Annotated in this window: 87 protein-coding genes, 2 tRNA genes and 1 pseudogene (1 of these 90 running past the window's edge); 32 read left to right on the top strand and 58 right to left on the bottom strand. The window is 58.0% G+C overall.

What is annotated here, in order from left to right; genetic code table 11:
- Positions 1–385: the final stretch of a hypothetical protein gene (locus tag B9Q17_RS11635; protein WP_094625355.1), read on the top strand. It extends 2,534 nt beyond the left edge of the window; only the last 385 of its 2,919 coding nucleotides appear in the window; its start codon lies off the left edge, out of view; the stop codon is at positions 383–385.
- A 132-nt stretch (positions 386–517) separates the two neighbouring features.
- On the opposite strand, the gene B9Q17_RS11630 is transcribed toward B9Q17_RS11635, so the two are convergent.
- Entirely contained in the window at positions 518–3,160 is a 2,643-nt protein-coding gene (locus B9Q17_RS11630) for a penicillin acylase family protein (RefSeq protein ID WP_094625354.1), read from the bottom strand.
- Positions 3,161–3,274: 114 nt separating this feature from the next.
- Positions 3,275–4,339 carry a CaiB/BaiF CoA transferase family protein gene (locus tag B9Q17_RS11625; RefSeq protein WP_094625353.1) on the bottom strand — a complete coding sequence of 355 codons (1,065 nt, stop codon included), beginning with the start codon at positions 4,337–4,339 and terminating at the stop codon, positions 3,275–3,277.
- Between the two features lie 189 nt (positions 4,340–4,528).
- On the opposite strand from B9Q17_RS11625, the gene B9Q17_RS11620 reads away from it, so the two are divergent.
- Complete coding sequence (locus B9Q17_RS11620; RefSeq protein WP_094625352.1) at positions 4,529–5,548, top strand: AraC family transcriptional regulator; 1,020 nt, start codon at positions 4,529–4,531, stop codon at positions 5,546–5,548.
- A 7-nt stretch (positions 5,549–5,555) separates the two neighbouring features.
- Here B9Q17_RS11620 and B9Q17_RS11615 read toward each other — a convergent pair whose 3' ends face one another.
- Complete coding sequence (locus tag B9Q17_RS11615) at positions 5,556–6,437, bottom strand: tetratricopeptide repeat protein (RefSeq protein ID WP_094625351.1); 882 nt, start codon at positions 6,435–6,437, stop codon at positions 5,556–5,558.
- A gap of 4 nt (positions 6,438–6,441) precedes the next feature.
- Positions 6,442–7,839 carry a DNA recombination protein RmuC gene (locus B9Q17_RS11610; RefSeq protein WP_094625350.1) on the bottom strand — a complete coding sequence of 466 codons (1,398 nt, stop codon included), beginning with the start codon at positions 7,837–7,839 and terminating at the stop codon, positions 6,442–6,444.
- 248 nt (positions 7,840–8,087) lie between these two features.
- Between B9Q17_RS11610 and B9Q17_RS11605 the strand changes: the two genes are divergently transcribed.
- The 4 genes from B9Q17_RS11605 (at position 8,088) to B9Q17_RS11590 (ending at position 11,868) form a co-directional block, all read left to right on the top strand.
- A complete protein-coding gene (locus B9Q17_RS11605; RefSeq protein WP_058341188.1) occupies positions 8,088–8,474 on the top strand; it encodes a hypothetical protein in 387 nt (128 codons plus the stop codon).
- Between the two features lie 124 nt (positions 8,475–8,598).
- On the top strand, positions 8,599–9,402 hold the full coding sequence (locus B9Q17_RS11600) for an ATP-dependent zinc protease family protein (protein ID WP_094625349.1): 804 nt from the start codon (positions 8,599–8,601) through the stop codon (positions 9,400–9,402).
- Complete coding sequence (locus tag B9Q17_RS11595; RefSeq protein WP_094625348.1) at positions 9,399–10,916, top strand: inactive transglutaminase family protein; 1,518 nt, start codon at positions 9,399–9,401, stop codon at positions 10,914–10,916. Before B9Q17_RS11600 ends, B9Q17_RS11595 begins: the two co-directional genes overlap by 4 nt.
- 1 nt (position 10,917) lies before the next feature.
- Complete coding sequence (locus tag B9Q17_RS11590; RefSeq protein WP_094625347.1) at positions 10,918–11,868, top strand: alpha-L-glutamate ligase-like protein; 951 nt, start codon at positions 10,918–10,920, stop codon at positions 11,866–11,868.
- Between the two features lie 71 nt (positions 11,869–11,939).
- Here the strand turns inward: B9Q17_RS11590 and B9Q17_RS11585 are convergent, their stop codons facing one another.
- Entirely contained in the window at positions 11,940–13,532 is a 1,593-nt protein-coding gene (locus tag B9Q17_RS11585; RefSeq protein WP_022989358.1) for a BCCT family transporter, read from the bottom strand.
- Between the two features lie 271 nt (positions 13,533–13,803).
- Between B9Q17_RS11585 and B9Q17_RS11580 the strand changes: the two genes are divergently transcribed.
- The 6 genes and pseudogenes from B9Q17_RS11580 to B9Q17_RS11560 all read left to right on the top strand — a co-directional run bounded on the left by B9Q17_RS11580 (position 13,804) and on the right by B9Q17_RS11560 (position 22,590).
- Positions 13,804–15,447 (top strand): FMN-binding glutamate synthase family protein, encoded by a 1,644-nt coding sequence (locus tag B9Q17_RS11580; protein WP_094625346.1) that lies wholly within the window; start codon positions 13,804–13,806, stop codon positions 15,445–15,447.
- A 111-nt stretch (positions 15,448–15,558) separates the two neighbouring features.
- Positions 15,559–15,635 (top strand) — tRNA-Pro (locus B9Q17_RS11575).
- Positions 15,636–15,659: 24 nt separating this feature from the next.
- Positions 15,660–15,863, top strand: a pseudogene (locus tag B9Q17_RS18575) (hypothetical protein); the annotation flags it as partial.
- A gap of 314 nt (positions 15,864–16,177) precedes the next feature.
- Positions 16,178–17,071 (top strand): TIR domain-containing protein, encoded by an 894-nt coding sequence (locus B9Q17_RS11570; protein ID WP_094625345.1) that lies wholly within the window; start codon positions 16,178–16,180, stop codon positions 17,069–17,071.
- Positions 17,072–17,196: 125 nt separating this feature from the next.
- Positions 17,197–22,116: a DEAD/DEAH box helicase gene (locus tag B9Q17_RS11565; RefSeq protein WP_094625344.1), complete on the top strand. Its 4,920-nt coding sequence runs from the start codon at positions 17,197–17,199 to the stop codon at positions 22,114–22,116.
- Between the two features lie 171 nt (positions 22,117–22,287).
- Positions 22,288–22,590, top strand: coding sequence for a hypothetical protein (locus B9Q17_RS11560; protein ID WP_094625343.1), 303 nt, complete (start codon positions 22,288–22,290; stop codon positions 22,588–22,590).
- A 135-nt stretch (positions 22,591–22,725) separates the two neighbouring features.
- On the opposite strand, the gene B9Q17_RS11555 is transcribed toward B9Q17_RS11560, so the two are convergent.
- The 11 genes from B9Q17_RS11555 to putA all read right to left on the bottom strand — a co-directional run bounded on the left by B9Q17_RS11555 (position 22,726) and on the right by putA (position 35,319).
- Entirely contained in the window at positions 22,726–23,331 is a 606-nt protein-coding gene (locus B9Q17_RS11555; RefSeq protein WP_154707634.1) for a hypothetical protein, read from the bottom strand.
- A gap of 2 nt (positions 23,332–23,333) precedes the next feature.
- Positions 23,334–24,548, bottom strand: a complete 1,215-nt coding sequence (locus B9Q17_RS11550; RefSeq protein WP_154707633.1) for an AAA family ATPase — start codon at positions 24,546–24,548, stop codon at positions 23,334–23,336.
- Positions 24,545–25,429 (bottom strand): toprim domain-containing protein, encoded by an 885-nt coding sequence (locus B9Q17_RS11545; protein ID WP_094625340.1) that lies wholly within the window; start codon positions 25,427–25,429, stop codon positions 24,545–24,547. The genes B9Q17_RS11550 and B9Q17_RS11545 overlap by 4 nt, the downstream gene beginning before the upstream one ends.
- 120 nt (positions 25,430–25,549) lie before the next feature.
- On the bottom strand, positions 25,550–25,906 hold the full coding sequence (locus B9Q17_RS11540) for a hypothetical protein (RefSeq protein ID WP_208618781.1): 357 nt from the start codon (positions 25,904–25,906) through the stop codon (positions 25,550–25,552).
- Position 25,907: 1 nt separating this feature from the next.
- On the bottom strand, positions 25,908–26,108 hold the full coding sequence (locus B9Q17_RS11535; RefSeq protein ID WP_094625339.1) for an AlpA family transcriptional regulator: 201 nt from the start codon (positions 26,106–26,108) through the stop codon (positions 25,908–25,910).
- A 120-nt stretch (positions 26,109–26,228) separates the two neighbouring features.
- On the bottom strand, positions 26,229–27,059 hold the full coding sequence (locus tag B9Q17_RS11530) for a DUF6387 family protein (protein WP_094625338.1): 831 nt from the start codon (positions 27,057–27,059) through the stop codon (positions 26,229–26,231).
- Between the two features lie 45 nt (positions 27,060–27,104).
- The gene (locus tag B9Q17_RS11525) at positions 27,105–28,517 is read right to left on the bottom strand and encodes a tyrosine-type recombinase/integrase (protein WP_094625337.1); all 1,413 of its coding nucleotides are present in this window, start codon (positions 28,515–28,517) and stop codon (positions 27,105–27,107) included.
- A gap of 290 nt (positions 28,518–28,807) precedes the next feature.
- Positions 28,808–29,653: a DODA-type extradiol aromatic ring-opening family dioxygenase gene (locus tag B9Q17_RS11520; RefSeq protein ID WP_244177378.1), complete on the bottom strand. Its 846-nt coding sequence runs from the start codon at positions 29,651–29,653 to the stop codon at positions 28,808–28,810.
- Entirely contained in the window at positions 29,623–30,186 is a 564-nt protein-coding gene (locus B9Q17_RS11515; protein WP_022989361.1) for an NADPH-dependent FMN reductase, read from the bottom strand. The genes B9Q17_RS11520 and B9Q17_RS11515 overlap by 31 nt, the downstream gene beginning before the upstream one ends.
- Positions 30,187–30,300: 114 nt before the next feature.
- The gene (locus B9Q17_RS11510; protein ID WP_244177377.1) at positions 30,301–31,497 is read right to left on the bottom strand and encodes an MFS transporter; all 1,197 of its coding nucleotides are present in this window, start codon (positions 31,495–31,497) and stop codon (positions 30,301–30,303) included.
- A 192-nt stretch (positions 31,498–31,689) separates the two neighbouring features.
- Positions 31,690–35,319 (bottom strand): bifunctional proline dehydrogenase/L-glutamate gamma-semialdehyde dehydrogenase PutA, encoded by a 3,630-nt coding sequence (gene putA, locus B9Q17_RS11505; RefSeq protein ID WP_094625335.1) that lies wholly within the window; start codon positions 35,317–35,319, stop codon positions 31,690–31,692.
- Between the two features lie 201 nt (positions 35,320–35,520).
- Between putA and B9Q17_RS11500 the strand changes: the two genes are divergently transcribed.
- From B9Q17_RS11500 to B9Q17_RS11490, 3 genes are all read left to right on the top strand, one after another.
- Positions 35,521–35,973: an Lrp/AsnC ligand binding domain-containing protein gene (locus B9Q17_RS11500; protein WP_058341183.1), complete on the top strand. Its 453-nt coding sequence runs from the start codon at positions 35,521–35,523 to the stop codon at positions 35,971–35,973.
- 132 nt (positions 35,974–36,105) lie between these two features.
- The gene (locus tag B9Q17_RS11495; protein ID WP_094625334.1) at positions 36,106–37,449 is read left to right on the top strand and encodes a GntP family permease; all 1,344 of its coding nucleotides are present in this window, start codon (positions 36,106–36,108) and stop codon (positions 37,447–37,449) included.
- A gap of 1 nt (position 37,450) precedes the next feature.
- Positions 37,451–38,590, top strand: coding sequence for a glycerate kinase (locus tag B9Q17_RS11490; RefSeq protein ID WP_094625333.1), 1,140 nt, complete (start codon positions 37,451–37,453; stop codon positions 38,588–38,590).
- Here B9Q17_RS11490 and B9Q17_RS11485 read toward each other — a convergent pair.
- Positions 38,576–39,217, bottom strand: a complete 642-nt coding sequence (locus tag B9Q17_RS11485) for a Crp/Fnr family transcriptional regulator (RefSeq protein ID WP_058341180.1) — start codon at positions 39,215–39,217, stop codon at positions 38,576–38,578. The two genes, B9Q17_RS11490 and B9Q17_RS11485, sit on opposite strands and share 15 nt — an antisense overlap.
- Before the next feature lie 114 nt (positions 39,218–39,331).
- Between B9Q17_RS11485 and B9Q17_RS11480 the strand changes: the two genes are divergently transcribed.
- On the top strand, positions 39,332–39,520 hold the full coding sequence (locus B9Q17_RS11480) for a YgaP family membrane protein (RefSeq protein ID WP_022989368.1): 189 nt from the start codon (positions 39,332–39,334) through the stop codon (positions 39,518–39,520).
- Between the two features lie 84 nt (positions 39,521–39,604).
- On the opposite strand, the gene B9Q17_RS11475 is transcribed toward B9Q17_RS11480, so the two are convergent.
- The 21 genes from B9Q17_RS11475 to B9Q17_RS11375 all read right to left on the bottom strand — a co-directional run bounded on the left by B9Q17_RS11475 (position 39,605) and on the right by B9Q17_RS11375 (position 66,332).
- Complete coding sequence (locus B9Q17_RS11475; RefSeq protein ID WP_022989369.1) at positions 39,605–39,970, bottom strand: MerR family transcriptional regulator; 366 nt, start codon at positions 39,968–39,970, stop codon at positions 39,605–39,607.
- Complete coding sequence (ihfA, locus tag B9Q17_RS11470; protein ID WP_022989370.1) at positions 39,951–40,253, bottom strand: integration host factor subunit alpha; 303 nt, start codon at positions 40,251–40,253, stop codon at positions 39,951–39,953. The genes B9Q17_RS11475 and ihfA overlap by 20 nt, the downstream gene beginning before the upstream one ends.
- Before the next feature lie 3 nt (positions 40,254–40,256).
- Positions 40,257–42,629 (bottom strand): phenylalanine--tRNA ligase subunit beta, encoded by a 2,373-nt coding sequence (gene pheT, locus B9Q17_RS11465; protein ID WP_094625332.1) that lies wholly within the window; start codon positions 42,627–42,629, stop codon positions 40,257–40,259.
- Between the two features lie 72 nt (positions 42,630–42,701).
- Positions 42,702–43,700, bottom strand: a complete 999-nt coding sequence (gene pheS, locus B9Q17_RS11460) for a phenylalanine--tRNA ligase subunit alpha (RefSeq protein ID WP_058341178.1) — start codon at positions 43,698–43,700, stop codon at positions 42,702–42,704.
- A gap of 138 nt (positions 43,701–43,838) precedes the next feature.
- Positions 43,839–44,192, bottom strand: a complete 354-nt coding sequence (gene rplT, locus B9Q17_RS11455) for a 50S ribosomal protein L20 (protein ID WP_022989373.1) — start codon at positions 44,190–44,192, stop codon at positions 43,839–43,841.
- A gap of 50 nt (positions 44,193–44,242) precedes the next feature.
- The gene (rpmI, locus tag B9Q17_RS11450) at positions 44,243–44,434 is read right to left on the bottom strand and encodes a 50S ribosomal protein L35 (protein ID WP_007151842.1); all 192 of its coding nucleotides are present in this window, start codon (positions 44,432–44,434) and stop codon (positions 44,243–44,245) included.
- Between the two features lie 95 nt (positions 44,435–44,529).
- Positions 44,530–45,075 carry a translation initiation factor IF-3 gene (infC, locus tag B9Q17_RS11445; RefSeq protein WP_081697581.1) on the bottom strand — a complete coding sequence of 182 codons (546 nt, stop codon included), beginning with the start codon at positions 45,073–45,075 and terminating at the stop codon, positions 44,530–44,532.
- Positions 45,072–46,997, bottom strand: a complete 1,926-nt coding sequence (gene thrS / locus B9Q17_RS11440; protein ID WP_058341177.1) for a threonine--tRNA ligase — start codon at positions 46,995–46,997, stop codon at positions 45,072–45,074. Before thrS ends, infC begins: the two co-directional genes overlap by 4 nt.
- A gap of 150 nt (positions 46,998–47,147) precedes the next feature.
- Positions 47,148–49,748, bottom strand: a complete 2,601-nt coding sequence (locus B9Q17_RS11435; protein ID WP_094625331.1) for a TRAP transporter permease — start codon at positions 49,746–49,748, stop codon at positions 47,148–47,150.
- 81 nt (positions 49,749–49,829) lie between these two features.
- Positions 49,830–50,813 carry a TAXI family TRAP transporter solute-binding subunit gene (locus B9Q17_RS11430; protein WP_094625330.1) on the bottom strand — a complete coding sequence of 328 codons (984 nt, stop codon included), beginning with the start codon at positions 50,811–50,813 and terminating at the stop codon, positions 49,830–49,832.
- A 186-nt stretch (positions 50,814–50,999) separates the two neighbouring features.
- The gene (locus B9Q17_RS11425) at positions 51,000–53,387 is read right to left on the bottom strand and encodes an efflux RND transporter permease subunit (protein ID WP_094625329.1); all 2,388 of its coding nucleotides are present in this window, start codon (positions 53,385–53,387) and stop codon (positions 51,000–51,002) included.
- Between the two features lie 50 nt (positions 53,388–53,437).
- Positions 53,438–54,583: a WD40/YVTN/BNR-like repeat-containing protein gene (locus tag B9Q17_RS11420; protein ID WP_244177376.1), complete on the bottom strand. Its 1,146-nt coding sequence runs from the start codon at positions 54,581–54,583 to the stop codon at positions 53,438–53,440.
- A gap of 65 nt (positions 54,584–54,648) precedes the next feature.
- Positions 54,649–56,037, bottom strand: a complete 1,389-nt coding sequence (locus B9Q17_RS11415; protein WP_094625327.1) for a DUF1329 domain-containing protein — start codon at positions 56,035–56,037, stop codon at positions 54,649–54,651.
- 210 nt (positions 56,038–56,247) lie between these two features.
- Positions 56,248–58,890, bottom strand: a complete 2,643-nt coding sequence (gene pepN, locus B9Q17_RS11410; protein ID WP_094625326.1) for an aminopeptidase N — start codon at positions 58,888–58,890, stop codon at positions 56,248–56,250.
- Positions 58,891–58,921: 31 nt separating this feature from the next.
- Positions 58,922–59,758 (bottom strand): DUF2797 domain-containing protein, encoded by an 837-nt coding sequence (locus tag B9Q17_RS11405; RefSeq protein WP_094625325.1) that lies wholly within the window; start codon positions 59,756–59,758, stop codon positions 58,922–58,924.
- On the bottom strand, positions 59,755–60,054 hold the full coding sequence (locus B9Q17_RS11400) for a YeaC family protein (protein ID WP_094625324.1): 300 nt from the start codon (positions 60,052–60,054) through the stop codon (positions 59,755–59,757). Before B9Q17_RS11400 ends, B9Q17_RS11405 begins: the two co-directional genes overlap by 4 nt.
- A 178-nt stretch (positions 60,055–60,232) precedes the next feature.
- Entirely contained in the window at positions 60,233–60,928 is a 696-nt protein-coding gene (locus B9Q17_RS11395; protein ID WP_244177380.1) for a rhomboid family intramembrane serine protease, read from the bottom strand.
- Positions 60,925–61,914: a metallophosphoesterase gene (locus B9Q17_RS11390; RefSeq protein WP_094625322.1), complete on the bottom strand. Its 990-nt coding sequence runs from the start codon at positions 61,912–61,914 to the stop codon at positions 60,925–60,927. Before B9Q17_RS11390 ends, B9Q17_RS11395 begins: the two co-directional genes overlap by 4 nt.
- Positions 61,915–61,916: 2 nt before the next feature.
- A complete protein-coding gene (locus B9Q17_RS11385) occupies positions 61,917–62,801 on the bottom strand; it encodes an NAD(+) kinase (RefSeq protein ID WP_022989386.1) in 885 nt (294 codons plus the stop codon).
- 83 nt (positions 62,802–62,884) lie between these two features.
- On the bottom strand, positions 62,885–64,135 hold the full coding sequence (locus tag B9Q17_RS11380) for a CCDC90 family protein (RefSeq protein WP_094625321.1): 1,251 nt from the start codon (positions 64,133–64,135) through the stop codon (positions 62,885–62,887).
- 133 nt (positions 64,136–64,268) lie between these two features.
- Positions 64,269–66,332 (bottom strand): NADPH-dependent 2,4-dienoyl-CoA reductase, encoded by a 2,064-nt coding sequence (locus B9Q17_RS11375; RefSeq protein WP_094625320.1) that lies wholly within the window; start codon positions 66,330–66,332, stop codon positions 64,269–64,271.
- 138 nt (positions 66,333–66,470) lie between these two features.
- On the opposite strand from B9Q17_RS11375, the gene B9Q17_RS11370 reads away from it, so the two are divergent.
- Positions 66,471–67,514: an AraC family transcriptional regulator gene (locus tag B9Q17_RS11370; protein WP_094625319.1), complete on the top strand. Its 1,044-nt coding sequence runs from the start codon at positions 66,471–66,473 to the stop codon at positions 67,512–67,514.
- Positions 67,515–67,566: 52 nt separating this feature from the next.
- Here the strand turns inward: B9Q17_RS11370 and B9Q17_RS11365 are convergent.
- Positions 67,567–67,643 (bottom strand) — tRNA-Asp (locus B9Q17_RS11365).
- A 118-nt stretch (positions 67,644–67,761) separates the two neighbouring features.
- A complete protein-coding gene (locus B9Q17_RS11360) occupies positions 67,762–68,793 on the bottom strand; it encodes an AraC family transcriptional regulator (protein ID WP_094625318.1) in 1,032 nt (343 codons plus the stop codon).
- Between the two features lie 177 nt (positions 68,794–68,970).
- Between B9Q17_RS11360 and B9Q17_RS11355 the strand changes: the two genes are divergently transcribed.
- On the top strand, positions 68,971–69,843 hold the full coding sequence (locus B9Q17_RS11355) for a MaoC family dehydratase (protein WP_094625317.1): 873 nt from the start codon (positions 68,971–68,973) through the stop codon (positions 69,841–69,843).
- A 4-nt stretch (positions 69,844–69,847) separates the two neighbouring features.
- Here the strand turns inward: B9Q17_RS11355 and B9Q17_RS11350 are convergent, their stop codons facing one another.
- Genes B9Q17_RS11350 through B9Q17_RS11340 form a run of 3 tightly spaced genes read right to left on the bottom strand, consistent with a single transcriptional unit; the run spans position 69,848 to position 74,538 of the window.
- Positions 69,848–71,419, bottom strand: a complete 1,572-nt coding sequence (locus tag B9Q17_RS11350) for a response regulator (RefSeq protein WP_094625316.1) — start codon at positions 71,417–71,419, stop codon at positions 69,848–69,850.
- Positions 71,420–71,470: 51 nt separating this feature from the next.
- On the bottom strand, positions 71,471–72,091 hold the full coding sequence (gene fixJ, locus B9Q17_RS11345; RefSeq protein WP_094625315.1) for a response regulator FixJ: 621 nt from the start codon (positions 72,089–72,091) through the stop codon (positions 71,471–71,473).
- 38 nt (positions 72,092–72,129) lie between these two features.
- Positions 72,130–74,538: a Lon protease family protein gene (locus B9Q17_RS11340; protein WP_094625314.1), complete on the bottom strand. Its 2,409-nt coding sequence runs from the start codon at positions 74,536–74,538 to the stop codon at positions 72,130–72,132.
- Between the two features lie 236 nt (positions 74,539–74,774).
- Here B9Q17_RS11340 and B9Q17_RS11335 point away from each other — a divergent pair, with 236 nt between their 5' ends.
- Positions 74,775–75,152: a PilZ domain-containing protein gene (locus B9Q17_RS11335; RefSeq protein WP_036219667.1), complete on the top strand. Its 378-nt coding sequence runs from the start codon at positions 74,775–74,777 to the stop codon at positions 75,150–75,152.
- Positions 75,153–75,168: 16 nt separating this feature from the next.
- On the opposite strand, the gene B9Q17_RS11330 is transcribed toward B9Q17_RS11335, so the two are convergent.
- The 4 genes from B9Q17_RS11330 to pncC all read right to left on the bottom strand — a co-directional run bounded on the left by B9Q17_RS11330 (position 75,169) and on the right by pncC (position 80,961).
- Positions 75,169–78,642, bottom strand: a complete 3,474-nt coding sequence (locus B9Q17_RS11330; RefSeq protein ID WP_094625313.1) for an EAL domain-containing protein — start codon at positions 78,640–78,642, stop codon at positions 75,169–75,171.
- Positions 78,643–78,808: 166 nt separating this feature from the next.
- Positions 78,809–79,270: a flavodoxin family protein gene (locus B9Q17_RS11325; RefSeq protein WP_094625312.1), complete on the bottom strand. Its 462-nt coding sequence runs from the start codon at positions 79,268–79,270 to the stop codon at positions 78,809–78,811.
- Between the two features lie 22 nt (positions 79,271–79,292).
- Positions 79,293–80,336, bottom strand: a complete 1,044-nt coding sequence (recA, locus tag B9Q17_RS11320; protein ID WP_058341159.1) for a recombinase RecA — start codon at positions 80,334–80,336, stop codon at positions 79,293–79,295.
- A gap of 124 nt (positions 80,337–80,460) precedes the next feature.
- Positions 80,461–80,961, bottom strand: coding sequence for a nicotinamide-nucleotide amidase (gene pncC / locus B9Q17_RS11315; protein WP_022989401.1), 501 nt, complete (start codon positions 80,959–80,961; stop codon positions 80,461–80,463).
- A 103-nt stretch (positions 80,962–81,064) separates the two neighbouring features.
- Between pncC and mutS the strand changes: the two genes are divergently transcribed.
- Positions 81,065–83,689 (top strand): DNA mismatch repair protein MutS, encoded by a 2,625-nt coding sequence (gene mutS, locus B9Q17_RS11310; protein WP_094625311.1) that lies wholly within the window; start codon positions 81,065–81,067, stop codon positions 83,687–83,689.
- A gap of 163 nt (positions 83,690–83,852) precedes the next feature.
- Complete coding sequence (fdxA, locus tag B9Q17_RS11305) at positions 83,853–84,176, top strand: ferredoxin FdxA (protein WP_094625310.1); 324 nt, start codon at positions 83,853–83,855, stop codon at positions 84,174–84,176.
- 83 nt (positions 84,177–84,259) lie between these two features.
- On the opposite strand, the gene B9Q17_RS11300 is transcribed toward fdxA, so the two are convergent.
- From B9Q17_RS11300 to B9Q17_RS11285, 4 genes are all read right to left on the bottom strand, one after another.
- Complete coding sequence (locus tag B9Q17_RS11300; protein ID WP_022989404.1) at positions 84,260–85,291, bottom strand: hypothetical protein; 1,032 nt, start codon at positions 85,289–85,291, stop codon at positions 84,260–84,262.
- A 139-nt stretch (positions 85,292–85,430) separates the two neighbouring features.
- On the bottom strand, positions 85,431–86,381 hold the full coding sequence (locus B9Q17_RS11295; protein ID WP_058341078.1) for a DegV family protein: 951 nt from the start codon (positions 86,379–86,381) through the stop codon (positions 85,431–85,433).
- Positions 86,382–86,620: 239 nt separating this feature from the next.
- A complete protein-coding gene (locus B9Q17_RS11290) occupies positions 86,621–87,991 on the bottom strand; it encodes a solute carrier family 23 protein (protein ID WP_094625309.1) in 1,371 nt (456 codons plus the stop codon).
- Positions 87,992–88,085: 94 nt separating this feature from the next.
- Positions 88,086–89,714 carry an acyl-CoA synthetase gene (locus tag B9Q17_RS11285; RefSeq protein ID WP_094625308.1) on the bottom strand — a complete coding sequence of 543 codons (1,629 nt, stop codon included), beginning with the start codon at positions 89,712–89,714 and terminating at the stop codon, positions 88,086–88,088.
- A gap of 147 nt (positions 89,715–89,861) precedes the next feature.
- On the opposite strand from B9Q17_RS11285, the gene B9Q17_RS11280 reads away from it, so the two are divergent.
- From B9Q17_RS11280 to B9Q17_RS11270, 3 genes are read left to right on the top strand one after another with little or no spacing between them, the layout of a single operon-like run.
- The gene (locus B9Q17_RS11280; RefSeq protein ID WP_094625307.1) at positions 89,862–91,367 is read left to right on the top strand and encodes a sensor histidine kinase; all 1,506 of its coding nucleotides are present in this window, start codon (positions 89,862–89,864) and stop codon (positions 91,365–91,367) included.
- Positions 91,357–92,004, top strand: coding sequence for a response regulator transcription factor (locus B9Q17_RS11275; protein WP_094625306.1), 648 nt, complete (start codon positions 91,357–91,359; stop codon positions 92,002–92,004). Before B9Q17_RS11280 ends, B9Q17_RS11275 begins: the two co-directional genes overlap by 11 nt.
- A gap of 43 nt (positions 92,005–92,047) precedes the next feature.
- Positions 92,048–93,238, top strand: a complete 1,191-nt coding sequence (locus B9Q17_RS11270; RefSeq protein WP_094625305.1) for a BaiN/RdsA family NAD(P)/FAD-dependent oxidoreductase — start codon at positions 92,048–92,050, stop codon at positions 93,236–93,238.
- Positions 93,239–93,243: 5 nt separating this feature from the next.
- Here B9Q17_RS11270 and B9Q17_RS11265 read toward each other — a convergent pair whose 3' ends face one another.
- Genes B9Q17_RS11265 through B9Q17_RS11255 form a run of 3 tightly spaced genes read right to left on the bottom strand, consistent with a single transcriptional unit; the run spans position 93,244 to position 97,175 of the window.
- Positions 93,244–94,794: a phospholipase D family protein gene (locus B9Q17_RS11265; protein WP_094625304.1), complete on the bottom strand. Its 1,551-nt coding sequence runs from the start codon at positions 94,792–94,794 to the stop codon at positions 93,244–93,246.
- Positions 94,795–94,806: 12 nt separating this feature from the next.
- A complete protein-coding gene (locus B9Q17_RS11260; protein ID WP_425268621.1) occupies positions 94,807–95,682 on the bottom strand; it encodes a universal stress protein in 876 nt (291 codons plus the stop codon).
- A 2-nt stretch (positions 95,683–95,684) separates the two neighbouring features.
- Positions 95,685–97,175, bottom strand: a complete 1,491-nt coding sequence (locus B9Q17_RS11255) for a SulP family inorganic anion transporter (protein WP_022989415.1) — start codon at positions 97,173–97,175, stop codon at positions 95,685–95,687.
- 173 nt (positions 97,176–97,348) lie between these two features.
- Here B9Q17_RS11255 and B9Q17_RS11250 point away from each other — a divergent pair, with 173 nt between their 5' ends.
- From B9Q17_RS11250 to B9Q17_RS11235, 4 genes are all read left to right on the top strand, one after another.
- Positions 97,349–98,629: an MgtC/SapB family protein gene (locus B9Q17_RS11250; protein ID WP_022989416.1), complete on the top strand. Its 1,281-nt coding sequence runs from the start codon at positions 97,349–97,351 to the stop codon at positions 98,627–98,629.
- Between the two features lie 70 nt (positions 98,630–98,699).
- Positions 98,700–101,501 (top strand): HD domain-containing phosphohydrolase, encoded by a 2,802-nt coding sequence (locus B9Q17_RS11245; protein ID WP_094625303.1) that lies wholly within the window; start codon positions 98,700–98,702, stop codon positions 101,499–101,501.
- A gap of 50 nt (positions 101,502–101,551) precedes the next feature.
- A complete protein-coding gene (gene djlA / locus B9Q17_RS11240) occupies positions 101,552–102,334 on the top strand; it encodes a co-chaperone DjlA (RefSeq protein ID WP_094625302.1) in 783 nt (260 codons plus the stop codon).
- A 73-nt stretch (positions 102,335–102,407) separates the two neighbouring features.
- The gene (locus B9Q17_RS11235; RefSeq protein ID WP_094625301.1) at positions 102,408–103,874 is read left to right on the top strand and encodes an amidase; all 1,467 of its coding nucleotides are present in this window, start codon (positions 102,408–102,410) and stop codon (positions 103,872–103,874) included.
- On the opposite strand, the gene B9Q17_RS11230 is transcribed toward B9Q17_RS11235, so the two are convergent.
- From B9Q17_RS11230 to B9Q17_RS11215, 4 genes are all read right to left on the bottom strand, one after another.
- Positions 103,844–105,721 carry a sensor domain-containing diguanylate cyclase gene (locus tag B9Q17_RS11230; RefSeq protein WP_094625300.1) on the bottom strand — a complete coding sequence of 626 codons (1,878 nt, stop codon included), beginning with the start codon at positions 105,719–105,721 and terminating at the stop codon, positions 103,844–103,846. The genes B9Q17_RS11235 and B9Q17_RS11230 overlap by 31 nt on opposite strands.
- A gap of 153 nt (positions 105,722–105,874) precedes the next feature.
- Positions 105,875–106,612: a pseudouridine synthase gene (locus B9Q17_RS11225; protein WP_094625299.1), complete on the bottom strand. Its 738-nt coding sequence runs from the start codon at positions 106,610–106,612 to the stop codon at positions 105,875–105,877.
- A complete protein-coding gene (locus B9Q17_RS11220; protein WP_425268622.1) occupies positions 106,612–109,665 on the bottom strand; it encodes an efflux RND transporter permease subunit in 3,054 nt (1,017 codons plus the stop codon). The genes B9Q17_RS11225 and B9Q17_RS11220 overlap by 1 nt, the downstream gene beginning before the upstream one ends.
- Positions 109,666–109,694: 29 nt before the next feature.
- Entirely contained in the window at positions 109,695–110,777 is a 1,083-nt protein-coding gene (locus B9Q17_RS11215; RefSeq protein WP_094625297.1) for an efflux RND transporter periplasmic adaptor subunit, read from the bottom strand.
- A 294-nt stretch (positions 110,778–111,071) separates the two neighbouring features.
- On the opposite strand from B9Q17_RS11215, the gene ilvG reads away from it, so the two are divergent.
- The 4 genes from ilvG to B9Q17_RS18280 all read left to right on the top strand — a co-directional run.
- Positions 111,072–112,772 carry an acetolactate synthase 2 catalytic subunit gene (gene ilvG / locus B9Q17_RS11210; protein WP_094625296.1) on the top strand — a complete coding sequence of 567 codons (1,701 nt, stop codon included), beginning with the start codon at positions 111,072–111,074 and terminating at the stop codon, positions 112,770–112,772.
- Positions 112,769–113,047, top strand: a complete 279-nt coding sequence (locus tag B9Q17_RS11205; RefSeq protein ID WP_094625295.1) for an ACT domain-containing protein — start codon at positions 112,769–112,771, stop codon at positions 113,045–113,047. The genes ilvG and B9Q17_RS11205 overlap by 4 nt, the downstream gene beginning before the upstream one ends.
- Before the next feature lie 357 nt (positions 113,048–113,404).
- The gene (ilvD, locus tag B9Q17_RS11200; protein WP_094625294.1) at positions 113,405–115,081 is read left to right on the top strand and encodes a dihydroxy-acid dehydratase; all 1,677 of its coding nucleotides are present in this window, start codon (positions 113,405–113,407) and stop codon (positions 115,079–115,081) included.
- Positions 115,082–115,151: 70 nt separating this feature from the next.
- Positions 115,152–115,343, top strand: a 192-nt coding sequence (locus B9Q17_RS18280; protein WP_208618780.1) for a hypothetical protein, incomplete at its 3' end; no start/stop codon positions are given.

Below are 115,343 nucleotides of genomic sequence, written 5' to 3'. Positions count from 1 at the left end.
GATCAACTTCACAGCTAGTCTGAATACATCTGAGACTCCAATTCTCCTATCCCAAGTGAACGGTGACAACGTTATACCAAACGATGCACTGGCAGCTCCTTTTGGTAATGCATTTGATGCTTACCTGTCAGGAACTGAACCGCTTGCACGGCTGCTAGGCGCCACAGCGGTTAAGTCTGCTGCGGTAGACCTCCCTGCCATCACCCGCTATACCGCAGGCACTCATAGCACTCCAGTATTGCCACAAGGTGGCGTAGATGACGTCCGGGTATTTAGTGAAATGGTAGGACAGACGTTGTCAATCATTGCGACCATGGGAACGCAAGTTATACCCAATGTTTCTGAGGGAGACCCAGACATCACAGAGATCATCCAGCAGGATTGATCGAGTAATAGCGGTTTTTTCCGCTTAATGACTAAGAAGGGAGCGCCATACGCTCCCTTCTTCTTTTTATACATTACAAGTTATGAAACAGTGGGGTGAAATCCCCCCTGTTTCATATACATACTCTCAAGCTCAGTCAGCCGAAATAGTTATTGCCCCATTAGGAATCAGGTTTGCTTCAATCTCATCATCACTGAAATACAGCTTCCGATAATCCTTCTCAGAATACCGCAACCCCTGATCATTGAAGTAAGGGGACCCCTCATCACTCGACTGAGAGTAGCTCACCAGTCCATAGGCCTGAGGGCCCTCGTCTGTGAACTCCAGTCCAAAATGCCAACTGGTACCCCGAGCCATCACCCACCCTTCGCCTGGCTGATCGGACAGCCCCGCCGTGTTATCAATGGTCGAAGGCGCAATCCTTGGAAACACCGTGTCTTCGGCAACCGGCGAGGCCACTACACCAATCGCATTAAAGGCGCCATCGATAGTCCCGTCACCACCATGCCAAGGAAACGACTGAAGCTGCTCAACTGGAGCACCACCAGGCGGCACACCACCGCTCGGCTGATAGTATTGCACCTCACCGAGCGCCACATCGTAGGCAATTCCGACAGAATCCAGTGCTTCAAGCCCGTCTGCAAGTGCAATCAACATTGCGTCATTCGCCGTACCTTTGGCGGCTTCTGACGGTGAGGCGGGCGTTGCAACAGGGGCGCTCGGATCAAACGGAACGGTCAAGTCCGCCCCAAAACTATCCCGGTAGTTAGCAATAAATACCCGGAAAACGTGGGCACCAACGCTATCCACATCATAAACGCCGTTCCAACCTTGCAAGACGTCACAGGCCTCGCCCACAGTTCTGGAGCCACCGCCCGAGAGATTCACGGGGTCGCTACCAATCAACGTACAACGGTTCCGCAATTCGGGCAGGAACTCCTCCGCGTACCAGGTACGGTTGTTGTAAATCACACTGATCAGATCGATCGCCCCAAATTTGCCGTCCTGCCCAGCCGGCGCGCCGTCTGCATATCCCGGATCAGATGGATTCTGCAACATTTTGATACCGATACGGGTTCTTGGATTCAGAGGCGTTTCTTCAGAGCCGAACAGAGGAGAAAACCCAGTCAGGAAAGCATCCGGGTTAGTTGCCCAGTAACTGTCATTGGAGTTTTGCACCCAATCAGTACGAAGTAACTGAGGCCGCTTGTCATAGGGCACCAAACCACCACACTCACCCTCTACCCAATCATCGCGGGATTTGCTCCCATCCAACAAAGTCAGGCCAGCCTTAAATAACTGGTTGTACGCAGGGCTGACCTTTCGCTTAAAATCTACAACAGCCAGCGCGGCATCCGACAGATGCGGCACCGAACTGCTGTCAATGTAGTAGGCGTTGCCCTGATCGTCCGTGTAGGTGGTATTCGTCCAGAAGGTGGTCCCGCAATTCTGGAACACTTGTTGAAACTCAGCCAAAGTACTGGCGCGGCTCATTTGCAGCCAGGTGTCCAGTAGCCTCTGCGTGGATGCATTCGCATCCCGGTAGGTATATGCGGTACCCGTTGCCCCCCAAGCTGGGAGACCGCCACTGGTTACCGCATCGGCAGCCAGCATGGGGCCATACTCTGAGAAATAGAACGTTTTCTCGAGGATAGTTGGTGTTGGGGAGCCGTTGTTAACCTCGATTCTGTATGTTTCTGAGGTTATGGGCCGCTCCTGGCCATCCTTCAGGTAAGTAAAGTTATCGCCGTCTTTGAGTTGCAGTTCATACAACGTAAAACGGCGGCTTGTGGTTACCGTATGAGACCAGGCCAGATTTTCATTGAAATTAATCAATGGAATCGCCGTACCCAGGAGTCCCGCTCCGTTAGCATTCAAATAGCCGGGGACGGTCATCTGGACTTGGTATAGCCTCCTGTGGCCAGTGTAGGGAAAATGCGGGTTTGCTAACAAGGCACCTTTCCCCTGCTCCGTCAGGTCTCCGCCAACACCCCAAGCGTTGCTACCAAGCCCAAAGTCCTGATAATCGATTTGGCTGGCCGCATTGGAAGCTGCGTTCGCAACCAGTTTCCGAAGCCTCTTGTCGGAAGAGGTATCCTGCGACACCGCATCCATGACCGGTGCCGGGAAAGGTGATTCTCCGTCCGGCACAGCCAGGAATACAGCTCCTGTGGCAAACAACGCGCCACTGGCATACTGGCCAACAATCCGATAATGCGCAAACAGATCAACCGGTGTAATTTCTTTCACCCAAGGTTGATTACGACACTCCGGGGGCAAATTACCGGGCTCTGTCTCTTTCACATATTTGTTGTACCCGGCAGCGAATCCCTCTATCAACGCTCTTGTCTCACTGCTGAGATTAGGATACTCAGCTTCGGCGCCGCTCAATATTTTCTGGGCCTTGAAACTGAAATCGTTGATGATATTGATATCGCCCGGCCCAGGCCCGAAGTACTTCGCCCTTTCGCTCCTGGCTTTGACGATCGCCTCCGCCAGCAAACACACATTATCCTGTGTTTGGGCATAACCGGCTCCGAAAGCGGCCGATGCAAGGTTGTCGGCCTTTACATGAGGTACACCATTGGTGGTTCTGCGAATGGTGGCATTGAACTTGCCGTCTGCGGGGAAGAGCGTTTCGTCGACACTCGAGCCGGAACCCGATGAGCTGCCATCAAAACAACCAACCAACATGATACTGGAGGCAAGTACTACTCCAGCAACTTTCAACACGCCTGGATGGGCGTGTCTAGAGCGAGCGCATAGCCATTTCATAATGAGTCGTCCATTGTAATTATTGGATAGGAGCCAGTGAACTGGCTCACTATCTCAAATTAGCAGAGGACGTTAATTTTTACCGAAAGTAGCGGCGAATCGCCCTCCGTAATTTCAGGGCGAACTGAACCGGATTGGGCCCCCCAACTGCCTTTGCCCCACACCATCCCCCCTGGCTTTCTCAACCACCATCCCCCGCGCCACAATCTGCGGATGCTCTGCCGCCTCCTCAATCGTCAACACCGGCTCCACACAGGCATCCACCTCTGCAAAAACCTCCCGCCACTCGGCAAACGTTTTCCCGGCAATCTTCTCTTTAATCGCCGCTTTCAGCCTTTGCTGATGCTCCGGGTTCTGGCTCAGGGCAAAGCTCTTCATTTCGCTGATGCCCAACGCATCACACAACCGCGCCGAGAATTGCGGCTCCAGGCTTCCCACAGACAACCAACGGCCATCGCTGGTCTGGTAGTAGTCGTAGAAAGTACCGCCATTGAGCATACCGCCTTCGGGTTTCTGCTCTACACCGCCAGCCAGTGCGGCGGCACCGGCCATGGCATTCAGGGCAAAGGCGGCGTCGGTCATGCTGATGTCGATGAAGGCACCCTGCCCGGTTTGCTGGCGCTGGATGACGGCGGCGAGAATGCCCATAACGGCGTGGTGGGAGCCGCCGGCTACGTCGGCAATCTGGATACCCATGGGGGGCGGACCGCTGTCGGCGCGGCCGCAGTGGCTGGCAACACCGGAAATGGCCAGGTAGTTGATGTCGTGGCCGGCGCGGTCTTTGTAGGGGCCGGTCTGGCCATAGCCGGTGATGGCACAGTAGATCAGTTTCGGGTTGATGGCTTTCAGGGTTTCATAACCCACGCCCAGGCGGTCCATTACACCGGGGCGGAACTGCTCCACCACGATGTCGTAGTCCTTCACCAATTCCTTGATCTTCTCCACGCTTTCCGGTTGTTTAAGATTGAGCTGCTGGGTTTGTTTGCCGCGGCTCAGGTAAGAAAATGTGGTGCTGAACTTGCCATCAAAGGGCGGCATTACCTTGGCCAGGTCTACCCGGTCGGGGGCTTCTACCCTCAGCACTTCGGCGCCCATATCCGCCAGCATCATGGTGGCGTAGGGGCCGGGCAGCAGGGTGCTAAAATCCAGGACTTTCAGGGTGCTCAGTGGGCCGGGCATAGAGGTGCTCCTTCTCGTTGTTATGGGTATAGGGTTACTGTGCATCATGCTGACGGGTTTTGCCGGCAGGGCCAACTGCCGGTTACTTCATTCCTATTGGCAGTTTCTTCCAATTGCCAGCAAATCAGGTGGTTGCATTGTGGCGCCGGCCACTTATGATGAAACACGTTTTTAATTTTGGCTCAGGTTATGTCTACCCTCACGGTTTCCAAACACTTTGTTGAAGCATCCCTGTCCGGCGCACAAAGGCTGGGGCTGGATGTGCACGAGTTGTTGCAGGAAGCCGGTATCTCGCCGGATTTGTTGCGTATCGAGAAAGCGCGGGTCAGCAGTGATCAGTTCAGCCGGCTGATGCAGGTTATCTGGAACCGCACCGGTGATGAGTTCATGGCCCTTGGCCCTCGCCGGGCCCACTCAGGCACCTTTGCCACCATGTGTGCGCTGGTGATTGATTGCCAGACCCTGGAAGAGGTGTACCAGCGGGCATTCCAGTTCTCCCGCCTGTTCGAACCCATGGTGGCCATGGAGCTGGAAGTGGGCGCAGACAGCGCCCGGCTGGTGACGCGAATCGAAGGTGAAATACACGATCCGGACTACTACCTTCGGGAAAGCATTCTGGTGATCTGGCACCGCTTAGGCAGCTGGCTGATCGGCCAGCCGGTGGAACTGGAGAAAGCCGAGTTCAACTACCCGCGGCCGGAGCATGGCGATGAGTACCGCCATATCTTCCACTGCCCGCTGAGCTTTGACTCTGATTGCACCGCCCTCACCTTCAGCAAGCGCTTTTTGTCTGCCCCGGTGATCCGGGACAAGCCGGAGATGCGGCAATTTCTGAAAACGTCTCCTGCGGACCTGCTATCCCGGCCGGATGAAAGCAACACCTGGACCGGCCGCATCCGGGGCCTGATTGGCCGGGATTTTTCCAGGCCCATGCCGGATTTCGACTGGATTGCCCAGGAGTTGCACACCAGCCCGCAAACCCTGCGCCGAAGGCTGAAGCAGGAAAACACGTCGTTTCAGGAGATCAAGGATTTACTGCGGCGGGATATGGCCATCTACTATCTGAGCCATCAGGAGTTGCCGATTAACGATATTGCCGAGAGAGTGGGTTTTACCGAGCCCTCCACCTTCCACCGGGCCTTCAAGAAGTGGACCGGGGTTACCCCGGGCGCCTGGCGGGAAGGCGAACGGGGCGACCTGGTGCAATAATTCCCGCTCAGGAGCCAGAACGGCCCTGTTGCAGGTTACGAATTAGCCTACCCAGGGTCTGGGCCGCCTCCCGGGCTTTGTCCTGGTTCTGGGCCATCTGGAACAGGCGGGAGCCGTCCCTCGGGTCGTATACCCAGCAGGCGGCGACAGCGGGCTCGCAATCCCAGCGCAGCTGAGGGTTTACACCGAACACAGGCAACACGCCGGTTTTACGCACAAAGCTGTTATCCAGCTCCCGGCGAATCTCCTGGACATTCACGTTGCTGTTATCAATCGTCACCTGGTACTGAATGTCGGCAGGCCGGTCCAGCCGCACCACGGTTTTGTCCCTTCGCCAGCCTGCGGTATCCAGCACCGCATTCAGGTGAATAACCAGCGCTTCCCGGTCCGTTCTGGCCAGGTACAGCTGGCGCAGGGTTTTCAGGCTTTCCTGTCCGGCCGGTTCGATCACGGCAACCGGCTCTTCTACCTGCGCAGCGCCTTCAGTCAGAGCGCGTACGTTATCCCGGTTTACCTTCTCGATATCGGTAATCAGCTTCAGGGATTCCTGATAATGCTGGCCTTCTGCGCCCGCCTGACTCACGTAGGTTTCCAGTGCCGCCCGGGCTTCATTCAGGTGATTGGCCTTGAGCATTGCGCGGCCGCGATAATAGTGGTACTCCGCCGGTTTCTCACCTTCCATCGCCTGCAGGCGGTTCAGGAACTCGCCGGCCTCGGCCCAGTTGTCAGCCTGCACGGCCGCTTCGGTGGCCAGCATCAGCCGGCGGATTTCATGCTCGGGCTCCAGGGCAAACGCCTGTCCGGAAAAGGCCGCCAGCGCGGAAGACAGCACCAGGCCGGCCAGCCATGAACGCTTTGCCAGCGCTTGCCGCTTGTTCGATACCAACATTCTGCTACTCCTGAGTCTTCTCTGTGCTGTCTTCAGGCTCATCGGGCTCGTAAGGGTCGTCCGCATCTACCTCAGCCTGTTCCGTAATACTTTTGGGCAACTCTTTTTTGACCCGCACGCCCAGCTCCACAAACCGGTTGGCCTGGGAAATCAAGTTACCGCGGCCACGGGTCAGGGTATTCATGGCGTTGTCGTAGGTGCCCTGCGCGGTGTGCAGCTGGCTGCCCAAACGCTCCATAGCTTCCACAAACACCCGCAGTTTGTCGTACACCGCGCTGGCCCTGTCGGCAATGCGCCGGGCATTCTGGCTTTGCCGTTCGTACCGCCAGATGTTCTCGATTGTCCGCAGGGTGGCCAGCAAGGTGGTGGGTGTCACCACAATAATCTTTCGCTCGAAGGCTTCCGCGAACAGGTTCTCGTCCTGCTGGAATGCTGCCACAAAAGCCGGCTCAATGGGCATGAACAAAAATACAAAGTCCGGTGAATGCAGGCCATTCAGCTGGCTGTAGTCTTTCTCGCTCAGGGTTCGGATGTGGTTGCGCACGGCTTCTACGTGCTGTTTAAGGGCCTCTTCACGGGCGCTGTCCGCCTCTGCCACCACCCATTGCTGATAAGCCACCAGCGAAACCTTGGAGTCGATCACCAGGTTGCGCTGGTCTGGCAGGTGCACAATCACATCCGGGCGCAGCAGCTGGTTGTCGTCATCCCGGTAGCTGCCCTGGGTTTCATACTCCACGCCCTTGCGCAGGCCCGAGCGCTCCAGCACCCGCTCCAGAATCAGTTCGCCCCAGTTGCCCTGCACTTTCTTGTCCCCTTTCAGGGCCCGGGTCAGGTTGGCGGCTTCTTCTGTAATCTGCCGGTTCAGCTCCTGCAGGGATTTAATCTCGCTGCGCAGGGCCTGGCGGTCGCGGGTTTCTGTGGTGTAAACGTCCTCTACCCGTTTGCGGAAGTCCTGTAACTGGTCGCGGAACGGGTTGAGCAAGGAATCCAGGCTGGTTCTGGACTGCTGGCTGAAGCGCTCGCTCTTCTGGTCGAAAATGCGGTTGGCCAGGTTCTCGAATTCCTGCTTAAGGGCATCCCGGTTGCGTTCCAGCAGTTCCAGCTTTTCATTGGCATTGCGGCGTTCTTTATCCAGGGTTACCTGCTGCTCCCGCAGATCGGCTTTCAGTTCGGTGACCTGGTTACGCCAGCCTTCTATCGCTGCTTCCAGCTTTGCCGACCGCGTTCTCTGCTCTGTCAGCGACTGCTCCAGGTGCTGAACCTGCTGGCTGTGAAGGGCGCCAGTATGCTGCTGCCCGGCCTTAAGCCTGAACAGCGCCCACAGCGTCAGCACCAGCAGAACAACACAGGCCGCAATCAGCCCCAGAAACCAGCCCGCCATCCACTCGGGGCGATCAGCCATTGCCCGGATGAGTACGTCTGTCACAAGATTGAACTCCTTGATACGGGAACCATCAAACCCGAGAGTGTACCTGATTGCCACAAGCTTGTTACGGTGGCGGAACCACCACGCAAATCGGGTATCGACTGTTTGGCAATTAAAGAAATTGTATAGATCTGTTGCTGGACGCCCGCCGTAAATTCATCTAAAACGGATTAAAGGTTAATCAAAACCTTTCTCGTGTTGCGCTCACTGGCAAGGACAGGAGCATGTTGAAGGAACTCTGGAGAAAACTGGGAGCAGAATTTCTGCACAGCGATGGCGCCGATGGCCAGCGCGGAGACGGGCTGTATCCCGGCGGTGCAGGCGTGTCTCACGGTGTACGGCTACTACCTCACATTACCCACACCGGCGAGTTCCACCTGGAGCGCCTGACCTCGCTGCTACGTGCGCGCTACGGCAAAAGCTTTGTTGTGCCGGACGACACCGCCGCCAGTGACCACTCGCTCAAGCAGGTGATCAGCTTTGCAGCACGCACCCAGGACCAGGATATTCAGCGGGAATTGCTGCTGTTCTACCTCAACTGTTCGCCGGTGATCCAGGAATACCTGAGGGCGGAAACCCCGCTCGGTCAGGGTCCGTTTTTTGCCGGCTAAAGCGCCTTAACCATCTGTAAAGTCAACACACAGATGCTTGTAGTATACTTCCCCGCCTGACCGACAACACATCCAACGCTACCGCTTTATGACCACCGGCGGGCAGCCGTTTCAGGGGATATTCATGGGTTACAGGTTTCCGAAAGCCCGTACACTTACCTTTCTGGCCATTACCGGGCTCGCTGTAGCCTTGGCGGGCTGCTCCACAGACCGCTACCTTATGGTTCCCAAGGATGGGCTTGAAGACGTTCGCGCCACGGTAAAAACCCAGCGCTCCACACTGGTTACCATGGAAGAAAACGCCAACGTTCGGCACAACCAGCTGCTTACCGATAACCGCCAGTCTACCCAGACCATCCTGGATGCCATCGCCACCCAGGTTGAAAAACCCGTGTGTCCGCCGGTTAAAGAAAAAGTATGCCCGCCAATCCCCAAAGACACCGGCCGCGCAGACCGCCTGAAGGGCAAGGTGATTGTGGGCGAGGTGGAAAAATTCTACCTGGCTGACCCGGGGCTGATTTACACCGCCCGTATCGACAGCGGCGCCGAAACCTCCTCTATCCACGCCCAAAACATCAAACGCTTCGAACGGGATGGCAGCAACTGGGTACGCTTTGACGTGCCGGTGCCGGGCACCGACTACGAACAGTGGATTACCCTGGAACGGGAAATCTCCCGCCGGGTACGCATCATCCAGTCGGCCGCCGATGAAGCCGAACGCCGCGTTGTGGTCGAGCTGCAGTTTGCCATCGGCGACCACCAGCAAGTGGCGGAGTTCACCCTGGCAGATCGCACCAACCTGACCCACGAAGTGCTGATCGGCCGCAACATACTGAGGGATGTCATGCTGATTGACGTTGGCAAGGAATACGCCACGGAACTGCCGGCCTCCTACCGCGAAAATGCTGAAAGCGGAGGCAATGAATGACCGCCCGCTCACGAGCTCCGTTCTATGTATTTGTCTTCCTGCTGATTGCGGCGGGGATTTCTATTGCCACCTGGCGCCACCTGGAACTCGGAATCCCCTGGATGACCGGTGAACAGCGCCCGGTATGGATGATTGAAGCCCGAGTGGATTTCGACGCCCTGGGTGACGCCGCCGAGGTCAGCCTGCACATTCCGGAGCAGCCGCCCGGCTTTCGCATTCTGACCGAGCAGGCTGCCTCTCCCGGCTACGGCTTCTCCATCCTCGAATCCCCCAGAAGCCGGCGGGCGGAATGGACCAAGCGTGAAGTATCTGGCCCCCAGACCTTGTATTTCAAGGCCCAGTTCGTTCCGGATGAAGATGTTACCGAGCAAACGCCGGTGCGCACGCCCCGGCCCCAGGCGGTATTCTGGGAAGAACCCCAGGCCACCGCGGTTCGGGAACTGCTGGACCAGGCCATGGAGCGCTCCAGCAGCCCGGAAAGCATGACCCGGGAACTGATCCGCCTGATGCAGCCAGACACCCGCACCCAGAACACCACCCTGCTGGTCTCTGAAGACAATTACCTGCAGCTGATGGTGCGCATGCTCAACCACGCGGGCATTGCCGCCCGCACCGCCGATGCGCTAAAGCTGGAAGATGCCCGCCGGCGCCAGCAGCTGGTGCCCTTCCTGCAAATATACAACGGTGAACGCTGGCTGACCTTTGACCCCCGCACCGGCGAGCAAGGCGTACCGGAAAGTTTGCTACTGTGGCGCCAGGGTTCGGAATCCCTGCTGGATGTTCTCGGTGGCGACAACTCCCAGGTGAGCTTCTCCATGTTGCGGCAAACCGTGCCGGCACTACAACTGGCCACGCTGGAGGCCAACCAGAACGGGCTGGGTGTGCTCGGTTTTTACCAGCTGCCCATCGAAGAACAAAGCATGTTCCGCATGCTTCTGTTGTTGCCGCTGGGTGCACTGATTGTCGCGTTCATGCGGATTGTCATCGGTATCCGCACCTCCGGCACCTTCATGCCGGTGCTGATTGCGGTGGCCTTTGTGCAGACCACCCTGGTGCCCGGCCTGATTGCGTTTCTGTCTGTGGTGGCCATCGGGCTGGTGCTGCGGGGCTATCTGTCGAGCCTGAACCTTTTGTTGGTCTCTCGGATATCCGCACTGATCATCCTGGTTATCTTTATTACCGCCGGCCTGAGCATTATCGGCTACCAGATGGGCTTCAACACCGGCATGACGGTAACCTTCTTCCCCATGGTGATCATTGCCTGGACCATCGAACGCATGTCCATTCTCTGGGAAGAGGAAGGTGCCCGGGAAGTTCTGGTACAGGGCTCCGGCAGCCTGTTTGTGGCGATTTGCGCCTACCTGGTCATGAGCCTGCCGCTGGCCGGCCATCTCACGTTCAACTTCCCGGAATTGCACCTGGTGATTCTGGGGCTGATCCTGCTGATGGGCCAGTACACCGGCTACAAGCTCAGCGAACTGCGCCGGTTCACCCCCATGAAGGCCTACGACTGATATGGGCGGCTGGATATCTCCGCGCAGGCTCACCCGGCTTGGCATGCTGAACATGAACCGGCGCAATGTGGATTACATTGCCCGGTACAACGAGCGCTCGTCTTACCCGCTGGTCGACAACAAGCTGAAAACCAAGCTGGCAGTCAGCGAATACGGGGTAAAAACCCCGAAGCTTATCCAGGTTGTGCGCCAGCAGCATGAAATTTCCCACTTTCGGGAAATGGCCGAAGACCTGGACGGTTTTGCCATCAAACCCGCCAAGGGATCCGGGGGCAAAGGCATTACCGTGATCACCGGACGCGATGGCGACGATTTCGTAAAGGCCTCCGGCGCCCACATCAGCGTGGCCATGCTGGAGCGTCACCTGACCAACATCCTGGCCGGCCTTTACTCGCTGGCCGGCACGCCGGATGTGGCCATTGTCGAAGACCTGGTGCAATCCTCCCCTGCCCTGGCGAAATATTCCTATCAGGGCGTACCGGATATCCGCATCATCATCTTCCAGGGCTACCCGGTAATGGCCATGCTCCGGCTCGCCACCAAGGCCTCTGACGGCAAGGCCAACCTGCACCAGGGTGCGGTCGGCGTCGGCCTGGACATCGGTAAGGGCCAGAGCCTGAATGCCGTGCAATTCAACCGCCCGATTACCCTGCACCCGGATACCGGCCTGGCCCTGGAAAATATCCGGATTGATGACTGGGAAAACATGCTGGAAATGGCCGCCCGCTGCTATGAAGCGACGGACCTCGGCTACATGGGTGTAGACCTGGTAGTAGATGCCCATCAGGGCCCGCTCCTGCTGGAGCTTAATGCCCGGCCCGGGCTGGCTATCCAGATGGCAAATGGCTGCGGCCTGCTGCCCCGCCTGAAGAATATCGAAGCCCTGAAACGGCCCCACTTCAGCCCGAGGGAGCGGGTGCACTACGCCATGGAGACGTTCGGCAAACTTTGAACGCTTTCTTCAGCCACAAAAAAACCGGGGCCTTTCACAGCCCCGGTTTTTTATTCCGTTACTTCAGCTGATCAGAGCAATTCGCCCCGCTGAAGCAGCAGTTTCCGCTCATGGGTGAGGCCCTTGAGCAAGCCCCAGGTCATGATCAGCAGGATCACCGTAAACGGCAAGCCCGCACTGATGGCCACGGCCTGAATGGCGCCAAGCGCATCATCACCGCCGCCAAAGATCAGCGCCGCGGCAATGGCACCTTCCATAACCACCCAGAACACGCGCTGTGCAGTGGGTGCATCGGTTTTACCGCCAGCAGTGATGCTGTCGATAACCAGCGAACCGGAATCCGATGAGGTTACGAAGAACACCAGCACCAGGATAATCCCGACGAAGGAGATAATGCCGGTCAGCGGCAGGCCTTCAAACATCTGGAAGGTGGCCAGGGACACTTCAGTCAGCCCATTCTCTGCCAGCACGCCAACGCCTTGCTGGATCTGCTCCAGCGCGGTGCCGCCAAAGCCGCTCATCCACACGGTAGTGATCACGGTGGGGATAATCAGCACAGCAGTCACAAACTCACGCACGGTACGGCCCTTGGATACACGGGCAATAAACATACCTACGAACGGTGACCAGGAAATCCACCAGGCCCAGTAGAACACAGTCCAGCCCTGCATCCAGGCGGAATCTTCACGGCCGAACGGGTTGCTCAGGGGCACCACATTGGCCACATAGCTGGAGGACGTTACCCAGATCGTTTCCAGGATAGTCATGGTGGGGCCGGCGAACAGGATGAAGAACAGCAGTACGCCAGCCGTTATCATGTTGATGTTACTCAGCACCTTCACACCGCCGTCCAGGCCGCGCAGAACCGAGACCAGGGCCACTGCGGTAACACCCACAATGATGGCCATCTGCACGTTGGTTCCGGAACCCAAGTCGAACAGGTAATCCAGGCCGGAGGCTGCCTGCTGGGCACCGAAGCCAAGGGAGGTTGCCAGGCCGAAGATGGTCGCAACAACCGCCAGCACATCAATGATGTGCCCGGGCCAACCCCATACGCGGTCTTTCAGCAGCGGGAAGAACGCCGAGCGGATGGTCAGTGGCATGTTCTTGTTAAAGGCGAAGAACGCCAGGGACAAAGCCACAATGGCGTAGATTGCCCAGGGGTGAAGGCCCCAGTGGTAGATGGTTGAACCCATCGCCAGGTCGCGGGCTGCGGGCGTGTTCGCCTCGACATTGAACGGCGTTTCGTACCAGCCCGTGTAGTAGGCAACCGGCTCGGCGACGGCCCAGAACATCAGGCCAATACCCATACCGGCCGCGAACAGCATGGCAAACCAGGACATAGTGGAAAATTCCGGCTTGGCATCCTGGCCACCCAGGCGGATTTTGCCCACCGGCATGAAGATCAGCGCCAGGCTGACAATCACGAAGATGTTGGCACTGAGCAGGAAAAACCAGTCAAAACTGGCAATAATTCCCCACTTTGCACCATCAAGCGTTTCCTTGGCCATAGCCGGAAACAGCAGAGTGGCTATAACAAACAGAACTACAATAACTGCTGTTACCGGGAACACCCAGTTATGCAGGTCCAGGCCAAACGGACTGATATTATCTTGGCCTGCGACGTAGTCCGTCTGATACTCGTCTTTCACTACCTCGCCCACGTTGGAGCCTCCTGATTCTGGTGTGATTTTTGACAGTTCTATATTCAGACGCATGAATAGATATTCAAACGTTACAGGCGCGTCATCTTATTACTTTGATCTCAAAATATCAAAGCAGCAAAACGATCACGCCACCAACCATAAGCATAGACAAACGTTCAGGAAGTGCCTGAAAACTTTCACAATCAGCGGTTCCAACCCGGCAAGGTTTCCGTAAGATAGGTTTTGTAGCTGCAGGCTTCACACATCCGTTCGTCCTCCAGAGGTCACTATGGCGAAAACCACCACCTTCCCAGTACGTTATTCCGCCTACGCCATCAGCATTGCCGGGCTGATCATCTCCCTGCCTGTTACCCTGTGGCTTGGCGGCTGGTACCTCATACCGGTGATCTTCGCGGCGCTGACCGCCCTGGGCACCTGGGACCTACTGCAGCGCAGTCATACGGTGAGCCGCAATTATCCGATCATGGCGAACTTCCGCTACCTGTTCGAATCTGTGGGGCCAGAAATCCGCCAGTACTTTATCCAGTCCGACACCGAGGAGCGCCCCTTCTCCCGGGAACAGCGCACCATCGTTTACCAGCGCGCCAAGCAGGTTCTGGACAAGCGCCCTTTCGGCTCCCAGCTAAGCATGTACGAGGAAGGCTTCGAGTGGATGAACCACTCCCTCACCCCGACGCGGCTGGATAACAGCGACTTCCGCATTGTGATTGGCAGAAACTGCGCGAAACCCTACAGCGCCAGTGTGTTCAACATTTCCGCCATGAGTTTTGGCTCCCTGTCCGCCAATGCCATCCTCAGCCTGAACGCCGGAGCGCGCAAAGGCGGCTTCTACCACGACACCGGCGAAGGATCGATATCCCGCTACCACCGGGAACCCGGTGGTGACCTGGTCTGGGAGATAGGTTCAGGCTACTTTGGCTGCCGCAATCCGGACGGCAGCTTCAACCCGGACATGTTCCGGCAGAATGCCACGCTGGACCAGGTGAAAATGATAGAGGTCAAACTATCTCAGGGGGCAAAACCCGGCCACGGAGGTATTTTGCCCGGTGAAAAAGTCACCCGGGAAATCGCCGAAGCCCGTGGCGTTCAAATGGGGGAAGACTGCATATCACCGGCCAGCCATTCCGCCTTTTCCAACCCGGTTGAGCTGTTGGAATTCCTGGACCAGTTGCGGGAACTCTCCGGCGGCAAACCGGTGGGCTTCAAGCTGGCGATCGGCCATCCATGGGAATGGTTTGCCATCGTCAAAGCCATGCTGGCAACCGGCAAGAAACCGGACTTCATTGTGGTGGATGGAGGAGAAGGTGGTACCGGTGCCGCACCGCTGGAATTCATCAACCGGCTGGGCATGCCGCTGACCGAAGCCCTGCTGCTGGTTCATAACACACTGGTTGGCGCCAACCTGCGGGAAGATATCGCCATTGGTGCCGCCGGCAAGATCACGTCTGCGTTCAACATTGCCCGCACCCTGGCCCTGGGCGCCGACTGGTGTAACGCGGCACGCGGTTATATGTTCGCCCTCGGCTGCATCCAGGCCCTGAATTGCCACACCGGCCGATGCCCTTCCGGCGTTGCGACACAGGACCCCCGCCGGGGTAACAAACTGGATGTCCCACTGAAGAGCGAGCGGGTGTACAACTTCCACAAGAACACCCTGGATGCCCTTCAGAACCTGCTGGAAGCCTCCGGCTTGAAGCATCCGTCGGAACTGGGGCCGGAACACATTGTTCGGCGGGTGTCCAAAACTGAGGTACACAGCTACCTGGATCTCTTCCCCTTCCTGGAACCCGGCGCCCTGCTGGAAGGCAAAACCGGGCTGACCGTTTTCGACAAATACTGGGACGATGCCCGGGCCGACACCTTCGAGCCGCCGGAATTCATCCTGAAACTGCGGGAAACCAAGCTCCGGTAATTCCGCGAAGAAAATCGCCAGCGCCCTGTTTATTTTTACCGTGGGCTGGTGTAGACTTCGCTCCCGCTAAGCCACTGAGATAAACCTCTTTTCTTGGTGGACAGCAGTTTACGGGGCGTAGCGCAGCTTGGTAGCGCACCTGCATGGGGTGCAGGGGGTCGTAGGTTCAAATCCTACCGTCCCGACCAGAATTCCCCTGAAAATCCAATCACTTAGCGGTGGTTGGATTTTTTTATGTTTGGAGTTTTTTCCTGCCTTCCATTTTTGCCCCACTTTTTGCCCCACCAAATCAGACGAATCGTTTTTCATCACTGTGCCTTCTGAGCCACCGCAATAATCCAGATCGCCAAACTGTGAGACCTGATTCACCTGCCTCCTTTTATACAAGGCAGCAATGTCATACTCTGCCCAAATAGAAAGGTCTCTGGAGCGAGGCTTTATTTCTGACATTGACGATCAACGGAGCCAGCCAGCGGCGGACCTGGAAAAATCAAAGCAAAAGCCATCACGGCGGCGAGTGAGTTTAAGGAAAGGCTGCCAGCGATGGAAAAGCCCCGTTAACCCCCTACCAAGGCAAGACTGACAACATTGGCAATTTAATTTCAGGTCTGGAAGCCGACCGTAACGCGGCTCGCTCGAAGAACGGAACTTCCTGACTGACAATCCGGAAATAGCTACCGGCCACGCACCCGGCAACTAATATCACCAGTAAAGTCACAAGGAAAACACTATGGCCTCAAGAAAGAAATCTACACCACCAGAAGCAAGGAAACCGCTACTCCTTGAGGTAACTCACGCCGAAGCGGAATCCAAGCTCGAGGACCGTATCGTCAAAGGTACAGAACTCAAGAGTCGACTAGCAAGTTCCCATCAGACCTACGAAGAAGTAAAAAATGAATTTAGAATCTGGAACGATTACAACGAGGAACTGTTGAAACGGCTATTCACTTCCGATGAAATCGCGGACGAATACAGCGCCTGGGTTGGAGTGGCATTCATGTCACTTGGTGGCGGCCCGTCCAGGTCTGAGGAAATTCGTGACTTACACGATGATATTGATAAAAAGGTACAGCGGCTCAACTCAATAAAGGAACGATTAGAATTAATTCCTGAGTCGACAGGTGTTGCAGCACCAACACCGTCTAGAACAAATCCGGCCGCAGCAATCACCAAAAAGGTGTTTGTAGTTCATGGTCACGACGAAGTGGCCAAAACGAATCTAGAAATATTCCTGAGAGAGATAGGTTTAGACCCCATCGTTTTGCATCGCCAGGCGGATGAGGGACTGACTATTATCGAGAAGTTCGAAAAACATAGCGATGTAGGGTATGCCTTTATTCTCCTGACACCCGACGAAGTTGCCTATGGAGCCAATGAGGATGGCAAGCCAGATCAAGAACGAACAAAGGAGCTCAGAGCAAGGCCAAATGTTGTATTTGAATTTGGCTATTTCGTAGGGAAACTTGGAAGATCAAGAACATGCTGTCTTTACACCGGCGATGTCACATTGCCAAGCGACATTAGCGGCATGATTTACAAGAAATACAGCGCGAGTATTGAGGAAGTTGCCTACGGAATAATCAAAGACCTCCGTGCTGTTGGGTACGAGTTAACCGTGGTCTAACCCAGAGTATCCACCGACATAAGTCAAAACATAACTAACGAGCTGAATCCTTCGATACGGCAAGGTAGACTCTTGCGCAATTTTGCACGACATTCGCACAACACCAGAAAAACAGGAACCCAACCATGTCAGCCCTTTCAGCCCTACTCGACCATTATCGCGCAACCTCCGTTACTGAACGCGAGAAAGGCACCTACTTTGAAGAGCTGATTCGCACCTACCTGCGCAACGAGGCAACGTATCGAGACCTGTACAAGCAGGTTTGGACATACTCTGACTGGGCAAAGGAACAGGGACTGGATGGGCGCGACACGGGTATTGACCTGGTAGCGCTCACCAAAGGGACCGGCGAGTATCACGCGATACAGTGCAAGCTTTACGCAGAGGACTACCGAGTCCAGAAAAAGGACATTGACAGTTTCTTTACGGCCTCCGGTAAAGCGCCCTTTTCCCATCGTATTATCGTGACCACCACCAACAATTGGAGTGATCACGCGGAAGATGCGTTACAGGGCCAGCAACCTCCTGTCAGCAAAATCGACCTCCAAGCGCTGGAAGACAGCCAGATCGACTGGGCAAAGTACCAGCACAAACAAGCCGTTGTTCTAAGAACCAAGAAGCAACTGCGTGAACACCAGCAATCCGCCCTGAATTCCGTCGCCTACGGCCTGAACCATGCTGAGCGTGGCAAACTGATCATGGCTTGCGGCACAGGTAAGACCTTTACCAGCTTGAAAATTGCCGAACAACTGGCGGGCAAAGGCAAGCGTGTGCTGTTTTTGGTACCCAGCCTCTCTCTGCTATCACAGACACTGACCGAGTGGACACAGGAGAGTGATACCCCACTCCACAGCTTTGCCGTTTGTTCTGACAGCGATGTGGGCAAAAAACGTAAGGCTGAGGATGATGCCGTTCAGGTGTTTACGCATGAACTGCGCTACCCAGCAACCACTAAGCCTGACCGACTTGCGGCGGAAATGCTCAAACGCCATGACAATGACAGCATGAGCGTGGTGTTCTCTACCTATCACTCCATCGACGTAATAAGTCGCGCCCAGCACGACCACAACCTGGCAGACTTCGATCTTGTCATCTGCGACGAAGCTCATCGAACCACCGGCGCCACCTTTGGCGAAGACGACGAAAGCAACTTCGTGCGGATTCACGATGCCGAATACATTCGCGCTGCCAAGCGCCTTTATATGACCGCTACACCCCGAATCTATGGCGATAGTGCGAAGGTCAAAGCCGAATCCGGTGATGTAACGCTCTGCTCGATGGACGACGAAGCGCTCTATGGCAAAGAACTCTTCATCATTAACTTCTCCGAGGCGGTTCAGCGCGGCCTGCTCGTGGATTACAAGGTGCTGGTTCTAACCGTGGAAGAAAGTGTTATCAGCCGTCGCCTCCAGAACCTGTTGAAGGATGAGGATAACCAGCTCAAAGTTGACGACGCGGCGAAAATCGTCGGGTGCTGGAAAGCGTTGTCAAAACAAGGGTTAGCTGAGGGCCTGACAGGGGATGACCAGCCAATGAAACGCGCGGTAGCCTTTTGTCAGGTGATCTCTCCCAACTATAAAGGCACCAAGCACAAAGTTAGCTCCATCAACATCGCTAACATGTTCCAATCCGTAGTTGAGGCTTATCAGGAATCCGAAGAGCTTGATGAAGACGCCCGCCTCATCTGCGAAGCCGCGCACGTGGACGGAGGCATGAACGCCAGTCAGAAAGAAGCTCAGCTTACCTGGCTGAAAGAAGAAACCCCGCCCAACACCTGCCGCATACTGAGCAACGTGCGTTGTCTATCCGAGGGCGTGGATGTGCCGGCACTGGACTCTGTGCTGTTCCTCACCCCGCGCAATTCTCAAGTAGATGTAGTGCAATCCGTTGGTCGAGTGATGCGTAACGCCCCCGGCAAAAAACGCGGCTACGTGGTGCTTCCTGTGGTGATCCCTGCCGGTATGGAAGCCCATGAGGCACTCAATGACAATCATACCTATAAAGTAGTCTGGCAGGTGCTCCAGGCACTGCGTTCTCACGATGATAGCTTTGACTCCACTATCAACAAGCTGGATTTGAACGGGCCTGATCGGCACAAGATGGAAGTCATCGCCATCACCGACAAAGTAGATAAGAAGACCAAGCGGAGCAGCGCAACTAAGAACAAGAATGCCGGAAAGGGAAAATATGGTATCGGTGAAAAGCCTGCCGGCTATGACACCGAAGGCCAGATGACTCAAGGAGAGCTCACCTACGAAGTCGGTGAAATCGAGCGCGCCATCTATGCCAAGATTGTCGAGAAGTGTGGCAACCGCCAGCACTGGGAAGACTGGGCCAACGACATTGCCAAGATTGCCCGCACCCATATCGACAGAATTCAGGGCATTTTAGAAAACCCCGACAACATTAGCGAGCGGGCCACATTCGAAGCCTTCGCTACTGAACTCCGAGACGACCTAAACGACAGCATCAGTGATGCCGAAATCATTGAAATGCTCGCCCAACATCTGATCACCAAGCCGGTGTTTGACGCTCTCTTCGAAAACTATAGCTTCGCCAGTCACAACCCCATGTCCTTGGCTATGCAATCGGTGTTGAACGCACTACAAGAACACCAACTGAACAAAGAAGCCGATACCCTGGAGAAGTTCTACCAGAGCGTTCGTATGCGAGCTTCAGGCATCAACAACGCAGCTGGCAAACAAAGGATCATCGTGGAACTCTACGACAAGTTCTTTGCCAACGCTTTCCCTCGACTACGCGATAAGCTGGGCATCGTGTATACCCCTGTGGAGATCGTGGATTTCATACTCCATAGCGTAAATCATCTGCTTCATAAAGAATTCGACCAAACGCTTGGCAGTAAAGGCGTACATATTATTGATCCATTCACCGGCACTGGTACATTTATCACGCGGCTACTCCAATCAGGATTCATCAGACAAGAGGAGCTTGCCCATAAATATCGTAATGAGATCCATGCTAACGAATTGGTGCTGCTCGCCTACTACATCGCAGCAATCAACATCGAAGCCGTTTATCACGGCTTAGTGGGTGGTGACTACATTCCATTTCAAGGCATTTGCCTGACTGACACGTTCCAAATGTACGAGAAAGATGATTTGGTCGATTCACTCCTTGAGGACAACAGTGAGCGGCGCAAACGACAAAAAGAACTCGACATTCGGGTAATTGTAGGGAACCCACCATATTCAGTGGGACAGGGGGATGCCAACGCCAATAACGCAAATGTTGACTACCCAGCCTTAGACGCACAGATTCGAAACACCTATGCGTCCAGATCGCAGGCAACGCTAAAAAATTCATTGTATGACAGCTACATTCGCGCCATTCGATGGGCCAGCAACCGAATAGGCGAAGCAGGAATAGTTGGTTTTGTTACCAATGGCGGCTTTCTTGAAAAACCTGCAATGGATGGAGTTCGCCTATGTTTAGCTGAAGAGTTTAGCAGTATCTATGTGCTCAACCTTAGGGGGGACATCCGAAAAAATATGCTTAGCAAAGGGAGGGCTAAGGAAGGACAGAATGTTTTCGGCAGTGGGAGCATGGCTGGGATAGCAATTTCTCTACTGGTCAAAAACCCGGACGCGCCTGAAATTGGGAAAGTGTATTATTACGATATTGGAGATGATCTTAGCTTAGACGAAAAGCTAAACAAACTTGTCAGCCTTGAAAGCACTTCCGGAATAGACAGCTGGAAGTCCATAATCCCAAACGCCCACGGAGACTGGCTTCGCCAACGAGATGAGGGCTTCTCCCAGTTTATTCCAATAGGAGACAAAAAAAGCGGTGCCGGAGTTTTTAGCAACTACTCAGGCGGCGTAAAGACCAACCGTGATGCTTGGTGCTACAACTCTTCCAAGGCTGCCGTCACAGCCAACATGACACGCATGATTGACTTCTACAACTCTGAGGTAACTCGCTTCGGTAGCACATCCAGTGATGTAGATGAGAAACAACGACAGGAGCTCGTGGACAACTTTGTTGATGCTGATCCAACAAAAATTAGCTGGACGCGAGGCTTAAAACAAAACCTCGTGAAAGGCCGCCTTTATAAATTTGATAACAGCTGCTTAGTCCCCAGCCTATATCGTCCGTTTACAAAACAGTGGCTCTACTTTAACCGCATCTTTAACGAAATGATTCTTCAAATGCCGCGCATCTTTCCCAACGCTGAAGCTGAGAATCTCGTGATCTGTGTATCGGGCGTAGGAGATAGAAGTGGGTTTTCAGCACTCGTATCCCAGCTACCTCCCAGCTATGACATTATAGAGAAAGGCCAGTGCTTCCCTCTTTACTATTACGAGAAAAGCAACGGGTTAGAAAGAAATGATTACGATCTTTTCTCCGATGGAGCTAGCAGTCGTCTGAAACGTAAGGATGCCATTAGTGACAGTGGCTTAGAGCATTTCCAATCCTCTTACCCTGGAACACAACTCAACAAAGACGACCTATTTTACTATGTCTACGGCATTTTACACTCTAGAGACTATCGTGAACGGTACGCTGATAATCTCAGCAAAGAGCTCCCTCGCATCCCAGCTGTGCGAAAGGTTGATGATTTCTGGGCATTTTGCAATGCCGGTCGCACCTTAGCTGACCTCCACCTGAACTACGAGTCAGCTACGCCCTTCCCTCTTACCATCGAAACCAAAAGCAAAGGCAAACTAACCGATGCTGACTACCGTGTTGAGAAAATGAAGTTCGCAAAGATCACAGACCCAAACACTGGCAAAAAGATCAACGACCTAAGCACTGTGATTTACAACAGAAGCATCACCCTTAGCGGTATTCCGAGAAATGCTTGGGAATACACAGTCAATGGAAAAGCCGCATTAGACTGGGTTATGGAACGTCAAGGAGTCAAAGCTCACAAAGCGAGTGGTATCGTCAATGACGCAAACAACTGGGCCATAGAAACCATGGGTAACCCAAAGTACCCCTTGGAGCTGTTCCAGCGTGTGGTCACAGTCAGTCTAGAAACCCAAAAAATTGTCAACGCCCTACCACCTCTGGATATCTGACAACCACAAGGAAACGAAGAATATTGCAAGGAAGCTTACTGAACACCGAATCACTCAGGATCTCGGACAAACTCTTACGAAAAATCTTATAACGGGCTGTATTAGAGACCTCCAGGGCATGAAGGAAAGCCTTTTATCCGGTGAGGACTCCGGTCTGGGGAACAATCTGGGATGAAATCTGTGTTCAACAGCAGCAGGTCAAAGGAGCACTCGTTTTACTGGGATGCCTACCTAGCCACCATGGACACGTTCATTGAGAATCGGGTAAAGCGGCTTCTCCCCCATGAACTGGATGCGCTCTGGCTTTTAACGCAGGAAGGCGACGACTGGGATACCAAGCTGGAGGAAGAGCGCGAAACCTACCCGGTCGCGACACAGGATGTGGTGGCCTACTTGCGGGATGAGTTGCTCACAGCGGCCAACGACTGGAGCAACACCCGGATATCTGGTTACCTTGAACGTGGGTATGGCTAACCCAGTGAACCGGCCGGCGGGGCCTATAAAAGCTCCCGCCGCTGTTGTTCCACCTCCTTGAGCGCCTTCGACAGTTCCCTAAGCTGCGGCCTAACACCACCTTTCCAGGCATTGCGTGAGACCTTGGCTTTGCCATCATCGCTTGTGGGGCCGGTGCTGTCTTTCCACGGTTGCCATTGCCGGATCATCTCCGCCTGCTTTGCCCGCCGTTCTGGTGTCCAGCCATTCGCCATGATCTGCCTCCAATAGTTTGTTTGGCGCTTTTCGTTTTTTCCGCGTGCGCGCGCGTTGTCCTTCGTTGTTAACCTGTACCTGGTTACCAATGTTGGCCTGCTGAACGAAGGCAACCCTCTTTGGCGCCTTCAGCTCAACCAGTGTTTGCAGGGTGGCCCTGGCCTGGTTCTGAGCCTTGAGTGCCAGCTTCATATAGCGCTCCAGTTTCTCAAGGTTGCCGCTTGCGAGCGCGTCGGTGGTTAACTTGGCGAACAGGCCATCCAGAGTGTGCGCCTGGGCCGTTAGCATGGCCTCAGCCCGGGAGAGGTCATCCGCATTAATGGCACTCGACTGCCTTTTGAGCTCAGCTACCAGCTCGGTCACGTTGGAGTGATCCACGCTCTGGCAGATAGTCAGCACTGAGGCGCTGAGACATTCCGGGGTGGTTATGGTTTGAGCGAGAGTCTGTTCCGCACGCCTCTGGTCGCGCGCCACTTCCTGCTGCTTCTGGGGCATTAGGTCTGCCATGGTCATTCCCTCCCCTGTTTTTCTGGCTGGGTATTTTGTCCGGTCGCTGTCCGGATATTGTCCGGTTCCTGTCCGCTTTGTCCGTTTTTGGTGCTATTCGCACTGTCCGTCCTGTCCGGTGTCCCTATGGGGTTCCAATCCGGACGGACAAGGTAAACATGCGGCCCATCAATCCGAATCTTCCCCCTCTCAACCAAGGTATTCTTCGCATCGTGAAAGCGTTGCCGGGGCACACCTTCCTCTTCGCAAGACTGCTTCCATTGCTTCGTGGTGACGTTGACCGGGTGATCCTCCCTGCCCTGGCTGGCAAGCCTCTCAGCTATCTCGTTGTGAAGCCGCTCCAGAACATCCAGGGCAGCCTTCTGCTTCTTACCTAACCTTTCGGTATCTGGCTCCGGCATGGTGTATTCAGCGGACTTCAAGGCTGCTCCCATTATCGGATTCCCCGAGTCATCCTGAATTGGTACACCGACCAACTCAAAGGCAAGGGGCTCTGGCTCCTCCGCATCTTTCATCTTCCTGGGGATTAGGCGGATCAGCTTGTCCTCATTGCCGCGATTCACCTCGTACTCGGCATCCGCAGCACCTTTCAGGGCAGAAGAACCCCGGGCTCCTCTGTCTCCATCCTTTCCACTGTGATGAACAATGAGCACTGTGGCGTTCCAGCGTCGGCGCAGTGTGTCAGCGTTGCGAACAAACTGGCCCATATCGGTTGCGCTGTTCTCGTCGCCTCCGAAGTTCCGGGCCAATGTGTCGATAACGATCAGCACTGGAGTTTCACCCGTCGCGTCCGCCAGCTGTTGGACAGCCTGGGCCACGCTTGCGGCGCTGGTGCTACTGGATAGTTCAGCAGCGGCCTCCGAGATGAACAACAGCTCCGGCATCTCTTGCTGGTTAAGCTGGGCCCAGGCCCGCAGCCGTCGTGCCAGGCCGTTGTGACCCTCACCCGCGATATAGAACACCGCCCCGGGCTTCACGTGGCGCCCATGGAACTGCGTTTTGCTGGCGATACAGCAGGAGACATCCAAGGCAAGGAATGACTTCCCCTTGCCCGGAGCGCCATACATAACTGCAATCGCATCTTCTTCGATATACCCCTCAACCAGCCAGGCAATGGGGTTTACCGGCATGTTGGCGGCTGCCACAAAGCTGAAGGGCGTTTCCGGTTGCGGATACATGGGCGTCGGTATCAAAGGCGACATCGTCACTGCGTTCACTTTGTCGCCCTCCAAACCGCCAGGTCGTTAAAATCCGAGAGTTCAAGAGGGGCCTCCGGCGGAAAGTCGGGCAACACCAACGCGCAACCCAGCTCCTGAGCAGCTTTCGTCGCGCATTCAACGCCAGCGTTACCCTTGCCTTCAGATGCCGCTTTACGATCATCATCACCGGCGATAATCAGTGAGCTTCTTGGGTAACGCTGCCGCAGATAGCGCCCCACACTCAGCAGGTTCTGCGCTGTCATAGCACATGCCACCGCCGCACCTGTCTCCGCATGGATCGTGGCCCCTGTGGCAAAGCCTTCGCAGACGTACAACGGCTTTTCGGGTTCTGGTTGGCCGAGGGGTGAGTAACACCCCTTTATTCTGCCTCCCTTCAGAAAGCGCTTCTTCCCGTCCGGCGTGATCTGTTGTAGGTTGACCAACAAACCATCACCGTAAATCGGTATCCACAGAGTTTCGCCATTTTGGCGCGTCTGGTACGGCGGGGTTCGCTTTCCTTCAAGGTAAAAATGCCTCGGGTTAGCAGGCTGGGCATTGGGCCATATTTGATTAGCCCGCTCCGCCGCAGCCCTCTGCGCCTCAGCCCTTGCCGCTTCACGTTGGCGAATGGCCAGCCTTACACGCTCAGCAACCTGTCTAGCTTCCGCACGGCTAGCTGGCTGTCGAGCACACCATCTTCTGGTTTTACCATCCTTCCAAGTTCCATAAACCCCAGCCGGGATACCATCCAGAAACAGAACATACCAGCCGTTAGTGGTTCCACGGCTATCGCCCGGCACATGAAACCGGTGAAGCTCTCCATCTGGGATTGGCATCCATCCAAGCGGGCCAAACGCTTCTTGGAGTACATCGGCAAAAGCAATAACAGAAGCACTCATAGGTAGCCTCCCACCAGAATCAAGGCAACGGCAGCCACGACTACCAAAAAATCCATAATTGCGGGCCGGCTTTGGAGCCAGACAGCAGCTTTGATAAGCAGATTTCGGGTTGAAGGTTTCTTATTCATTGCCTTCTTCCCCGTCGTTGATATCGCTTTTGCGGGTGAGCCACTTCATCACTGCCAGGGCCTTCTGGCGCTCGGATTCCGGGAGGCTGTAGCGAACCACGGTACAAGGCTTGCCCCAATGATTTGGAACTCGCTCATTCTGGCGCTTGAAATTCAGACCGTGTCGATTCGTGAGATCTGAAATGGTGCTGTGCAAGCAGTGATCGCCAATGCGCTCGGCTTCAAACCGGTTGAAGCTGGCACCGGTCAGAAATACGGACAATATCCGGGCAATCTTGCTAAGCGGCCTTGCGTTGATATTGGCCTTACGAAGGCGGCTTTGTTCTTCGGAATGGGTCGCCATTTTCATATCAGGCCTCCCCATCCAGCTGAGCGGCTACCCAGCTTTCTACCTGCTGACTGTCCCAGCCAACGGCACGGGCACCGATCTTACGGGCTTTGGGGAATCTGCCTTCTTTCATCAGGTTGTAGATATGCGCCCGACCAAAACCAGTGGCGGCTTTGACTTCAGGTAGGCGCATGATGCGGCGGGGCTTTGCGATGGTAGACATAACCAAATCTCCTATGCGCTTTCTGGCGCTTTGTGGATTCGGTTATCTATTATCTAGATCAGTTTTCGGCGAAGAAGACCAAGTATTTCGGCTAAAAAGTTTACCTTGAATGACCGTTGACTATGTGTTACGCGCCACCTGACTGACTTCCTTTGCTGCTACAGCCTCAAGATGGCCGAGATCTTTCACTAGAGCTTTGATCATTGGCTCAACGGTTTTCTCAAAGTTCTCAAAGCTCTTTTTGTATCCAACTGCCTCGAACATTTCTTCAGAGGACTTTATGACGCCGCTTTCGACACACCAGATCCAAAGATCCAAGTATTCCAGGACTCTATAGCGTGCCCAGCGCGAATAGAGTGGAGTTCGCTGTCTATTGTGTTCTTGCTTCCGCCACTCCTTTAGCCAAGCCTTAAAGGCATCCAGCAAAACGGCATTTGAAGCCTTCATATCAACCACAAGTGAAACGTGGTCATCCCTGCCAGCACCAAGAGTGGATTGCTTAACTTCGCCCGAAATCGTCGGCCACTGTTCCAGTTCGTGCCAACGCTCGCAAGAGATGCCATCACTGTCTGCTTGCAAACGGTCAGCTGCCCACTGGTTTGCCAAGTCTGAAAAGAGCATTTCTCTAACAGGAACTTCGGATGACCGACGGTTGTAATCTGCGGCAAACGAGGCCCAGCTTTTACAGGCTTCCAGATCCAATGGTGCTTGCCTGAGCGCAGATAGCTCTTCGGGCATCTCTGGAACTAAGTCATAGGTGTCACTCAACTCCCACATTGTTTCATCGTGTAATGAGAGCCCCTCAAATTTATGTGTTGAGAGGACATCCATGATGTTCTTTCTTATACGAATACACGCTAACCACTCAGCAGCCTTGAAGGCTTCGGTTCCATTGTAATTTTCCAGCTTGAACCAGCCTGGCAAATCACGGTTCTTCTGATAATGCGCCATTAAGTTGAACTCTTCGATGATGTGTGGAGACTTCGCCAGTAGCCGTTACGCGCGTTTGAATTGTCCGTGTATCACGTTGTCAGCGCTCAATATTTGCTCAATCCGATCACCCAGCAGCCTCCACGCCTCAGCCTTCTCTTGGGCATAATCATGGTGAAGGTAATGACGACGCACCTTGCCCTTCATCACGTGATTCTGGCAACGATCAATAATATCCAGGGCGATACCTAGGCTTTGCATCATCGTGGCACCGGTGCGGCGTAGATCGTGTGGTGTCCACTCTCCATTGGCTCCGCCAGCTAGTACCAGCGTGTCGTTATGCTGGCGCCCAGGCAGTGGCTTTTTGCGATTCTTGAACCGGCATTGACGGTCGCCGATCTGCTTACTGACCGTTTTGACGCATACATGGCTGGTTTTGGACTTCGACGGGAAACAAAACGGGGTGTCCCCGGTTTCAGCATGGAGCCGCTTGAACTGGGACAGGGCAAAGGGGGATAGAAAGACGTGGTGATCTTGGCGCTTTCCGCGCTTGCCTTTGGTGTTCTCAGCAGGGATAAACCAAGTACCGGCATCCAGGTCAACATGCTTCCACTCGGCTTTCAGGAGCTCTCCAATCCGGCAGAGAGTGCTCAAGCACAGCCATACGGCACATTGAACTCTAGTGGTAACCGGGCGTATGCCGGAATACTTCTCCCCCGCTGGCAAGTCTGAATAATCGGACTCGAGCCTGGCGAAGATATCCCGGAGCTCCCGAATCTCTTCAGCGGTTAAGATTCGATCACGTTCCTCGTGGTAGTCCGCATCCAGCAGCTTCTCAACATCCACCAGATCAGCCGGGTTACCATCAACCATGAGACCTCGCCACGGCTTCCGTTTCTCTCCCCAGCGCAACATCTGGCCCATATCATTGTTCAGAATCACTACAGTTCGATTCAGGCCGCGCTCCCGGACTGAGCGCAAGACGGAGAGAAGGTCTCTCTCGGAGAGTTCCCGGATCTTTTTCTTACCGATCTTTGGCAGCACGTCTTTGTTGAAGGTGCGCGTCAATTCGGCGTTGCCATCCTGCCGGGCAACACCATCCTTCAACCATTCTGCGAAGAGATCCGCGACAGTCAGGTTGTCGGTAGTCTGGCGCTCAGCTTCGGCGATGGTTGCGGCTATGGCAGCCTGGACCTCGATCTTTGCGGCTTTGTTTGCCTTGGTAGGGTCAATGCCTTTGGCAACCTTCGTCTTGGCTACATCGCGCTCAGCCCGCAACTCAGCCAGGGATTTCTTCGGCCAGGAACCTAGCCGATGGTCATGCTTTCGGCCATCAAGTTTGAACTCGTACCGGAACAACACCGTGATGCCGCGAACTCCCGCGCGAACCTTCCCGACGATCCCTCCGTCCTCGCGCAGTGTCTTTCCATCATCAGCCTCAGTCAGGGACTCCAACTGCCGGACAGTCAGCTTGGCCATTATCTATCCACCCCACGGTCATATTCACCAAAGCCCATTTTTGCCCCACCGGATCGGCTGGCTCTCAGTGTCTCTTAATGGACAACTATGGACGAATAATACCCATAACTCATTATTTAATCTATATTTTTATGAGTCTTTGGTGGTCTTTTAATGTCTAGCGAAATCTACTTTTTAACCGCATGGGGTGCAGGGGGTCGTAGGTTCAAATCCTACCGTCCCGACCAGAATTCCCTACAACAAAGCCCGGGCCGAAAGGTCCGGGCTTTGTTGTTTCTGGCTCTCAGGTTTCAGTACAACTTATTCAAGCTCGCAAACCAGTAGAACATCCGGGAACCCTTCCCCAGCACCGTTACCGGTTCCACGTCATCTGAAGCTCGCCCGGCCATGCCGTAGCACACGTGCAGAGGCAACAAGTGCTCTTCCCTGGGATGACAGAAGCGCGCAGAGGGCGCTTGATCCCAGCGAGCCAGACGTTCGGTACGCTCGGCTTCAGTCAGGTCCGCACCGGCACACGTCTCCGCCAGCCAGTCCTGAAACTGCGCGTTTTTCGCATCCGCTTCGGTATCGGAGCGATCAAAGAAGGCCCGCATGTTGTGAAATGAGAAGCCTGAGCCGATTACCAGCAGATTGTCGTAGTCCAGATCCGCCAAGGCCTGACCAATCGCCAGGTGCGCCCCGGCATCCAGGGAGTTCACCAGCGACAGCTGCACGCAGGGAATATCGGCCTCCGGGTACATCAGCTTCAGGGGCACGAACAGGCCGTGGTCAAAGCCACGCTCGCCATCCAGCTTCGAGTCTATGCCCGCCTGGTCCAGGGCTGCCCGCACCTTATCCGCCAACACCGGCTCCCCCGGGCAGGGGTATTCAATACTGTAAGACTCCTCCGGGAACCCGTAGTAGTCGTAAATCAGTGGCGGATTAGCACCGGAGGTGAGCGTGGGCACTCCTTCCTCCCAATGGGCGCTCACCACCAGAATGGCAGAAGGTGTGGGAAACCGCTTCGCAGCAGCTTGAAGACTTTCTACCATCTGACGATGCCCGGGATCCCCCAGCAGCGGCATGGGACCGCCGCCGTGAGACAGGTAAAACAGGCTCACCTTGCTCACCGCATCGCCTTCAGGGCCTGCGCCCACTTGGCCATTTCTTCGAGCATCACCGTTGCGGACTCGGAATGGGGCTGCGCGGGCTGAAACTTACCGGCATCGTCCATGTGCTCCCATGGCATCTGCACCATCACACCTTCCACCATCGGCATCATCTTCAGGGTGGTTACCAGCTGCTTGGCGTTCTGGGCCGAGCGCAAACCACCAGACACGCCACCGTAGCTTACAAAGCCGCACGGCTTGTAGTTCCACTCGTTGTAGAGGTAGTTCAGTGCATTCACGAATGAAGGTGGCGGGCAGTAGTTGTACTCGGGAATGACAAATACATAGGCGTCGGCCCTGGCCACGCTTTCAGACCACGCCTTGGTGTGGGCATGCTCATATTTCTGCATGCGCGGATGGTTGGGCTCGTCGAAGACGGGGAGATTGAAATCCGCCAGGTCCACCAGCTCACTTTCAAAACCGCCCTGCTCATTGGCATGGCTGTTGAACCATTCAGCAACAGACGGCCCCTTACGGCCCGGGCGGGTACTGCAGATAATAGTTTGAAGCTTCAGAGACATGTTGTTCAGTCCTTTTTTGTGGGCATCCAGGTTGAAGGATGACTATAGGAACAACAAGCCCGGAATGAAAACGGAGAATTCAGCAAAGCTTATTCAGTTTGTCTGATCAAGGCATCACAGGGCGGGGTCTGACCCCGTGTCGAACAATTTGCGCATTTGCAGCAGCGCAACCGCGATCAGTGCGCCGGACAGCCCGAAAGCCAGGGCAAATCCGCCCAACTCTAGCAAGGCGCCGAACATCAGCGGCGCCAGGAAGTGAATGGCGCGATTGGCCATCAGGCGCATACCGAGCGCACCGGAGCGCTTTTCCCGCTCCACGCTTTCGGCCAGGATAACCATCGAAAGTGGCTGAGTGAGGCCGGACCCAATGCCCACCAGCACCGCCAGCAGCCCCAGTAAAACCATGTGTTCGAACAGGCCCAGCAGGCCAATGCCTGCGGCGAGGGTTCCCAGAGACAGCAACACCGTATTCTCGCGCCCACCCGCCATGGCAATCATGCGCGCCATAAAGGGCCGGATCAGCATGGACACACCGGCCCGCAGGCTGACCAGTACCCCAATCACCACCGGCGTCATGGCCAAACTTTCCAGGTAAACCGGCAGGTAGCTGCCGTACACTCCCAAGGCAAACATTCCGAGCACAGTAACCAGCACAGAGAGCTGGACGCCCCGGTTAGCCTTCATTAACGCCCACTGAGCCCGGAAGCCCGCCTGCTTTCGGGTGATCGCCATCCGCTCCCGGGCCTGGCCGGTGAGTAGTAATCCAGACAGGGCTGCCAGCACCGCAAACAGCGCCATCACCAAAAAGACATCCCCCCGGCCGGTTTCGCTTGCCAGCAGTGCCCCGGCCAGCAAGGGGCCCACCACCTGCCCGCCGGACAGCCAGGTGGAATACCAGCCGAAATATTTCTCCAGCGAGGGCCCGGTGCCCAGATTGGAAATAATGGTCTGGGCGGACAGCACCATTTGCAGGTGCGCCAGCCCCACCAGCAACTGGCCCAGCACAAGGCCGCCAAAGCCATACCAGAAGTGCATGGACAATAGCCCCGCCACCATCAACACTCCGCCGGCGATCAATGTGGCACGGCCACCGTAGCGAGTCACCACGCCCCCGAGGGGAATCGCCAGCAACAATGGCAGCAAATACTGGGTACTGAGCACCGCACCCAATACCAGCGGCGAGGCGCCCAACTGCAAGCCATAAACCGGCACCGCCACAATCAGCATGGAATACACCACAAAGCAGAAGGTGAGCGAGAGGCAGACTGCAAAAAAGTTTCGGGCAGCGTCGGGGCTTATGGATGAAGGCAAGGGGTCGTCCTGCTGGGCCTGGCGGATGGTTAGGCGACTATCTTAACGCGGCCGGCAAGCGGGGTGAAATCCGCACCCATATAAAGAAAGGCCAGCCCCTTTCGGAAGCTGGCCTTAATGATCAAGCCTGTCATCTCAGGCCTTTCAACCCCGGGGTCTGACCCCGGGTCTGACCCCGGGGTTGACGCCAGCTTATTCGGCTGAGGCGATCAGGCTGGCGTTGCCGCCGGCGGCGGTGGTGTCGATACACAGGTGGCGTTCGATCACGTAGCGCTGGTCCAGCTTGTGCTCAGTGATGATCGGCAGCAAGGCACCATCGCGCTTGGCCAGGGCCTGGCGGTACTGCTTCAGCAGCGGCTTTTCAGCCACGATGGTAACCGCTTCATAACCGTTGAGCTGAAGCAGCGCGTCGGGCTCCAGCAGGCCGTCTACGGCGGCTACCGGCAGGCCGGCTTTGATGGCGTCGGCCAGCAGCTTTTCAACACCCGGTGCAATCACAACCACCTTGTTGCCCTGGGACAACGCAGTGCCCGCCTGCTCTATCGCAGATTCCGCATCCGGCCCAAGACAAAGCACAACACCACGGGCATGGCAGGACAGATGGTTCTGTTCGCCAGTCGGCCCCGGCATTTCCTCGTAGCCTTCATCCAAAGGTGCGGGCAGGTCACCAAAGTACGGCTTGAGCGCCTGCTGCCGGCCTTCTGCGACCGGAGCATCCACCTTCGCCAGCTGGTCGATTAGCTTCTGCACCTTGCTGGCCGTAACCGATTTGGCATCGGCAGGGGCCGCCTTTTCAACCACCTCGCCTTTGATAAACCGGCGCACATACTGCGGACCACCGGCTTTCGGGCCGGTACCAGACAGGCCTTCGCCGCCGAACGGCTGGGAGCCCACAATGGCACCGATCTGGTTACGGTTAACGTAGGTGTTGCCCACCTTGATACGACTGGAAATGTGCTCGATGCGGCGATCAACACGGCTGTGGATACCAAACGTCAGACCATAGCCCTTGGCGTTCACGGCATCGATCACCTTGTCGATGTCCTTCGCTGCGAAGGTGGCCACATGCAGCACCGGGCCAAAGATTTCCTCTTCCATTTCTTCGATGCCACTGACTTTGAGCACCGCCGGCGACACAAACCGGCCCTTCTCCGGCACCGACATTTTCTTCAGCAACTTACCCTGCTGCTCGAACTTGTCGCAGTGATCGGCAATTTTCTTGCGGGCGTTCTCGTCGATCACCGGGCCCACGTCTGTAGACAGCAGCCACGGGTCGCCAATGCCCAGTTCTTCCATGGCACCGTAGAGCATTTCCAGCAGGTTCTCGGCGATGTCTTCCTGCACGTAGAGCATACGCAGGGCGGAACAGCGCTGGCCGGCGCTCTGGAATGACGAAGCCAGTACATCCCGCACCACCTGCTCGGGCAGCGCAGTGGAATCCACAATCATGGCATTCAGGCCACCGGTTTCTGCCACCAGCGGGGCATCCGGCGCCATGTTTTCTGCCATGGCCTTGTTGATGCGCTGTGCCGTGGCGGTAGAGCCGGTAAAGCACACGCCGGTTACCCGGGCGTCTGAGGTCAGCGCTGAGCCCACGGTTGCACCGGTACCCGGCAGCAACTGCACGGCGGCCTTCGGAATACCCGCCTGGTGCATCAGTTCCACCGCACGAACGGCCAGCAGCGAGGTCTGTTCCGCCGGCTTGGCCAACACCGCGTTACCGGCGGCAAGGTTCGCCAGGATCTGGCCGGTGAAGATCGCCAGCGGGAAGTTCCATGGCGAGATACAGCACATCACACCCCGGGCCTGGCCATCGTCCTTGTAGCGGATGCCTTCGTTGGCGTAGTACATGGCAAAGTCGACGGCTTCGCGAATTTCCGCCACCGCATCAAGCAGGGATTTACCGGCTTCACGGGTGGTCAGCGCAAACAGCTCGTGCACATTCTCTTCGTACAGGTCACCCACTTTGCGAATCATCTCGGCCCGATGCTCCGCCGGCAAGGCGGACCACTGGCTGAAGCCGTTCTGGGCGGCATCCAGAGCTGCGCTGATATCCGCTTCGGAGGTGTAGGTGATGTGGCCAACCAGGTCATCCGGATCTGCCGGGTTGCGCACTTCCACCACTTCATCACTGGTGGATTCCACAGCCAGCACCGGGCCGCCCTGCCACTGGTGGGTTTTGTACTGGTTACGGCCGGCGTCAATTTTCGCCACCGTCACTGGATCGGTAATGTCCCAGCCCTTGGAATTACGACGCTGGTCACCGAACACTTTCGCCGGCGGCACAATGGCCTTGCTCGAAATGTCATGGCCCAGCTGCATCACCACGTCGATCGGGTCTTTGGCGATCTCTTCCGGCGTAATGCTGGTGTCGACAATCTGGTTTACAAAGGAGCTGTTGGCCCCGTTTTCCAGCAGGCGGCGCACCAGGTAAGCCAGCAGGTCTTTGTGGGCACCAACCGGAGCGTAGATACGGCACGGCACCTTGCTGTCTTCCAGTACCTGGTCGTGCAGTGATTCACCCATACCGTGCAGGCGCTGGAACTCAAACTTGTCCCGGCCCAGGTCTTTCGCCAGTTCCAATACCGCAGACACCGAGTGGGCGTTGTGGGTAGCAAACTGCGGGTAAATCCGATCCGTCATGCCCAGCAACTGGCGGGCACAGGCCAGGTAAGACACGTCACTGCAGGCCTTGCGGGTAAACACCGGGAAACCGTCCAGGCCCATCACCTGGGCGCGTTTGATCTCGGCATCCCAGTAGGCGCCTTTTACCAGGCGCACCATGATGCGGCGATCCAGTTTTTCAGACAGGGCATACAGCCAGTCCAGGGTCTGGGAAGCCCGCTTCGCAAAGGCCTGGACCACCACGCCAAAGCCGTCCCAACCTTTGAGTTCTTCGTCTGAGAGGATAGCTTCGATCACGTCCAGAGACAGGTCCAGGCGGTCCTGCTCTTCGGCATCGATGTTGAAGCCCATATTGGCAGCGGCGGCTTTTTTGGCGAGCGTCAGGGCGCGGGGGACCAGTTCGGTCATCACCCGTTCCTTCTGGCCGTATTCGTAACGGGCCAGCAAGGCAGACAGTTTTACGGAAATACCGGGATTGGTGCGCACATCGCCTTCGCACCGCTTGCTGATGCTGTCGATGGCATCGGAATAGGCGTTGAAGTATCGCTCGGCATCGGCATCGGTGCGAGCCGCTTCGCCCAACATGTCATAGGAATAGGTGTAGCCCTGCTCTTCCTGGGATTTGCCGCGATCCTGGGCTTCTTCAATCGTACGGCCCAACACAAACTGCCGGCCCATTTCTTTCATGGCCTGGCCAGCGGCGGTGCGCACCACCGGTTCACCCAGGCGCTTCACCATCTTGCGCAGGGTGTCACCCACGCTCTGGCGCTCGGAGTCTTTCAGCAGGTTGCTGGTCATCAGCAGAGCCAGCGTGGCCGAGTTGATCAGGCCGGACTTGGCTTTACCTACGTGGGCGCCCCAGTTGCCGGAGGTGATCTTGTCTTCGATCAGATCCTGGATGGTGAGGTTATCCGGCACCCGCAACAGCGCCTCGGCCAGGCACATCAGGGCCACGCCCTCTTTGGTGGTCAGGCCGTATTCAGCCAGGAACTTTTCCATGATGGTGGGCTTGGCGTTATCACGCACATCCCGCACCAGGTCCGCTGCTCGGGCTGAAATGGCCTTACGGGTTTCATCAGACAGCTGAGCCTGCTCAATCAGCTGGTGAATCACTTCATATTCATCCGCCAGGTAGTTATTGCGGATGGCCTGGCGAATGTCCTGAAGCCCGGGGGACACGGATTGCTGCAGACTCATGGATGTACCTCCTGATTATTTTGATTACTGACCGCATTGTAGCCAACGGGGAATATGCTATTTACCTAATACAGCGCGAAACACCGAGATACTTTCCTTTTCTGATACGTTAAAAATTACCGTTTCGCCCACAAATTCACTAAAATCAGCCATATTCACCAAATCAATGAAAGCCAGCCACCTCCTTCAAGGATAGCAGCCATGTCAGATCTCGACAGGATCGACCTTTCCATCATCCGGGAACTCCAGAAAAACGGGCGGATCACCGTCACCGAGCTGGCCTCGCGGGTGGGCTTGTCGAAAACCCCTTGCCAGGTGCGCATGCGCCGGCTGGAAGACCAGGGCTATATCACCGGCTACAGCGCCATGGTGAACCAGACCAAGCTGGGCCAGTCCCACGTCGCCTTCGCCCAGGTAACCCTCAACGACACTTCCAGCAAAGCCCTCGCGGCGTTCAACGCTGCGGTCAAACAGATCTCTGCGGTGGAGCAATGTCACATGATGGCCGCCAACTTCGACTACCTGCTGAAGGTAAGAACAAAGAACATGGCCGAATACCGCCAGGTACTGGGCGAGCAGATCTCCAGCCTGCCCCATGTGCTGCAGACCAGTTCATTTGCGGTGATGGAGAATGTGAAGGATCGGGGGTTATAGGGATTAAATAGCCCCGTTTACGGAAATCCCACAAAGCGGGGGTGCGCAGAGCCATGTTTGACTTTAAACTTGGCACCGAATAACCAACCTGATTAGTAGGATATTAACCCAGCCCTATTCTGGAGATTGCCGATGCATCTGGTACTGATCCTGGTCGCGATCATAATTTTCATTGTGTTCGCCACCAGCCGACTGAAACTGAATCCGTTCATTACCCTGTTACTGGCATCCTTCCTGGCTGCCTTCGCGTTTGGTTTACCACTTGAAGATATCGAGAAAACCATCCGTGCCGGCTTCGGCAACATTCTGGGCTACATTGGCCTGGTGATCGTGCTGGGCACAATTATCGGCGTTATCCTCGAACGCACTGGCGCAGCCATCGTGATGGCCGAAACCATTATCAAGATCCTGGGCCAGAAGTTTCCTACCCTCACCATGTCACTGGTCGGGTTTATTGTTTCCATACCGGTCTTCTGCGACTCCGGCTATGTCATTCTTAACAGCCTGAAGCGTTCCATGGCCCGCTCCCTGAGCGTATCGCCGGTCTCGATGACCGTTGCCCTGTCTACCGGCCTGTTCGCAACCCATACGCTGGTACCCCCCACCCCCGGCCCTATCGCTGCAGCGGGCAACCTCGGGCTGGAGGACAACCTCGGCATGGTCATCGGTGTTGGCCTGGTTTTCGCCATCATCGCCGCAATGGCAGGCCTGTTCTGGGCTTCACGATGTAAAAACCTGAGCAGCACCGAACTGGAACAGGCAGAGGAAGCCTTCGAGGAAGCAAAGCAGCACTACGGTGAACTGCCCTCCGCCGGCAAAGCCTTTGCTCCGATCTTTATCCCGATCCTCCTGATCTGCCTGGGCTCGGTCGCAAGCTATCCTACGGCTCCGCTGGGGGACGGCCTGCTGTACGAGACACTGAACTTCCTGGGCAAACCCCTGAACGCCTTGCTGATCGGCCTTGGCTTCGCGCTGACCCTGCTGCAGGGCAAAGGCAAGCTGGAAGAGTTTGGACGCCACACCAGCAAAGGCCTGGAAGTGGCCGCGCCGATCATCCTGATCACAGGTGCCGGCGGCGCCTTTGGTGCAGTTCTCGCCGCCACACCGCTTGGCGAGTATCTGGGTGATACCCTTTCAACGCTTGGCCTTGGTGTTGTGATGCCGTTTATTGTTGCTGCCGCCCTGAAGTCAGCCCAGGGTTCGTCCACGGTCGCACTGGTTACAGCGTCTGCCCTGGTCGCACCGTTGCTTCCTCAGCTGGGGCTGGATTCGGATATGGGCCGGGTACTCACAGTTATGGCCGTTGGTGCCGGCGCAATGACGGTGTCCCACGCTAACGACAGCTACTTCTGGGTAGTCTCCCAGTTCAGCAAAATGAACGTGGCCACGGCCTATAAATCCCACACGACAGCCACCCTGATTATGGGCCTTGTGACCATTACCGCAGTCTGGCTGACATCCCTGGTGGCTTTGTAACATGCGCATCGTCATCGCCCCGGACTCTTTCAAGGAATGCCTGGCTGCCGAACAGGTAGCCAGCGCCATCGCGCGCGGCTGGCGCCGGGCGGCGCCGGCGGACCAGATTACTGAAGTACCGCTGGCCGATGGCGGTGAGGGTACTACCGTTGCACTCACCGAGGCCCGTAAGGGCGAACTGCATGAGGTGACGGTTACCGGCCCGCTCGGGCAGCCGGTGACTGCCCGCTACGGGCTGGTGAATGATGGTGAGACGGCGATTGTGGAGGTGGCTGAAGGTAGCGGCCTGCATTGTGTGCCCGCCAACGCCAGGGATGCCCTGACCGCCTCCAGCCGGGGCACCGGAGAGCTGCTGCTTGCCGCGCTGGCTCACCGCCCGAAAACCCTGATCATGGGGCTGGGTGGCAGCGCCACCACCGACGGCGGCGCGGGAATTCTACAGGCGCTGAGCGCCCGGCTGCTGGACACCCTGGGCCAGGACATTCCTGCCGGCGGTACCGGCCTGGAGCAACTGGCCAGTGTAGACCTTAAACCTGCTATTGACCGCCTGTCCGGAGTGCGCCTGGTCGTCGCTTGCGATGTGAATAATCCCCTGCTGGGCCCTAACGGCGCTGCCGCCGTTTTTGGGCCCCAGAAAGGCGCCAATGCCCAACAGGTTGTGCAGCTGGATGCCAATCTGGGGCACTTTGCCGGGCTGGTGCAACAGCAGGGCTTTGATATCGCGAGTTTTCCGGGCAGCGGTGCGGCCGGCGGTATTGGCGGTATGGTGGCCGGAATACTTGGCGCACAGTTGCGCCCGGGCATCGAACTGGTGATGGAAACCGTCGAACTCGAAAGCCATGTGAAAGGTGCAGACCTGGTGATCACGGCCGAAGGGGCCATCGACGCCCAGAGCGCCTATGGCAAAACACCGGCCGGCGTGGCCGGCCTTGCCAGCAAACACGGTGTACCGGTGATCGGCCTGGCCGGCAAACTGGGCGCGGAACTGGGGGAGCTACACCAGCTTGGCCTGACCGCTGCGTTCTCGATCACACCTGCCCCAATGGACCTCCAACAAGCCTACCAGCAAGCTGAGGCCAACCTGGAGCAATCCGCCGAGCAACTGGCCCGACTGCTTCATGGCCTGTCAGGCCGTCGCTGACCGCTTCTTCAAACCTGTCAGCTCAATCTTGCCGCGGGCCAGGCCAACCTGGCCCCGGCGCTCCAGCTCTTTCAGCAAACGGCTGATCACTTCCCGGGCGGTACCCAGTTCCGTTGCCAGCTCCTGGTGCGTGATGGTCAGTGTCCGCTGCCCCTGCGCCGCCCTCGCCTGCAACCACTCTTCCAGGCGCTCATCCATGCGGTGAAAGGCGACTTCCTCTACCAGCAGCATGAGGTCGTCCAGCCGCCGACCATAGGATTCCATGATGCCCAGGCGGAATTCCGCAGACTGGTCCATCAGGCGGTCAAACAGCCCCCGGGGAATAATGGCGGCCTCGGTTTCTTCCTCCACAATGGCCTCGGCACGGTAGCCGCGGCCTGTCATCAGGCAACCGATGGACAAGGTGCAAATATCGTCAGAGCCCATGCGGTACAGCACGATGCTGTGGCCGGACAACCCGGTCATCTGGACTTTAATGCTTCCGCCCAGTACCAACGGCAGGCCACGGCAATGTTCACCGGCACTGAACAGCACCTGCCCGGGAGGAAAGCGCATGGTGCTGATGCCGGCTAGCGTATCTTTTCGCAGCGAATCGTTGAGGGTGTCCAGAATGCTGTGCCTTGCCATGAATGGCGCCCTGTTTGCTTGGTTTATTAGGTTCTGTGTGACTTTATCACTGAACAGTCACGGATTGCGGACTATAGTTGTTTCAACATCCGACATCACACAGGAGAAAGAACGATGACGGTTAATATGGGATCAGCAGACCGGATTATCCGCGCAGTTGTGGGCATTGTACTGATTGCCCTGGTATTTGTGGGCCCGCAAACCCCCTGGGGCTGGATTGGTATTGTGCCACTGGCCACTGCGTTGATGGGCAACTGCCCGGCCTACTCTATCTTCGGCATCAAAACCTGCAAGAACAAGTAAGCCCTGGCTCAGCCTTAACGCAAAAAGGCCGGGGCAAAATGCCACGGCCTTTTCGTTACAGTACCTTGCTGCGGGATATTCGCCTCAGGACGCTGGCGAATTCAGCACATCCAGTACTTCTTCCAGTTCGGTAATCATCTGGCGGATCAGCTGCTTGTACTGGGAGGTATCGTCTTTCACCTCACTGCTGCTGAGCTTTTGCTTGGCACCGCCGATGGTGTAGCCCTGATCGTAAAGCAGGCTGCGAATCTGGCGAATGGTGATAACGTCTGCCCGCTGATAGTAACGGCGGTTACCCCGGCGTTTCACCGGCGACAGCTGCGGGAATTCCTGTTCCCAGTACCGCAGTACATGGGCCTTCACCGCACACAGATCGGCTACTTCACCGATGGTGAAATAGCGCTTCCCCGGAATGGCGGGGAGTTCGTTGTTATGACTCGGTTCCAGCATACGTTTCTACTTTTTGCTTGAGTTTCTGGCCTGGCCGGAAAGTCACGACACGCCTGGCACTGATAGGGATTTCCTCACCCGTTTTCGGGTTCCGTCCCGGCCGCTGTTTCTTGTCCCTGAGGTCGAAGTTGCCGAATCCCGACAACTTCACCTGTTCGTTGTGGCTGAGTGCACCCCTGATCTCATCGAAGAAAGCTTCCACCATTTCCTTGGCTTCCCGTTTGTTAAGACCCAATTCCTCATACAAACGTTCCGCCATGTCCGCTTTCGTCAAAGCCGCCATCTGTCAACTCCTCAGTGTTGCCCCCAGCTCTTCCTTCAGGGCGTCGATGACCCCGTTGAAGACCGAATGCACTTCGTCTTCGTTGAGCGTGCGCTCCGGATGCTGCCAGAACAGGCTGACCGCCAGGCTGCGGTTGCCTTCGCCCAGGCTTTCGCCTTCGTAGACATCAAACACACGCATCGCTGTCAGGTGCTCGCCGGCATGCTTACGGGCGATTTCTTCAACCTGAGCAAACGCCACATCGCTCCCGATAATAATAGCCAAATCCCGACGAACTTCCGGGAATTTCGAAATATCTTTGAAATTAGGCACATATCCGGTAACGATCGAATTCAAGAATAGCTCAAACATCAGGATCGTGCCATTAAGTTCAAGATTTTTCTGCACTTGCGGGTGCAATGTACCCAACCAGCCCACATGCTCGCCGTCGCGCAGCAATTCGGCGGTCTGGCCCGGGTGCAGAGCCGGGTGCTGGCTGGCGAGGAACTGAATCTCGATACCCAGCACTTTGAACAGGCTCTCCAACTCCCCTTTTACATCAAAGAAGTCGGCGGTTCTGCGACCGTTTACCCAGTTTTCCGGCACCTGGTTACCAACCACGACACCGGCCAGCATCGGCTGCTGATCGATGCCATCACCATTCTGTTCGAAACGCAGACCAGTCTCGAACAGGCGAATCCGTGGCTGCTGACGGTTCTGGTTATGGGCAACCGTCTTCAGCAGGCCGCTCCACAGGGTGGTGCGCATGACTGAAAGATCAGCGGAAATCGGGTTCGCCAGGGCGATGCCCTCACGTCCAGGGTCCAGCAGCTGCTGGACCTTCGGGTCTACGAAGCTGTAGGTCACGGCTTCCTGGTAGCCCTGCGCCACAAAGAAATTACGGATAGCAGACAGCGGGCGAACCGCTTCTTCCCGTGCACGAAGACCCAGGGAACCGGTCGGCTCGGTGACCGGCAGGTTGTTGTAACCGTAAATCCGGCCCACTTCCTCGATCAGGTCTTCCTCGATGGAAATATCCGGGCGGAAGCTGGGCACGCTGATGCGCCAGCCGTCTTTCAACAGCTTGTCGGTACGCAGGCCAAGGCGTGTCAGGATTTCTTCAACCGTGGTCCGGTCGATCGCCAGACCCAGCACATCCGCCAGGCGCTGCTCTCGCAGGTCGATGGTGCGCGCCTTGGGCAAGTGTTCGTCGCTGTACACTTCAACAATTTCGCCGGGCTCACCACCGACAATCTCCATCAGCAGGCTGGTAGCCCGCTCCATGGCATCCCGGGCCAGCTCGTAGTCGACGCCACGTTCGAAGCGGTGGGAAGCATCGGTATGCAGGCCATACTCGCGCGCCTTACCGGCCAGGGTGATCGGGTCAAAATAGGCAGACTCCAGCACCAGGTCCCGGGTCTTGGCGCTCACACCAGAGTGCTCGCCACCCATCACACCGGCAATGGCCACCGGCTTCTCGTGATCGGCAATCACCAGGGTGTCTTCGGTCAGTTCCACTTCCTGGCCATCCAGCAACACCAGCTTTTCAGCGGGCTTTGCCATGCGCACCACAATGCCGCCCTTGATCTCTTCGCGATCGAACGCGTGCATGGGCTGACCAAGTTCCAGCATGACGTAGTTGGTGACATCCACCGCCGCGTCAATGGAACGGATACCGGAACGACGCAGCTTTTCCTGCATCCACAGCGGGGTTTCCGCCTGCAGGTTCACGTTACGCAGTACCCGGCCCAGATAGCGGGGACAGCCGGCGGGAGCTTCCACACGAATGTCAGGAACCTCTGAATGCACGGCTTCAACCGGCTCGATAGCCGGTGCGTTCACCAGCAGGCTGTTCAGAACACCCACTTCACGAGCCAGGCCTTTGATGGACAGGCAGTCACTGCGGTTCGGGGTGAGATCTACATCGATGGTGATGTCGTTCAGCTTGAGGTAATCCGCCACGGCCTGCCCCACAGGGGCGTCGGCAGGCAACTCCATCAGGCCATCATGGTTCTCGGACAACGCAAGCTCGGACTCAGAACAGAGCATGCCTTCGGAAGGCTGGCCGCGCAGCTTGGCCTTCTTGATCTTGAAGTTGCCAGGCAACACCGCGCCGACAACCGCGAACGGCACTTTCAGGCCGGCACGCACATTGGGCGCACCACAAACAACCTGCACGGTGTTGGTACCATCGCTCACCTGGCACACACGCAGCTTGTCAGCATCCGGATGGGGTTCGGCGGAGATCACCTCGCCAACCACCACGCCGGTGAATTCGCCAGCCACCGGTTCGAAGCCGTCCACTTCCAGCCCGGCCATAGTGATCTGGTCCATCAATTCCTGGGATCCCAGATTCGGGTTAACCCATTCGCGCAGCCACTGTTCACTGAATTTCATCGTTCTTGCCTTGTCCTGATGCGATTTGTGCGGTTGATTCTGAGCTCTGCGTACGCCGTTCTGCCCTGGGGCTTACCGGAACTGGCGCAGGAAACGCAGGTCGTTTTCGAAGAACATGCGCAGGTCCTTCACGCCGTAGCGCAGCATGGCCAGGCGCTCTACGCCCAGGCCAAAGGCAAAGCCACGATATTCTTCGGCATCAATGCCGCAATGCTCGAACACTTTCGGGTGCACCATGCCGCAGCCCATGACTTCCAGCCACTTGATGCTGCCGTCTGCTTCCCGGCCCCACTCGATATCCACCTCGGCGGATGGCTCGGTGAACGGGAAATAAGACGGACGGAAACGTACTTTCAGGTCACGCTCGAAGAACACCCGCAGGAATTCTTCCACCGTGCTTTTCAGATCCGCAAAGCTGACGTTCTTCTCAACCAGCAACCCCTCCACCTGGTGGAACATGGGGGTGTGGGTCATGTCGGAGTCGCAGCGGTAAACGCGGCCCGGGCAGATCATACGGAACGGCGGCTTGCCGGCTTCCATGGTACGGATCTGGACAGGAGAGGTATGGGTGCGCAGCAGGGTACCGGGATTGAAGTAGAAGGTATCGTGCATGGCGCGGGCCGGGTGATGCCCGGGAATATTCAGGGCCTCGAAGTTGTGGTAATCGTCTTCGATCTCGGGCCCTTGCTCCACGCTGTAACCGGCGCGGGCAAAAATTTCTTCAATACGCTGCAGGGTGCGGGTTACCGGGTGCAGGCCACCCAGGTCCTGGCCACGGCCCGGCAGGGTAACATCAATGGATTCGCTGGCCAGCCTGGCCTCGATGGCCGCCTTCTCGAGATCCGCACGGCGGGCATTGATGGCCTGTTCAACCTGCCCCTTGGCTTCGTTGATCTTCTGACCGGCCGCAGGGCGTTCCTCTGCCGAGAGCTTGCCCAGGGTCTTTGCCTGCTGGGTAATTACGCCCTTCTTGCCGAGGTATTCCACGCGAATTTGATCAAGTGCCTGAAGGTTGTCTGCCTTTTCAACGGCGTTCAACCCGTCCTGAACCAATTGCTCCAGGTTTTCCATTGACCCTGCTCCAAACCAGAAATGGGGTAGGTTAAAACAAAAATAGGGGAAGAGCGTGCCCTTCCCCTATCAGAGGGTGCATTCACGATGACATGAAGCACCCGGATCGATCAGTCATCGATGAAAGAGCTTAAGCGATCACAGGGACGCTTTGGCCTTCTCAACAACAGCGGCAAACGCCTGCTGCTCGTTCATGGCCAGGTCAGCCAGAACCTTACGATCGATTTCAACATTCGCTTTCTTCAAGCCAGCGATCAGACGGCTGTAAGACAGACCGTTTGCACGGGCGCCAGCGTTGATACGGGCAATCCACAGTGCACGGAATGCGCGCTTACGGTTGCGACGGTCACGGTAGGCATACTGACCAGCCTTGATAACCGCCTGCTTGGCAACGCGGAATACACGACTACGAGCGCCGTAATAACCCTTGGCCTGCTTGAGAATCTTCTTGTGACGACGACGTGCTACCACGCCACGCTTTACACGAGCCATACTATAATCCTTCTACCTTTACTTTCTAAGGAACGTTTCGCGCGGCTGGATCAGCACGCGGTCATGCGCTTGATAGATGCAACATCTGACTTGGCGATGAGCTTGGTGCCGCGCAGCTGACGCTTACGCTTCGGGCTCTTCTTGGTCAGGATGTGGCTGGTGAAGGACTGCTTGTGCTTGAAGCCAGTGGCGGTCTTTTTGAACCGCTTGGTAGCTCCGCTCTTGGTTTTCATCTTCGGCATTTTTAAAACTCCGCATTCTATTTTTAAATAAAACAAATTGTGTCCCTGAACGACAAATCCCCCGCCAATGCGGGGGACCCGTCAGAGGATCAGGTTCACTTCTTTTTGCGGGGAGCCACGATCATGGTCATCTGACGGCCTTCCATTTTCGGCCGCATTTCAACCGTTGCAATCTCTTCGATATCGGCTTCAATCCGGCCCATGAGCTTCATACCAAGTTCCTGGTGTGCCATCTCACGGCCGCGAAACCGAATCGTGATCTTGCCGCGGTCCCCGTTCTCAAGGAAACGTACCAGGTTGCGTAGTTTTACCTGATAATCCCCTTCTTCAGTTCCTGGACGGAACTTAAGCTCTTTGACTTGCGTCTGCTTCTGTTTCTTCTTGGCAGCAGCCTTCGCCTTTTTCTCGTCGAAGATCTTCTTGCCGTAATCCATTATCTTACAGACGATCGGATCGGAATCCGTAACCTGTACCAAATCCAGGGTTGCCTCCTCCGCCATCCGGAGGGCTTCCTCGATTGCTACAACACCTACCTGGTTGCCTTCGGCATCGATCAGGCGGACTTCAGTTGCGTCAATATTCTCATTGATAGGCGCTTTAGGAGTGCGCCCACCCCGATTCGTTCGCTGTTTAATAATCAGTTCTCCGTCTTGGTTCTGCCCTTGCGTTGAATGTCGTCAGCCAGCAGCTGTTCAAACGCTTCGAGCGATAAGGTTCCCAGATCTTCACCTTTGCGAGTACGTACGGCAACGGCGTTGTTTTCGATTTCCTTGTCGCCTGCAACGACAAGATAGGGAACCTTGTTAAGAGTATGCTCGCGGATTTTAAAGCCGATCTTCTCGTTTCTCAAGTCAGCATTAACCCGATACCCCAAAGAATCCCACTTTTCGGCCAGTTTCTGACAGTAGTCACGCTGATTATCGGTGATATTCAGGATCGCAACCTGCGTTGGTGCCAGCCAGGTGGGGAAAGCCCCTTCGTATTCTTCGATCAGTATACCGATAAACCGCTCAAAAGACCCGAGCACCGCCCGGTGCAGCATAACCGGCGTTTTCCGCTCGGAATTGTCGGCCACATACTGGGCGCCAAGGCGACCCGGCATGGAGAAATCGACCTGAATGGTACCACACTGCCACACCCGACCGAGACAATCTTTCAGGGAGAACTCGATCTTGGGCCCGTAGAAAGCACCCTCACCCGGCAACAATTCCCAGTCAACGCCTTCGCGATTCAGGGCTTCTTCCAGGGCGGCCTCGGCCTTGTCCCAGACTTCATCGGAACCTACGCGCTTTTCCGGGCGGGTAGACAGTTTGTACAGAATCTCGTTAAAGCCGAAGTCTGCATACACTTCGTGCAGCATTTCGATAAATGCCGATACTTCCTGCTGAATCGCATCTTCTTCGCAGAAGATATGCGCATCATCCTGGGTAAATCCACGCACCCGCATCAGGCCGTGCAGCGCACCGGAAGCTTCATTTCGGTGGCAGGAACCGAATTCCGCCAGGCGCAGTGGCAAATCCTTGTAGCTCTTCAGGCCCTGGTTGAACACCTGCACGTGGCAAGGGCAGTTCATGGGCTTGATGGCATAGTCGTGTTTCTCGGACTCGGTGGTAAACATGCCGTCCTTGAACTTGTCCCAATGCCCGGATTTCTCCCACAAGGTACGGGACACTACCTGCGGAGTCTTGATTTCCTGGTAGCCATGCTGGTGCTGCTTGGCCCGCATGTACTGCTCGATCTCCTGGTACAGAGACCAGCCATCCGGGTGCCAGAACACCATACCCGGAGCTTCTTCCTGCATATGGAACAGGCCCAGTTTCTTACCGATCTTGCGGTGGTCCCGCTTCTCGGCTTCTTCCAGCCGGTTCAGGTAGGCCTTGAGCTCTTTCTTGTTGCCCCAGGCAGTACCGTAAATCCGTTGCAGCTGCTCGTTATTCTGGTCACCGCGCCAGAATGCGCCGGCAACCTTGGTCAGCTTGAAGGCCTTCAACTTGCCGGTGCTGGGCACATGGGGGCCCCGGCACAGGTCAATAAAGTCACCCTGACTGTAGAACGACAGGTCCTCTTCACCGGGAATATCCTCGATGATGCGCACCTTGTACTCTTCGCCCATTTTCTCAAACAGTTTGACCGCGTCTTCCCGGGACATCACAGAACGGGACACCGGCAGGTCCTGCTTGGCCAGTTCTTCCATGCGCTTTTCGATACGCGCCAGGTCTTCGTTGGTGAACGGGCGCTCGTATTTGAAGTCGTAATAGAAGCCGTTTTCGATTACCGGGCCGATGGTCACCTGGGCGCCCGGGAACAGCTCCTGTACGGCCATCGCCATCAGGTGAGCGGTGGAATGGCGGATAACATCCACGCCGTCTTCATCACGTTCCGTTACGATGGCCAGCTCGGTGTCGTTCTCGATCAGGAAACTGGTGTCAACCAGCTTGCCATTCACCTTTCCGGCCAGGGCAGCTTTCGCCAGGCCTGCACCAATATCGGCGGCAACGTCGTGAACGGTTACGGGTTCGGCAAAACTACGGTGGCTGCCATCGGGCAGAGTAATAACGGGCATGATGCTCTCCTGTGGTTTCTCAGCGGTGATCTATACCAAAGATCACATGGTGGCCGGCTGCCGCGATACAAACCGCGGGTCGGTTTGGAGGCGAGTTTAACAGAAAAAAACCCGGCAACAATGCCGGGTTTGTACGAACGCCGATTCAGGTTACGCAGCCTGGGGCTGGGCATCCTCCCTGGCTTTCCGCTTAAGCTGGCCAAAGGCCACCAACGCAAGCAGCAACAGGGCCGGGATGAACATCACCTCCTTCGGCGGCCTTTCCAGCTTGGCCTGCACCGCTTCGATGTTCCAGCCGAAATCGATACCGGCTTCTTCCGCGGCACTGCCGAAGTTCACGAAGTCGACTGCCAGCATGTCGCCACTGACAGACACCTCCAGGCCTGCAGCAGACAACCGCTCAGTTGCCGAATCGCCGGCAGGAATCTCCAGTTGGGTGTAGGTTGTGGTATCACTGCCATCCAGTGCCATACCGGAAACACGGAACACCACTTTCTCGTCTGGCTCAGCCTGCTCGACGTACTCCATGATGGCTTCGCCCTGGCGTTCCTCGTATGGCGGATAAACCATATCCCACCAGAAGCCGGGCCGGAACATGGTGAAGGTAATCAGCAGCAGCAAAACGGTTTCCCACTTGTAGCTGCGGGTAAACCAGTAGCCTTGGGTAGCCGCAGAAAATACCAGCATGGCGGTCACCGCACTGAAGACTGTAATCAACAGATCCACCCAGCCGGTCAGCCCGATCAGCAACAACTGGGTGTTGAAGATGAACATGAACGGCAGGATCGCGGTCCGGATATCGTAGGTGAAGCCCTGAATACCCGTTCGTATGGGATCTGCCCCGGATATGGCGGCCGCCGCGTAGGCGGCCAGCCCCACGGGCGGCGTGTCGTCCGCCAGTATGCCGAAGTAGAACACAAACAGGTGCACCGCAATCAACGGCACCAGCAGGCCGTTCTGGGCCCCCAGAGTCACAATCACCGGCGCCATCAGGGTGGACACCACAATGTAGTTGGCCGTAGTGGGCAGGCCCATACCCAGGATCAGGCTGATCACCGCGGTAAACATCAGCATCAGCAACAAGTTACCGCCAGACAGGAATTCCACGAACTGGGTCATCACCAGCCCGATACCCGTCAGGGTAACCGTACCCACCACGATGCCGGCAGTGGCCGTTGCCACACCGATACCCACCATATTCCGGGCACCGGTGGCCAGGGAGTGGAACAGATCACCGATACCACCGGTGAACTCGCCCATGAAGCCACCATGCTTGCGGAAAAACGCCTTCAGCGGGCGCTGGGTGATGACGATGAAAACCATGAAGAGGGTGGCCCAGAACGCCGACAGCTGGGGCGAGAATCGCTCAACCGTCAGGCACCAGACCAGCACCACCACCGGAAGCAGGTAATACAGCCCGGTTTTCACCGTAGGGCCGACTTCCGGAAGTTCATCCATGGCCTTGTCCGGATCATCTTCCTCCAGTTCCGGGAAGCGGGTGGCATAGCCAATCAACGCCACGTAGATGGCAACCAGGACGGGGCCAAGCACCCAGGGTGCCGCTTCTCCAAGCACACCCTTGGTCCAGCCGACGCCGTAATAGACGGCAAAGGTCAGCACAATCAGCCCGATCAGTACCACCACCCAGTTCAGCATGCGCTGAGCCAGGGATGGCCGGTTCGGCCGCTCAATGCCGTGCATCTTCAGCTTGCAGGCTTCCAGGTGCACGATGTAGATCAATGCCACGTAGGAAATCAGCGCCGGCAGAATCGCATGCTTGATCACTTCCAGGTAGGAAATGCCGACATATTCTACCATCAGGAACGCCGCAGCACCCATGATCGGCGGGGTCAGCTGACCGTTGGTGGACGCAGCCACCTCAACCGCACCGGCCTTGGTAGCCGGGAAACCCACCCGCTTCATCAGCGGAATGGTAAAGGTACCGGTGGTCACCACGTTGGCAATGGAAGACCCGGAAATCACACCGCTCAGGCCACTGGACACCACCGCCGCCTTGGCCGGGCCGCCCTTCATATGGCCGAGCATGGCGTAGGCAACCTTGATGAAATAGTTGCCGGCGCCCGCCCGCTCGAGCAGAGCACCGAAGAGCACAAACAGGAAGACGAAGCTGGTGGAAACCCCGAGAGCAACACCGAACACGCCTTCTGTGCCCAGCCACTGGTGTGAAGCCAGTTTATTCAGGCTGACCCCTTTGTGGGAGATGACATCCGGCATATAGGGGCCGGCAAGGGAATAGCCTATAAACACCGCTGCAACAATCGTCAACGGCAGGCCAAGCGCCCGCCGGGTTGCCTCAAGTAACAGCACCAGGCCAACCATTGCCACCCACAAATCCGCGGTAATCGGTGCACCCGGTCGCGTAGCCAGCTGGTCGTAGAAAACGTAGAGATAAGACGCCGCAAAGGCCGCGGCCAGGGCCAGCACCCAGTCATAGATGGGCACCTTGTTGGCATGAACCCCCTTAATCATAGGGAATGCCGAAAACGCCAGAAATACCGCAAACGCCAGGTGAATGGAGCGGGCTTCTGTCGAGTTGAAAATACCGAAATTCAGAATGAACGGCAGGGGTGAGGCGATCCAGAGCTGGAACAAAGACCAGCATACCGGAATGATGAAGAGGAGCACCGCTGCCGGGCCTTGCAGGGCACGGCCACCGGTTTCGGTCTGCAGTACCTCACTTACCTTTGCGGCATCCGCACCTGCCCCGGTGCCCGGGTCATTCGTTGCCATAGAACGTTCCTGCAAATAAAAAACAGTCTGACTGAATCAACAGAGCGGGCTTGGCGCCCGCTCTGCTCTCTACCCGGCTGATCAGTCGATCAGACCAGCTTCACGGTAGTACTTGGCCGCACCCGGGTGCAGCGGTGCACTCAGGGCATCAGAGACCATTTCTTCCTTCTTCAGGTTGCCAAACGCCGGGTGCAGGCGCTTGAAGCTGTCAAAGTTCTCGAATACCGCCTTGACCACTTCGTATACCACGTCGTCCGGCACATCGGTGGAAGACACAAAGGTAGCTGCCACACCGAAAGTGGTTACGTCATTGTCGGAACCACGGTACATGCCGCCGGGGATAACCGCCTTACGGTAGTACGGGTTATCGTCGATCAGCTTCTTGGTGGCTGCGTTATCCACGTTCACCAGTACGCTGTCACAGGAAGTGGTGGCTTCCTTGATGGCACCGGAGGGGTGGCCAACGGTATAGAAGAAGGCATCGATGTTGCCATCACACAGGGCCTGGGACTGCTCTGCCGCCTTGATTTCGGCCGCCAGGGAGAACTTGTCCAACTCCCAGCCCATTTCCTTCATCAGAACTTCTGCGGTCGCGCGCTGGCCGGAACCCGGGTTACCCACGGAAACCCGCTTGCCTTCCAGGTCTTCGAAGTTCTTGATGCCGGAGCCTTTGCTGGCAACAACGGTGAACGGCTCCGGGTGCATGGAGAATACCGCGCGCAGCTTTTCATTCTTGCCCGCGTCAGTGAACTCGCTGGTGCCGTTGTAGGCATGGTACTGCCAGTCAGACTGGGCAACCGCCAGGTCCAGTTCGCCGGCACGAATGGCATTCAGGTTATAGACAGAACCACCGGTGCTCTCTACCGAGCAACGGATACCGTGTTCCTTACGATCCATGTTCACGAGACGACAGATCGCGCCACCCGCCGGGTAATAAACGCCGGTTACACCGCCAGTGCCGATGGTTACGAAGCGCTGCTCCTGGGCAGAAACTGCAGTCGATGCAGCTCCCAGAGAAACAGCTGCAGCCATGGCAAAAGCGGACGCTTTGAGTTTCAGTGTCATGTGTGCTCTTCCTTTTTCTTGGTCGTTGTAATCAATTGCCCGCCCAGAAATACGGACAAACATCCGGTTCGTTTTAAAACATAGAACACTTCGGGCGATAAATAAAGAAAGGATTAGTTCGCTAACCAGCTGAGTAATCAAGAAAAAAGCCCGCTTACGCGGGCTTTCGGGGGCTTTAGCCAATCATTAAGGCTTGGCTGCGCGGGCTTTCGCCAGCATTTTGTCCGGTCTCAGCAGGAACCGGGCCAGTGCTGGCAACAGCCAGATCGCTCCCACCATGTTCCACAGGAACATGAAGAACAGCAGGAAGCCCATATCCGCCTGGAACTTGATCGGCGAGAAGATCCAGGTCACTACACCAAGGCCCAGGGTCACGCCGGTGAAGATAACGGCCTTACCGGTCGAACGCAGGGTTTCATAGTAAGCCTCCTGCAGCGTCTTTCCTTCCAGCAGGAACTTCTCGAGCTTGGCGTAGATGTAGATACCGTAGTCGACACCAATACCCACGCCCAGCGCGATTACCGGCAGGGTCGCTACCTTGATACCGATACCGGACACCGCCATGATCGCCTCACACAGAATGGAGGTCAGGCCCAGCGGAATTACGATACAGGCCACCGCACGAAGTGAACGGAAGGTCAGGAAGCACAGCAAGCTCACAACACCGTAAACCAGCATCAGCATCATATCCTTGGCGCTGGAAATTACCTCGTTGGTGGCCGCCTCGATACCTGCGTTACCGGCCGCCAGCAGGAAGGTGTGCTCTTCGTTGCTGTTGGTCTGGGCGAAGGCTTCAACGCGCTCGACCACGGTTTCCAGGGTTTCCGCCTTGTGATCTTCCAGGAACACCAGCACCGGAGTCAGGTCGCAACTGGTGTTGATCAGGCCGGCCGGCGCGTCCCGGATAGACGCATTGATGATGGTCTGGTTGCGGGAAATCTCGAACCACTTCCAGTTACCCTCGTTCAGGGCCTTGGTCACCAGCTTGGAAACATCTGCCAGGGATGCGGAACTCTGCACGCCCGGGGTGTTCTGCAGCTGCCACTGAAGGCTGTCCATGGCGCGCAGCACGTTGTACTGGGTGCACTGCTCTTCCGGGGTTTTCACCATCACCACCAATACATCAGCACTGGTGGAGTAGTTGTTGATGATGTAGGCGTTGTCCTTGTTGTAGCGGGAATCTGCACGCAACTCCGGCGCACCCTGGTCCAGGTCACCTACTTTCAGATCTTGCTTGTAGTACATGCCAAGACCCAGGCCAATCACTGCAATCAGCAGGGAAATCGGCGCAACCCCCGGATGGGCGAAATAGGACATGACCCGCCACTTGCGATCCTGCTTTGCACCATGATTCTGTACGTGCCGGACACCGCCTTTGGAGATGCCGATATAAGACATGATCAGAACATGCAACACCAGGTTGGTGATAATCACAAACGCCACACCCAGGCCGGCAGCAACGGCGAGGTCACGGATAACGTCGATTTCGATGAACACCAGGGTCAGGAAGCCCATGGCATCGGAAATCAACGCCAGCATGCCCGGGATATACAGGGCACGGAATGCCAGGCGGGCTGCAGTGACAGCATCAAAGCCCTTGGCCGCTTCCACAGCCATGGCGTTAACAATCTGTACGCCGTGGCTGATACCGATCGCAAACACCAGGAACGGCACCAGCACCGAGTACGGGTCCAGTCCATAGCCCAGAAGCCGGAGAGTACCCAGCTGCCAGAACACAGCGATGATGGAGGTCAGCACCGGGATCAGCGTGCCGGCGATGCAGCGGGAATACCAGAACAGCAGCAACGTGGTCAGCAGGATGGTGATGCCGGCAAACCAGGCAATGGAACCGATACCTTCAATCAGGTCGCCCACTTTCTTGGCAAAGCCAACGATGTGGATGCTGATTTCCGGGTTCTGCTCCTGGTATTTGCTGCGAATCTTTTCTTCGAGCTCTTTGGAGAACGCTGCGTAATCCAGCGGCTCGCCGGTTTCCGGGTTGGTCTCGTACAGCGGCGCGTACACAATCGTGGAACGGAAGTTGTCTGAAATCAGGCGGCCTACTTCGTTCGAACGCAGTACGTTCTGGCGCAACTGCTCAAGACTCTCGCGAGTGCCGTCGTAAGTGTCCGGAATCACGGTACCACCCTGGAAGCCCTGCTCGGTCACTTCCACCCAACGCACGTTGGAGGTCCAGAGAGACTTCAGGCCGGAACGGTCAACACCGTTCAGGTAGAACATCTCGTCGGTAATCTGCTTCAGGGTTTCCATGTATTCGGCGGTAAAAATGTCGCCGTCTTCCACCGCAACCGCAATACGCACGAAGTTACCCAGGTTTTCCAGGTCGTCCCGGTGTTCGAGCATATTCACAATGTACGGATGCTCGAGCGGAATCATCCGCTCGAAGCTGGCGTCTGGCTGGATCTTCACGGCGTTGTAGCCGAGGAACAGCGTCAGCACAAAGAACGCGATAAGAATCAGCGCCCGGTTATTAAAAATCAAACGCTCAAGGAACGGCTCCGCCTTGGGCGTTGTCAGGTAATGTTCACCCCTGTCATGCATCGGGTCAGACATTAAAAAACCCCTCTATCCATTAAATCCGTTGATGCCACACCAGGGCGCTATTACAGGTCCCGGCCGCGGGAATCGGTGATCATCACACCGCCCTCGCCTACCAGAAGAAGATTGGTTCCGCTCAGTGGAACCACACCCATGACACCCTCCCGGTCGTTCCGGAAGTGCGCGCGGAAACTTTCACCACCGTTGCTGCTCATCAGCACCGCGCCGCTGTTACCCACCAGGGTGACCCGGCCATCGTCTGCAACCGAACCGTTGTTCAGGGTGGTGCCGCCTTCGTTAGCAACCATGGTCCAGCTGCGGCCCAGATCCGTCGATAACATGGTGTTACCGCGAAGACCGAAGGCCAGCACTTCATTCACCTTGCCGGTACCCATCACGCCGAACAGTGAGCCATCGTAGGGGCTCTCGCGCCGCTCCCAGGTATCACCGTTATCGACGGACACATGCACCTGGCCGGCTTCGCCCACGATCACCAGCCCACCACCGGTTACCCGGGCTACGCTGTTCAAATGGAAGTTCTGCGGGTTGCTAAGCTGCGGGCCCCAGTCTTCCCAGGTTTCACCGCCATCCTGGGTGCGCAGGACCATGCCGTAGGCACCCACCACGAAGCCATGCTGGTCGTTTTCAAACCACACATCCAGTAACGGGTTAACCGGGCCGATTTCCATGTCTGCCTGCACGTTCTCCAGGGCAAAGAACAGGTCATCCAGCGCCCATTCCAGGTCGCCCTTTTCGGCTTCCGGAGCCTGTTCGATACGCTCCTCCATCGCAGCAATCTGCTCTTCCCGGCTTTCGATCACCAGCTCGGCCGCCTGCAGGCCATCGAACTGCAGCTGCCAGGTAGCCCCGGCATCCCCGGAATGCAGCACCACACCACTGTGGCCAACAACCCAGCCGCTGCTGTCGCTGCCAAAATCCACGGCGTTCAGCGTCACCGATACCGGCACCTCGGCCTGGGTCCAGGTTTGCCCTTCATCATCGGAGTAAATCACATGCCCGCGCTCGCCAACGGCAACAATGCGGTCACCCGCACGGGTGGCGTCGTTGAGCAGGGATTCCGGAGCCAGGTCCGACATTAAAGCCGGGGTCTCGATGATATCTGTCAGCGCATACGCCGCAGGTGCTGCCAATGCCATGGACAGGCCAAGACAGGCAGAACCCAGTGTCTCGCACATGAACCTATTAGCCATTCAGATTGCCTTTACGTTGGTTAGATCAGAAAGCTGCCGGCGCGGGCCGGAGCCCGCGCCAAAACTCAGCGTACACTTCGTCTGCGCAGGGAAGCCGGCGAGAAGTAACGCTTGCTGGGTACGTCGTCAGTGAACACACGGGTGTTGGGTTCTTCGGTATCCAGGCCCAGAACATGGTAACGACGGGCCTGCAGGTCGTGGTACACATCCAGTGCTGTCCACACACCCGGCATGTCGTAATAGTTCTTGGCGATACCCATGGTTACGCGCCAGAGCTCACCACGGCCGTCGTACTGGTCGAGCAGCAGAGTGTTCCAGCTGTCGGCATCGACATAGAAACGACGCTTGGCGTAGATGTGGCGCTCACCATCCTTGAGGGTGGCTTCAACCACGTGCACCCGGTGCAATTCCCAGCGGGTAAGGTCAGGATTCAGGTGGGAAATACCCAGAATCTCGGAATACGGAGTGCCCTTTTCGCCAATCTTGTAGTTGTTGTAGGGCACGTAGATTTCCCGCATCCCTTCGTAATTCCAGTTATAGCGATCCATGGCACCGTTGAAAATATCGGTGTCGTCGGCCGTCCGAAGGTTATCGGCCGCCGCGATCGGGGAGTCGTAACCCAGGTTGGGTGCCCGGCGCACACGGCGCTGCCCGGCGTTATAACCCCAGCCATTACGGGGGCTGACGATCTGGTTCAGGGTTTCATGAACCAGGATCGCACCACCGGCAAGGCGGGGCGGAGACTGGGTGAAAGACAGGTAGTAGAAAATGATGTTATCGAGATCTTTTTCACTGCCTTCCGGGCTGTAGAAGTTGAAAAAGGCTTCCTGCTGGGACGTCACCAGGCCGTAATCCCCGTTGGGCTGCACGGCCACTTCACTGGAACGACGGGTCAGGGATATACCGCGCCAGCGGGTCAGGTGGTTCCAGATCACCTGCCAGGCCTTTTCTTCGTTATTGCCATGCAGGATCGGGAAAGGATAGCCACCGAAGGCGCCATCAAGGCCTTCAGCCTCACCAACCACTTCCGCATTCACTGCGTTCTTGCGGGTATTCTCGGCAACCCAGTCAGGAACCGCATGGGTACGGCGGGACTGGTAAACCGGAATCTGGAAGGTGGTCGGGTAGGTTTCAAACATGGCCTTCAGGCCATCGGTCAGGTGCTCGCTGTACTGGTCCATGTTGGACGCATTGATGGTGAACAGCACCTGGTCGTTCGGAAACGGGTTGATATGGTGTTGGCCACTGCCCTGATAGCCGGCCGGAGGCTCTGTCAGGCCACCGTCCCACGCCGGGATGGTGCCATCGGCGTTTCCGGCCTTGACCGAACCGAAAGGGGTTAAATCATTACCCAGCCGCGCTGCCTCTGAAGCAGACACAGCTGCGTAAACGGGGGATGCGGCGAAGGAAGCTGCCAGCAGCCCACCCAAAAGAACGTTTTTGTTGTATCTCATTGTGCAACCTTTCCGTCTGGAAGCCTCTGTCGGGCTTTATTGTTATGGTCTGATGCAATCGCAGACTTTCCAACAGATTAGCCGATTGAGCAACATTGTCTATCGACCGAAAGTGCGATTTTGTATCAGGCTGTGACGACGGTTGAAAAAACACAAAACGATACACAGCCAGCGCGGGCCCGTGCGCCTGGCTCGGGCCCCGCCAGCAGGTCAGCCTGCCAGGCTCTTATGCACAACTTCGTACAGGTCACGGGACAGGTTATCTTTGTCCCGGATGCCTTCCAGTGCCGCTTTCATCTGGCTGGAGTAGGCAGGTGCGAACTTCCGCCAGCGCGTTAACGGCGTTACCAGGCGGGAGGCAATCTGCGGGTTGCTGTCATCCAGGCGGCAAACCTGCCCGGCCAGGAACTGATAGCCACTGCCATCAGGATTATGGAACGCCGCCAGGTTCTGGCCGGCAAATACACCCACTACGGAGCGCACCTTGTTCGGGTTTTTCCAGTCAAAGGCCGGATGCTCCAGCAGCTGCAGGATGTGTGGCAGCTGGCCGGCCTGGCCGCTGGACGCCTGTACCGAGAACCAGAGCTCCACCACCTGCGGATCATCGCTGAAGCGCTGGTAGAAGCTCTCGAGGGCCTGCTCACGATCTGCTGCAAAGCCGGAATTGACCAGCGCCCGCAGGGCACCCAGGCGATCCGTCATGTTGTCTGCACTGCGGAACTGCTCTAACGCCAGCTCCCGGGCCCGCTCATCGTCAATACTCATCAACCAGCCCAGCGCGGTATTGCACAGGCTGCGACGGGCAATGGCATCCGGGCCCAGCTGGTAATCGCCCTGCTCCCGGTTGCGCTGGTAACAGGCCAGCAGGTCATCTTTCAGCTCTTGTGCCAGGTGCTTCAACACCCGCTCCCGGGCCGCGTGGATAGCCGGCACATCGGCCTGCTCCGCCAGTTCTACCAGGTAGGCTTCCGACGGCAGCAACAGCATCTTGGCCACCAGCGCCTGGTCCAGAGAGGCATCGTTCAGCAATTTGCGGTAGGCATCCGCCAGCCGCGGCTCAACCTCGGCCTGCTCCGGCGTACCCACCAGAGACTGGATAACATCCACGGCCAGGCGCTGGCCCGCATCCCAACGATTGAAGCCGTCCGGATCGTGGCTCATCAGGAACAACAGCTGTTCCCGGCTCCACGGATACTGCACCCGCACCGGCGCCGAGAAATCCCGCAGCAGGGACGGCACCGGCCGTTCAGCCAGGCCATGGAATTCGAAACGGTGCTCGGCCTCAGTCAGCTCCAGCACCCGCTCCAGCGGGCCGTCCTGTTCGCCAGCGCTGATATTCAGCGGCAACGGCTGGCCTTTGCTGTCGAGCAGGCCCATGGCGAACGGAATGTGCTGAGGCTTCTTGCCGGTCTGCCCCGGCGTGTCGGGAATGTTCTGGCGGATGGTCAGGCCATACACACCCTTATCCGCATCGTAGTCATCTTCCACGCTAACCACCGGCGTGCCTGCCTGTTCGTACCACAACCGGAACTGGCTCAGGTCGCGGCCGGACGCATCTTCCATGGCCTTGACGAAATCATCCGTGGTCACCGCCTGGCCATCGTGGCGCTCGAAGTACAGATCACTGCCCTTGCGGAACAGTTCGTCGCCAAGCAGGTTGTGAATCATCCGTACCACTTCCGCCCCTTTCTCGTAGATGGTCAGGGTGTAGAAGTTGGAGATCTCCATGTAAGACGCGGGCCGCACCGGATGGGCCATGGGGCCGGCATCTTCCGCGAACTGTGCGGTGCGCAACAGGGTAACGTCTTCAATGCGCTTGACCGTTGGCGATCCCATGTCGGCGGAGAACTGGGAATCCCGGAACACGGTGAAGCCTTCCTTCAGGCTCAGCTGGAACCAGTCACGACAGGTGACCCGGTTGCCGGACCAGTTGTGGAAGTACTCGTGGGCGACAATGGCTTCGATACGCTGGAAGGTGGCGTCGGTCGCCGTGTCCTGGCTGGCCAGCACGCAGGACGAATTGAAAATATTCAGCCCCTTGTTTTCCATGGCCCCCATGTTGAAATCATCCACCGCCACGATCATGAAGATATCCAAGTCGTATTCGCGGCCGTAGACGTCTTCATCCCAGCGCATGGAGCGCTTGAGGGCGTCCATGGCGAAATCGCACTTCTGCGCGTTGCGGGGCTCCACGTACATTCGCAGGTCAATGTTACGGCCGGAACAGGTGGTGAAGGTGTTTTTTTTCTCTACCAGGTCTCCGGCTACCAGCGCGAACAGATAAGCCGGCTTGGGGAACGGGTCTTCCCAGGTGACAAAGTGGCGGCCGTTTTCGAGCTCGCCCTGCGCTACCGAGTTGCCGTTAGACAACAGTACCGGGTAAGCGCCTTTATCGGCTTCAATCCGGGTGCGGAACCGAGCCATCACATCCGGGCGATCCGGGTAGAAGGTAATGCAACGGAAGCCCTCGGCCTCGCACTGGGTACAGAACATACCGGAGGACTTGTACAAACCTTCCAGCCGGGTATTGTTTTGCGGCTCGATCCAGGTGACCACCTGCAATTCGAATTGCTCCGGCACCGAAGGCACAATCAGCGCATCGCCACGGTCTTCGAAATCACCGGCAGCCAGCACTGAGCCATTCAGGGCCACCGACTCAAGCTTCAGGCTGTCGCCGTGCAGGAAGAGCGGCGCACCGGCCTCCGCAGACTCAGGGTTACGACGCACAGACAGGGTGCTGTGCACCCGGGCGCCGTCTTCAAACAATTCGAAACGCAGATCCACGTGGTCAACCAGATACGCAGGAACCTTGTATTCACTCAGGTAAATGGTTTGTGGCTGGTTGGTTCGCATTCATACTCTCCAGACAAAAGACATGGCGGGCTCAGTCGAGAACCCGGAACCGGACTTCATAGCCGGTAAATTTGCGGATATTGATCACCCCGGTGTCCAGCATCAGGTACTGCGCTTTGATACCTTCAAGCAGCCCTTCCACTTCCGGCGTTTTATCCAGATTATGGGTTTTCACTTTCGCCGGCCATACCTGAACCGGATAACCCAGCCCAAGTGAGGCCTCGTCCACAATCCGGATGCTGTCTTCGCCGTGCTCTGCACGCAATTGCGCCAGGTCGTCTTCGATCAGCTCCAGGATTCTCTGGCGCTCCTGAGCCAGGTCCAGCTCCGGCACATCGCCCTTGAGCATGGCCCGCCAGTTGGTGCGATCGGCCACATGGCTCTTGCACGCCACTTCTACCAGCCCGGAAAGGTACCGGCTGGAAACCCGCAGCATGGGGATCGCCGTCACCGCGCCCTGGTCAATCCAGCGCGTAGGCACTTGCGAGCCCCGGGTAATACCCACTTTCAGGCCACTGGAATTGGCCAGATACACCACATGCTCCACCATGCAATTGGCTTCGCCCCATTCCGGCTCCCGGCAGGTGCCCAGGTGAAAATGGCATTTTTCCGGGCTCATGATGCAGCTGTCGCAAGCCGCCAGCTTGCGGAAGCAGGGGTAACAAAAGCCCTGGTTGAAACTCTTCTTGGTGGTGCGATCACAATGGATGCAGCGAATCACACCCTCGAAATCGATCCTTACCTTTCGCCCCATCAGGTCGTTCAGGGCAATGCGGGCATCACCCACCGCCAGGGCATAGGCTACCGGGTCGCCGGCTTCGGCCGGCATCTTGCGAAGACGGCCGGTTACATCAATGGAGTCGCTCAAACCTTGACCTCTACAAACTGATCCGGATCGACATCATCGTTGCCCTGGCGATCCTTGCGGAACTGCACAGACGGGTCACAGGCGGTGCCCGCCTTTTCGCCCCGGTCGAGGTAGCCGACACGCTGCTCTTCCGGCACCTTGTGCTTTTCTTCGTAATAGATCACCGCTTCCAGGCTGATTTCCCGCTGCTCACGGGTCAGGGCACGGCCGTCCGGCCACTTGCCCAGCTCAATTGCCTGTTTCAGATTGCGGTACACGTTCGGATCCAGCCGCTCGATCAACTCTTCGTAGGTCATTGCCCACCTCCTGAAAATTTGTTCATTGAAAAATCGGCAAATCCGTTTGACAGACGCAAATGATAACAATTATCATTAATTCACCAAATGACAGACGGTCGTATCATTTGGTCTCTCTCATCAGGAGCTAAAACGCTCTTTTTATGCCCCACCTTCCGGTGGGGCTTTTTTTTTTGGTTTATCGCCAGCGCTTGCCCCGCAAGGGCGATAACGCAGCCACCAGCAACCCTGCCACAAAACCGCCCAGATGGGCTTCGTTCGCCATGCGGCCAAGGCCAAGCATTTCCGGCAACGGAGTAAAGCCGATCACCATCCACACCAGCGCAAAGGTCACCAGGGCCGGCGGGAACTGGAAACGCGGGCGCCTGCGCTGGCTCATCCAGCAGTAACCCAGAATGCCGTACACCACACCGGACAAGCCGCCAAACAGCGGGCCGGACACCAGGTACTGCAGGCCATTGGACAGCAGGCTTGCCACCAGAAACAGCACCGCCAGCCGGGCACGGCCGTCTATCCACTCAATCTGGCTGCCCAGAAACCACAACATCACCGAGTTGAAGATGATGTGGGTCCAGCTGAAGTGCAAGAAATCCGGCGTAATCAGCCGCCACACCTGGCCACTGGCCAGGGACGCCGACAGCGCCTCCAGGCGGCCAGCCAGCGAGCTGAACACCTCCCAACTGAATGGCCGGGGATCCACAAACATCAGGTTTGCCGCCAGGGCGTTCTGGCCCATGCCGGTAAACCACACCATCACCACCGCGATCACTATGGTTGCGATCACAAACGGGGCGTGGCGAGGCGCGGGCTGCCAGCGGCCGTCCGGGGTAATCGGGTAAGACCTTTCGTTATCCACCTGCTCTCCCCGTCTCAGCGTGCCACACTGTCTTCACTGGTGGGATAATCCGGCTGTTCCGGCCGGTCTACATCCACCCAGACAAACTTGTCTTTCGACAGCACGTCTTCGTCGTCCATCCGGTACGCCACCAGCTTGCCGTACTTCACCGCACTGTAATCGATACAAGCCACATTGGCCTTCAGCGGCGCCGGTTTTCCATCCATCCAGTAATGGCCCACAAATACCGGGGGCGCATCCAGCGGATAGGTGATCAGCTGCCGGTACTCGGCATCCGTCAGCTCTATACGGGCCACTTCCGGGGGCAGCGGGTCTGGCTGGAACACCACGTCGGCGTAGGTTTTCGGATCATCGGCCCAGAACTTGGTGCGGAAGAATTCCCGCACATAGCCGTCCTTGCCGGTAATCGACATGCCTTCCGGCAAGCGCAGGTCGGTTCCCCGCAGCAAGGTATCCATCACCTGCCCGGCAAACGACTCGATGGCTGCAGAGGCATGCAGGAAGTCTTCATCAATGCAGGCTCCGCCCTGGCTTTGCCTGAACTTGTCGATCAGGTCCTGGTCCCAGCACGCGTGCACCACCCGGAAATCCTCGTCGTCGATGAACAGCGGAATGGTATAGAACCATTCCAGGAATTCATTCCACTCATGAGGATACGCATCAAACTGCTCAAGGGTTTCCTTGATCAGCCGGTCATGCCGCGGGTTATGCTCACGAAGGAACTGCTTGCCACTGCCTGGGCGGGCCCGGGTGCAGTAACCCAGCGCATTGTACTCATGGTTGCCCATGACAATACGGGCAGCGCCATGCTCCACCATGTCCCGCACCAGGTGCAGGGCCTCGCGAATGCGGGGGCCGCGGTCGATAATGTCACCAATAAAAATTGCCTGCCGCTTCGGGTGCCGGTAAACCCCGTTCACCTTGCGGTAGCCCATCTGGTCCAGCAGCCGCTGCAGCGTGTTAGCGCAACCGTGGATGTCGCCGATAATGTCGTAACCCGCCATACTCAACTCGCTGTAATCGTGCTTGCCCAGCCCAGCTTGTCACGGCAGGTGGCGTAGAAGTTGTGGTCGGTGGGGTGAATCAGCCGAACCTTGAAGGGCTTCTTGGTGATGCGAATGATGTCACCCGGCGCGCAGGAAATGTTCATCTGGCCATCGAAACTGATCTGCGGATAGGTTTCGTTGGTCTCGCCGATCACCAGCTTGATCTCGCTCTTGCCATCCACCACGATCGGGCGACTGCTGAGGGTATGGGGGAACATGGGCACCAGCACCACGGCATCCAGCTTGGGATGCATAATCGGACCGCCGGCAGACAGTGAATACGCCGTCGAACCGGTGGGCGTGGCCACAATCAGGCCGTCAGAGCGCTGGCTGTAAACGAAGTGGCCGTCGATAAACAGGTCGAAGCCGATCATCCGGGTAGACTTGCCCGGGTGCAGCACCACGTCGTTCAGGGCAGAGCCATAGCCAAGAGGCTGGCCGTTGCGCTCTACGTGGCCGTCCAGCAGAAACCGGGATTCTTCGATGTAGTCACCGGCCAGCACCTGGGCCAGCCGCTCTTCAAGGTCGTTGGGGGAGATATCGGTCAGAAATCCGAGGCGACCCCGGTTAACGCCCAGCAACGGAATCTTGGCCTTGGCCATTTCCCGGGCGGCGCCCAGCAAACTGCCGTCACCACCGACCACAATCACCAGGTCGCAGATTTCTCCCAGGAGCTTCTTGCTGGCCACCTGCAGGCCGTGGCCCGGAATCATGGTCGCGGTGTCTTCTTCGATAATGACGTGGTAGTTGTTTGCGGTCAGGTACTGTTTCAGCTGGCGCAGCGACTCAACTACCTTGACGCTGCCCATGCGCCCGATAATCCCGATATTCCTGAACTGGTCCATGAAGTATCCCGTGGTGTCTGAATGAGACGAACAGACCCACAGTTTAACGAAACTCGGGCGGATACTGAAAAAACTTCGCGGGATCAGGCTTTATGCTGTTCGCAGCGGTCGTCTTTGCCGGCCTCGAAATCCGCCGGCTGGGACACTCTCATGATCGGTTCACCGCACGCATTGCCGTCGGCATCGGCATGGTTGCACACCGGGTTTTCATAGTGTGCCAGCCACTCCCGGTAGGCGGCCTCGTTCATGCCGCACTGGTCAGCGGCGTAGGCCTGGGGATTGGCAAAGTAGGTTTCGATATCATCGTACGGCAGTGTGATGTGGCCGACACCGGGGTGATAAGCCACCAGGAACACCACCTGGTTTCGCAACTGTTCCAGCAGCGAATCTTCCGGCACTTCGCGATTTCTGAGCTCCTGGTTTTCCTGTTCGAGGGCAACCAGCCTTTCCTCCCGCAGCTCCAGCTCCCGCTCCTTGCGCTCCAGCTGCTCCCTCAGCAGGACCGTTTCGGCATCCGATTTGCCGCCCTCAACGTCGGGCCCTGCGTCCGGATCGGCCGGGGTCTCTTTACCCAGCTGCTCCTGTAGCGCGAGGTATTGCTCATTACGCTCCTGCAGGCGATTCTTGAGCTGCTCCTTACTGACCCGAAGCCGTTCGTACTTCTGGTCCAGCTCGGTCATCTCCGAACGCAAAGCCTGCATCTCCAGGCGATGGTCACGCTGCAGGTCAGACACTGCATCCCGGTGCACGCTCTGCAGGGTTTTGATGCGCAGCCGTTGCTCCCGAAGCACCTGGGCCAGGCGGGCACGTTCGATATCGACACGCTCGTCGGTGGCCGCAGACGACGAATTCACCAGTACAGGGATATTTTCCTCTGCTGGCTCAGCCTGGCGGAAATGCAGACTATTGGCTTCAACAGCCTTGCGAATCGAGTGGAAATGGTTGCTGCCCGGGGTCATATCCGGGTCCCAGAGTTCCTCTGCAAAAGCAGGGTCCGGACACTGGCTGCGACACACCAGGCGGATTGCGCCACCGCCCAGGTCGGGGCCCTTGGCACCCTTTTCCGCCAGCGCTTCGATGGGCACGTTCCAACTGCTGTCTGCGCGGCCTTCTTCGTCAAACCAGATCCGGAAGAACACCAGGGAGGCCACCGTCAGGTCAGGGTTGAGATTGACCAGCACGGCGCGCACATCGGTTTCGGCAAGGTCCGAAAGCCCAACATAGCCATCCAGAAAGGCACCAAACTCCGACCAGCGCATCTGCCGGGACACCTGGCTACCATCCATCAAGAAGACAGCTGAGTTACCCTCGGCTGCCTGGGCGGCACTGACCATCAACCTTCTCCATGCTTGTAACTTGTTATTCGAACGACAGGGCCGGCCTGAGGGTTCCCTACCCCCTTGCCGAATTTCCATAGTCTAGCCAGACCGGCCCCAAAACACAGAGAAAAACTGCAACGATTTGTGATCAGATCTCCGCTGCCAGGCGGCTGCCCTGATCAATCGCCCGCTTGGCATCCAGCTCGGCGGCAACATCTGCGCCACCAATCAGGTGCACCGGCAGCCCTGCGCCTTCAAGGCCAGCCTGCAGCTCGCGCAGCGGCTCCTGGCCGGCACACACGATGATGGTATCCACCGGCAGCAGTTTGTCTTCACCCTGCTCCGCGCCCTTGGGCGTTACCGTGATGTGCAGGCCTTCGTCGTCGATCTTGCGGTAAGAGACACCCGGAACCATCTGCACATTGCGGTTCTTCAGGGATGTACGGTGAATCCAGCCGGTGGTCTTGCCCAGGTTCTTGCCCACCTTGGAAGCCTTGCGCTGCAGCAGGAACACTTCACGGGCCGGGGCCGGTACTTCCGGCTGCACGCCCTGAATACCACCACGATGCGCCACGGTCAGGTCGACACCCCACTCTTTCATAAAGTGTTCGGTGTTCAGGGACGGCGATTCACCCTGATGCACGATGAATTCGGACACATCAAAGCCGATACCGCCAGCACCGATTACCGCGACACGCTGGCCCACCGGCTTGCGACCCATCAGGGCGTCCAGGTAGCCGATCACCTTCGGATGGTCGATACCTTCGATATCCGGGGTGCGGGGCTCGACACCGGTGGCCATAACCACTTCATCGAAGCCACCGGCTTTCAGGTCGTCTGCACTGACCCGGGTGTTCAGGCGGACATCCACGCCGTGCTTGTCGAGCATCACACGGAAATAACGCAGGGTTTCGTAGAACTCTTCCTTACCCGGAATCCGCTTGGCCACGTTGAACTGGCCGCCGATCTCGCTGCCGTCATCAAACACCGTCACCTTGTGGCCACGCTCTGCGGCTACACTGGCAAAGGCGAGGCCTGCCGGGCCGGCACCCACCACCGCGATGGATTTGGGCTGAGCCGTTTTCACGTAGGTCAGCAGGGTTTCGTTACAGGCGCGCGGGTTCACCAGGCAGGTGGTGAGCTTGCCGCTGAAGGTATGGTCCAGGCAGGCCTGGTTACAGCCGATGCAGGTGTTGATTTCCTCGGCACGGTCTTCGGCTGCTTTCAGTACCAGCTCGGCATCCGCCAGGAACGGCCGGGCCATGGAGACCATGTCGGCATCGCCTTCGGCCAGGATCTTCTCGGCCACATCCGGCATGTTGATCCGGTTGGTGGTTACCAGCGGAATGCTTACCTCGCCTTTCAGGTGGGCAGTTACCTTGGTAAAGGCACCGCGGGGTACCGAGGTGGCAATGGTAGGCACACGGGCTTCATGCCAGCCGATACCGGTGTTGATAATCGTGGCGCCGGCTTTTTCGATTTCCTTGGCCAGCTGCACCACTTCTTCCCAGGTGCTGCCGTCTTCGATCAGGTCCAGCATGGACAGGCGGTACACAATAATAAAGTTCTCGCCCACCCGCTCACGCACACGGCGCACGATTTCAATCGGCAAGCGAATGCGGTTTTCATAGCTGCCACCCCACTGGTCGGTGCGGTGGTTGGTGTGTTTGACGATGAACTGGTTAATGAAATAACCCTCGGAGCCCATAATCTCGACGCCGTCGTAGCCGGCGCGCTGGGCCAGGGCGGCACAGTTCACGTAGTCGTCAATCTGCTTCTGGATACCCGCTTCATCAAGTTCTTTGGGCTTGAACGGGTTGATGGGTGCCTGGATAGCAGAGGGCGCTACCAGCTCCGGAGAATAGGCATAACGGCCAGCATGCAGGATCTGCATACAGATCTTGCCATCGGCCTCGTGCACGGCCTGGGTGATCACCTTGTGCTTGTCGGACTCCTCCTCGGTGCTCATCTTGGCCGCGTGCTGGAACACCGCACCTTCGCTGTTGGGGCCAATGCCGCCGGTCACAATCAGGCCAACGCCGCCACGGGCACGCTCGGCATAGAATGCCGCCAGCCGGTCGAAACCACCCTTCACTTCCTCAAGACCCGTGTGCATGGAGCCCATCAGGGTGCGGTTGCGAAGTTTGGTAAAGCCCAGGTCCAGGGGCTCAAGCAGGTGCGGGTACTTGCTGGTGCCAGGTGTTGCGGTCATTGCGGTGCTCCTCATCAGATTATCAGGCGGGATGTCGAGGCTCCCGTTGTTATGGGCCTACACTACCCAGCACCGAAGGCGCCAACAATATCCAGACCAGACATTTTATTATCTCTGGATAACAGCAATAATACCGGCATGCCTGAAAATAGCCCCCCTAAACAGAACGCCCTCGGCGATATCAGCCTGCTGTATGCGGCAGTACTGCTGCGCGCAACCGAAGCCGAAGGCGGCAATATCGACAAACTGAAAGCCAGGTTCCGGCTGGATGATGCTGCACTGGCCTCGGCTGATGCCCGCATCAGCATCCCCCGTTTTATGCGTCTTGGCCATGCTGCCATCACCGCAACCGGCAATCCCGCCCTGGGCCTGCGCATGGGCGCCCTGACTCGGCCGGTGGACGCCGGCATGGCCGGACTGGCCGCAGAAACTGCCAGCTCGGTGCGCCAGGCCTTCCGTAGCCTGATTCGCTATTCCCTGCTCACCAGCCAGAATTCCCGGGGCGAACCCTCGGTCGATGAATTCCAGCGCACCGTGCGCTTCTACTCGATCCAGCCCTACAACCCGTACAACTACTTTGTGGTGGATTCCATACTGGCGGCCTGGACCCAACTGGCCCGGCATATCACCGGCCGCTACGACGTGCTGGAAAAAGTATGGATCGAGTATCCATCCATTGGACTGGACGACGTGTTCGAAAGCTGGTTTCGCTGCCCGGTGGAGTTCGGCGCCCGGGAGAACGCCATCCGCCTTAAGGAAAGCGTATGGCGACAAAGCCCGTCCCAGGCCCATGAGGGCATGTACGAGAAGCTGTCAGGAGTATGTGAACGGGAGCTGCGGCAAATCCGCAAAGGCTGGAGTGTGGCCGACCGGGTGCGCCACCTGTTAACCCCCTTGCTGCGGGGTGAAACGCCTACGCTGGAAATACTGGCCGCCCGGCTGGGCACCACGGCCTGGACCCTGCAACGGCAACTGAGCGCCGAGGGCACCGGTTTCCGGCAACTGCTGGACGACACCCGCAAACAACTGGCAGAGGATTACCTGAAGGAAACCGATACATCACTGGCGGAAATTGCCTGGCTGCTGGGCTTTGCCAACCCACCGGCCTTTCACAAGGCATACCAGCGCTGGCACGGAACAAGCCCGGGCGAACGGCGAAAACAAATCAGGTCAGATAGCTGAGAAAAATCTGGAAATAAAAAGGGGATATCGAAAACAAGGGGGAGGAGATAAATGGCGGAGCGGACGGGACTCGAACCCGCGACCCCCGGCGTGACAGGCCGGTATTCTAACCAACTGAACTACCGCTCCGCGCGGCGTGCCTGAGCTGTCTTGCGACTGCTCTGTGACAACGAGGGCGCATTATAAAGACGCCCCCGTTTATGTCAACGCTTTTGAAGAACTTTTTTCAGATTTTCAGAAAACCGCCTTACATGGCGTCGACCATCACATCCTTGGTCTGGGCGGTTTTACGGTACTCGATCGGCGTCATGCCAGACCAGCGCTTGAACGCACGGTAAAACGTGCTGGGCTCGGAGAAACCGGTCAGATACACGATCTCGTCGATGGACTCGTCGGTGGTTGCCAGCAGCTGACGGGCCAGCCGGTAGCGGAAATCCGCCAGCACCTGGTTGAAACTGGTTTCAGCTTCGGTCAGCCGGGTGCGCAGGGTTCTGGGCTTGATGCCTAGCCTTTCGGCCACCGCATCCAGTGTAACCTCACCGCTGTCCAGCAGCTCGGCAATAATCCGTTCTACCTGCCCTACGATGTCTTTCTTCTCGAGCCTTGCTACCTGCTCACTGGCAAAGCGCTCGTGCAGGGCCAGCAGTTCCGGCTCGGCATGGGGCGAGGCATAGGACAGAATTTCCACAGGGAAGTACAGACGGTTTTCTCGGGCGCCGAACACCACATCGCAACCGAGCACTTCCTTTGCGTGGTCGGTACCTTTTTCCCGCTCATGCTCGAACTCGATGCGGGACGGATAAAAACGGCCATCGGTAATGGATTTGAAGAAGGTAATCAAGCCCTGCACAAAGCACTCGTTGAAGTGCCGCAGCCGGCTGACTTCTTCGGAGGCTGCATCCAGCACCATGCAGGCTTCGTCGCCTTCCACAAAGAAATCGGTATTGGCCGCATCACTCAGCAAGCGCTGATAGTTCTGGGCCCGTCGAAGACCTTCGCCAAAGGTGGGGCTACTCAGGAACAGGTATTCCAGCACCTGCCCTTTGTAGGCCGGCAACAGTGGCCCCAGGTGCAGGCCAACATCGTCATCGCCGGATACATCTTCAACCGCCTGCCAGAAATACAGCTGGGCATTGTGGGGAGTTCGGAGCTGATCGGTATAAACATACTGCTCGTCTACACCCAGACGGCTGAAAATAGCATTGGTATCAATGCCCTTTTTCTTCATCGCCTCATAAATCAGGCGCAGCATCACGCCCGCATCACGTAGTTCCTGCATAGAGTCCCGCTTTTTTATTTATCAGTTACCACTTTGACCCACCGGACAGGGTCCGGAGCACGCCGGGTCAATGCCACCTCTGGCCGGGTTTGCCAGACTTTCGTCGTACATTAGAGCATATCAGGCCACGCACGCACAGTTGTACCTGAAACCATTAATAATCGGGAGAAAGCCTTAATGCCGGATTCACTGGTCTACCACAGCGCACCGCCGGCCTTGCTGCCACTATATGGCAAGGCCCTGCTGCCCAAACAACACAAGCCGGGCGAGCAAACCCGCATTCCGGACCTGCAGGCAGACCTGCTGGGGATTGCCACCAACACTCCGGCCCTGAAAACCTATCAGCGCATATGCGGGTTCAAACCAGGCTCCCGGGCCCCCATTACCTGGCCCCACATCCTGGCGTTCCCCCTGCACCTGAAGCTGCTGACGGAAAAATCCTTTCCCCTGCCCTTGCTGGGGCTGGTGCACCTGCGCAACACCATCATCCAGCATCGCCCGGTCAGTGCCGGCGAAAACCTGGATATACAGGTAACGCTGGGCAACCAGCAGCGCACAGACAGGGGCATGGAGTTCGACCTGATTACCGAAGCCCGGGCCGCCGGCAAGCTGATCTGGGAAGAAACCAGCACCAACCTGTTCCGGATGGCCGGCCAGGGAGCCTCCGGAGGCAGCAAGAGTCCCCCGCAACTCGACCATTACCCTTTCTCTGAAGCCATCAAGGCGCCGGAAAGCATCGGCCGTCAATATGCGAAGGTATCCGGTGACCGCAACCCCATCCACATGCACGCCCTGAGCGCCCGGGCTTTCGGTTTTCCGCGGGCGATTGCCCATGGCATGTGGACCAAGGCCCACGCACTGGCGCTGTTGGAACAACAGGAAGGCTGGCAGTCAGGGCCGGTGAAAGTCAGCTGCCAGTTCAAGAAGCCGCTGTTCCTGCCCGGCACCGCGCAGCTGAACTGGCGCACCAGGGCAGACGGCTGGGACTATCAGATTCTGAATGCCAAGGGAGACGCGCCCCACCTTACCGGGCGCATAGACTGGCTATAAGGGGTCAGGCTTCGTCGGGGGTGCAGGGCGCGCCCTCGGCGCCTGCAATGGGCAACACAAACCAGAAACAGGCACCGTCGCCTTCCGGGCGCTGGTACCCGATATCGCCACCCTGGGCCTGCATCAGCGAGCGACAGGTAGCAAGGCCAATGCCCATGCCATCTTCCTTGGTGGTGTAGAACGGGTGGAACAGCTTGTCCTCGGCCTCTTCCGGCACACCGACACCGTGGTCACGCACCTCTACCCGAACGCACTGCTCACCACAACGCCGTGCTGAAACCTCCACAGGCTGGGACGAACCGGCACTGCGGGTTGCCTCCAGGGCGTTGCGGATCAGGTTCAGGGCCACCTGCTGCACCTGGATGGGGTCTGCCAGTACACCCGGCAGATCGTCGTCTATCCGCACCTCAATGCCGCCCTCATTATTGCGCATGTCCACCTCGGCAAACTGCCGGGTGTCCTCCAGCAACTCGGGCACCGACAATTCTTCCTTACCGGTGGCAGGCTTTTTCATAAAGCGGCGGATGCGGCGGATAATCTCGCTGGCCCGGTGGGACTGGGCATCGATTTTATCCAGGGTTTCACCCAGCAGCTCAAGGTCCGGCTCGTCCTTGGCCATCATGCGCTTGGAAACCCGGGCATAGTTGGAAATCGCGGTCAGCGGCTGGTTTACCTCGTGGGCAAAGCCGGCGGCCATCTCGCCCATAGTGGTCAGGCGGGACGTATGGGCCAGCTGATCGCGCTGCTCCTGCACCAGCTCACGGGCTTCTTCCAGGGCTTTTTCGCTTTCCAGCTCGGCGGTAATGTCGTGAAACACCACCACAGCGCCATGCAGCTCATCGCCATCAAGCTTCGGGGTAGCCCGGTATTCTGCAGGGAAGCTGCTGCCATCGGCACGCAGCATCTGGATATCCCGCTGGTGTTCAGGCACACCTTTGTTACAGGTCGCCATCACCGGCAGGCTGTCACGGCATTCTTCAGCCGTGGCAAAGTGCAGGTCAAAGAAACATTTGCCGATCAACTCTTCAACCGGGCGGCCGGCAATCGCGGCGGCAGCCGGGTTGGCAAACTCGATCAGGCCGTTTTCGTCCAGCCCGTAGATGCCTTCGCTGATGGAATCCAGGATGCGGGTCTGGTCGCCCTGCAGTTCCCGGTTACGGGCCTGCAGCTCACGTTCGAGCCGGATAACCCGGGCATGGGTTTTCACCCGGGCGATCACTTCCAGGGACTGGAACGGCTTGGAGATGTAATCGGCCCCGCCCAGGGAAAAGCCCTTCACCTTGGCCTGCAGGTCGTCCAGGGCGGACAGGAATACCACGGCGATGTCGGCGGTTTCGGGATCGGCCTTCAGGCGCTCACACACCTCATAGCCATCCATCTCCGGCATCATGATATCCAGCAGGATCACTTCCGGGTGGTGACGGTGGGCCAGGTCCAGTGCTTTCTCGCCTTCGTTGGCAATCAGCAGGCGGTAGCCTTTGTCTTTCAGGGTCTCGTAGAGGACTTTCAGGTTCTGCGGGTTGTCATCAACCAGCAGGACCGTCACCTCTGAGTTCTCACTGACAACTTCAGTCATACAAGCGTGGCCGGTTATAAACGTTCTGGCATGATGACCACAGCAACCGGCTTAGTCGATAAGGTCCTTTACGGACAGAACCATACGCACCAGATGTGCAAGGGAATGTGTACCCATCTTGTGCATAACCCGGGAACGGTGGATTTCCACGGTGCGCTGGCTGATCTCCAGCTCGATGGCAATCACCTTGTTGGCCTGGCCGGCAATCATGCGGTCCATGATTTCGGCTTCCCGCGGGGTCAGGCTTTTCACCCGGCGGATGATTTCCTGTTTTTCGTCCAGGGTCTTGCGCTGCTCGAGGTCCTGCTCCAGGGCCGCCTCGATCTTTTCCAGCAGGGCTTCTTCCCGGTACGGCTTCTGGATGAAGTCCACGGCGCCTTCTTTCATGGCGTCTACCGCCATCGGCACGTCGCCGTGACCGGTCACAAAGATGATGGGCAGAATCGAATGCTTTTCGTTCAGCTTCTTCTGCAGCTCCATGCCGTCCATACCCGGCATACGGATATCCAGCACAATGCAGCCGGCCATTTTATCGGAGTAGGCCTTCAGAAAGGCGTTGGCGCTCTCAAAGGTCTTCACCGGCTTGCCATCGGATTTCAGCAACAACTCCAGGGAGTCGCGGACGGCTTCGTCGTCTTCTACCACGTACACAGTTTGCTGGATATCAGTCATGGATCTCTATTCTCCTGTCCGTTTTATTATGGTCCCGGTCAGTGGATGGACGGGTCTTTGTGCTCGTCCCGCGCGTGTTCCTGCCGCTCGTGTTCCCGCATTTTCTCAAGCCGCTGCTGAATAATGCCAAAAACACTCTGCCTGGGATACCGGCCTTTGTCATTCGCCTTGCCGGCGGGCTTGTCCAGCAGCAAGGTAACGGCCTCGTCCACCCGGCTTACCGGGTAAACCGCAAACTTGCCATTGCGCGCAGCCTGCACCACTTCACTGTCGAGCATCAGGTTCTGCACGTTGGTTTCCGGAATGATCACACCCTGGGTGCCGGTCAAACCGCCCTTGAGCTCGCAGGTGGCAAAGAAGCCTTCAATTTTCTCGTTCACACCGCCGATGGGCTGCACCTCGCCAAACTGGTTCACTGAACCGGTAATGGCCAGGTCCTGGCGCACCGGCACACCGGACAACGACGAGATCAGCGCCACCAGCTCCGCCAGCGATGCGCTGTCGCCGTCTACCTCACCATAGTTCTGTTCCATGGTCAGGCTGGCGGACAGGTGCATGGGATCGTTCACCGCAAAGTAAGACGCCAGCCAGGAGCTGAGAATCATCACACCCTTGGAGTGAATGTTGCCACCCAGCTTTACGTCCCGCTCGATATCCATCACGGCACCATCACCATAGTAGCAGGTTGCCGTTACCCGGTTAGACAAGCCGAACTCGAAACCGCCGGTAGACAGCACAGACAACGCATTCACCTGCCCCACACAGGTGCCGGAGGTGGTAACCAGTGTGGTGCCGTCGCGAATGGAGTCGTAGAACTGGTCACGAATACGACTGCTGCGGTAACGGGCACTTTCCAGCGCCCGCTCCACGTGCACCTCGGTAATCAACCGGGCGCCGGCCTGGCGGGCCCAGAAATCCGATTCCCGCAGCAGGTTGGCAATATCCGCGGCATGCAGCGATAACCGGTCCTGGTGGTCGGCCATACGGGCGCTGTGTTCAATTACCCGTGCCACCGCCCTGGTATTGCAATGCAGCAGTTTCTTTTCCACCACCAGACTGGCAATAAACTTGGCGTACTGCAGCTGACTTTCCGCCGTGCGGTACATTTCATTCTCGAAGTCCGCCGTTACCCGGAACAGCTCGGCAAACTCGGAATCGTATTCCTGCAGCAGCATCCAGGTTTCGCGGTCCCCGAACAGCACAATCTTCACATCCAGCGGCACCGATTCCGCCTCGATGGAAATGGTCCCGGAGAGGGTCAGTTCCCGCTCCAGGGAGTTGATCTGTAGGGTACGGGAGCGCAGCGCCCGCTTCAGGCCATCCCACACGAAGGGCTGCTCCAGCACCTTTATGGCATCCATCAGCAGGTAACCACCGTTGGCCTTGTGCAGGCTGCCAGGGCGAATCAGCGAGAAGTCGGTAAACACCGTGCCCTTGTAGGTCACGTTCTCCACGTAACCGAACAGATTGTGGTAGGTGGGGTTATCTTCCACCACCACGGGTACTTCGTTGCTGGTCTGGTGTACCAGCACATTCACGATATAGCGGCGGGGTGTTTTCTTGTCCAGCGACGCATAGGCAATGGCCGCCTGTTCTTCGTCGTCTTCCAGGAAGATGTCCAGGTTTTCAGCCAGGTCCTTGCGTACCGCCTCCAGGTAAGCGGTCACATCCGGAAGCTCTTTATACTTTTCTTTCAGTTCGTCAATCTGGTGGCCGGAGATGCCTTCCAGGGTTTCCTGGTTCAGGGCCTGTTGTTTCTCGGCGTATTCCTGCTCCCAGTCTGCCAGCTTGCGCAGTACCTGCCGGAGTTTCTTCTCCAGCTTGTTGATGACTTCCTCGAACTTGTCCCGCTGTTCCTGGGTCAGGGCCTGGAAGCTTTCCGCCGTGTGGGGCTCTTCGCCATTCATAGCCACCAGCCGGTATCCGCCGGGGGTGCTGATGGTCAGGCGCACTTTCTTGCGCTTGGCCTGGTTGGCCACCTTTTCGAGTTCGTCTTCCTGCAGCTTGACGTAGTCGTTCTTCAGCTGCTCCGCACGCTCCAGAAAACTGTCGCCCTCGAAGGTCTGGGGAATCATCTTCACCAGCCGGGCCATCAGCTTTTCCATGTCCTGCTTCAGCTGGGTGCCCTTGCCCGAGGGCAGCTTCAGCAACTTCGGGTTACGGGGCTCTTCGAAATTGGCCACGTAACACCAGTCATGGCTTTGCTGCTCGGTGTCTACATGGTGCTCCAGGTAGCGCAGCATCATGGTGCGCTTGCCCAACCCGTTCCGGCCTACCGCATACACGTTGTAACCACCGTGGGGCATGGCCAGTGCGAAGCGCACGGCTTCCTGGGCACGGTTCTGGCCGACGATCTCAGCCAGCGGCTCAAGTTGCCGGGTGGTTTTGAATGGCAGCTCTTTCAGAACACAGGATTTGTAGAGTTGGTGCAGCGGCAATGACTTCAAGTTTGCTTCCCGTCGACATCGTTTTGAATGGTTTTGAACCCGCCATTGTAGTGTTTGCCAGACAGACTGTCGCCTACCGGTTCCGGTTTTATCCGATCAGGTCGGAGCGACTGCCGGGTGAGACGCCGGTCACACTTTTCATGCTGATCAATTTTCAGACAACCCGGTGCTGGCTACACTTGAGGGTCCGGATGGCTTCCGGAAACAACAAAGACAAAAAGACAGTGGATGCAGCCATGGCAAGTAAGCCCTCAGATCGCCGAATCAAGGAACGGTTTCCCGCCACCTGCCTGAACGTGCAGCTCAGTGAACGCGGCTTTTTTGGCCGTGGCAAGAACCCGGTGGCGGTGAACTGCCTGGATATGAACCGCTACGGCATGGCGGTTCAGTGCCCCCGGCCGGTCGAACCCGGCGCCCGCCTGTACCTGCAAATCCGCGGCAAATACATCAACGAACCCCGCGTGGCGGCCCGCGTAGTCCGCTGCCAGCCATGGCGCACCGGCTTCCGGGTGAGCGTTCAGTTCAGTTACTGCCTGGACCAGAAACGCTATTCCCGGGCCGTCGACAATGCCCTGTCACGCATTGAAGGCTTCTACAGCCGCCTGGCCGGCTAGGCCACCGCCTGCCGGCTTACCCGGTTTTTCCAATCCACTGCACCAGGTCCTCGAACAACATCGGCCGGGCAAAGTAGTAGCCCTGGAAGCTCTCGCAACCATGGCTCTTCAGGTAACAAAACTGCTCCTGGGTTTCCACGCCTTCGGCTACCACGTTCAGCCCCATTTCCCGGGCCAGGGTAATCACACCCTTGCACACCGCCGCATCTTTCTCGTTGGTGGTGACATTGTCCACAAAGCTGCGGTCGATCTTGATGTTGTCCACCGGCAGGTCTTTCAGGTAACTGAAACTGGAAAACCCGGTGCCAAAATCATCAATGGCCGTGGCCACCCCCATGCCGTTCAGGGCATTGAGGATATCAATAGCCCCCTCGCTGTCTTTCATCAGGATGCCTTCGGTCAGCTCCAGCTCCAGGTGTTCCGGTGCAAGACCAGTGTCTTCCAGAATCGACCTGAGCGCTGTCAAAAAGCCCGGGCGGTGGAACTGCAGCGGCGACAGGTTCACCGCCATACGCCCCTTCAGCAGCCCCATCTCCAGCAACCGCCGGGCGTCTTTACACGCCTGGGTGGTTACCCACTTGCCCAGGTGGGCAATCTGGCCGGTTTCCTCGGCTACGGGAATAAAGTCTGCCGGTGAGATAAAGCCTTTCTCCGGATGCTTCCATCGAACCAGCGCCTCCAGGCCGCAAAGGTGACCGTCCTGATCCACCTGGGGCTGGTAATTCAGGAACAGCTGGCCGGTTTTGATGGCCTCCTGTAATTCATTACGCAACTCCACACGCTTGGACAGCTTGGAATCCAGGTCTTCGGAGTACACCACATAGGTATCACGCCCCTGCTGCTTGGCCTTGTACATCGCCATATCAGCCTGCTGAATCAGCTTTTCCGGCCCGGTGGACTGCTTGTCCAGCAAGCTGATGCCGATGCTGGCAGAAATATAAAGTTCATGGCTGCCCACCTGATGAGGGTCCGCAATGCTATCCAGAATCCGGTTTGCCACTTCGTCAGCCTGGGCCGGGGAGGTCAGGTCAGGTAACAGCAACACAAACTCGTCGCCGCCAAAACGGGCCAGCGTATCTTCCGGCCGGGTCACCAGCTCCAACCGCCTGGCAATGCTGATCAGCAGGCCGTCCCCCACTTTGTGGCCAAGAGCATCATTGATCGGCTTGAATTCATCCAGGTCTACAAACAGCACGGCCAGCTGTTGATCATTCCTCTGGGCCAGCGCCACGTCGTGAGTAAGCCGATCTTCAAACAGGCTGCGGTTACCCAACCCGGTCAACACGTCGTGAGTAGCCTGATAGGCAAGTCGGTTTTCCTGCTCTTTCTTCTCCGAGATGTCGGTCATGATGGCGGTAAAGTGGGTAACCCGGTCATCGTCATCTTTCACTGGCGCCAGCGCGACATGGTTCCAGAACGGCGTTTCGTCCCGACGATAGCTTTTCAAGGTGACACTGGCTGCACGCCCAAACCGAACCGCGGTCCAGATAGCGTCCATATCGCTCTCTTCGGTTTCCGGGCCGGTGAGCTGCTTTACCGGCGCTCCGATCACTTCCTCGCGGGAATATCCCGTGATGGCCGTGAACGCAGAGTTCACGAACACCACCGGCATGTGGCTTTCCCGCACATCAACCACCACCACAGCGTTCTCGCTGGACTCCAGGCTGCGCTGCAGAATCCTCTGGTTTTCCTGCGCCTGGTGCCGGTCGGTTACATCCTTCACCAAGGCAAAGACACCCACTACCCCGGCATCTACCACAATCGGAACAAACGCACATTCATAGTTCCTGCGTTTGCCCAGGGCGTTCAGAAAGGCCACTTCAAAGGTCTGAGGATGGCCTGCCACGGTATTCTGAAAGGCCGTATCAAACACAACAAAGTCGGCCTCATCCATAGCGCCTTGAGTCAGAACATCCTGGTAACGGGTAACCCCCAGATCCCGGTTGGTAAAACCCACGATCTTCTGGGCTACCGGGTTAACCGCCTGGTAAACCCCTTCGCGGTCGAAGGCAAACACTGCATCCGGCGACTGGGAGAACAACGACCGGAAGCGTTGCTCTGCCACGTTGATTTCCCTGGCCTGCCGTTTCTGCAAGCCCAACAGGCTGCGCCCCATAATCAGCATGTAACTCATCAACAGCCCGAAACCAAACAGTGCCGGCGGCAGCATTCCCCGCAGAGAAAGTACCGATGCCGGGCCAGCCGTGGCACTGAGTACAAGGTCCGGGCCGTTGGGAATATTTACTGGCACATGCTCGTAAACCTCATGTTCCAGGTGATGAAGTGCAATAGCCCGCTCCACAGCCGGGCTGTCCGCTCCCTCAAGCCGGATCTCGAAATCGTAATAGTCCCTGGATGATTCAAGCGCCAGCAACTCCGCCACATCAAAAACCGCGAGAAAATACGCACCCGAACCCAGGTCTGGCCGCACCAGGGCGATCGCCGAAAACGGCTTAGCCGGGTCCGGGAATATCCAGGCGCTGGCCAACCGTTCGTCGCGCGCTTTGCGAACCCAACCCCACACTTCCGGGTTGACGGTCTGATCCATCACCCACAGCAGATCCTCAGGGTTACGACTCCGCCGCCACACCGGAGACCGACCATCCCGGAACAACATCAGGGACTTCAGGGCCGGCGTATCTTTGAAATACCAGCGCATTTCGGTTTGCTCGAGAGCTTCAGGCACTTCAAAGCCCAGCGACGCCCACCGGTTGGCCAGCCGATCAATCAACGCAACAGAAGACTGCAACTCCAGTTTTAGCTCGCTGGCATAGTACTGAATGGTAGAGCGGGCAATGTGGTGTCGCTCTTCATGGTTGCCCCAACTGGCAATGACCGACAACACAAACGTGCCAAATACGCCAGCCACCCCAGCAACTACGCCGTCTCGCCGCAGCATGAACGGTTTGCCTGAATCACGCTGCGCCAGGATGATCAACGCGATGCCAAATCCCAGGCAAAACAACCCGGCAATCAGCGAAAAACCTTCAACCAGACCGCCCGGCCCACCCATCAGACCCCGACGAACATTCTCCAGCACCGCATAGGAGCCAATGGCCAGGCCGAAACAACCGGCAAGCAGCGCATACAACCGCCCTGCTGCTCCGCGCAGCCCGATGAGAGATACGCTGGCCAGCACCAGCACGGCGACTGCAGGCAGGTTCATCAGCCGGGACTGTCCACTGAGCGGCGACACCGCTGAGCCGTCCCCGCTATCCAGTAGGTTGTGGCCCAGACTGTATGCACCCAGGCCCACCAGCATTATCCCGAACGCGAGTTGCCAGAGGCGCTTTCGAAAGAAAATAGCAGTCATTGCCCCTGCACCGGCAATAATCGCCAGCGCCCCCTCTGCCGTAAGCATCAGGCTCTGAGGCATCGGCACCATCGGGAAGGCTGTGATAATTAATGCCAGAACGCCGGCCTGAAGGCCGCACAGAAAGAGAATCAGTAAGCAGGCCTGGAGCCTGAGGTCGCGAGTTGGCTGTGGCATGAAAAAACTTTGTTGTCGCTCGGAAGTAAGGAGAAATTAACAAGTTACTAGCACCTGAATACTAGCAGTTGATTTTAGCCAATTCCGTTGTTTCCTTGTTACCGAATAGCCCTCCTCGCCTATCGGCGGTGGCCAGCACCAATTAAACGCCGTTGCGCCGGGGTTTTCAGATAATTCCGGCATCCAGGCTGGCCGCCACAAACAGCCCCAGCTCTTCACACTGGTCGGCAAATTCGGGCTGGTAGTCACCCCGGCACAGCAGGGGTTCCTGGATAAGCTTCCAGCGCAGGCCGGTAGTAATGCTGTCTATGGCGCGGCGTGTGCCGGTGCCGTCGTGGCCGGCGCGGATATAGACAGTAAAAGGCAGGCCCTGGGTTTTCTCCAGGCAGGGGTAATAGCTACGGTCAAAGAAATCTTTGAGGGCGCCCGACATATAGCCGAGGTTTTCGGTGGTGCCAAGGATAATGGCATCGCAGGCGAGGACATCTTCGGGGCCGGCTTCGAGCGGCTCTTTCACCACCACTTCCACCGCTTCAATATCCGGGTTACGGGCGCCCTTTTCGACGGACTCCCGTAACCGCAGGGTATTGGGAGACGGTGCATGGGCTACTATCAACAGTCGCTTCATGTAACGCCTCCCGGGTTCTTACTTAGAGCAATTCACCGTTCGCTTCCACGGGCGCTTCTGCCGCTTCTTTCTTCACCGGCTTGGGCATCAGCTTGTCACGAACCTTGGCTTCGATTTCGTTGGCGATGTCCATATTCTCTTCCAGGAACTTGCAGGCATTGGCCTTGCCCTGGCCGATCTTGTCGCCGTTGTAGGCGTACCAGGCACCGGATTTGTCGACGAAGCCTTCTTTCACACCCATGTCCAGAACTTCGGCCATGTGGTAGATGCCCTTGCCGTACATGATCTGGAACTCGGCCTGTTTGAACGGCGGCGACACCTTGTTCTTGACGACTTTTACGCGGGTTTCGTTACCTACCACTTCGTCGCCGTCCTTCACCGCACCGATGCGGCGGATGTCCAGACGTACGGAAGAGTAGAATTTCAGGGCGTTACCACCGGTGGTGGTCTCGGGGCTGCCGAACATCACACCGATCTTCATACGAATCTGGTTTATGAACACCATCAGGCAGTTGGCGTGCTTCACGTTACCGGTCAGCTTACGCAGCGCCTGGGACATCAAACGGGCCTGCAGGCCTACGTGGCTGTCGCCCATTTCGCCCTCAATTTCCGCTTTCGGAGTCAGGGCCGCTACCGAGTCGACGATGATGACGTCGATGGCGTTGGAACGTACCAGCATGTCAGCGATTTCCAGTGCCTGCTCGCCGGTGTCCGGCTGGGAGACCAGCAGGTCGTCGACGTTTACGCCCAGCTTTTCAGCGTAGATGGGGTCGAGTGCGTGCTCGGCGTCGATAAAGGCACAGGTTTTACCGGCTTTCTGCGCTTCGGCGATCACTTGCAGGGTCAGGGTGGTTTTACCGGAGCTTTCCGGGCCGTAAATCTCTACAATCCGGCCATACGGCAAGCCACCAATACCCAGGGCCACGTCCAGCCCCAGGGAGCCGGTGGATACCGCAGGAATGGCTTCACGGGGCTGGTCGCCCATTTTCATCACGGCGCCCTTGCCAAACTGGCGTTCAATCTGGCCCAGTGCTGCGCTGAGTGCTTTCTTGCGGTTGTCTTCCATTGTTACCTGCCCCTCACTATTCGATATGACGACACCGGAGGTGTATCCAGTGTTTTCCTGTATATTTGAACAGTATTAAAACATAAGCCTTGGCACAGACCAACCCCTGCCGGGGTGAAAAACATCACAGTGTTTTCAGAAACTCCGTAACCCCTTGCAACACATACAAAACCGATTGCCGGCGTACCTGTTCCCGGTCGCCGTCAAAGTGCTGAACACGGGTTTGCGTGTTGTCCGGGCCGGTTCCCCAGGCAAACCATACCGTGCCCACAGGCTTTTCCTCACTGCCGCCGCCAGGGCCGGCAACGCCGCTGATGGCCACGGCCACATCCACACCGGTGGCGCGAACGGCACCGGCCACCATCTGGCGCACCACCGGTTCGCTGACAGCGCCGTGCTCGGCCAGCACTTTTTCTTCTACGCCCAGAATGGCCTGTTTTGCCTCATTGCTGTAGGTCACCAACCCGGCCATCACATAGGCAGAGGAACCCGCCCTGTCTGTCAGCACCTTGGCCACCCAGCCACCGGTGCAGCTTTCAGCGGTGGCCATGGTTCTGCCCTGCTGTATCAACAAGTCTCCCAGCGCATTGCCGGCGGTTTCCAGTTGCTGATCGGTTGCTTGCATAGCCTTCTCCAAGATCCTGTTGCCAAACCCTTCGTTTCATCCCGGGCGTTATTTTCTTACAATCCCCGCTTTGACCCAAACGCACGATCAACCGGACGCTTCCATGCCTGCAACCCAGACCGATCTTTCCAAGCATACCCCCATGATGCAGCAGTACCTGAAGATCAAGCGGGAGCACCCGAACGAGCTGGTGTTCTACCGCATGGGTGACTTCTACGAGCTGTTTTACGACGATGCCAAGAAAGCGGCTGAGTTGCTGGACATTACCCTGACCGCCCGGGGACAGTCCGGCGGCAACCCTATTCCCATGGCCGGCGTGCCTTTCCACGCCGCTGAAGGCTACATTGCCCGCATGGTGCGCGCGGGTCAATCCATTGCCATCGCCGAACAGATTGGCGATCCGGCCACCAGCAAGGGGCCGGTGGAACGAAAAGTGGTGCGCATTGTGACCCCCGGCACCCTGAGTGATGAAGCCTTCCTGGAAGACCGCCGCGACAACCTGCTGGCGGCAATTTTCAGCCATAAAGAGCAGTTCGGCTTTGCCTCGCTGGATATTTCCAGTGGTCGCTTTGCGGTATCTGAACTGGACAGCCTGGAAGCCCTGCAGGGCGAACTGCAGCGCTTGCGCCCGGCAGAGATCCTGATCAGCGAAGACTTCCCTTTCGGTGACCTGCTGGAAGGCTTCACCGGTGTGCGCCGGCAAGGCCCCTGGCTGTTCGAGCTGGACTCGGCCCGCCGTGTGATTACCCAGCAGTTGCAGGTGCGTGACCTCACCGGTTTTGGCTGCGAAGACCTGCACCTGGCGATTTGTGCCGCCGGCTGCCTGCTGCAGTACGCCCGGGAAACCCAGCGCACCGCCCTGCCCCACATTCGCAAACTGACCCGGGAGCGCCGGGAAGACGCGGTCATCCTGGATGCTGCCAGCCGCCGTAACCTGGAAATCGACACCAACCTGATGGGCGGCCAGCAATACACCCTGGCCTGGGTGATGGACCGCACGGCCACCGCCATGGGTGCCCGTGAATTGCGCCGCTGGCTGAACCGCCCGCTGCGGAATGTGGAGGTGGTTCAGCAACGCCAGCAGTCAGTCTCTGCCCTGCTGGACGGTTTTCACTATGAACCTGTGCACGACCTGCTCAAGCGTGTGGGCGACATCGAACGAATCCTGGCCCGGGTGGCCCTGCGCTCTGCCCGGCCCCGGGACCTCGCCCGCCTGCGGGATGCTTTCCAGATCCTGCCGGAGCTTCAGGAAGCCCTGAAGCCGGTTAATTCCAGCCATGTAGCCCAGCTGGCCGGAACCATTGGCGAATACCCGGAGCTTGCTGACTTGCTGGAGCGGGCCATCATCGAAAACCCGCCGGTGGTGATCCGCGAGGGCGGCGTGATAGCCGAGGGCTTCGACGAAGAGCTGGACGAGTTGCGCAACATCAGCGAGAACGCCGGCCAGTACCTGCTGGATGTGGAAACCCGGGAGCGGGAGCGTACCGGCATCTCCACCCTGAAAGTGGGCTACAACCGGGTGCACGGCTATTACATTGAAATCAGCCGGGGCCAGTCTGCCCAGGCGCCGGTGGATTACATCCGCCGCCAGACCCTGAAAAACGCCGAGCGCTTCATCACGCCCGAGCTGAAAGAGTTCGAAGACAAGGCCCTGAGTGCCAAGAGCCGCGCCCTGGCCCGGGAAAAAGGCCTGTATGACGACGTCTTGGAAACCGTGGCCGAACAGCTGGCGCCGCTGCAGGATGCCGCCCAGGCCCTGGCCGAGCTGGATGTGCTGAGTAACTTTGCCGAGCGCGCCACCAGCCTGCGCTTTACCGCACCGGAGTTTACTGACCAACCCGGTTTTGATGTGGAAGAAGGCCGCCACCCGGTGGTGGAGCAACTGCTGGACGAGCCTTTTGTGCCCAACAACCTGCTGATGGACACCAAACGCCGGATGCTGGTGATTACCGGCCCGAACATGGGCGGTAAGTCCACCTACATGCGCCAGGCCGCCCTGATTGCCCTGCTGGCCTACACCGGCAGCTTTGTGCCCGCCAACCGGGCGGTGCTGGGGCCGGTAGACCGGATTTTCACCCGCATGGGTTCTTCCGACGACATCGCCGGTGGCCGCTCTACGTTCATGGTGGAGATGACCGAAACCGCCAACATCCTGCACAACGCTACCGAACACAGCCTGGTGCTGATGGACGAAGTGGGCCGTGGCACCAGCACCTTCGACGGCCTGTCCCTGGCGTGGGCCACGGCAGAGCACCTGGCGAAGGACATTCGCTGCTACACCCTGTTTGCCACCCACTACTTCGAGCTGACGCAACTGGCGGATGACCTGGAACATGCGGTAAACGTGCACCTGACCGCCACCGAGCATGATGATTCCATCGTGTTCCTGCACAATGTGCATGACGGCCCCGCCAGCCAGAGCTATGGCTTGCAGGTGGCCAAGCTTGCCGGCGTGCCGCAGGATGTTATCCGTAACGCCAAGGCCCAGCTGGCACACCTGGAAGGCAGTGCCAGCCCCTCAGCGCCGGCCCCGGAGCATGTGCATGAACCGGCGCCGAAAGCCGTCAAACAACCGACCAGCGCGGAAACGGTTTATCAGGGTGATATGTTCGCCATGGCGGAGCCAAGCGCGGTGGAAGAGGCCTTACAGCAGCTGGATGTTGATGGCCTGTCGCCCCGGGAGGCCCTGAACCAGCTGTATGAACTGCGGGCATTATTGAAGAAATAACAGAAAACTGGGCCAAACTTGATCTGTGTAATAAGGTTATAGCAGCCCAACGCTTGCGGCTGCGGGGGCCGCTCCCTACAATATCGCGCACAAAATTATAGATGGGGCCGGATTTTCAGGGCTCCTGATGAGACTGAATGTTCTACGAACCAGGGATCTGACTATGGCGTTTATCGTTACTGATAACTGCATCAAGTGCAAATACACCGACTGCGTGGAAGTGTGTCCGGTAGACTGCTTCTATGAAGGCCCCAACTTTCTGGTGATCGACCCGGACGAGTGCATCGATTGCGCCCTGTGCGAGCCCGAGTGCCCGGCGGAAGCCATCTTCTCTGAAGACGAACTGCCTGCAGGCCAGGAAGCCTTCGTTGAGATCAACGCGGACCTGGCCGGCAAGTGGCCGAACATCACCGAGAAGAAAGACCCGCTGCCAGGCGCCGACGAGTGGGACGGCCAGCCCGACAAGCTCCAGTACCTGGAGCGCTGAGGCCAAAAGCTGTCAGCAGCTACAAAAAAGCCGGAAGAGCGATCCTCTTCCGGCTTTTTTGTATCAGGCCTGTGCAGCCCGACTTAGCCCTCTGCCAGCAACTTCTTCGCGGCAGCAGACTTGTAGAAGCTGCCCAGCCTTCTGCGCACCAAGGCCTCCACATAACCTTCCTTGTGCAGCACATCGATAATCGGCAGGCCCAGTTCGGCAATTTCCGTAACAATCACGTCCCGGGTCACTCCTATATCATTCAGCAGGTCCATCACCGGCCGGTCGCCATACTTGGCAAACAGGTGCTCGACCACGGCCCGGGCGCAACCTTCAAAGTAGGCGGTTTTACGGAAGTTCAGCCAGAAGTCATAACCCAGTACCACAAACTCCTGTAGCTCCACCTCACCCAGCCCGTCCTGGAGCTCGGCAATGGTCTGGTTCTCCAGCGATACCCAGGCCGCCATCACGCTGTCGCGCAATTCATCGTCGGTCAGTGCCCGGTGCAGGAACTGCTCGCTGCGTACAATCAGCCCCGGCAAGCTCTCTGCCAGCCAGGCCTTGATGCGACGTTCGAAGGTTTCATCCAGCCCCGGCACGGCCTTGTTGGCCATTTTCTTGCCGAACTTCATCACCGAACCCACTCCCGGCACCGAGCGGGTAATCAGGTTGTCTTCATACAGGTAATTCACCAGCCCGTGGTACACCACGTTCGACACCAGCTCCTGGTACACCGGGTGCGCCATGATCTCGCTGATGATCCGCTCCCGCTGCTGGCGCAGCTCCAGGGCCTCTTCGATAAAGCCGCTGGCCTGCTCCCGTGACAGGATTTCGCCCAGCGTGGTGTCTGCCTGAACCGGTGCCTTGAGCACTTCTGCCGCCATCTCCGCAGCCAGTTCCGGAATGCCGGCATCCAGTTCCATGTTCACGGCGATGCGCTTGATCACGCCCATTACCTGCTCGGGGCTGATCAGCCGGCCCAGCGGCACTTTTTCGGCATAGCCAAGCAATTCATCCACTTCCTGTTCCAGGAACTTCTTCAGCTTGGCGCCTTTGAGGGCGGCCACTTCGTGCTTTACGTGGGCTTCAAACAGGGTATCGACAAGACTGGGGGCAGTTTTGCTCATAGAGCTGGCATCCTTTGGCTGAATTCCTGAAGTATGCCGGTGAGGCTAACACGGAAGCAGGCAACAAGGGTTTGCCGGAATTACCGGCGAACCCGTGATTATGGGCCAGTCCGGCAACCGGCCCGACAGAAACAGACGCTTACTGGAAATCTGAAAACTCGTGGGGTTCTGCCGCCAGCGCCAGGCACAGGCTGCCGGGGCCAACGTAAATGGAGCTGGTAATGCCCATCTGCGACAACAGCAACTCTACACCGTGCTTTTCACAGGCATCGCGCAGGCGATTCAGGCCCGGCAGCTCTTCGATCTCAGTCCAGCTCAGGCCGCAGGACAAACTTACATAGGGTGTCAGCAAACCGGCTTCCAGACGGCCGATGGCGTAATTCATCACTTTCTCGACCGCCACGTTGAAGTCGCGGGTTTTGGCCACGGGCTTGCCTTCAACGCCCTGCCCGAAGATCACCGGGTTGATGTTCAGCACCTTGCCCATGAAGGCGGCCATCGCAGACACGCTCTTGTCGCCGCGGCGCCGGGCCCGTTCACGGATGTAATGCAGGTCGCGGGGAATCACGCAGGTGTAGATCTTGTCGGTGAAGGTTTCCACCTCGTGGCGCAGGGCATTCTTGGAGACTTTCTGGTTGATCAGCCGCAGGGTGTGGGCCGCCAGCAATCCCTGGCCCGCAAAGATCTGCTTACTGTCGATGACCCGCATGGAGAATTTGCCTTCCCGGCCGGCGGCCTTGCGGGCGCCTTCGTAGTTGGCCATCACGGTGTTCATGGCTTCGGAGGCGTGGTCGAAAATCTGGCTGCGGCTTCGGGTGACGGTTTCACAGATGGCCACGTCAAACTGAGTGACAATCTTTTCCATGAACAGGTTGTGGATCTGTTCTGCGGAAAAGGCTTCGGTTTCCGCCTGGTGGCCTTTATCAAGCAGGCCGCTCTGGTAGAACTCCTGGGTACGCACCGGATCGTGGGTATCGATGTAGGTCTGGCCATCAATAATGGCCGTTACCGGCAGCACAAACAGATCGTGTTTGCGGGAAAATTCATAGGGTAGATCACAGGCGGAATCAACGATCAAACCAACTCGCATGTGCAAAAGCCTCCGGGGTTCGGGTGTTTCCTCAGGCGGGAGCACCCTTTCTTGTGATTATTCTGGAGACACAAGTCTTGCACATGCCGGCGATAATTTCAGCCGCCCCGTGAAGCAGTTAACAAAAAGGCCCACGACAACAAATCCGGTAACCGAAAACAAAAAAAAGGAGGCCGAAGCCTCCCAAGGACACACAGTGGGTTGGTACCGCTGCTAGCTCAGCGGCACCGGGTTCAGAATTACTCGCTCGTCTCGGCGCCCGGCGCTTCCGGGTCAGAGGTAAACTTCAACAAGTGAGTACGCTCGATCAGGTAGTACAGGATGGCACCGGTGGCCAGGCCCCAGCCTGCGCCGTACACCGCCAGTACCACACCCATGGTGCCGGCAATGCCACGCTCGGTGTTGTTCTCCAACTGCTCCAGGCCCACCATCAAACAGATGTAACCGGTCAGCAGCAGGGTCAGCGACAGGGCAATCGGCAGCACCGGCTGGAAGAAGCTCACCAGCGGCAGCACGAACAGTGCAATGAAGCCGGTAATCCAGAAGGTGCCACCACCGCTGTAGATGGAGTCCATGGCGTTACGGCCGTACTTGTAGCGCTCGGCCATGGTGGCGGTTACGGCGGTCCAGATCGGGCCGGCCAGGCCAGGGTACGGCGCGAAGAACGCATGGCCACCATTACGGATGGCGGTTACCAGGTGGGCGCGGTCGATGCTGTTGTCGATGTCTTCATCTTTGCGCAGGTGGTCGACACGACTCATCAGGGATTGCCCCACCACGATGTCACCAAAGGCGATGACATAGGCGATCACCGCGGTCGGAATGGCATACAGGAAGATGTTCAGGTCCGGGAAACCCACGCTGAACGGCAGGTAGTTCCACAGCTGGTCAAAGGCCGGCTTGGTGATGCCCCACTGCACGTCGGGGACTTCATACTCGCCAACGGCAAAGCCCACCAGGATAGCCACAACCATGCCCGGCACCATGCCGTAGTTGGCAATCTTGCGGGCAATGTTGCTCTTGTCCACAAAGCCTTTGAAGGAAACGGAGAACATCAGGTACAGGCACACCAGGCCACCCACAATCAGGGAGATTGGCGTGTTGGCCAGGCGGCCACCGGCCTCGATTTCGCCCATCAGTGCAGCAATACCGGCACCGATGATAATACCGCCCTTCATGGACCGAGGAATCCAGTTCACCAGCTTGCTGCCCAGGCGGGTAACCCCCAGAAACAGGAAGATCAGGAACACCAGGAATTGCAGGGCAAACAGCGCCTGGATGGCCTCGGGGCCGGGTTCGTAGTCTGAAAGGAACAGCAACACCACGGGGATACCCGGGGTAATCCAGCCGGGCACCAGCGGTACACCCAGCAGGGCCGGCAGCATGAAGCCGATACCACACACCACAACGTAGGCCAGGGCCACGTCGTAGGGAACGCCCAGGTACTTTTCCAGCAGGGGAATCATCGCCAGGCTGACCACGAACATGATCAGTGCCTGCACCATCTCCGCGAATTCCCAGCGATAGTGAACAAACGGCACACGGATTTTGAACGGACCAGCCGGCCAGAACGGCTGCTCTTCACCATTTTTTCTATGGAACATTTGCATAACAGTACCTCCGGGCACACCGGTGTCGGGTGCCAGTCAATGTTGTTTTTGTGGAAAGAGGTGTGGCTGCGCCCGGCGGCGCAGCCTTGCCGGATCAGTTCAGTTCTTTGGCCTGGTCCCGCAGTACGAACTTCTGGATCTTGCCGGTAGAGGTCTTCGGCAGCTCCGAGAACACCACGGTTTTCGGAACCTTGAAGCGGGCAAGGTGCTCGCGACAGAAGCTGATGATGTCTTCCTCGGTTACGTTGCCGGCGTCCGGTTTCAGGGTAATGAAGGCGCAGGGTGTTTCACCCCACTTCTCGTCCGGCCGGGCAACTACCGCGGCTTCCATCACCGCCGGGTGGCGGTACAGGGTGTCTTCAACTTCGATGGTGGAGATGTTCTCGCCACCGGAGATGATGATGTCTTTCAGGCGGTCCTTGATTTCCATGTAACCGTCTTCGTGCCATACCGCCAAGTCCCCGGTGTGGAACCAACCGCCCCGGAAGGCTTCTTCGGTGGCACTCGGGTTCTTCAGGTAGCCCTTCATCACCGTGTTACCACGCAGGAAGATCTCGCCGATGGTCTTGCCGTCTTTCGGCACCGGCTGCATGGTGTTGGGGTCTGCCACCATGGTGCCGCCCAGGGTGTGATAACGCACGCCCTGGCGCGCCTTGATCTGGGCACGTTCTTGCAGTGGCAGCTCATCCCACTCGGACTTCCAGGCACACACGGTAACCGGGCCGTAGACTTCAGTCAGGCCGTATACGTGGGTCACTTTGATGCCCATCTCTTCGATGGCACCAATCACCTGGGCTGGGGGCGCCGCACCGGCGGTCATGGATTTCACATCGTGGTCGATACCGGCCTTGGCTTCCGGAGACGCATTCAGCAGCGCGTTCAGGACAATCGGCGCACCACACATGTGGGTTACCTGGTGATCGCGGATCAGCTTGAGGATTTTCTCAGGGTCTACCCGGCGCAGGCACACGTGGGTGCCGGCCATGGCGGTGATGGTCCAGGGGAAACACCAGCCGTTGCAGTGGAACATCGGCAGGGTCCACAGGTACACCGGGTGCATGTCCATAGACCAGACCGCCTGGTTACCCAGCGAGTTAATATAGGCACCACGATGGTGGTAAACCACGCCCTTGGGGTTACCGGTAGTACCGGAGGTGTAGTTCAGGGAAATCGCATCCCACTCGTCGGCGGGGAAGTTCCACTGGTATTCGGGGTCACCCTCCTGCAGGAAGGCTTCGTAATCCAGGTCGCTTACCTGAACGCCTTCACCGTACTCGGGATCGTCAACATCGATCACCAGCGGCTTGTGTTCAAGGTGACGAACAGCATCTTTGACCACCTGACCGAATTCACGGTCGGCAATCACCACCTTTGCTTCACCATGCTCCAGCATGAAGGCAATGGCTTCGGCATCCAGGCGCACGTTCAGGGTGTTCAGCACAGCACCAATCATCGGCACACCAAAGTGGCATTCCACCATGGCCGGAATGTTCGGCAGCATCACCGCAACGGTATCACCACGGCTGATTCCGCGCCCCTTCAGGGCAGACGCCAGCCGGCGGCAGCGGTCGTAGGTTTCGGCCCAGTTGCGACGGATGGCACCGTGGATAATCGCCGGATAATCCGGGTAAACACTGGCGGTACGTTCGATGAAATCAATGGGGGACTGGACCGCGTAGTTTGCGTTCCGGGGCTCAAGGCCCTGATCAAAGATCGAAGTCATTGGTGTGGTCCTCGTATGCTTATGTTGTTCTTATGCGTGTTCAGTAGAAACGCCAAAGCAGCTATACTTTGCATTAACAACAATGGTAGTTAACGAAATCAATGCTAGAAACTCTACCATGGTATTATAGGAACGTTACTATAATCTATGAAAATCCCCGAGAAAGACCCCCAACCCACACTCGTGACCAGCGCCGATGCCCGGGTTTTAAGCTGCAATGCCGCCGCCCGCCAGCTGGTGGAAGCCGCGCGCCTGGCCGAGGCCGGGGAACTCTTGCCGGTAAACGCCCCGGCCCTTGCCGCCTCGGCCCTGAACCAGGACCGGGCCATCGAGAACGTGGAATCCCGGTTTGCCGACAAGATCTGCCTCTGGACTTTCATTCCGGACTCCGACAAGCAGCAGGTCATGATTCGTGGGCGAGACGCAACCACCGATGTACTCACCCAGGAAGAAGCCCTGCGTTCCAGCCGGCTTTACCGGCTGATTACCGAGAACACCACAGACCTGATCTCCCGCCACGCCCCGGACGGCCGGTTTATCGACGCCACACCGGCCTCCTGGCGGCTTCTGGGCTACTGGCCGGAAGAGCTCAGGGGCAAATCCCTTGAAGAGGTTTTCGGCAACGACAAGGTGGCGGAACAACTGACTCACACCCGCAATCGCCTGCAGGAAGACGGCTACGCCACCCTGACCCTGGAAATCCAGCACCGCAACTGCAGCCGCCGCTGGTTCGAGATTGCCAGCCGGGCCATCCGGGAAACCTATACAGGCGCTGTGGTGGAAGTGATCAGCGTGTCCCGCGACATCACGCCCCGCATCGAGCAGGAAGAACAGAATCGCCTGCTGGCCGAGGAGCTGGCCCACACCGCCCGGCTGGCCACCCTGGGCGAACTGGCCTCGAGCATTGCCCATGAGATGAACCAGCCGCTGGCCTCGATTGTGAATTTCGCCAGCGCCAGCCAGCGCTTTCTGAAAGAAGCCGACAAGCGCCCGGAGAAACTGGCCAAGGTAGAGGATGGCTTGCAGAAGATCGTGCACCACGCCAACCGGGCCTCGGAAGTGATCAAGCGCCTGCGGGCCTTCCTGCGCAAGGGCCAGAAGCAGATGGCCCCGGTGCAACTGAACGCCGTGGTGAGCGACGTGGTGCGCCTGTGCCAGTGGGAAGGTGAAAAGAACGGCGTGAAGCTGCAAGAGAACCTGGCGGAGAATTCTCCGGTGATCACCGCAGACCCGATTTTGCTGGAGCAGGTGTTGATTAACCTGATTCGTAACGGCATTGAAGCCAACGTGGAAGCTGCCAGCCAGGGCGAGAACCGGGAACCGTCCCGCATTACCGTATGCACCTGCATCAACGACCAGCAGGAAACCCTGATCCAGGTTACCGACGAAGGCCCGGGGCTGGACGACGAAGGCATTCGCCAGATGTTCCAGCCGTTCTACACCAGCAAGCCCAAGGGCCTGGGCCTGGGGCTGTCCATGAGCCGCTCCATCATCGAAGGCTTTGGCGGCTTCCTGGATGCCATTCACGCAAACACCGGCGGCCTGTCACTGATTTGCCGCTTTCCGGCTAACCTTTCCTTCAACAACAGCCGCGGGGGCTCTAGAATGACCGCCGCCAACAATAATACGGAGAGATCCCCTGATGTCCGCTAGCACTCCTGCCGAAGCCAACACCGTGTTCGTGGTAGACGACGATGCCGGTATGCTCGAGTCCACCCAATGGCTGCTGGAATCGGTTGGATTACAGGTGCGTGCCTACAGCGACGGCCGCCAGTTTCTGAACGATGTGGCCGAAAACCGCCCCGGCTGTGTGGTGCTGGACATCCGCATGCCCGGGCTCGGCGGCCTGAACGTGCAGGAAGAGTTGCAGAAACGCGGGCTGGAGATTCCCATCATCTTCGTATCCGGCCATGCCGATGTACCCATTGTGGTGCGCGCATTCAAATCCGGCGCCTTCGATTTCATCGAAAAGCCATTCAATGAGCAGTTGCTGCTGGACAGCGTGCAGCAGGCCCTGCAAGACACTGGCGACGTCACCGGCAAGATGGCCGCCAACAGCGATACCGAAGCCTTGATCGCCACCCTTACCCGCCGGGAAAAAGACGTCTTCCTGCCCCTGGCCCAGGGCTACACCAGCAAGGAAATTGCCGAGCAGCTGGACGTCAGCGTAAAAACCATCGACCTGTACCGGGCCCGCGTGATGAAGCGCCTGGGCGCTGAACGCCTGCCGGATGTGACCGGCATTGCCATCGCGGCAGGGTTGCTGGACCCGGTGCACCTGCGGGCGTAGCTGATATACTGCCCGCCAGTTTTCTATCAGCGGCGGGCAGGCAATGGCAGTATCCACATCCCAGTATGACGTGATCATCATCGGCGCCGGTGCCGCCGGGTTGATGTGCGCGGCCACCGCCGGCTATCGCGGGCGAAAGGTGCTGGTGCTGGACCACGCCAACAAGCCCGGCAAGAAAATCCTGATGTCTGGCGGGGGCCGCTGTAACTTCACCAATCTGAACAGTACGCCGGCGAACTTCCTTTCGGACAATCCCCATTACTGCATCTCGGCCCTGAAGCGTTATACCCCGCAGGATTTCGTCGAACTGGTGGACCGCCACGGGGTGGAGTACGAAGAAAAAGCGCCAGGACAGCTGTTCTGTAAAGACAGCGCAAAAGACATCCTCAATGTGCTGTTAACCGAGTGCGAGTGGGCGGGTGCAGAAATCCGTATGAACACCTCCGTTTCCGGCGTTCAGGCCTCCGGTTCCGGCTATACCGTCAAAACCAGTGCCGGCACCCTGAAGTGCCAGTCGCTGGTGGTTGCCACCGGCGGCCTGTCCATCCCCACCATGGGCGCGACCGGTTTTGGCTACGAACTGGCAAAGCAGTTCGGGCTGACGGTATTACCCACCCGCGCCGGGCTGGTGCCTTTCACCCTGCACCCGGAGCTGAAGCAACAACTGGCGCCCCTGGCCGGTGTCAGTTGCCCGGTGGACGCAAGCTGCCACAAGCAGCATTTTCGCGAGTCCATGCTGGTCACCCACCGGGGCCTGAGCGGGCCCGCCATGCTGCAGGTGTCCAGTTACTGGCAGCCGGGAGACGAACTGCACATCAACCTGCTGCCGGCACAAGCCATCCAGGACGACCTGTTTACCCTGCGCAAGCAGAAGCCCCAGTCCACCATGGCGCAGTACCTGAACCAGCACCTGCCCAAACGCTTCGCCCAGGCCTTCAATGAACTGCAGGGCTGGAGCCGGCCGCTGCAGGAATACCGCAATCAGGACATCGAGCAGATTGCCGATACCTTGGGCAACTGGACCATCAAACCAGCGGGAACAGAAGGTTACCGGACCGCCGAAGTGACCCTGGGTGGCCTGGATACCCGGCAGTTATCCTCGAAAACCATGGCCGTGCTCGAGCAGCCAAACCTGTTCTTTATCGGCGAGGTGGTGGATGTGACCGGCCACCTGGGCGGGCATAACTTTCAATGGGCGTGGGCCTCCGGCGTGGCGGCAGGCAACGAGGCCTGAGCCGGTTACAGATACTTCTCGATAGGTAACCAGGACAGGAAGCGCGACGTCGCCCGCCGCCAGAACCCGACGCCCGGCTCATGGCCAACCTGCTCGCCCGTAGACTGCCAGACCAGGTCGCCCTGCTCGTCCAGCGAAACCTGCCAGCTGTTTTCCGGGGCCATGGCATAGCGGATGTCTTCGGCAACAGCAGTCGCCAGTTCCGGGCTATGGATAATCAGCACAGTTTCGCCATTCAGGTAGATCGAGCGCAGGTTGACGTTGAACGAGCCGATGAACAGGGTTTCCCGGTCAAACACCACTGCCTTGGAATGCAGGCTGACAGCACCCTGTTCGCAGGCCGGGCGGCTGGCAACCCAGTGCTGGCAGGCCGGCGCATCCGGGCGCAGTTCGTAAAGTTCAATGCCCTGCTCCAGCATTTCCCGGCGCCAGCGGGCATAGCCGGAGTGGTTGGTCACCAGGTCGTTGGTTGCCAGGGAATTGGTTAACGCCGCCACTTTCAGCGACTGGTTATCCAGCGCACCAAGGTTGTCGAGCTGGTTGTCTGCCAGGATCAGGTAAGCGGATTCAATCAGGATTTCGGATTGCGCTGCCTGAACCAGTCCGTACAAGGCCCTGGCGGTATTCTGGGGGGAATCCGCCGGAACCTGGGGATCTTGCGGTGGCGGGTCAAACACCAGTTCGCCAGGGGCCTGCACCATACCGGCAAACCAGCCCCTCAGATAGGTTTCCGCCGCGTCCTGTTCCTGATGGGGAACGGCCCGGATGCCTGAATCAGCCGCCGTTTCCCTGAGCAGTTGTGACAGCGCATCGCGGCCAGCGAGGTTGTCAGGCAGGTCATAGAGGGTAGCCAGCGGATAGGCCCACTGATTATTCCAATAGGCCTCGAAGTTGGCGGTCATGTCTTCGGCAAGCGGCCCCAGAACCATCACATCCCGGTCCCGGAAATTCAGGCTGGGATGTTCGTCAAAATATTCGTCACCAATGTTACGCCCGCCGGCGATGCCCACCTGGCCGTCCACCACAAAGGTTTTGTTGTGCATGCGCCGGTTGATGCGGTCGAAGTCGGTAATCAGCGACAACCAACGCCCCACCCCGCTGCGGGAACGGGCCGGGTTGAAGATACGCACCCGGATGTTGGGGTGTGTTGCCATGGCGGCAAACAGCGGCTCCTTGCCAGCCACGTTAATGTCGTCCAGCAGCAGGCGTACCTGAACGCCACGGTCTGCAGCGGCTACCAGCCGGCCGGCCAGGTAGCGCCCGGTGGCATCGTTATTCCAGATGTAATACTGGGCATCAATAAACTGGTCGGCGGTTTCGATCAGCGCAGCCCGCACCAGGAAGGCATCACGGCCACTGTTCAGCAGCTGAAAGCCGGTGTTCGGGGAGTCTGGGGCAAGGTGCATCCGGCGCTGGTCCGTTATGAAGGAATCCTTCACCGAGGATAGCCGGAAATCCGGGTCATGCACGACCGGTTTCAGGGCAGTGGAACACCCGGCCAGCATCAGCAAGGCGCAGAGGCCGGCGACAAGCGAAAGTAATCGCTGACCGGGCATAGGCTGGGCTCCTTAGCGAAGGATAACCAGGGGCTTCTTCGCGGTTTTCAGCGTGGTGGTTGTGGTGCTGCCCACCAGGAACTGGCGAATGCGGGAATGGCCATAAGCGCCCATGACCAGCATGTCGATGTCGTGCTCGTCCTGATAGGCATGGAGCGTGGGCTCCACATCGCCGGCGCGGATGGCGAGCGTGATCTCCACATCCAGGCCTGCCAGCATTTTCTCGGCCTTCCGTAGCTGTTCCCAACGGTCTGCCGTATCGGCACCTACCATCACCAGGTGCAGGGGCATGCCTTTCAGAACCGGGCTGGCGGCCACCATTTCCACGCCTTTGAAGGCGGTTTCGCTGCCGTCAAAGGCCAACATGGCGCTCTTGGGCTGGGTGAACTCGTCGGGCACCAGCAAAATCGGGCGGTGAACACTGCGGATCACGGTTTCCAGCTGGCTGCCGATGTGAATATCCCGGTCGGAGCTGCTTTCACCGTGCAGGCCCATCACGAACAAGCGGGTTTCTTTCTCCAGGGCCAGCAGGGAATCGGTCAGATTATCATGGCGCTGGCGCTTTACCACTTCGGCAATGCCGGCCTTCTGTACCCGGGCTTCGGCTTCATCCAGCATGTGGTGGCCGTGCTCCAGGGCCAGTTTGGAGCGTTTCCGGTCAAGGTCTGCCAGCTCGTCCAGCAAGTGCTCCCGGCTACCCAGCCCGATGCTGCCAGCCAGGTCCGGTTCCGCGGGGTAGCGCTCTTCATCCAGAACGTGCAGCAACATCAGCGGTGTTTCCATGTGCCGGCTGGCCCAGGCGGCGTAATCACACACCGCGGGGGCTGCCCGGGAACCGTCGATACAGGCCACTACTCGTAACATGTTCGCCTCGCCTTTCTGATTCATGGTCAGTGTCCTCCCATCAGCTGGTCAACGGCTTCGGGCTTGTCATGCACCCCGAAACGGTCAACGATGGTGGCACTGGCTTCGTTCAGGCCGATTACCTCAACGTCTGCACCCTCACGGCGGAACTTGATGACCGCCTTGTCCAGCGCACCTACGGCAGTAATATCCCAGAAGTGTGCGCGGCTCAGGTCTATCACAACATTATCCACCGCTTCCTTGAAGTCAAAGGATTCGAGGAATTTTTCCGAAGAACTGAAGAATACCTGGCCTACAACCGTGTAGCGACGGGTGTCGGTTTGCTCGTCCAGTTCGGAGGTCACCAGCATGTAATGGCCCACCTTGTTGGCGAAGAACAGGGCTGCCAGCAAAACACCGGCCAGCACGCCGAATGCCAGGTTGTGGGTGGCCACCACCACAATCACCGTCACCAGCATGACAATGTTGGTGGACAGGGGATGCTCCCGAAGATTGCGAATGGAATCCCAGCTGAAGGTACCGATGGATACCATAATCATCACCGCCACCAGGGCGGCCATGGGAATCTGTACCAGCCACTTGTCCAGAACCAGCACCAGAATCAGCAGGAACACGCCGGCTGTCAGCGTCGAGAGCCGGGTACGGCCGCCGGATTTCACGTTAATAATAGACTGGCCGATCATGGCGCAACCGGCCATGCCGCCCAGAAGGCCGGAACCAATATTGGCAATGCCCTGGCCTTTGCACTCGCGGTTGCGGTCACTGGTGGTATCGGTCAGGTCATCCACAATGGTGGCGGTCATCAGCGATTCCAGCAGGCCCACGACGGCCAGGCCGAGGGAATACGGCAGGATGATCATCAGGGTTTCCAGGGTCAGGGGCACATCCGGCCACAGGAAAATCGGCAGAGTATCCGGCAGCTCACCCATATCTCCGACGGTGCGGATGTCCAGCCCGACAATCATCGCCACGGCCGTCAAACCCACAATACACACCAGCGGAGAAGGGATCAGCTTGCCGACCACAGGCACCAGCGGGAACAGGTAGATAATGCCAAGGCCCGCAGCCGTCATGGCATAGACGTGCCAGGTTACGTTGGTCAGTTCCGGCAGCTGGGCCATGAAGATCAGGATAGCCAGCGCGTTCACAAAGCCGGTAACCACCGAGCGCGACACAAACCGCATCAGCCCACCCAATTTAAGGTAGCCGGCTGCAATCTGGATGACACCGGTCAGCAGGGTAGCCGCCAGCAGGTACTGCAGGCCGTGCTCTTTCACCAGCGTAACCATCAACAACGCCATGGCGCCGGTGGCTGCAGAGATCATCCCCGGCCGGCCGCCAACAAAGGCAATGATTACGGCAATACAGAAAGAGGCATACAGGCCGACTTTCGGGTCTACGCCCGCAATGATGGAGAACGCGATGGCCTCCGGGATCAACGCCAGCGCCACCACAATACCGGCGAGCAGGTCGCCACGAATGTTCGAGAACCAGTTTTGCTTGAGTGCATTTATCATGGCAGGAAATATCGCTTTAACTTATTGGGAGGTCATATCGGGGCCACGCAGGTTACCAGAAACCGCCTGAAAAGTATGGCAGCGCGATGTTGCTAACCGGCTAAAGGGTGACCTGGCCACCGGTAATTGCCTAGAATGCAAGGCAAATCTATTTTTTCAGGGACACGCGGCCTGTGGATGACGTAGCCAGCCAGTTTATTGCCTCTAACCAGACCACCATTAACCTGGCCGTGGCCCTGTTGCTGGGCGCGATTGTTGGCCTGGAGCGGGGCTGGGATGCCCGGGAGCAGAAGTCCGGGGAGCGAATCGCCGGTATCCGCACCTTCTCGCTGGTGGGGCTGCTCGGTGGCATCTCGGCAGTGCTGGCCTCGGAGATTACAGTTTGGGCATTCCCGGTGCTGCTACTCAGCGTGGTGGCCATGGGGCTGGTGGCTTACAGCGAGCGGCTGGAACACATTCGCAATTTCAGCATCACCGGGCTGGTGGGCATGCTGCTGACCTTCTGTTTTGGTGCGGTGGCGGTCGCGGTCGACCCGGTGATTGCCACGGCAGCGGCGGTGGTCACCGCCATTATCCTGGACAACAAGCAAGAAATTCACGGCTGGGTGCAGAAGCTCCAGGCCCATGAACTGGACGCGGCCCTTAAACTGCTCTTGATCTCCGTGGTGATGCTGCCCCTGCTGCCCAACGAGCGCATGGGCCCGGGCGGTGTGCTGAACCCTCGGGAAATCTGGTGGATGGTGGTGATGATTGCATCCATCTCCTTCGTCGGCTACTTCGCCATCCGGGTGGCCGGCGCCCGCAAGGGCATTCTGTTCACCAGCCTGTTTGCCGGCCTCAGTTCGTCCACCGCCCTGACCCTGCACTTTGCCCGCCAGTCCCGAAGTAACGAAGGCTTCAGCCCCCAGTTTGCCGCCGGCATCCTGATTGCCTGCGGCACCATGTTCCCCCGCATCCTGGTGTACTGCCTGGTGATCAACACTGCCCTGCTGCCCAGCCTGGTCTGGCCGGTGCTGGTTATGACTATCCTGCTCTACGGCCCGGCGTTGTACATCTGGCAGAAAAACTCCAAACAGCTGCAGGTCAGCCAGCCCAGCTTGTCCCAGAACCCGCTGGATCTGTCTTCCGCACTGGTGTTCGGGTTGCTGCTGACCGCCATCCTGCTGCTGGGGGAATTCCTGAAAAATGCCTTCGGCGATGCCGGCATCTTCGCGCTGGCGGCCACCTCCGGCGTGGCAGACGTGGATGCGATTACCCTATCGCTCACCCGTATGTCCAACAACGGACTGGCGATGGACACCGCTGTGCTGGGCATCGTGATCGCAGCGGCGGTGAACAACCTGGTGAAGTCCGGTATTGCCTGGAGCATCGGCAACCGGCAGACCGGACTGCTGGTGGCCGGGCCCATGGTGCTGTCACTGGGGGCCGGCTTGCTGGTGGCGTGGATTCAATAACTAACTGCCTGAATTTTCAGCGCAAGCGTCTAAACTGACGGTAGGCTTCCATTTCCTTCAAGGGCTCTCCATGCAGCAACACCGTCAACTCGCCCAGGTTTCACTGGCTTTTTTGATTGCCTCCGCAGTTACCCTGGGCATGTTGATTCTGACCATCGTTCTGGTGGGCCAGAGTTTCCGTGGCATGGAGCAAGCCAAGGTCACCGCAGCCACGGCCACCGCCCGGCAGCTGGCGATCAGTGTGGATGACCGGATTCAGGCCATTACCCAACCCCCGTCCACCGCCCTTGCGGTGCTCCGGCACGACCCACTCACCGAAGCCGATACCCTGGAACAACGCCTGGACCGCCTGCCGGTTGTGGCCGACATCCTGGCCAGCAGCGAGATTGTCAGTGCCGTATACGCGGGCTATGAAAACGGCGACTTTTTCCTGTTCCGGAAATTGCAGAATTCGAGCGCCAGGCAGTTTCCGGATGCACCGGCCAACAGTCATTACCTGCTGCAAAGCCTGGTTCGCACCGGCAACGATCACCAAGGCCGCTGGCATTTCTATGACCACAACCTGAATCTGCTTGAGCAAAGGGACCTGGCCAGTTACAACTTTGATCCGCGCGAAAGGCCCTGGTACCAGGCCGCCCGGGAATCAGGCGCCCTGACGTTATCTGCGCCCTATGTGTTTTTTACCACCCAGGAAACCGGCATCACCCTGTCGCAGCGTGCCAGCGAAAAGGCAGGAACCGTTCTGGGCATTGATGTCACGGTCACCGACCTTGGTGCCCAGCTGGCGGAGCTGAAACAAACCCCCGGCAGCCGCATTGCCATCCTGAACGCCTCGGGCCAGCTGCTGGCCGGCTCGTCACAGGATAGTGAGCCAGGCGAGGTAGTACTCCAGGCCCTGCAACCGGAAAGCCATAGCGGCATCAGCCAGTTCACCCGCGACGGGCGAAGCTGGTACGGCATCAGTGAACCCCTTGAGTCTCTGCCCGGCGAGGAATTGTCCATTGTTGTCGCCATACCCTCCAACGAGTTACTGGCCGATGTCTGGGCCGCCCTCACCCGGCAAACCCTGATCGCCGGGGCCATCGCCCTGCTGTTACTGCTGGCAGGCTGGGTACTGGGCAGGCAGGTCGGTAAACCTCTTGAACTGCTGACCGGGCAGGTCAGCCGGCTGTCCAGGTTCCGGTTTGATACGCCGATGCGGTCGACCTCCCACATTCGCGAAGCCTCCGAGCTGAGCATCGCGCTGGACGATATGGCCCACACCATTCGAAGCTTCCAGAGTATCTCGACCGTGCTGAACCGGGGCCAGGATCTCAAACAGTTGCTAAACGACATCCTCGAACAGCTTGTGAGCATCGTCGGGCAGGAACGGGGTGCGGTGTATCTGTTCAACAGTCGCGAGCAAAAACTGGAACTGTCTGTTAACCGGGGGCTGGAGTTGCCACAGGCTGTAAACCCGGTCGCCCCGGACGCCAGCGACTACGACGTTATTCAGGAGCTTCGCCGATACATTGCCGGGCACCCGGTGTTTGCGGTACTCAGGAACCGCCGCAGTAAACTGATCGGTGTGCTGGTTATCGAGATCGAAAACGGTGACCAAACCAACCTGAGTGATGACCTGATTACCTTTGTTGATGAGATTGCCGGCTCTGCCGCGGTTGCCATCGAAACCCGGGAACTGATCGAAAGCCAGCAGGCCCTGCTGGACGGCATTATCCGGCTGGTAGCAAACGCCATTGATGCCAAGTCACCCTACACTGGCGGCCATTGCGAGCGGGTTCCCAAACTGGCGCAGATGCTGGTTGAACAGGCGGAGCAGAGTTCCGAAGGCGCCTTCGCCAGCTTCGGCATGACGGAAGACGAGCACTACGAATTCCACCTGGCGGCCTGGCTGCACGATTGCGGCAAGATCACCAGCCCGGAATACGTAGTCGACAAAGCAGTGAAACTGGAGACCATCTACAACCGCATCCATGAAATCCGCACCCGGTTTGAAGTGCTGCACCGGGATGCCGAAATCACCTGCCTGAAGGCCATCCTGGCCGGTGGGGATCCGGACCAAGCGCGGCAAGACAAAGCCGACGTCCAAACCCGCCTGCAGGAGGACTTCCGCTTTCTGGCCGCCGTTAATCAGGGCAGCGAGAGCATGGAGGATGCTGACATCGAACGCATCCACGCCATTGCCGGGCAAACCTGGACCCGCCATTTCAGTGACCGGCTGGGGCTGTCAGAGGAAGAGCAACAGGCCTTGAAAGGCCATCCGGAGCCCCCGCTGCCTGCCACCGAAACACTGCTGGCCGACAAACCCGGCCACCTGAGAGCCTGGGGTGAGCATGTGCCACCGGTGCGCAAAGATGACCCGGAAAACCGCTGGGGCTTCGATATGTCGTTGCCGGAATACGCCTATAACCAGGGCGAGCTGCATAACCTGACGGTGCGTTACGGCACCCTGACCGAGGAAGAGCGCTTCAAGATCAACGAGCACATTGTGCAAACCATCTGCATGCTCGATGCCCTGCCCCTGCCCGACCGCCTGGCCAGGGTACCGCGACTGGCGGGCACCCACCATGAGCGGACCGACGGCAACGGCTACCCCTGCCGCCTGACCGGCGATGACATGGGCGTTCCGGAAAAAATCATGGCCGTTGCCGATGTGTTCGAAGCCCTGACCGCCTCGGATCGTCCCTACAAGCGGGGTAAAACCCTGTCGGAATCCCTGACCATTATGGCCGGCATGGTTGAAAACGGGCACCTGGATGGCGAGGTTTTCCGGCTGTTTGTAAGCTCCGGCGTATGGCGTGACTATGCCGAGCAGCACCTGCATTCCGACCAGGTCGATACCGTGGATGAAAGCCTGTTCATGAAGCCTTGACCAAAAACCCGTATATTCTACGGACTGATTTACTAGCGAAGGAACTCTGAATGCTGTTTGCAATTATCTTTGGTGGCCTGATCGGTTATGCCTTTGGCCGTTTTCCGGGATTTCTGGTGGGGGCTGCCATCGGTGCCTTCCTGTTCCAGCGCATGAAAAAGCGCCTGATCGGCAAGCTTCAGAACCTTCAGTCCGGCTTTATCGAATCCATGTTCGCGGTGATGGGCGCCCTGTGCAAGGCAGATGGCGTGGTCACCCGGGATGAAATCCGCATGGCCGAGACCATGTTCGCCCGGTTCCGTCTCAACGAAGCCCAGAGAGCCTTGGCAAAGGAAGCCTTTAACCGGGGCAAGTCGGAGGATTTCGACCTGGATGCCGAGCTGGACCGGTTCCTGCGGAGCACCGGCCGGCAGCCCGCCTTCCTGCAGATGTTTCTGCAGGTTCAGGTTTCTGCCGTGGCCGCCGATGGCGTGGTGCACCCGGCCGAACACGAAATGCTGGTACACATTGCCCGCAAACTGGGCTTGCCGGAAAGCCAGGTAGACCAGCTGGAAGCCATGTTGCGGGGCGCCCATGCCGGCCAGGCGGGCGGTGCGTCCAACTATTCCACAAGCCAGCAGCTGGACGATGCCTACAAGGTGCTGGGGGTGTCACCCTCGGTGTCTGACGCCGAACTGAAACGGGCCTACCGGAAGCTGATGAGCGAAAACCATCCGGACAAACTGGCCGGCCGGGGCATGCCGGAAAGCATGCGGGAAATGGCCGAAGAGCGTACCCGGGAGATCAGCCACGCCTACGATGTGGTAAAGGCGGCCCGCAGCCGGAACGGCTAATACCCGAAATGACATATCGTCACATTTGAAGGTGCGGTATGGTTCAGGGCAAACAACAAGCTCGGAGTGAACCATGCCCCACACGTCTTCTTCCCCTTTCCACTGTTTTCGAGATGATGCGGTGGGCGAGTCTGATGCCACGGAGCTTGCCGCCCGCATCCGCAGCGGCGAAGTTTCAGCGGAAGACGTAGCCCGGGCAGCGGTACAAAGGGCAAGGCTGGCACAGCCCGTTCTGAACGGTGTGGTGGCAGAGAACTACGAGCAGGCCCTGAAGCAGGCCGCCAGCCTGCCCGACCCGGACGCCCCCTTCGCCGGCGTGCCCATGTTTATCAAAGACAACACCGATGTCGCCGGCCTACCCACCGGCCATGGCACTGCAGCGGTGCCCGCCAATGTTGCCAGAGCTACCGGCGCCTTCGCCCGGCAGATGCTGGCCCAGGGTTACCTGAACCTGGGCAAAAGCACCCTGCCGGAGTTCGGCTTTAACGCCACCACAGAGCCGACCCACGCCGAGCCTACCCGCAACCCATGGAATCCGGCCTATTCCTCCGGCGCATCTTCCGGTGGCGCTGCGGCGCTGGTGGCAGCCGGGGTGGTACCGGTGGCCCACGCCAACGATGGCGGCGGCTCCATTCGCATCCCGGCGGCCTGTTGTGGACTGGTCGGTTTGAAACCCACCCGGGGCCGGGTGGTGGATAACGATGCTGCCAGGGATCTTCCGGTCAACATCGTCAGTGATGGCGTGGTTACCCGCTCGGTTCGGGACACCGCAGGTTTCCTGGGCCATGCCGAAGACTACTTCCGCAATCGCAAGTTGCAGCAAATCGGCCATGTGCACGGGCCCTCCGGCCGGCAACTGCGCATTGGCCTGGTGCTGGATTCAGTGAATGGCCACCCGACGGACCCGGTTACCCGAAGCACTGTGGAGAACACCGCCCGCCTGCTGGAAAAGCTTGGGCATGTGGTCGAACCCATGGCGGTGCCCATCAATAAATCTTTCCCACAGGACTTTGCCTTGTACTGGGCCATGCTGGCTTTCGGCGTAAAAGCCCGGGGCCACAAGCTGATGCACCCGGATTTCGACAAGCGTAAAACCGATGGCCTCACCAATGGCCTGGATGCCATGTTCCGGAAGCATTTCTGGCGCCTGCCTGCGGTTATCTGGCGCCTGAAGCGTTCATGGAACGACTACGCCCAACACATGACCAACTACGATGCGGTACTGACGCCGGTGCTGGGCCAGACCACCCCACCACTGGGCCATCTGAGCCCCACGGTGCCGTTTGACCTGCTGTTCGAGCGGCTGAACAGCTATGTAAACTTCACCCCGCTGGCCAACGCCACAGGCGCTCCGGCGATCTCGGTACCCATGGCACTGACCGAACACAACCTGCCGGTTTCGGTGCAGTTCATGGCCCGCCACGGGGATGAACGCACCCTGCTTGAACTTGCCTACCTGCTGGAAGCGGAGCAGCCCTGGCCACAGATTACGCGGTTCTCGGCAACAGCCTACGACAACGCAGTTGCCGAAATGCTCTGACACTTGTGCGGGTCTGAAGCCACACGGTTCCGGCCCAGATTCTTGGCCTGGTACAGGGCATCATCCGCGCAGGTAAAGATTTCCTTGGTGGCGTCGGCCCGCGCTGGCGTGGCACTGCATACGCCAATGCTGACCGTTACCCGCAGAACTTCGCCGGATACCCGGAACCCGGTTGATTCGATTTCATTCCGTATGCGCTCGGCCACCCGGAGGGCGCCCTCCTCCGGAGTATCCGGCAACAGCACCACAAACTCTTCACCACCGTAGCGGGCCGCCATATCCTGGGGACGGGTAATGTGCCGGCCTATGCACTCGGCGACCATCCGCAGGCAGTCGTCCCCCACCAGGTGGCCGTAGGTGTCGTTGAAAGACTTGAAGTGGTCGATATCCACCACCAGCAGAGACAACGGCTGCTGGAAACGATAGGCCCGCACCACATCCTGCTGGAAGACCTCATCAAAGTGACCACGGTTCTTCAGGCCGGTCAGCGGATCCCTGGCGTTCAGCTCCAGCAACTTGAGGTTAACGGCCTCAAGGTCACGGGTGCGCTCCTGCACCCGCTGTTCCAGCATGGTGTTGGCTTCCTGCTGGGCGCGCAATGAGTCTTCCTGGGCCATGCGGGCTTTTCGCTCCTCGGCCAGCAGGCGCTGCTGCGCGGCGAAGGCCCGTTTCTTTTCCCGGTTGATGCGGTCAGCCAGCGCAACAGACAGCAGGATAACCCCCAGGGCCGAACCCACCTGGGTGGCATTTTCCGTGACCAGGTTTCGGGGCAATACGGTGAATTTACTGAGCGCCAGAACAATGCCGCCGAACAGCATGAACACCCAGGCCACGGTGTAATAGCGGGCGGCTGGATCGCGCTTTATCCAGCGCACCACACTGAGCATCAGCATGGTGGAACACCCCACAAAGGCCGCCAGGATGGTAGGCAGTATCATGTGCTCATAAGGCACAAACAGCCCGGCCAGCGCCAGCAGGCCGGCGGTCATAACCATGGCCATGGTCCAGCGGTTCAGGTAAGGATGGTTTTGCCGGGTCACGCTGATAAAGCGGATGCTGAACACCCCGCCAAACAACACCACCAGGTTGAGGAACACGATGATGGACTGGTCGTTCCACCAGGTGGCCTCCGGCCACAGGTACTGGAACGCCACCCCGTGCAGGCTGGCGAGGAACAACGGCATACTGCTGATGTAGCCCACGTAATAGAGAAAACTGCGCTCCCGGACCGCCATGTACACAAACAGGTTGTACAGGATCATCACCAGGACAATGCCGTAATAGACCCCTTCGAACATACTGCGGGACTGTTCTGCCTCATAGAAGGCATCCTGGTCCCAGAGGGTCAGGGGCACCTGCATGGAGCTGGTAGTTTCAACTCTCAGGTAAAGGGTTTCCGTGGTATCCGGCGCTATGGCGATAGGCACCACAAAATTCCGATGGTGAATGGGGCGCTCGTGGAAAGGTTGTTTATCGCCCAGAACGAGTGGCTGCTCCGGGTTAGCTGCCGAGGCACGATAGAGTTCGATATGGTCCAGCACCGGATAACTGATTTCCAGGAAGGTCAGGGCCTCGGCCGCCCGGGCATTTCGTAAACTGACGCGGAACCAGTAAACATCGCCGCCATAACCCAGGCTGACACTGTCACTGCCGTTCTGTTGCCACTCGGACTCCGGCAACGCCTGCACCTGGGAAAACGAGATAGGGCTGGATTCAACACGGTAATCCACGAACCGGGACAACTCCAGCCGCTCGGACTGCTCGCTCCAAACGGCGGTCTCCGCCTGGACCAGCGCAGGCAGCAACAGACCGGTAATGAACGCAAGGACAAAACAGAATCTGGGCACGGGAAGCCTCGATAACGAGCTTTATTATTCGGTTATAAGCTTATTTTCGAGTATGCACCAAAGGGTTCTGTGTTTCCGCCGATCCCAACCAATCGAAGCAAAACGATATAAAAAGATACACAAATCACATCAAAGAGTGACAGGCAGGGGCGTTTAGCCGGCACCCGGCGACGGAAAGATGGACAGAACATCCATGAAACTCTGCTCCGGCGGAGCTTTCAGAGCCAGCTCCTCGCCGGTTACCGGATGCGTTAACACCAACTCTGTCGCTGCCAGCATCAGCCGCCCCTGCCCGAAGCGCTCGGCAAAATACCGGTTATGCCGGCCGCGGCCGTGGTTGGCATCGCCGATAATGGGGTGGTTAATGTGCTTCATATGGCGCCGCAACTGGTGTTTGCGCCCGGTTTTCGGATACAGCTCTACCAGGCTGTAGCGGCTGGTGGGATAGCGTTCGATTTCCACCGGGATTTCGGTGGTCGCCAGCCGGCGATAATGCGTAAGCGCTTCCCTTACCGGCTGCTCGGTTCCGCGCAAACGCCGGTCTTCCGGCTCGTCCTTCAGCGGGTGATCAATGGTGCCAGATTCCGGCGCCCAGCCCCGAACTACCGCGAGGTAGGTTTTGCTCACCTCACCCGCCATCATGGCCTGGCCGACTGTCCTGGCGGTGTCCGGGTCCCGGGCAAACAGCAACACACCGGAGGTGGGCCGGTCCAGCCGGTGCACCGGGTACACGTGCTCGCCGCCGTTCAGGGCCCGGGCGTACTGCAGGGCAAACTCGGTTTCATGCTTGTCAATCGGGCTGCGGTGTACCAGCAGGCCGGCGGGTTTGTGGACTGCCAGCAGCCACGGGTCCCGGTAGATTTCCATAAGCGGATTGTTCTGGTAATCCATCACTGCCTCCGGCCAATCAGTGCCCGGAACCGCTCACCGGCCTTGTCGCCCAGCACCAGCAAGGCCGGTGTCAGCAGCAGGGTCAGGAAGGTGGCAAAGGCCAGGCCACCGGCAATGGCGCTGGACAGCTGGGTCCACCATTGGGTAGACGGTGCACCCAACCCCAGTGACGGAGACAAAAGATCTACGTTAATGCCCAGCACCATGGGCATCAGCCCCAGTATGGTGGTAATTGCAGTAAGCAACACCGGCCGGAAACGCAGACAACCGGTTTCCAGCGCCGCGTCATAGGCGGCTTTGCCTTCCTGTTTCATCTGGTTGTAGGTATCAATCAGAATGATGTTGTTGTTCACCACAATGCCGGCCAGGGCAATAATGCCCATACCCACCATCACCACGCCAAAGGGCTGGCCGTTGAACAGCAGCCCCAGCAACACGCCGGCGGTGGACAACACAATGGCCGACAGAATCAGGAAAGTCTGGTACAGGGAGTTGAACTGGGTTACCAGAATCAGCAACATCAGCCCCACCGCCACCAGGAAGGCTGCCACCAGGAAGTTTGCGGCCTGTTGCTGGTCTTCGTTTTCACCGGCAAAGCGCACGGTGACGCCTTCCGGCGGCTCCGGCATCTCTGCCTGCAAAGTGCGCAGCAGTTCATCCATCCGCTGCCCGGGGGCTACATCGGATTTGATGGTAACGGTACGCTGGCCGTCTACCCGCACAATGGTTCCGGTCTTGTCGCCCGGCTCCAGGGTCACAAATTCGGACAGCGCCACCTGGCCCCTCGGCGTGTTGATGGTCTGGCGTTGCAGCTGCTCCAGCTCACGCCAGTTGTTGGGCACCCGCACGGCAATGTCCACTTCGTCCCGTACGTCTTCAGGCCGGTAGGTGGCCAGTATCAGGCCGTTGGTTACCAGGCGCACGGCGCTGCCAATACTCAACACATCGGTACCAAAGCGGGCGGCGGCCTCCCGGTCTACCTTCAGGCGCCACTCAATGCCGGGCAGGCTGCGGTCATCTTCAATGTCGACAAAGCCACCCTGGGCGCGCATTTGCTGTTGTATCTGGTCCACATAGCCATCCAGGTCGCCGCTGTTCATGCTGCTGACCAATAACTCCACCGGCTTGCCCTCAGCGGGGCCGCCCTCCTGTTTGCGGAACTCCAGCTCTACCCCGGGAATGTCTGCAGTACGTTCACGGAAATCCTCCAGGATCTCGGTGGCCGTCCGGCGGGTGAACCAGTCATTGAACTGGAACTGCAGCACACCGATAACATCCGGTGCCATCTGGGTACTGGTCGACAGCATGGAGCGGGCGTACAGCGCTTTCACCTCCGGCATATTCTGCAGGCGTTGTTCTACCTCACGCACAATGGCATCCCGCTCCCGGATGGAAAGGTCGCCCCGGGCACGCACTTGAACCTGGGCAGAATCCGGTTCAACACTGGGAAAGAATTCCACACCGTGATTGAAGCGGCCGTAGGCGGCATAAATCAGGATTATCAAAACCAGGGAACCAAGCAGGGTCAGCCCCGGGCGCTTGAGCAGGGTCGCCAGCACCTTGCGGTAGCCCTGAACAAACCGGCTTTCTTCCGGATCATGGTGCGAGCGCTTGCCGCCACTAACGCCCCCAAGCACCGGCAGGAACACCAGTGCCATGGCCAGGGACGCAATCAGGCAGATCAGCACTGTCATGGGCAGGAATTTCATGAACTCCCCCACCACCCCGGGCCAGAACAACAGCGGCACAAACACTGCCAGGGTGGTGGCGGTGGAAGCAATCACCGGCCAGGCCATGCGGGACGCGGCTTCTACCCAGGCTTGCTTGACCGTCTGGCCATCGCTGAGGTTTCGATCCGCCAGTTCCGACACCACAATGGCGCCGTCTACCAGCATGCCGGCCACCAGGATCAGGCTGAACAGTACGACAATGTTGAGGGTGAGGCCCATGCCCCAGATCACCAGGATGCCGGTCAGGAAGGCACCGGGAATGGTCAGGCCTACCAGCAGTGCCGAACGGGGGCCCATGGCGGCGATGACCACGATAATCACCAGCACAATGGCCGTCAGTACGTTGTTGAGCAGGTCCGAGAGGATGTCCCGCACTTCCTCGGACTGATCCATGATGTAGCGGATTTCCAGCGTCTCCGGCAGCCGCGGGCGGGCGTCAGCAATCAGGGTGCGAATCTGCTCGATGGTTTCGATGATGTTGGCCCCGGAGCGCTTGGATACCTCCAGCACCAGCGCCGGCTCGCCGTTAATCCGGGCAAAGCCGGTGGGGTCCTTGAAAGTGCGCTGGAGCATGGCAATATCGCCGAAAGTCACCACGGTATCGCCGTCCACCTTCACGGGCATGGACATCACATCTTCAATGTTCTCGATGACCCCGGGTACTTTCAGGGCCATGCGGCCATTGCCGGTATCCAGCGAGCCGGCCGCCACCAGCTGATTATTGCGGGTAACCAGTTGCGCCAGCTGGTCGAAATCGATGCCGTAGCTTTCCAGCACCTGGGCATCCACCACGATTTCCAGCAGGTCTTCCCGGTCGCCGCCTATTTCCACTTCCAGCACATCGGGAATGGCTTCAATGGCATCCTGCAGGCGGCGGGCAATGGTGATCAGCTCCCGTTCAGACAAGGGGCCGGACAAGCCGATGGACAGTACCGGAAACAGGGACACGTTGATTTCATGCACTCGCGGCTCGTCTGCCTCCTGAGGCAGCTTGGAGCGGGCGGTGTCCACCTTCTCTCGCACATCCTGCAAGGCTTTGTCGGGGTCGAAACCGGCATCAAACTCCAGCATCACCGAGGCATGGCCTTCGGCAGAGGTGCTGCGCATTTCCTTGATGCCTTCAAGCGCCCTCAGCTCCTGTTCCATGGGGCGCACTAACAGGCGCTCGGCATCCTCGGGGCTGATGCCATCCAGGGTCATGGACACATAGATCATGGGAATGGTGACGTCCGGATTCGATTCCTTGGGAATCGCCTGGTAGGCCGCCATGCCGCCAAGAAGCAGGAACAGGAAGGTCAGCAGCGTGGTGCGGCTGCGGTCCATGGCCGCAGAGATCAGTGCTCTCATGCTGGTCAGCCCCGCTGGTCTGAGCGGTCGACCGGCTGCACGGGCTCACCCTCGGCCACAAACCCGCCACCCCGGGTTATCAGCCGGATCTGATCCGGCAGGCCGGACACCCAGGCGCCATCGGTAGCAACGTTAAGCAGTCTGACGGTCTGGAACATCACCCGGTCCTGCCCGTTGACGTACTTCACGCCGGGCCGGCCGTCGTCGTCCAGGGTCAGGTAGGCCGGTGAAATGAACTGTGCCTTCTGCTCCGGCAAGCGGATGTTCAGGGTAGCTGTGCCGCCCGCCGCCCTCAGTAAATCCGGGTTCTCCACCAGGATTTCCACCGCAAAGCTGCGGGTTTCCGGGGATGCCGCACTGGCGACAAAGCTGACCACACCCGCCATGGCGGTGCCATCCAAGAGCTTGATCTCCACCGCCTGCCCGGGCTCAACCGCAGACACCGACTGCTGGGGAATCTGCCCGGTGGCTTTCAGGCGATCAATCTGCACCAGCTCGAACAGGGGCGTGCCCACCTGCACCAATGTACCGGGGTCTACTTCCCGGCGATTCACTACTGCGTCGAAGGGAGCGGACGGTTTGAGGTGTTGCAACGCCAGTTCTGCGGCAGTCAGCTCGGCCTTGGCGGCTGCCAGTTCACTCTGCAGCCGCAACACTTCGGTTTCGGAAGCCAGGTTATTCGAACGCAACCGGCGAGCGCCGGCAAGGTCGGCTTCCAGCTTGCGGATATTGGCTCGCCAGCGCTCAACCACGGCATCCCGGCCATCGGTAGACAACGTCAGCAACGGCTCCCCGGCTTTTACCTGGTCCCCCAGCTGCACGTGCAACTGCTCTACCGTTCCGGCCACCCGGGCACCTACCATCACCGACTGCCAGGGCTGCAGCTGGCCCTGCAGTTTCAGTACCGGCTGATAGTTGGTGGCTTCCAGCGTTTCCACCTCTACCCGGGTGGGCTGGCGCTGCTCCTGCTCGGGGTCGGCCGGGGCATCATCACTGGCTACTTTGAGCTCACCGGTAGCCATCCAGATAACCAGGAGAATAATGACCAGCAGGGATAAACCGAGGGATCCGAGTTTTGCTTTTGTCATGAAATGCTCATCACTTCCGTATTTGAGGCAATAAAGGGTTGCAACCGGTTTTAAACGTGGGTTAGATTCTACACACATTGTTTTTACGAATTCAGAGCAGATTGCCGATTTTATGAATCTCAACGCAGTGATTGTCCTTGTAAAGCTAGTCTTGGTGGTCGTGGTACCGTCCGGGGGCTTTTGCGTGGACAAGCGGGTGAGATAGCGACAACCTGACTCAAACACCAGAAACCCCCGGCACCGAAAGGTCCCGGGGGTTTCTTTTTTGCGGCAAAGAAAAAGGGAAAAACGACCATGAACGGCGCACAGCACATTCTTGAAGCGTTCCACCGCCATAACATCAACACCGTGTTCGGCTATCCGGGCGGCTGCATCATGCCGCTATACGATGCCCTGGTGGATGATGTCGGTGTGGAACACGTGCTGTGCCGCCACGAACAGGCCTGCGCCCTGGCCGCCGACGGCTATGCCCGGGCCAGTGGCGAGATTGGCGTGTGCATCGCCACCTCCGGCCCCGGTGCCACCAACCTGATCACCGGCGTTGCCAATGCCTATATGGACTCCATCCCCATGCTGGTGATCACCGGGCAGGTAGCCACCAGCATGATCGGCACCGATGCCTTCCAGGAAACCGACATTCTGGGCATGACACTGGGCATCGTTAAGCACAGCTACCTGGTGGACGATGCCGAAGCACTGCCGGCGATCATCGAAGAAGCCATCCAGCTGGCCCAAAGCGGCCGCCCGGGGCCGGTGTGGATTGATATTCCCAAAGACGTCCTGCTGACTGCAGTGGCGACTGCCGCACCGGCCACTGCGCCCGCACCGGACGCCCACTGCCCGGACATCACCCGCGCCCTGGCTATGCTTCGCTCGGCCAGGCGCCCCCTGCTCTACAGTGGCGGCGGCGTTTCCCTGGCCCAGGCCGAAGACAGCTTCCGCGCCTTTGCCGAAACCTCCGGCCTGCCGGGCGTTGTTACCCTTAAAGGCATCGGCAACGCTGGTAAGCACAATCCCCATAACCTGGGCATGTTAGGCATGCACGGCTCCCGCGCCGCCAACAAGGCAGTCGAAGAATGCGACCTGCTGTTCGTAGTCGGCGCCCGCCTGGACGACCGCGCCACCGGCAAACTGGACGGTTTCGCCCCCAACGCGAAAATGATCCACATCGACGCCGATGCCGCCGAGATCAATAAACTCCGGGAGGCCGACCTGGCCCTGCGCGGCGACCTGAACGCCATTCTGGTGGCATTCATTGCCGCTCTGGAAAGCGAGTCGCTGGCCATCGCCGACTGGCAAAAGCAATGCCAGACCTGGCACACCACCGGTGGTTTCAAGGCCGCGGATAACGAAGAGCCCATGGCCCCCATCACCGGCCCGGCCTTCATCCGCCAGCTGTCCCGCACCGCCCCGGATGACACGGTCATCGCCTGTGACGTAGGCCAGCACCAGATGTGGGTTGCCCAGCATTACGAGTTTGACCACCCCCGCCGACACCTCACCAGCGGCGGCCTGGGCACCATGGGCTTCGGCCTGCCGGCGGCCATCGGCGCGCAGTTTGCCGACCGAAACAGCACCGTCATCAACGTAACCGGCGATGGCTCGTTCATGATGAACGCCCAGGAACTGGCAACCATCCGCCGGTACAAGTTGCCCCTGAAGCTGATCATCCTCGACAACCAGTGTCTGGGCATGGTGCGCCAGCAGCAAGAGCTGTTCTACAACAACCGGGAAAGCCACATTAACCTGGACGACAACCCGGATTTTGTAGCCATGGCCCGCGCCTTCGATATCCCGGCCCTGCACATAGACCGCACCGACCAGATCCGCCGGGGCATAGAAACCATCCTGGCCTACGACGGCCCGATGCTGCTGCACGTGGCCATCAGCCGGGAAGAAAACGTATGGCCCATCGTAAAACCTGGCGCCAGCAACCGTGAAATGATCGACGAAACCAAGCGCACCAGCACTGCAAACAAGGAGAACGTAGCATGAACCCGCAATCCCAAACGGCTATGCCAAGCTACACGTTAAACTGCCGCATGAATCAGGAAGCGGCTGCACTGGAGCGCCTGTGCCAGGTGGTTCGAGTTCGGGGTTTCCGGATTTCGCGCATGTCTATGGAGGCCGCCGAAGACCACCTGGATATCGCCCTGACGCTCTCGGGCAGCCGGCCTATCGGTATGTTACGTTCCCAGCTGGAGAAGCTGCATTCGGTTGTTGATGTGGCCCTTCAGGAACAGGCGGCTGTTCGTTCGGTTTCTGCCTGAGGGTCTGGCTTGGGCTCCTAGCCTGTTAGTTGTGGGGGCAGGTACGTGGGGTGTGGGGTGTTTTTCTTCTGGGAAAAACAACTCGCTTCGCTCAGACATCTTTTTCCCTGCCAGAAAAACACCCCACACCCCACTACCGACGGGCAGCTCTGGAACTGCCACACCGCGCCGACGGGCATTGGCGGGTTCACGGGAAAACTTTCTGGACCTGTGTTGTCACGCCTACCGACGAGCATTTCTGGTATAGGCTGCTTTTTGCCTGCGGCGCTTTTTTAACAGGGTTGCACTTTGGGGCTTTGTGGGTTTCGCTGGTGAGAGGCTGATTTCGTTAACGACTGTTGATTGGGAGGTTTTGTTATGACCACGGATAAACGACGTCGTTATTCCGCACCGGTGGTGGATGGTATTAACAAGTCTGCCAGTCGCGCGATGTTGCGGGCGGTGGGGTTTCAGGATGAGGACTTTCGGAAGCCGCAGGTGGGTATTGCCTCTACCTGGAGCAATCTGACGCCGTGCAATATGCACATTGACGGGCTGGCCCGGGAAGCCGCCAAGGGCGCCGATGCCGCCGGGGGCAAGAGTCTGATTTTCAATACCATCACGATTTCAGACGGCATTGCCAACGGTACCGAGGGCATGAAGTATTCCCTGGTGTCCCGGGAGGTGATTGCGGATTCGATTGAGACGGTGGCCGGCTGTGAGGGTTTTGACGGGCTGGTGGCGATCGGGGGCTGTGACAAGAACATGCCGGGCTGCATGATGGGGCTGGCGCGGCTTAACCGGCCGTCGGTGTTTGTGTATGGCGGGACCATCATGCCCGGTGAGAATCACACCGACATCATTTCGGTGTTCGAAGCGGTGGGTGCCCATGCCCGCGGCAATATGGACCTGATTGAGGTGAAGCAGATCGAGGAAACCGCCATTCCGGGGCCGGGTTCCTGTGGGGGTATGTACACCGCCAACACCATGGCCTCCGCCATCGAGGCCATGGGCATGAGTTTACCGGGCAGTTCGGCGCAGAATGCGGTGTCTGATACCAAGCTGGCCGATTGTGAGGCTGCCGGTGCGGCCGTGCTGAAGCTATTGGAGGCAGATATCAAGCCTTCCGACATCATGACCCGCGAGGCGTTCGAGAATGCGATTACCGTGGTGATCACCCTGGGCGGTTCCACCAATGCGGTGCTGCACTTGCTGGGCATGGCCAGTACTGCCGGCGTTGAGCTGTCGCTGGAGGATTTCGTGCGCATTGGCAAAAAGGTGCCGGTACTGGCCGACCTGCGCCCGTCCGGTCACTACATGATGTCGGAGCTGGTCGCCATCGGCGGCATTCAGCCGTTGATGAAGATGCTGTTGGAGCGGGGACTGTTACACGGCGACTGCATGACGGTAACTGGCAAAACCCTGGCTGAAAACCTCGCGAGCGTAACGCCCTACCCGGAAGACCAGCAGATCATCCGGGCCTTTGAAAACCCCATCAAAGCCGACAGTCATTTACGTATCCTGTTCGGCAACCTGGCGCCGGAAGGCTCTGTGGCGAAGATTACCGGCAAGGAAGGCACCCACTTCTCCGGCCGGGCGCGGGTGTTCCATTCTGAAGAGGAAGCCCAGGAGCGCATTCTCGACGGCACGGTGGTGGCCGGCGATGTGCTGGTGATCCGCTACGAAGGCCCCAAAGGCGGCCCCGGCATGCGAGAGATGCTCAGCCCCACCTCCGCCATCATGGGCAAAGGTTTGGGCAGCGACGTTGCGCTGATCACCGACGGCCGTTTCTCCGGCGGCAGCCACGGTTTCGTCGTCGGCCACATTACCCCGGAAGCCGCCGTGGGCGGCCCGATTGCCCTGGTGGAAGACGGCGATACCATCACCATCGATGCGGTTAACAACTCAATCCTGTTGGAGATTTCTGACGAGGAGATGACCAAACGGCGAGAAACCTGGACCCCGCCCGAGCCAAGATTCACCCGGGGTGTGTTGGCGAAATATGCTCGTACCGTGAGTTCGGCGTCTACGGGGGCCGTTACTGACTTGCCATAGTCTGGCTTGGGCTCCCAGCGGTCGGGCTTGGGCTCCTAGCCTGTTGGTTGTGGGGGCGGGTACGCGGGGTGTGGGGTATTTTTCTTCTGGGAAAAACAACTCGCTTCGCTCAGACATCTTTTTCCCTGCCAGAAAAATACCCCACACCCCCCTACCGACGGGCCTAAAGGGAATAGGAAAGTTTAAAGACAAAGCGAAAGATACAAACTCAGATACAGGCAAAGGCAAAGGCAAAGGCAAAGGCAAAGGCAAAGGCAAAGGC

The sequence above is a fragment of the Marinobacter vinifirmus genome, from assembly GCF_002258215.1.
In the GTDB taxonomy this organism is placed as follows: domain Bacteria; phylum Pseudomonadota; class Gammaproteobacteria; order Pseudomonadales; family Oleiphilaceae; genus Marinobacter; species Marinobacter vinifirmus.
The sequence above is the reverse complement of the archived record's forward strand: the minus strand, read 5'-3'. Positions and strand labels throughout refer to the sequence as shown.

Coding starts and splice junctions, on each gene's coding strand:
- B9Q17_RS11375 (WP_094625320.1), bottom strand. CDS start 66,332: ATGACCGCAACACCTGGCACCAGCAAGTACCCGCACCTGCTTGAGCCC.
- pncC (WP_022989401.1), bottom strand. CDS start 80,961: ATGCAAGCAACCGATCAGCAACTGGAAACCGCCGGCAATGCGCTGGGA.
- B9Q17_RS11270 (WP_094625305.1), top strand. CDS start 92,048: ATGGCAGTATCCACATCCCAGTATGACGTGATCATCATCGGCGCCGGT.
- B9Q17_RS11600 (WP_094625349.1), top strand. CDS start 8,599: ATGGGTTACAGGTTTCCGAAAGCCCGTACACTTACCTTTCTGGCCATT.
- B9Q17_RS11540 (WP_208618781.1), bottom strand. CDS start 25,906: ATGAAAATGGCGACCCATTCCGAAGAACAAAGCCGCCTTCGTAAGGCC.
- B9Q17_RS11475 (WP_022989369.1), bottom strand. CDS start 39,970: ATGCTGGAACCGAGTCATAACAACGAACTCCCCGCCATTCCGGGGAAG.
- B9Q17_RS11205 (WP_094625295.1), top strand. CDS start 112,769: ATGAACCCGCAATCCCAAACGGCTATGCCAAGCTACACGTTAAACTGC.
- B9Q17_RS11555 (WP_154707634.1), bottom strand. CDS start 23,331: ATGGCAGACCTAATGCCCCAGAAGCAGCAGGAAGTGGCGCGCGACCAG.
- B9Q17_RS11605 (WP_058341188.1), top strand. CDS start 8,088: ATGTTGAAGGAACTCTGGAGAAAACTGGGAGCAGAATTTCTGCACAGC.
- B9Q17_RS11355 (WP_094625317.1), top strand. CDS start 68,971: ATGCCGGATTCACTGGTCTACCACAGCGCACCGCCGGCCTTGCTGCCA.
- B9Q17_RS11295 (WP_058341078.1), bottom strand. CDS start 86,381: ATGCGAGTTGGTTTGATCGTTGATTCCGCCTGTGATCTACCCTATGAA.
- B9Q17_RS11435 (WP_094625331.1), bottom strand. CDS start 49,748: ATGGCAACGAATGACCCGGGCACCGGGGCAGGTGCGGATGCCGCAAAG.
- djlA (WP_094625302.1), top strand. CDS start 101,552: ATGCTGTTTGCAATTATCTTTGGTGGCCTGATCGGTTATGCCTTTGGC.
- B9Q17_RS11245 (WP_094625303.1), top strand. CDS start 98,700: ATGCAGCAACACCGTCAACTCGCCCAGGTTTCACTGGCTTTTTTGATT.
- B9Q17_RS11400 (WP_094625324.1), bottom strand. CDS start 60,054: ATGACCTACGAAGAGTTGATCGAGCGGCTGGATCCGAACGTGTACCGC.
- B9Q17_RS11325 (WP_094625312.1), bottom strand. CDS start 79,270: ATGAAGCGACTGTTGATAGTAGCCCATGCACCGTCTCCCAATACCCTG.
- B9Q17_RS11535 (WP_094625339.1), bottom strand. CDS start 26,108: ATGTCTACCATCGCAAAGCCCCGCCGCATCATGCGCCTACCTGAAGTC.
- B9Q17_RS11515 (WP_022989361.1), bottom strand. CDS start 30,186: ATGTCTCTGAAGCTTCAAACTATTATCTGCAGTACCCGCCCGGGCCGT.
- B9Q17_RS11490 (WP_094625333.1), top strand. CDS start 37,451: ATGCGCATCGTCATCGCCCCGGACTCTTTCAAGGAATGCCTGGCTGCC.
- fixJ (WP_094625315.1), bottom strand. CDS start 72,091: ATGACTGATATCCAGCAAACTGTGTACGTGGTAGAAGACGACGAAGCC.
- B9Q17_RS11285 (WP_094625308.1), bottom strand. CDS start 89,714: ATGACTTCGATCTTTGATCAGGGCCTTGAGCCCCGGAACGCAAACTAC.
- B9Q17_RS11280 (WP_094625307.1), top strand. CDS start 89,862: ATGAAAATCCCCGAGAAAGACCCCCAACCCACACTCGTGACCAGCGCC.
- B9Q17_RS11370 (WP_094625319.1), top strand. CDS start 66,471: ATGCCTGAAAATAGCCCCCCTAAACAGAACGCCCTCGGCGATATCAGC.
- B9Q17_RS11330 (WP_094625313.1), bottom strand. CDS start 78,642: ATGCCACAGCCAACTCGCGACCTCAGGCTCCAGGCCTGCTTACTGATT.
- ihfA (WP_022989370.1), bottom strand. CDS start 40,253: ATGGCGGCTTTGACGAAAGCGGACATGGCGGAACGTTTGTATGAGGAA.
- B9Q17_RS11225 (WP_094625299.1), bottom strand. CDS start 106,612: ATGGATTACCAGAACAATCCGCTTATGGAAATCTACCGGGACCCGTGG.
- rpmI (WP_007151842.1), bottom strand. CDS start 44,434: ATGCCGAAGATGAAAACCAAGAGCGGAGCTACCAAGCGGTTCAAAAAG.
- rplT (WP_022989373.1), bottom strand. CDS start 44,192: ATGGCTCGTGTAAAGCGTGGCGTGGTAGCACGTCGTCGTCACAAGAAG.
- B9Q17_RS11570 (WP_094625345.1), top strand. CDS start 16,178: ATGGCCTCAAGAAAGAAATCTACACCACCAGAAGCAAGGAAACCGCTA.
- B9Q17_RS11495 (WP_094625334.1), top strand. CDS start 36,106: ATGCATCTGGTACTGATCCTGGTCGCGATCATAATTTTCATTGTGTTC.
- B9Q17_RS11485 (WP_058341180.1), bottom strand. CDS start 39,217: ATGGCAAGGCACAGCATTCTGGACACCCTCAACGATTCGCTGCGAAAA.
- B9Q17_RS11255 (WP_022989415.1), bottom strand. CDS start 97,175: ATGATAAATGCACTCAAGCAAAACTGGTTCTCGAACATTCGTGGCGAC.
- B9Q17_RS11615 (WP_094625351.1), bottom strand. CDS start 6,437: ATGTTGGTATCGAACAAGCGGCAAGCGCTGGCAAAGCGTTCATGGCTG.
- ilvG (WP_094625296.1), top strand. CDS start 111,072: ATGAACGGCGCACAGCACATTCTTGAAGCGTTCCACCGCCATAACATC.
- B9Q17_RS11610 (WP_094625350.1), bottom strand. CDS start 7,839: ATGGCTGATCGCCCCGAGTGGATGGCGGGCTGGTTTCTGGGGCTGATT.
- B9Q17_RS11380 (WP_094625321.1), bottom strand. CDS start 64,135: ATGGTCAGTGCCGCCCAGGCAGCCGAGGGTAACTCAGCTGTCTTCTTG.
- B9Q17_RS11425 (WP_094625329.1), bottom strand. CDS start 53,387: ATGTCTGACCCGATGCATGACAGGGGTGAACATTACCTGACAACGCCC.
- B9Q17_RS11590 (WP_094625347.1), top strand. CDS start 10,918: ATGGGCGGCTGGATATCTCCGCGCAGGCTCACCCGGCTTGGCATGCTG.
- pheS (WP_058341178.1), bottom strand. CDS start 43,700: ATGGAAAACCTGGAGCAATTGGTTCAGGACGGGTTGAACGCCGTTGAA.
- B9Q17_RS11275 (WP_094625306.1), top strand. CDS start 91,357: ATGTCCGCTAGCACTCCTGCCGAAGCCAACACCGTGTTCGTGGTAGAC.
- B9Q17_RS11415 (WP_094625327.1), bottom strand. CDS start 56,037: ATGAGATACAACAAAAACGTTCTTTTGGGTGGGCTGCTGGCAGCTTCC.
- B9Q17_RS11595 (WP_094625348.1), top strand. CDS start 9,399: ATGACCGCCCGCTCACGAGCTCCGTTCTATGTATTTGTCTTCCTGCTG.
- B9Q17_RS11390 (WP_094625322.1), bottom strand. CDS start 61,914: ATGGCGGGTTACGACATTATCGGCGACATCCACGGTTGCGCTAACACG.
- B9Q17_RS11385 (WP_022989386.1), bottom strand. CDS start 62,801: ATGGACCAGTTCAGGAATATCGGGATTATCGGGCGCATGGGCAGCGTC.
- B9Q17_RS11430 (WP_094625330.1), bottom strand. CDS start 50,813: ATGACACTGAAACTCAAAGCGTCCGCTTTTGCCATGGCTGCAGCTGTT.
- B9Q17_RS11260 (WP_425268621.1), bottom strand. CDS start 95,682: ATGAATCAGAAAGGCGAGGCGAACATGTTACGAGTAGTGGCCTGTATC.
- pepN (WP_094625326.1), bottom strand. CDS start 58,890: ATGCGAACCAACCAGCCACAAACCATTTACCTGAGTGAATACAAGGTT.
- mutS (WP_094625311.1), top strand. CDS start 81,065: ATGCCTGCAACCCAGACCGATCTTTCCAAGCATACCCCCATGATGCAG.
- B9Q17_RS11580 (WP_094625346.1), top strand. CDS start 13,804: ATGGCGAAAACCACCACCTTCCCAGTACGTTATTCCGCCTACGCCATC.
- recA (WP_058341159.1), bottom strand. CDS start 80,336: ATGGAAGACAACCGCAAGAAAGCACTCAGCGCAGCACTGGGCCAGATT.
- B9Q17_RS11235 (WP_094625301.1), top strand. CDS start 102,408: ATGCCCCACACGTCTTCTTCCCCTTTCCACTGTTTTCGAGATGATGCG.
- B9Q17_RS11420 (WP_244177376.1), bottom strand. CDS start 54,583: ATGGCTAATAGGTTCATGTGCGAGACACTGGGTTCTGCCTGTCTTGGC.
- B9Q17_RS11215 (WP_094625297.1), bottom strand. CDS start 110,777: ATGACAAAAGCAAAACTCGGATCCCTCGGTTTATCCCTGCTGGTCATT.
- B9Q17_RS11480 (WP_022989368.1), top strand. CDS start 39,332: ATGACGGTTAATATGGGATCAGCAGACCGGATTATCCGCGCAGTTGTG.
- B9Q17_RS11625 (WP_094625353.1), bottom strand. CDS start 4,339: ATGCCCGGCCCACTGAGCACCCTGAAAGTCCTGGATTTTAGCACCCTG.
- B9Q17_RS11620 (WP_094625352.1), top strand. CDS start 4,529: ATGTCTACCCTCACGGTTTCCAAACACTTTGTTGAAGCATCCCTGTCC.
- B9Q17_RS11545 (WP_094625340.1), bottom strand. CDS start 25,429: ATGAGTGCTTCTGTTATTGCTTTTGCCGATGTACTCCAAGAAGCGTTT.
- thrS (WP_058341177.1), bottom strand. CDS start 46,997: ATGCCCGTTATTACTCTGCCCGATGGCAGCCACCGTAGTTTTGCCGAA.
- B9Q17_RS11630 (WP_094625354.1), bottom strand. CDS start 3,160: ATGAAATGGCTATGCGCTCGCTCTAGACACGCCCATCCAGGCGTGTTG.
- B9Q17_RS11220 (WP_425268622.1), bottom strand. CDS start 109,665: ATGGACCGCAGCCGCACCACGCTGCTGACCTTCCTGTTCCTGCTTCTT.
- B9Q17_RS11265 (WP_094625304.1), bottom strand. CDS start 94,794: ATGCCCGGTCAGCGATTACTTTCGCTTGTCGCCGGCCTCTGCGCCTTG.
- B9Q17_RS11300 (WP_022989404.1), bottom strand. CDS start 85,291: ATGAGCAAAACTGCCCCCAGTCTTGTCGATACCCTGTTTGAAGCCCAC.
- B9Q17_RS11530 (WP_094625338.1), bottom strand. CDS start 27,059: ATGGCGCATTATCAGAAGAACCGTGATTTGCCAGGCTGGTTCAAGCTG.
- ilvD (WP_094625294.1), top strand. CDS start 113,405: ATGACCACGGATAAACGACGTCGTTATTCCGCACCGGTGGTGGATGGT.
- B9Q17_RS11350 (WP_094625316.1), bottom strand. CDS start 71,419: ATGACTGAAGTTGTCAGTGAGAACTCAGAGGTGACGGTCCTGCTGGTT.
- B9Q17_RS11525 (WP_094625337.1), bottom strand. CDS start 28,517: ATGGCCAAGCTGACTGTCCGGCAGTTGGAGTCCCTGACTGAGGCTGAT.
- B9Q17_RS11290 (WP_094625309.1), bottom strand. CDS start 87,991: ATGCAAATGTTCCATAGAAAAAATGGTGAAGAGCAGCCGTTCTGGCCG.
- fdxA (WP_094625310.1), top strand. CDS start 83,853: ATGGCGTTTATCGTTACTGATAACTGCATCAAGTGCAAATACACCGAC.
- B9Q17_RS11500 (WP_058341183.1), top strand. CDS start 35,521: ATGTCAGATCTCGACAGGATCGACCTTTCCATCATCCGGGAACTCCAG.
- pheT (WP_094625332.1), bottom strand. CDS start 42,629: ATGAAATTCAGTGAACAGTGGCTGCGCGAATGGGTTAACCCGAATCTG.
- B9Q17_RS11335 (WP_036219667.1), top strand. CDS start 74,775: ATGGCAAGTAAGCCCTCAGATCGCCGAATCAAGGAACGGTTTCCCGCC.
- B9Q17_RS11360 (WP_094625318.1), bottom strand. CDS start 68,793: ATGCAGGAACTACGTGATGCGGGCGTGATGCTGCGCCTGATTTATGAG.
- B9Q17_RS11565 (WP_094625344.1), top strand. CDS start 17,197: ATGTCAGCCCTTTCAGCCCTACTCGACCATTATCGCGCAACCTCCGTT.
- B9Q17_RS11560 (WP_094625343.1), top strand. CDS start 22,288: ATGAAATCTGTGTTCAACAGCAGCAGGTCAAAGGAGCACTCGTTTTAC.
- putA (WP_094625335.1), bottom strand. CDS start 35,319: ATGAGTCTGCAGCAATCCGTGTCCCCCGGGCTTCAGGACATTCGCCAG.